Genomic DNA, 115,343 nt, shown 5'->3' on the forward strand with positions numbered 1-115,343 from the left:
GTGTAAAATGGATTACTTCACCACATTTTAAAAGTAGGGAAAAGATTCCGCTAGCGGCAGCGAATTTTATGATTTCGTTAGAATGGTATCCAAGTTGGGAAAAATACTCCATTGTTCTTATTCAATTCTAGAAATAAATGCTTTCCACACCAATGCAGATCCATATGGCCATTGATCTTTCAGAAAGCATATTAATTTTTATTTCTTCACAGTTTTATAATTCATTCAAATATCGTAAATTATTTCAATTATTTCATCAAACAGATTATTAATTTAATTGTTATTTTCATAAATTAATCAAACAATTAACAAAGCTTCTACCAGAAATTATAGCTATCCTCGTTCCATTGAATTCAGATCCAATCAATTTTTCCACAGTGGAGAGGTTTTATTTCGACCGCATCATTCTACATAACATCAGGAGTAAATCTGAAGATGAGCTGGGATCCAATAGATATATGATAGACAGCTTAGAATCAAGCCTATGGTACTTTTTGGGGGGAAAGAAAAATTATAGAGGCACTGTTTTAGGGATTATTAATCTCGGAGGAGAGACAGATACTGGAGCCCGCCAATGGCAGGCTCACAGTTATATATTATTATGATAAAAAATCCATTCCGGAAGCTGGGTTGTCACATCCAACCCACTATGAAGATAGTAATACCTTAACAGAAGCTATATTTGCTATCAAGGATCAATTCGAAAAAGGCTGTCCTTTACCTGTTTCAATATATGCTTCTAAACTTTTCACAAATTGTCGCCATCCATCTGTACAAATATCATAGCATTCGATTTCAGGGGATAAGCCAATATGTTCAAGTTGCAACACAATCCCGTTTTCTTTTTCAGTGATGTCCCAAACGATCGTTGTGCCAATCCACTCTTTTTGATTTTTCAATCCAGGAAGGGCTATCAATGAATCTTCGACATGCCAAACAACTTTTGCATTTTCATGTAAGTCTTCCACTTGCATTACTTTGTAAATAAGATCGCCAAAGCGAATTGTAAATCTATCGTCCTTCTTATTGGAAGAGCCCTCAAACATGGTTGTCCACCAAAATGGTATTTCATCGGTTAGTGCTTTAAAGACCCGATCCTTTGTTACACCCAACTGGATAGTTTGACTATAATTTTCCATTGCCAATTTTTATTTTTTGAATATTAATTACGGCCTCGATTTTCCGTTATTATTAACGAATTTATAGATAGATTTTCCAATCGACCTTAGCATAAGACAAGTTTTTCTTTAGTGTCAGGATAGTACATGACGCTTATATAAATTTTATTGCGGATAATAGCTATATTACTTTTATACTCCAAGCAATACGTTACTAATCAAATATAAAACCATCTATGAAGACTATGCTTCAAAAATTAGGAATATTAGGATTTCTGATCGTACTAAATCTATCCACTTTCGCTCAAAAACTAGAGGTAATTGACCTAAAGGTAGAACATCTGAGCAATCCATTGGCCGTTGAAACCGAGATTCCGAGATTGAGCTGGAAAATAACCTCTACGGAGAAAAACACACAACAAACCGAATATGAAATTCGAGTGGGAACAAACAAAACTTTCTTAACTAAAGATAAAGATCTAGTTTGGAAACATCGTGCTTCTACAGACCAATCTGTGTTAATTGACTACGCGGGATCTCCTCTTCAGTCAAAGAAAAAATATTTTTGGCAAGTCCGGGTAACAGACAATCATGGCAATACATCTGCCTGGTCCACAATTGGATTCTTTCAAATGGGAATCTCCGCCTCAGATTGGTCTGCACAATGGATCACTGTCTCAGGAAAGGACACTTCAGCCCGCAGTCCACTTTTCAGAAAAGAATTCAGCCTGAAAAAAAAGATAAAATCAGCGATGGCCTATATTACGGCAAAAGGCCTATACGAAGCCAAGCTTAATGGCGCTCGTATAAGTGACACATATTTTGCTCCGGGATGGACCAGCTACAAGAACCAGTTGCAATACCAAGTTTACGATGTTACAGCATTGCTTAGGGTCGGTTCGAATGTACTGGGCGCAAGTCTTGGCAATGGCTGGTATAAAGGCCGTATTGGATTTGGAAATCAGCATAATTTCTATGGCGATACACGGGGACTACTTTTACAACTTGAGGTCGAATATACCGACGGCACAAAGGAAACAATAAATACGGATGAGAACTGGAAGTATACTTATGGGCCTATTATGGCGTCGGATATCTATGATGGAGAGATTTACGATGCTAGAATGGAGATTACTGGATGGGATAATATTGATTTTAAAGAAGATAGCAACTGGAAGAATGTAAATATGATGAACAAAGGAACGGAAAAGCTTATCGCGATGAGCGGTCCTCCTGTTAGGAAACATGAACAGTTTAAAGCCCTCAGCATTTTTAAAACCCCAAAAGGGGAAACTGTGGTAGATTTTGGACAAAATTTGGTGGGATGGGTGATGTTGAAGGCACAGGGGCCCGCTGGAACAAAGATTACACTAAGTCATGCTGAAGTACTTACTAAAGAAGGTAATTTTTATACAACAAATCTACGATCTGCCAAGGCTCAGGACAGCTATATTTTAAAAGGCGGGACCGAACAAGTCTTTGAACCACATTTTACTTTTCAGGGCTTTAGGTATGTTAAAGTTGAGGGCTATCCCGGAGAATTAAAATCCGATGATCTAACGGCCGTGGCTCTCTATTCTGATATGGCGACAACGGGTAAATTTACGACTTCCAATCCCCTAATCAACCAATTGCAGCACAATATTCAATGGGGACAAAAAGGCAATTTCGTAGACGTACCTACCGACTGTCCACAACGCGATGAACGCTTAGGTTGGACAGGCGATGCACAAGCTTTCGCGAATACCGCGGCTTACAACATGGATGTAGCAGGATTCTTTACGAAATGGCTAAAGGATGTCAAAGCTGACCAACAACCCAGCGGACTCATTCCTCATGTCGTACCAAATGTACTCGGGATCAATGATGGCGCATCAGCTGGTTGGGCCGATGTAGCTACAATTATTCCTTGGGATATGTACCGCACTTATGGAGATCGCAGAATATTAGAAACACAATACGAAAGTATGCAAAAATGGGTGGGTTATATTACTTCTGTTGCGAAAAATAATCTCTGGAATTCAGGTTTTCATTTTGGGGATTGGCTTTTTTACCGTCCGAATGATGATAATGATGGAAGAGCCGCTGTAACCGATAAATATCTAATCGCACAGACTTTTTATGCTCACTCGACACAACTACTGATTAACGCAGCGGAGGTCTTAGGCAAAAAAGAAGACGTTGCCAAATACACGGCATTACTTTCTAACATCAAAGCAGCCTTTGCAAAGGAGTATATGACTCCAACAGGTCGCTTAGTATCCGGTACACAGACTGCTTATGTACTGGCACTGCAATTTGATATGTTGCCTGAAGGATTACGAGCCGCATGTGCTGATCGCCTTGTCGCCAACATCCGGGATTATGGCAACCACCTCACGACAGGTTTCTTGGGTACCCCTTATATATGCCATGTCTTGACTCGATTTGGACATAATGACGTTGCATACGATCTATTGATGCAAGAGAGTTATCCCTCGTGGCTCTACCCCGTCAAAATGGGCGCTACCACCATCTGGGAAAGATGGGATGGTATTAAACCTGATGGATCTTTTCAAACTCCAGACATGAATTCCTATAACCATTACGCCTATGGCGCTATTGGAGACTGGATGTATCGAACAATAGCTGGAATTAACTTGGCAGCAGATGCTCCGGGTTATAAATCTATCGTTATTGCTCCAAAACCGGGTGGTAAATTAACACATGCATCTGCAGAACTTGAAACGGTGTACGGTACGGTAAAATCGGCCTGGGTGTTAGAGAATAATCTATTGAAACTAGATGTCACCGTCCCGGCAAATACACGGGCAAAAATTGTACTCGTTGATTCCAGCCACGATATAGGCTCGGGTACTTATCATTTTGAAAGTAGTGTCAAATAAGCGTAAAAGCCACGTCTCACGACGTGGCCTTAAACTAAACATATGAAACAATTGTATTTTCTGTATATCGCTGATCATAGCGCAAAATATACTCTTTCGGTGTGCAACCGATAATCTGTTTAAATACGCGGTTAAAATTTGTAATGCTATTGAAGCCACAGCTATAAGCGATAAATGAGATATTTTCCAAATGTAAATGATCTTTTCCCAATTGACTGCAAACCTCATTAATTCGTATCCGGTTTAGATAACCAACTAAGGTGATTCCACAGTGTTTTTTGAAATAACGGCAGAATGCCTGTGGCGACAAGTGTGCACTTTCTGCTACACTTTCTAAAGTAAGCCCATGTTTAAAATGTGTATTGATATAATGACACACCTTTTCAATTCGGTTATTTTTTCCAATCGAACAGACGGCAGCCTCCATAGGTTCAGGACAGAGTGAATCTGTTCTCTTTGAAATTTGAGATAGTGTTCTTAACAAATAAAAGAAATGCATCATTTTATCTATCTTTTCGGATTGTTTTAACAACATAATACGCTTAGATACCACTTCGAAATCCATCTTAGGAATCTTAAACCCCCTGCGATCCTGTTTTAAAAATTGCTCCAATGGTTCAAATTCGCCCAACATAAAGAGCTGTTTTAATCTCCCAGCAGGATCAAAAAATATGGAAATCGAACGTGCCGCATCGCTCGCCTTATCTTCGGAAACAGATTTAAATACATGCGCCTGGTTCGCGCCAATGAAGAAGATATCGTTTTCTTTAAAGCTATGCAAGGTTTCATCCACGAGCAATACACCTCTTCCCTTTGTAATCCACATTAGTTGCGCTTCTTGATGACGATGCAAATGCGGATAGAAAGATTCCGATATATCCTCTTGAACAGTTATACTCTGTCCTTGTATCACAGGAATATTAAACTGTAGTGTTTTCATGGTGCGTCAGTATTTAGGTTACTCAACATTGGTTTACTAAAAAAAAATAACAAACACAACATATTTATTACATGTCAATCTGACATCAAATAAAATATCAAAATTTGCTCATTATTGGATAATTTTTGCACTTTGATCATTTAGATCTATTAAAACCAAGGGGAGCTCCACTTTGCCCCCCCTAATCGTTATTGTGTTATACGCGTTACTGTTGGCAGTTTCACCTGAACCTCATAAGTACCTTCCATCAATAGTTGGAATCCAAATACTGGGTTAACATTGTTAGCACTCAAACCATCTATCTGTGCGTACTTCATTGGGATGCGATAATAATTGAGAAATCCCCAATCTGTTCCATCTTTTCCAATTAATTTAGCCAATGGAAAGGGGGCAACTTCAAAATCACAGATCATTGAATTATCTGTAACCTGTACGGGATTAAACTTCACATGAGATTCAAACATCGGACGATCCCCTCTTTTGATCACTTCTCCATTTTTAGGATTGAATGCATTTCCATTTTTATCGACGATCTTTAGAATAACACGAGCGCCATCGTTTGAAATTTTTGTACAAGTCACCTTTGGAGCCGTGATCCCAGTAAAAACTTCAGCAGCACTTGATCCTGACGCCGCCTGATAAGTTACTTTAAACATATCATCAATCGTGGGCTCTACAATCTCAATGGTTGCCAATTTAGGGAATACCCGTTCCCCTCTTGGATTGGTCATTTTGACATCAAAATTAAAACGCCCTAGAGGTAGGTTGGCAGAAGCTCGATTAAAAACCAGCTGTCCACTGACGGTATTGAATTCCATCGGAGCCTTTTTTACTGTTTCTCTCTTTTTATTGAGAAGCTCGACCGTGGTATCTGTCTCGGCATTGAACACTAAACCAGGCTTAAAGGTTAGAATGTCAAATTCTTTAAAAAAAACATCCGGTGCAGGCTGACCTGTTGCTTCATCGTTTAAGTTTAACAGTTCGAATGTATAGGGCGGAGTGGAGCCATCTGTATTGATACGGTCAGACATCGTAAGCGACATTCCACGTTTACAAAAGATGGTATTGTCTTTATAACGGATACCTTCACTCAAAAAGCCGTTTTCAATTTTTTTGCACCCAGAAGTCAGTGTAAAAACAAACACTAGGCTATATAAAATTTTTAAATTCGTTTTCATATCTGTTTTTAGTCTGCCATTTTTCCGGCGTTAAAAAATAAACGATGCGTGTTTTGCAATACATGCAATACACCTGTCGTCGTAATAATTCCTGAGGTTTGACAATCATAGGATTTATCGAGCTGATCTTTGGGAATCGCATTATAATCTGGTTCTTCAGCATCAAGAGTCCCGATAACCTTTGTAAAATTGAGATAGTCTACATAATCCAAATAATCGCTGTAATCACGTGTTCTGCGCAACTTAATATTGAACCTGACATTTGGGATCGCGCCAAGCTTGCTCACAAAATATTTATTATCCGGGCTGAGATTCTCTCTTGTAATCTTTCCATCGAATATATAAATCATCATCGAATCACGTAGTTCCTTGACTGGGATGTTATTTATCCCGAACTGAATATTTTCGTTTCCTACTTCAATGATCTTTTGTTGTTTTTTGGCGGCTACATAATCCCGTACGCCATAATCAGTCGTTGCAAAGAAAGTGACATCCGAATTGACAATATCTTTAATACCAGCGCGATCTATAATCTTAACCAATGAATCAAAGCTTCCGTGTTGCTTTAAAAAATCATAGGTTGTCTGATTCACGTGGGCATCGCTCTTTCCTCCATCTACTTTGTAATTATCTTTCTTACAAGCAAAAAGAAAGATCAATAACGACGCAAACAATCCTGTTATCTTTTTCATAATTCTTTTAGTTAGTGCTTAAACCTTTCCTCTCCAGTAAGAGGTCTGTGTCAACTTGTTATTATTTTTGAATAGGGCTGGATTAATCGGCCAATAAAATCCTTCTTGACGAAAACGGGATTCTGAAAGCCATGGAATAAAATTGCTGTATTGCCTTGTTCGCAATAGATCATAAAAAATATGCCCTTCGAGATAAAGTTCCTTACCTCTTTCAATAATATATTCGTACATGACATCGTCTTTACTCGATGTATTATCCACGAATGCAGATTCATCGGCGCCATTCCTTTTTCTAAATTCATTGATGATATCTATCGCTTTGGAGACTTGATTTCTATAGAGTGCAATTTCGGCTTTCAACAAGCGCATATCCGCTAACCTAAAGACAATCAAATTATTGCTAACATAAGGATCTTGCTTTTGTGAGGGATTACGGTAGACAACATTTTGATATTTTATGCAAGTAGCTTTATCGCTGTTTAAATCTGTAAAATTACGTCGACAGCGAATATCGCTATCGTCAAAGACCTGTGAAGGCATCGCTTTCCACTCCCACTGCAGCAAACTTGTATTCCAATACCAATCCCAAACTTGGTCTATCTTATAAAAATGATTTGTCAGATAATCTGCATTGACATAACACCTCGAATTTGTTCCAGTAGTTGCCAGCTGCGCAGTTCTCAAAAACATATTGGCAATATGTTGATTGGTTCCTTCACGCGTATTTTCACTCATTGCAATTTCAAAAATACCTTCACTCGAAAGTCCTTCGAAAGTCTTGTAATAATTAGATGTATCGGTCAATGAATACATACCATTATTTAAGATTTCATCGATGGCTTTATCGGCTTTGTCTACCGTTTCGAGATCCGGTTGGCTTGAATTGATATCGCTCATTGTGGCCTTCCAAAGGTAAAAATGAGCTAACAATGCATTTACCGCGCCTTTATTGGCTGTAACTTTCGCATTCCCAACAAGTGAATATTGCCAAGGTAGCAGTTCATGTGCCAACAGTGCGTCCTTCTCAATCTGCGCCATAACCTCTTTTTTGGTACTTCGTGCTAATTCTGGAGCAGAAATAGGATCATCGTATTCTTCAGTTACCAAGGGGACATCTCCCCAAACACGTAGCATCATAAAATAAGTAAACGCCCGTAAAAAATAGGCCTCTCCGAGCATCTCATTTTTGAATTTCGTCGGATTGGTCACATCGGTCAGCAAGTCGTCCGCTACCTTAGGAACTCGATTAATAAGGATATTGCTCATCGTAATCGCTTTATAATACTTGGTCCAGTCTCCGAAGTTTTCTACGTTGTATTGAAATGTGAAATCTCCGTCTTGAATTCCTTCCAGACCATCGCCATTATACTGGATTGTAAAATAATTCTTGGCAATTGCATCGCCATACATAAAGTATCGAGGGCTCGGATTCCAGTTACCTGAATTCATCACATCCCGCACCAAGGCATAGTTACCGGCCATAGCACTTCTCAAATCACCGGAGCTTTTCCAATACGCACCCGCAAAGGTTGAATTGACAGGTTCTTCCACCAAAAACTTTTTACATGACCCCAGCAAGAAAACCAGCATCAGTAGCACAGCTAGTCTATAGTTTAAAAAAAATCTTTTCATCGTCTTAAAAAGTTAGTTCAAATCCTAATGTATATTTTCTTGGAATAGGATAACCTCCACCGTTATACTCTCCATATGGGTTTACTGCCTCGGCATCAGGCAATTTTTTTGATTTTTGCCAACGGGCTACATTGTCAACTATACCAAAGAATCTCACTTTAGAAATACTCCATTTCTTGCTGATGCGTTCAGGGAGGTTGTAAGAAAAAATAAGATTCTTGAAACGCATATAGGAACCATTTTCTAAAAAGAAAGTCTGTGCAGAGGTATAGTAGTAGCGATAGGTACCAATATCATATTTGGCATATTCAGCTTTATCACCTGGCTGCCTCCAAATATTCAGTTTATCTAAATCCCGTATCGAATAGTAAGTGAAATTTGATACCGCATCTCCAGAAGTGGAATTATTAAATTGATCTGATTCAAAAAGATTTAGTACATCTCTTCCAAAACCATAGGTAAAAAATAAAGTAAGCGAAAAGTCTTTATAGTTAAAGACATTATTCCAACCTCCTGTCCATTTAAAATTGGGATCTCCAATAGCCCTTTTATCAGGATTGATACCACTGTTAAACACATCTACAAAATAATCGCCATCAACATCTTCAAAATAAAAATCTCCTGGGTTGAACGTTCCATTGGAATTGCGATAACGCTCACCTGTATAAGGGTTAACAGGAATATCATCCAGGGTAGAAAAAACACCCAAAGTTTTATAGAGATAGAATGCATTGATTGGACTACCTACGGAAAGGATATGTGACTTATCAAATCGATCGCCGTCCATGACCATATCACGGCCACCATTTGGAAGGTTCATAATTCGATTCTTGACATAAGAAATATTTAAATTGGATCGCCAGGTTAATGCGGAGCTACGTGGGAGCACATCAGCTGATAATTGAATATCGACACCTGAATTGCGAATCCCGACAGAATTTGTTTTGGCATAATCATATCCTGAAGTCACCGGGAGCATTACATCAAATAGTCCGTCATAATTTTCCTTATTAAAGACATCGACCATAGCTGTAAATCGCCCTTTATACAATTCCATATCAACGCCTAGATTCCACTGTCTATTACGTTCCCAACTCAGGTTCTTTTGTGCAACACCATTTCTAAAGTTTGGCGTAATAGCCACCTGACCATTGTAGGAAGTTGCTCCTGAATTACCCTGATACCCACCATTATTGACATTATAGAGATTATACTGCAAATAGTTACTTGAAGGGAGCGATCCAGTCAATCCATAACTTCCTCTAATTTTAAGCAAGGTCAATGCAGGGTTATTTTTTAGAAAATCTTCTTCAGTTAAAATCCAGCCAACAGATGCCGATGGAAAATATCCCCATTTGTTGTTCTCTCCAAAGCGGGACGAACCATCAGCACGTACAGCACCTGAAAAAAGGTATTTACTATCAAAATCATAGGAAAAGCGACCGAGATAAGATAGCTGTGACCATTTTTGCAAATCGGAGTTGGCACCAATATTATTTTGCAGAAAACCTGTAACCACTTGGATCTGATCCGATACGCCCTGGCTGCCCCAAGCTGATACATTTTGCATTCTATTCTTTTCAGCTTCCTGGCCCAGTAATACATTGAGCGAGTGTTTTCCAAACTGTTTGACGTAGGTTAAAAAGTTCGATATCCTGACCTGGCTATTCTCATAAGAATAAGCTGACGAATAATTACCCGCCCCACTCATCAAGGCTGATGGTCTGTTATAAGCCCTATTGGCCATATCTTTGATATAGGCAGATTGGGAGGTAAAAGTTAATCCAGGTGCAATATTGAAAATCAGATTTAGATTGGTATTCAGATTAGAAGATTCATTATTGTCAAGACTACTATCATAGGTACCTAGAAGATAAGCTTTTTTAGCATCTGAAAGATTAAAAAGTGACGATGGCATACTACCCGCACTCAATGCTATTGGGCTCACATCACTCCCGCTCCCCCGCGCTCGTTTATTATATGAATAGGCAACAATGGGATTGATCGTTAAACGCTCATTGATAGCCTTACTGGACAAATTGAGTCTTCCTGTATAGCGTTTAAACCCGGTTGCTTTAATGATCCCAGCCTCATCGTAATAATTCCCGCTAAAACGATATGAACTAATTGCCGATCCGCCGCTAACAGAAAGGTCTGCACTCTTTATCTTTCCTTTTTGGTAGAATAAATCCTGCCAATCTGTATTTCCATTGAATGCAGGGTTTAGCGAATCGGTAAGCATAAAAGGTAGATTTCTAAAATCGTTGGAAGAGAGTTGATTTTTTAGTATCTTCATCTTCTGCTCACGCTCGGTTCTTCCGAGTGTTACTTCACGTAGTTCGGGCCGTTGCGTTAGACCTCCATATCCGGTTAGCATAAAACGGGGATCGCCATTACGCCCTTTTTTCGTCGTAATCATAATCACCCCATTTGCTGCTCTAGACCCATAAATTGCAGCAGCAGAAGCATCTCTGAGCACGTCCACAGATTCGATATCATTCGGATTTAGACCTGCAAGGTAGTTGGTTCCTGTTCCTGTATTCGGACCCACAAATTGTTCTGTAGGCTGCGGAACTCCGTCAATAACATAGAGTGGATTACTAATGACATTGTAATAGTCGTCATTGGAGTAATTCAGGCTAACTGCCGATGTACCACGAACAGCCAATGTTGGCGAAGCACCCGGAGCGCCAGAAAAATTCTGAACGTTGACGCCAGCTAATCTTCCCTGAAGCAACATATCAAAACTGGCAGCTGGAAGATTTTCTAGATCCTTACCTGAAATACTTGATATAGCTGCAGTAGCTTTTTTGCGGGAAGTACTTTGATAACCGATTACCACGGCCTCGTCAAGAATACTTAATGTTTCGACCAAGGTAAAGGTCATTTTACCAGTTGCAGGGATGGGCTGACGCGCTCGCTCATATCCGATAAAACTCGTTTCCAAGACATCTCCAGATTTACCTGAAATCTTAAAATTCCCCTGATCATCGGTCTGTGTACTATTGGAAGTACTCGTGTTTCTTAAAGTTACTCCGGCTAATTGCTTACCATTCTTATCACGTACGGTACCCGTGATTTGCTGGCCTAGTGCAATTAGTGAAGTTAGAAACACAGATAAAAATAAAACTATCTTTTTCATTTGTGTTTGATTAGGTGCTCATACTTAGGTTATTCCAAATATAAGTGCCAAACACAGGTCTAATTTTCTTAATTATTACCTGTTTACAGCACTTTTTTAGCAAAAAAACAAAACGGGGTACCATTTAGTCTAGCAAGACTGTTACATTTTGATTGATGGCTTTTTTACACAATTTTATATCTTTAGCTTAAGAAAAAACCGATTTACATCGGTAAATCAATTATAGCCCCAGGTACTACAATGACGAAACTAAAATGCATCATCCTATTGTTGTTCTTCAATTGTTTTATGGCAGTTGGTCAGGATGCGATCAGAATAAATCACTTACCTTTCATTCAAGGATTGACAGAGCAATCTGTTTCCATTATTTGGACGACAGACAAGCCTGCTACTGGCTGGGTTGAGCTAGCCCCAGATGACTCCAGTCACTTTTACTTTAAGGAAAGACAAAAATATTATGCGGCTGCCTATGGCTTCAAAAAGGTAGGCACTTTACATCAAGTTACATTGACCAATTTAAAACCTGGAACACGCTATAGATATCGTGTGTATAGTCAGGAGGTTCTCAAACATGTTGGAGTCAATGTGCAATATGGAAAAGTAGTGGCCACTGATGTCTATCAAAAGGCACCCCTATTTTTTCAAACCTTTGGCATGGCCAAATCTACCCATTTTACGGTAGTTAATGATATTCACGAACGCAATGAGGTTCTCGATAAGCTATTGGATATCGGCAGTCTAAAGACCAGTGACTTTGTGGTATTCAACGGTGATATGGTTAGCAACCTATTAAGCGAAACACAACTATATGAAGGGTTTATGGATACCGCTATTAAAAAGTTCGCCAGCGAAAAACCAATGTTTTATTCAAGAGGCAATCATGAAACACGTGGACCTTTTGCCACTGAATATCCTCAATATTTCCCAACACCAACAGGTAAACTATATTACCAATTTAGGCATGGAAATGCTGGTTTTATCATTTTAGATTGTGGTGAAGATAAACCCGATACCGACATTGAATATAGCGGGATTGTAGATATGGATAACTATAGAAGTGAACAAGCGGCCTGGTTAGCTCAAGCTGTTGAAGACCCGTCATTTAAAGATGCCAAATATAAGATCGTAATCTGTCATATGCCCCCTTTTGGTGGTTGGCATGGGGAACAGGAGATTTTGGAGAAATTTGTTCCTATCCTCAACAAAACAGGAACACAGATCATGCTATCAGGACATTTACATAGACACATAATCAAAAATGCGACAAACACAATACAATTTCCGATCATTGTAAATTCCAACAATAATGTGCTTCGCGTAGATTTAGACGACGAAAAAGGAATCTTCAAAATTCTCGATCAGCAGGGAAAAACGGTGGACCAAGTGATCATTAAGCCGTTAAAATAAAATGGTCAAGAAGATAGCGCAGGAAATTTACCTGCACTTTCATATGCAAATGCTAATAGCAAATCGTACTGCCGTCAATTTCTAACAAAAAAGCTTCGAAAGAGCCAAGAAAAACGACCCCATGTGGATCTATCAGAGGAAAGAACATTAGCTGCAGAGCCTTTGAACCTGAATAAATTTTAAAAATAATGAATGCAATATACCTTAAACCATGGTCAACTTAAAACCACTCTCTGTTGAAGATGTCTCACCATTTTATGAATGGCTCAATGACGATTTATCTATTAAATATTCCCTCTCTCTTTTTCAGTCACTCCAATCAAAGGCTCATATAGACAATTGGTTTTTATCCGTTGTCAACGATTCTAAAAATTTTAATCGTGGAATTTTCCTAAACGATTCGAATAAACTGATTGGGTATGCGGGCATTTGTAATATTTCCAAGCCAAACAGATCCGGAGAGTATTTTATCTTTATAGGGGATCGCCAAGAATGGGGGAAAGGGATAGGCTCCTTAGTTACCAAATTAATCCTAGATATTGGGTTTGGAAATCTAGGGCTCAACAGAATTATGCTTACGGTATCTGAACCGAATTATGCAGCGATAAAAGCATATGAAAACGCAGGATTTCAATTGGAAGGAAGAATGCGTAAAGCCTGTTTTAGGGATAATCAATTTCACGATAAGCTATTGATGTCAATTCTAGAAGATGAATGGCACGATAGAAGAAACCTAGGTATAAAATAAAATTAATCGCTACATACCCTCACACTACTTTGAATAAAATGTTTTTGGATACAACTTCTTAAAAGCGTTGTAGACCGCTTGATGTATTACAGTGGAATGCAATTCATCAGGCATGTAATCAAATACAAAATGAATTTTTTTATTGTTATTAAGTATATCAGATAACGCTATGGCCTCGTCATACATTCTCACATCTTCTTCTTTATTGGGCACACCAAGATAAACTTTTATATCTTTTTTCAAATTACCTTGTAGAAACTTCTCCGCTCTTTTCAATAATGACTCCTCGCCCCACCACAAACTTGGGCTTATAATAATATAGTCATCAAATAGTTCGGGTTGTTTTAATAGTATCTCTACGGAAAGAAGCCCTGCCAGTGATTCTCCTATTAAAGTCTGTTTTCCATTCGATTTATAATTGCCACTTATGTAAGGAATCAATTCATTTTTCATGAAGGTTCTATATTTTTCGGAACCACCATACGAGGGAAAGCTAGCTTTTTGAAAACCTTCCTTTTCTATAAAATCTGTATTTTCAACAGGGAAGGTAAAATCTCTCCTTCGTGTATTTCCACCTATTCCAACAACGATACTTTGAGGGAATCTATTGATCCAGGGTTGTGTACTGAAACGGACAATACCCGCAATATGAAAAAAATCTTCATCAACACCACCATCAAGAACATATACAATTGGATAGCGAACAGAATCATTGGGGTTATAATTGTCGGGAAGATAAATGTTGATCATTCTGTCTTCACCCAAAACTTTCGAATGCAAAATCTCTGACCTCCCCATCAATAAAGGAGTACCATTTTGTGCCAAACAATCTGTATTAAAAATAAAGAGAATTAAAAGAATGAGCATTCTATTACCAATCATATCCGATATATCGCGCTTACCAACACTGTTTTTTTGAATAATCTTATATTGAAATCCTTGACTATTCGACATAATATCCCTAAGACCTGCCAACAGTTTTGTTCAACAAATTACCAGCGCAATTTACAATGAAAATTAATATAATTGTTAGTTTTTTATTTTTTGAGCATAATTAAATGATTCTTTCACAACGATAACCCCACTCAAACATCTTTCTAACAATGCTGTTGGTCTCAATTTCCAATTGTGAAGATTCAATTCTTAGAATACGTTCTTCATCGTCAAGATCGAAGTTAATTTTATAAGCGGAAAACAGGCTGACAAGAGTTGCAACAATTCGCTGTGCATCCTTCATTCGATAAACATTGGTTTTAAATATTTCGACTCGTTTCATTAGATCTGATTAAGTTCAATTCAAGAAATACGGTGTTAATCCTATTCTATTTACTCATTCTAAACTACAATACAGCGCGTACAACAGCTACAAAGTTTAGATAAACACAGTAAAAAACTCGGTAAGTATGGTAAATTAAACGGTAAACACCAGGCTGCTATTTAATAACTGAATTATAACCGTTCATAAATCCCTGAATAAGTTCAGGTAGATTCAATAATAGAAATACGCAAATGACAATAGCAATAATGGCATAAAAAAACCACGACGAACTTTTCTTTTTCATAACAAGCTATTTAAGAATAATCAATTTAAAAATATAGGCTTCACAAAGATGGAAATTGCGCTAGAGCGCTGCAAAACAGAACAGACACCATAACATACCCTCTTGATTTTCAATATAACTCAATATACAAAATTAATCTATATAACAATAAAGTAATTTAAAAATTACATTTTTCAAAAAATAAAAACAGTCACTTCAAATAAGAAAGTCAATGTTACAAAATAGAATCTTTGTAATCCATGTATAGTCCAACCTTATCTTGTCGCATATTGTGTAGGATACTGGGCTTAATAGCGCGATTGATTGAAGATTTATATTCTGCTATAGTGTCCCCAATATTGGCCTGGGAATCTTTGGTTTTCACGCTGGTAGAGATAGTTATCAATCCTACTATAGTTAAAATTACCAATGAATTAAAGAAGTGTATCATAAATAAAGATTGAATAGTTTATCAATCCAATTTCAAAAAATAAACTTAAAAAAACCATAAGTTTTCGGTGAAAGAACAATTTCCATCGGTAAACAACAGACTTTTACCTATAAACCGACCAACTCTTGCTATAAACAATTACACAAGAGAATTAGGAGAAATGCCCCAATTGACAACCATTCGAATCAGCAATGACCATACGGAAGGGATGCGTGCGGGCAAAAAGTCCCCTTATGCACATGTAGCGGACAATGACCTCGCTGTTGGGATGTTTGTCGATCATATCAGCAAGAGTCCAATATGGAAAGAATCTGCGATCTTTATACTGGAAGATGATGCCCAGAATGGTCCTGACCATGTGGATGCACACCGTAGTCCGGCCTATTTGATTAGCCCCTATGTAAAAAGAAGATCTGTAGATCACACCATGTATTCAACCTCAGGGATGATTAGAACAATAGAGCTGATTTTAGGCATGAAACCCATGACGCAATACGACGCCGCTGCAACACCCATGTGGCAATCGTTTAGTACTAGCCCCGACTATACTCCATTTGACCATATCGACGCAAATGTAGATCTCAACGAGCGCAATCCAAGTAAAGGAAAACTAGCTAAATGGAGTGACAAATATGATTGGTCGAAAGAAGACGCTGTACCTGATTTGGTATTCAATGAAATTCTATGGCAGGGACTTAAAGGTGAATCCGCTCCAGCTCCAAAAAGAGCCGCCTTCCTAAAGGTAAGCGAAAAAAAAGAGGATGATGACGATTAATGTATATTTATAAAACCACAATGGTCAGCAATAATATCGGGATTACTGCTGGCCATTGATCAGTATCCTAACTACTCTCCTTTTTGAGAATCCCCCGAGCAACTCCAGCATCGATCAATTTTTCTGCATATTCCCACAATACTGCTGAGCCATTCTTAATGACAGATTTTTTTGCATAAACCTTTTCATAATTTACACCAGGTTCATTCCAGGTTCCACCATTATTGGAACTATTCTGTAAAAGTGGCTCCAATCGATCCATCGCTCGTGCGAACTGTGCTTCCGGCGTTTGACCAGCTTCAAATTCTTCCCAGATCGCAATGAGTTCCTCTGCTTGCTGCCCAGGCAAAATTCCAAAAATCCGCTGAGCAGCCAAACGCTCTTCACCTGTATTGGTATGATTTTTTTCTGTATCATAGATAAAAGTATCACCTGCATCGATTTCGACGATATCATGTATCAATACCATTTTGACTACCTTCAATAAATCCACTGATTGATTTGCATGTTCTAAAAGCACAATAGCCATTAGGGCAAGATGCCAACTGTGTTCAGCGTCATTTTCGGGACGGTCACTATTGAAAAGTTTTGTCCTGCGCTGGATATATTTAATCTTGTCGATCTCCTTAATAAACTCGATCTGTTGTAATAATTTGTCTGAAAGCATCACTCTGAATCACTTATACAATTGAATAATACATAAAATTACTCTTTTTGCGCCACAGCCTACTTGTCATTTGGCAAATTCATTCAAACCATATATTATTGACACCCATCGGACAATCCAAACTACCGATATGATCGCAACATTTATTAAATTTGATTGACATCAAATCCCATTGTGATTTATGAAAAAAATAGGCTTTTTATCTTTTGGCCATTGGTCCAAGCATCCCGCATATAGTACGCAGACCGCAAGCGATACTTTATTGCAATCCATAGATCTAGCAGTAGCTGCCGAAGAAATAGGCATAGATGGTGCATATTTCCGTGTACACCATTTTGCGAATCAGCTAGCATCTCCCTTTCCTTTATTATCGGCCATTGGAGCCAAAACCTCAAAAATTGAGATCGGCACCGGTGTCATCGATATGCGCTATGAAAACCCCCTTTATATGGTGGAAGACGCAGGAGCTGCAGATCTAATCTCTGGGGGCAGATTGCAGCTCGGCATCAGCAGAGGATCGCCTGAACAAGTAATAGATGGTTGGCGTTACTTTGGTTACAATATCAACGAGGGCGAAACAGATGCTGATATGGGAAGGCAAAAAGCATTGGAATTTTTAGAAAAACTTAAAGGAATTGGTTTCGCCGAACCAAATCCCTATCCAATGTTTCCAAACCCGCCCGGTTTGCTGAGGCTCGAACCCCATTCGGAAGGGTTACGTGATCGTATCTGGTGGGGAGCAGCATCGAACGCCACGGCTGTATGGGCTGCTCAAAACAGAATGCACCTGCAAAGTTCCACTTTGAAATATGATGAAAATGGCAAACCTTTTCATATTCAGCAGGCCGAACAAATACGTTTATACAAAGAGGCCTGGAAAGCAGCAGGGCACCCTGGTGAACCCCGCGTTTCAGTCAGTCGATCCATATTCGCTCTGGTCGATGATTTAGATCGTTATTACTTCGGGCAAGAGGCTGACAAAACAGATAAAATTGGGGTAATCGAATCGGACAAGCGGACGATTTTTGGGCGAAGTTATGCCGCAGAACCAGATCAACTCGTGAAAGAATTAGCGAAAGATGAAGCAATACAGGAAGCAGACACGCTATTATTGACCATTCCAAATACGCTAGGGGTCGACTACAATGTCCACATTCTTTCAGCCATTTTGGAACACGTAGCTCCCGAACTTGGTTGGCGTTAACTCCTCTTTCGTATGATAAAGAACATTCGCTACAAAACAAAAATTGCAGTCATTGGTGCGGGTCAGGCTGGACTTTCTGCTGCTTATCATTTGAAGAAGCTCGGACTTAAAATCGGGCCGGATTTTATCATCCTGGACGAAGCCTCTGCACCAGGAGGAGCCTGGCAATTTCGCTGGGACTCCCTTACCTTGAGTACAGTCAATAAAATACACGATTTGCCCGGCATGTCGTTTGAAGAGACTTTGTCAACAAAAGGGGCGGAAGTTCGAGCCAACACCGCTGTTCCACATTATTTTAAACTTTATGAAGAAAAATTTGGACTTCAAGTATATCGACCAGCTAAAGTAGAAAAAGTCTACATGTACCAAGATCGCTTTCATATCGATACGGCAAAAACTCTTTTCTCAGCACTCGGTATTATCAACGCCACTGGAACATGGGAAAACCCCTATATTCCTACCTATTCAGGTGCAGAATTATTTCGGGGCGAGCAACTTCACACAAAAGATTTTAAAACTGCAGAGTATTTTCGTGGCAAACATGTTATTGTTGTTGGAGCCGGTATTTCTGCCATTCAGCTATTGGACCAAATTTCCAAGGTTACAACGACAACCTGGGTAACACGACGACCACCTTTATTCAGAGAGGGGCCATTTGATGACATGGCCGGGCATAATGCGGTTGCTATGGTAGAGGAACGTGTACGATTGGGGCTTTCACCTTTGTCTGTCGTTTCCGTTACGGGCCTCCCCTATTCTACAGAAATCCAGGAGATGGAAAAACGGGGTGTCCTTCAACGTTTTCCAATGTTTCAAGAAATAACCGAAAAGGGGATCAAATGGGCCGATGGAACAGAACAAAAAGCAGATGTTATACTTTGGAATACAGGCTTTAAAAGTTCATTGAGCCATCTAGACGCAGTGCTACCAAAAGAAAAACAAGGTGGCATTCAAATGGCAGGCAGACTAGCGACCATGGTCGCTAAAGAACCAAGAATTCACCTCGTGGGTTATGGCCCATCAGCATCGACAATCGGTGCAAACCGTGCAGGTAGCGCCGCAGCTAGAGAACTTCTAACAACGCTTTCAGCTGCCGACCTGAACACAAATAAATTTAGTGGGAGCCAACTATAATGGTAGTTTCAATTTTGAGTACAATAATAAAAAGTCAATTTATTTTATACGCTATTTAACAACAGTACAAATCTTAAAAATTATAACCACTACTGTCAGAGTTCACCGAAACAAAGGTATACGACAGACGATCAATAATACGCACCAGCACAGCTTAATTGATATGAGACATTTCAAACAGCCATTCCGTACAAAAATAATAAACCAGCGCTGGAAATTGTTGCTGGGACTATTCGCCGTTGCATTCTTTAGTTGTAACTCGCAAAACAAGCATGTGCAATTACCGGATTCTTTTCTAGTCTACCAGGAAATCGATCGCCTAAAAACTTCGAATTACAACCTGATAGAACAAGATTGTTCTTTTATAGCAAATAAGCGTTATAGATTTTCCGTCTTTAAAAACGACTCAACGTGTTTCTTTCAGGTCGAAAAGCTGCAAAATAATCAATGGCACCTCATTATGCGAGATATGGATTATCAGACCAATAATTCAGGATTATCGTTTACCGATCAAAACAAAGACGGTTTTGAAGATATTGTATGGAACAAGAAGTGGCAAGAACATGCCTATTTGTTTAATCCAAAGGTTGAGAACTTTATTGAGATAGGTGAATACCACAACAGCAAACCACTTAAAATCAAAGGGAAAACCGCGTTTTATAAGCATAGTTTTCCCATTCAGTATTTTTGGAACGAAGAGAAATCCAGGAACTCTATTTGCGGAGAAATCATCGAAACACATTCAGAACTCTTTGCGATTGATGAAAATTATCAGAAAATCAGCATTGCAACATTGGATAATTTCGACAGTTATGATTATCCCTCGGTTGACAGTTGCGTGCAGGCTATTAAATGTTATACCCCTCCCTACAGGGGACGTTACAGCAAAATAAGCATTTGGAATGTTGGGACAGCAGTGGATTCGGTCGTTTTAAAAAGTGACCTGAGTCATTACAACCCTTCATTGGATTCAAATTGGATTGCCAATTATTGGCAAAATAATTATGTTAAATTACTGGAACATGCACAATTATTTCAGGTGAGAAGAAAAAATCCCCTTTTTTATTTCAAATAAGTCGGATTTCATGCGTAGACTTTAGATATACCATGATATTACAAATCCGCTAATGAAAATCTTAGGGCAACTCCATCTTATAATAGATTTTTCAGTATATTTAAACGTACAACAGGTCGTAATCAAAAGCCAACAAAGTTAATTGATGAATTCTCAAATTATCAGCCCTGATACATCCATTACATTATTCGTAAAAGCGATCCTGGTATTTGAAAGTCAGAAAAATGATCGCGTAAACTTACCTTTTTATGCTGATGGTTACCCCGGTCTATTGTTTCAACGATGCTATGGTGATTTTACAATCAAGCCTCATGATAAAAAGATGCCGACTATTTTTCTCTATGGTCAGACAATAAAACCGATTTCAATAGATGTAACAGGGCCTTTTCAGATTATCGTTTTTCAATTTTACCCATTTGTATTACGCCGATTTTGGGGTATCTCGCCCGAAAGCATAAACGATGGCTGCTATGATCTAGATACTCCTTCAAATAGAGCCTTCCACCAACTAAGCAGTACATTATCCTCATCTTCAAACGCTGAAAACAGCATCCAACTATTAACACAATCGCTCCTCAGCTTTTTCGATAGCAAGAAATATAACATAGATTTTTCGATTCAGCGAGCAATTCTCGAAATCATCGAAAAAAAGGGCCAAATCATTATTAAGGAAATTGCAAAAAAAGAAGCATTGAACATCCGAACTTTTGAAAGAAGGTTTTTCAAGGAAACTGGGGTGTCCGCTAAACAATTCGCTAAAATGGTACAGTTTCAGGCCGCTTTGAAACAGCTTAATAGCAAAGATTTCCAAAAGCTAACGGAAATTGTTTATGAAAATGGGTTCTCCGACCAATCGCACTTTATTCGTGTCTTTAAGACTTTCACAGGAACAACGCCAACATCATTTAACAAAAAATAGCTTACTGTCGTTTTTATTCTATATTGACTCACTGTTTATCACAACTTTTGTATTGTCTAAGGGCGAGCTCAACGAAAGTGTGTAATTTCTTAAAGCCTCAACTTCTTCGAAAGATTTGCTATAAGAAAACAATGCTTTGATAAATTAGAGCACCTAGAGAATTAGGTTCAGTAAAACATTGTACATCAAAAAAAATATAGACATGAAATCGCAAGACATCATTTTAGCGCTGGCAACAATATTTTCGGCTATCATATCAGGCTTGTTTTTTTCGTATACCTTTTCGGTCAATTTGGGTCTACATAAACTCAACGATAGAGCCTTTTTGATGGCCATGCAAAATATCAATAAAGAAATACTAAACTCAGCTTTTTATTGCTGTTTTCTAGGTGCACCAATTTTGTTATTCATGGCTACTATATTATTTTTTGATCTGTATTCACCAAAATTTTATCTAATCCTAGCAGCATGCCTAAGCTATATTATTGGTGTATTTGTGGTTACAGGCACGCAAAATATCCCCTTAAACAATCAATTAGCCTCGATAGACCTATTGATATCTTCAGAAAAATCGTTAAGACTTGCACGTGACGCCTTTGAAAAACCCTGGGTATTTTGGAACAACATTCGAACTTGCTTTTCTTTACTTACACTCACTTGTTTAGTTATTAACTTGGTCTTTTTTAAATCAAAAAATTGATCATAACATTGGGCTAATTGTATAAGATCAAACCCCTTAAAACCTGTTTACTGACATTTCCGCCGAAATAAAACTCGCGTTTATCATTCACCTATCTCTTATAGACGAAAAAAAGCCCAAGGCATGCGAATTTAAATTCATTCCCCCCGAATTTAAATCAAGTGCTAAAACCTCTTCCTCAATACCTTACTTTTATAAAAATTGATCAACGGATGTTATTGAATGCGAGCTTAAATCATCATGAAGGTATGTATATTGATGATTCAAAGAAATCTTCACGAAACTGCCAAAACATAAATGAGCAGAAGTTGTCTATCAATAAAAAGAGTCTTTACAATTAAAAAAGGAGCATAGCAGTATGAAGTATGTTATGCTCAAAATAATATACAATTAATGAGATTTTTCCCAATGAAAACAAAACACTTACTTTCGACATCATTGTTAGTATCTTCTGCCATAGCGTTGTTCACATCTTGCAATGGCAGTTCTGTTGATACGGTAAAAGCTATCGAATCAAACTATGACAATCAAAACAAAACCATTACGTTAACAGGTGAATTTGATGCACCATCCTTTACATTCTCATCAGGTAAATCAAAAACTATGGCCATGAATTTCGTAGTTAAATCCCATGCATTTAGTTCTGAAAAATTCACTGCATTCAGCGTTATATTACCTGTAGGAATAGAAAAAAACAATGTTTTATTTGAAATTCCCGCAGATCAGAAAAATTATACGCTTAAGAACTTTTATGTATTTGACGATAAGGGAGAAAAAATCAATCTAGATTCCCATACAACGTTCAAGATGAAGGGAACCGTTCACTACAGTGAAATGGAAAAACCTGAAAATGAACGGGAAAAAGATAATTTTTCCTATAAAATAACCGATGTAAGCTTTGTAAAAGACTAAAATTAACAACAATTGATAGCATAAGAAATAAAAAAGCCAGATTTCAAAACCTGGCTTCAAAAATAAACATATGATGATTAGTAAATGGTAAGTCCATAGGTACAACTTAGTAAATAGTTCGATTTATTCAAAAATGCCTCCACCCCGCCCTGACAACCTACGCACATGTACCTATTATTTCAATTGAACGCCACGGACATGCCTGAATAATGAGCAACCAATATTCTCGTCACGTTATCAGCCTTCTTAACGTTAAATATATACTAGGTGCGCCAAGACAGCACGCAACAACATGTCCGAAAACGTTCAATTTATAATCAAATATAGAAATAAAAACTAATATAATTAGTTTTTATTTCTATATTTTTTAGTAAAATCATAAAGAATTGATACGGAGAACTTTCAATTTAATAGCGGGCGATTGGATTAATTTATCGCACCTATAGCCGAAACAAAAAGGTCCACCTATAAACGTTGATATGAAAAGACGAACCATCAAAACGATCATATTCTGAGTTAGGCTGTTCCTAAAGCGAACGGCTAATATCTACAACATTAAAAATTTGGTCAACATCATCTAGACTTACTTCAAAATCCGGGTATCTTGTTTTATCAGTATTTAGCGAACGAAGGGTAAGAATTCCGTTATTGACATCATGATGAGCAATTTCTTTGATAATAACTCCTTCATATTTATGTACAACAACCCAATAACGATATTTGTGGGTATGAAATTTTGATTGCCATAACTCCCTTTTAATCAAACGTCCCGTCACAATATCGCCGTCCAATACACTTGCATCGGTTCCATCGGTCATACTATCACCACTAACTTCAAAAGAACGATAGGCACCTTTATGAAACTCATTGACCGTAATAAAATGTGCCGGTAAATCGTCCATATATTCAGCATCAGAAAAGCCAGACAAATACCCCGCTTTAGCTTTCTCTGTCACAAGTTTTGTCTGCATCAAATATCGTCCTGGGGAAACTTCAAAAAATATATTATTCTTATTTTCGTCAATAAACTTGACGTCCTCCGAAAAATACCCTATTGACTTACCGTTACCAATACTAAGCATTGCTATCGTGTCGGGGTGCATTAAAGGAGTTATCGCTACTCTTTCACCTTTTCCATACAATAACCAGTCATACTGAACCTGAGGAAAAGCCGCTTGAATACGTGTTTTCATCGTAAGTCCAATAGGATACTCTCCTTTTTTAATACGCGAGTACACCTGTTCGCGTACACCCAATAAAGACGCGAATTCACGGTTAGTAACGCGCATCTCCAAGCGTAAAACTTCAAAGTTATTATTTGAATAAGTTTCCATAGTCGATCGGGTATTTAACAAATGTTACACAAATATATAACAATCTGACACTAAGTTACACAACTTATTAAACCTAAACAAACAGACAATCAAAATAAAACAATAAAAACCTAATTACCAACACATTATAGTTAAACAAATAAGTTTGCATTTTCATATAAAAAGTAAAAATAAGCTTCGAACAAACTTGCATGATTAACAAATTTGTTTAACTTTGTTTAACATCAATAGACTATATTAAATTCATAGAATAGACGAACAGGGTAGTAAGTAAATTAGCTATTCACTGGATTTGCAATTAGCGAGACTAAAATCAGTTCATACTTAAAGATAAAAAGAAAATGGAACAGCTCATGACACAACATCCCAGACAGCACATTGTTTACGCAGTAGATTATCATCAACGACAAAAACACAACAGTAATTTAAGAAAAGAAGAAAGCAGTACAATAACCGACAAAAATAGCTCACAAGGTATGAACTCACTATATTATTCATTCATCATGAGTTTCTTGAAAGAAAATCATCCTGAAATACTAAAATCCATCGATAAGATATATGAATCTGACCTTTCCAAAATCAGTCAAGTAATTGACTGCTATTGTAAATTTGTGGGTATACCTTCTCAACAGATTATGGGTGAATATATCAATTATAAGGATATTCAGCATCGTTACAAAGCTATCGCCGTTGTTCTACGTATTTTTCAGCCGGAAAAATTAGATAATCTGAAAACAAAAGTAAAAAGTAGCATATATAAGGAACTTGGCCCTTATTTAAAAATAAATAATGACACATTACAGAAATCTATCATCTGTGCTTGCAATCAATTTGACCTCTATCGTGATTTCAAAAAGGAAATTAAACAGATTGCTAATTATTACCTTATTGACAGGCATTTCGATGGGGTTTAGTATTATTTGTACAATCACACGAACTCTGCTAATTCGGCAATTCTGCCCGGTTCCAAAAATATAGTCCTTGAGTATTTAAAATTCAAGGACTATTTTGTGCTTCTTATCTGAATTGCATTAAAAATAATAGTAACATTTTTTAATCGGAAACTACCAAGACTCAACAAACTTACGTTTCTTTATCCACCAAATAATCAAACCGACCAATACACCGCAACCCATTAAAAAATAAAGAAGGCTTGACACCGCTGGTTTTGAAACCTCTTTTGATTGTGCTTTGCGTAGTTCCATTTTCGTTTCAATTTGCTGACGACTTTTTACCTTCCGAGCTTTCCAATTGGTATCGAACCTACTCTCAAGCTGCAGCTTTTCAGAATAATGTTCCTTTTTCGTATAGACTTTTCCCTTACGTAGCTGAACAGCACCATCCTGCATAATCCGGATCCCTTCACCTTCAATTTGCATCACATATTCACCTGTTTCCAAAGCCTCTTTATCTGATCGAACAATTTGTATATGTTCCGTGTTCTGTGCTATAGTAGCATAATTGGTATTTTTCTCTTTGACACCAAACTCTTGTGATCCCTTGATTTTCTCAACCTTTCTAAACAAACCGCAGCTGCTAACCAGTAGCAGCATTGCGATTATCTGTAGTGTATTCTTCATTTTTAACGCGCTTTAATTCAACCTGTAACCTATTATAAAGTTTCATGAGATCATCATATTTCACTTGCAAATCCGCTAAGGTCTTAGCGCAAGACGTACGTTCGTCATTTGCCAAACGTAACCCTTCATTAAGATCTTCAATGATCGTCCGTAATTGCTCAATATCTTTCTCTAATCTATTGGCATATCCTTCCCATTTTTCAATTACCTTTCCGGCATTCTCAACATTTGTTGCCTCCACTTCAGCTTGCTGCTTGGGCCTTCCAACAAAATACCCCCCTACAGCTGTCACTACAGGGATAATCAATTTCTCCAAAATCTCAAGTAATTCCATTATAACTTCCTTTTGTTAACGGTTTAAATTTTTCCCAGGGAAACTGTATCCCTGGATCCTCCTTTCTTCCAGGCGCAATATCCGAATGTCCCAAAATCTCCCGAATTGAATAAGTACGGACAATTGTTTTACATACAGCTATCGCCACATTGATCTGTTTTTCGGTGTAGCTCTCCGTACCTTTATTTTGCAATTCAATTCCAATGCTACAATTATTCAAATCTCTTTGACCGGCCCAAGTACTAAGGCCCGCATGCCAACATTTAATATTAAAAGGGGCCAATTGCGTTATAACACCATCACGGCTGATATGAAGATGGGCAGAGACCTTGCTCCGGGAATCAGTCATCCAATCAATTGCACTCGTTGCATTGGATGCACCATCGTAGTGCATAATAATATAAACGGGTTTAATAATTCCACCTTTGTTTGGTGTATCTCTATAAGAAACACCGATCAATTTGTTTTCTTTAATTTCCATATCACGAACTTTTTTTATGACTTAACCTTTTTCTACGCTAAAAAAATTGCCATTGTGTATTAAAAAAGGGAAACACACTTTATCAATCGTCATTTAGCTTCTATTTTTATACAAAGTTAAGTGTGATCCTCTGTCGCAGAACGGACTATTAGCTGGATTTAAGCGGTAGGTTACAGATACCGAATATTACACAAAATTTTCTTCGGTGTACGCGTTCACCAAAAGTGAGTTTAACAGGACCAACTCTTCATGGTGCCCTCAAAAGCAGATAATAACACAACAAAATATTACTGAAATTTATGAGGGAACATGGTACCAAGACCGTGATATCATTGTCAAGTCATATCACAACAGACCTCACATCATTGACGAGGCATCAAACATTTCCTGTACTGCTTTGTTATTTGTTTGTTATAGCATAGGATGAGTTATACCGTGAAGGCTAGGAAGTTGGTTCGCCTAGCCTTTTTTGACGAATAAAAACAACATATCTGACTGATCCGCCCATCGCAATGACATAATCATTTTTTACAGAGGTTTCAATTTACACTATATTGCTTCCATGGCCCTGCAGACAATATCATCTACAGTACCATCACAAATCTAGTTGACATAAATCCTACGATTTTTTATTAAATTCGTAGGAGAGAAATCTAAATTCAATAGATTATTTGTTACATCCAAAAATGCGATTGATCGACATCGTCATTTGACTTTACATGCATGAATCTTGATTTGTAATACAATGAACAAGTTTGCTTTATTAGTCGGAAACGACATTAATAATATTTCACCAGGAATAAGCTGGAGTGATTTGCTACACAACATCAAAGAAAAGTATAAAGTCAGCTCATTAGAAAATGGACAAAAACCTTTTCCTATGTTGTATGAGGAAATATTCCTTAACGCAATTCGAGAAAAACATATTAATGAAAGAGAACTTAAAACTTATATATCGGATTGCGTCTCTCAAATCAATCAAAACGAAATACACCAATTAATTCGGGATCTTTCAATCGAAAACATAATCACCACTAACTATGAATTCAGTTTAGAAGGAGAAATCGCCACAGCAAATACCGGCTTAATCCGTGAAACGACCTACAGTGTATTTCGTAAACACCAAATCGGCAACACGAGCTATTGGCATATACACGGTGACTGCCTAAATCCATCTTCCATTAACCTAGGTTATGAACATTACTGTGGCCAATTGCAAAAAATGAGGGACTATGTGGTTAATGGGACAAATTATAATTCGCAAACGGTCTACAAGGCTGCACTAATTAAAAGATTAAGCCGAAAAAAGGATACTAAACTCCAATCCTGGATTGATTTATTTTTCACGCAGGATATCCACATTCTAGGTCTATCGCTTGATTTTGTAGAAATAGACCTTTGGTGGCTGCTAACCTATCGCGCCAGAAATAAGTATTATAGACGAAGCGCCTTTATTGAAAATCAACTCTTTTATTATACAACTAAAAAATGGTATGCACTCTCCAAAGATAAAATGCAATTACTTCAAGCAAACGATGTTGAAATTGTCATTATTGACGAAACCAATAAAACTAAATACTACAAGAAAGTCCTCGCAGGCATAAAAAATAGATATAAGCTACCCAGCAAAACATTAAGTTGAACCATACAGCAATTCATAGATTTTCAGCCTGTTATCATGTCATTAATAGAAAAAGAATTTCGCGCTGCCAAACTAAACAAATTTACATTAAGCATTGAAAACTTTCTGAATAGTCTATTCTTGAGGAAAACAAAGTTTATACTTACCAAACCCTTTTCAGCAATAAAATTAAAAAGTGAAATTAGCCATGTAGTTTATTTAAACTGGATGGTACCTCTCGCCAAAATTCAACAATTCATCCCCCCAGGAATTACCCTCGATCCTGTCGGTGACCATGTTTTATTTTCAGTGCTAACTTACCGCCATGGCCATTTCGGCCCTGCAAAACTATATCATTTAAAATCCTTATATGGGTCACCTCTACAGAGTAATTGGAGACTTTACATCAGTCAAACCCAAGAGCAATTTAAAGCGCCTACAGTCCTATTTCTCGCAAATGTAATGAGTAGCCAGATCTATTGCATCGGTAGCCGTTTATTCAGTAGCATGATGTATACACATCAACCTTTGGCTTTCCAACATGACCATATCGGCGTTCAAACTCACACCAAAATAATCCCCGGGAGAAGCAATGCACCAGACTTGGAGGTTGTTTGCCAACCCTGTGATCACTGGAATATTCCAAGTCAATTTCTCCATCTGTCGAAAGATATCAATCAACTCCTGAATAAAATAATTATTCAGGACCAAGCCTTAACTCCACTGAACAATGGTCTGTTCCAACAGGCTAATATTGCGTTAAAATTCGATCCAAAGGACATAAGACCTTTAAAAATTGAGTTCTTTAGAAGCGAAACATTAGCTGATATTGTTCAGCATGAAAAGTGTTTTGCTTTCGAAATACCGGCGGTTTCATTTTTTATGACTCACGAAAAAACAATAAAATTATGAACTTTATCGATTTTAGTATAGCTGTATTACTCGCAAACGCGATGCCCCATTTTATTTTTGGAATAACAAAAGTTCGCTTCTTAGGGCTTTTTGGTTATACGGCAACAGCAAATATTTGTTATGCACTATGCCAATGTATAGTCGGAATCGGTCTGTTTCATCACAAATACGGGCTAGATAAACTTTTTAGCAATGGTTTTGCACTTGGCAGCACATTAGTTCTGATACTTTATTTTATTTTCGGTAGCTTACTGCTTGTGAAGTTCCAGAAAAAATAAATATTCTTTTTCTGGAAACTCCCTTTGTTGCTCCATACAGCTTTAGGCAATTTAAGGTTGTTAATCCCCCGATGGATGGGTAAAAAATTCCAACATGGCAGATAAAGCAGTAGCCGAATGCATGCGATCACTATTTTCCAATGTATCCTGTGTTGCTTCTGCCCCCCTTCTTATCATATCTTTTTCAAAATAAGATAATGCTTCCAGCAAAGATTCATGTTTCCCATTTGTCAGGCATTCAGCCAACTCGAAGGCATCCTGCATTGCTACATTCGCCCCCTCACCAGCAAATGGTGGCATGCGATGAGCTGCATCTCCGATCATTGTAAGGTTAGTCTGTGTTTCCCAGTGTTGATCAAGAGCAAAATAATATTGGGGACGGGGTATAAACTGTACATTGTCATTCACAAAAAACTCATCCCAAACCGTGGTCCATCCAGGGAAATGATCTTTAAACCATTGCGATACTTGCTTATTGTCTTTAAAATCAATTTTAGCCTTATTATAATCATCTTCTAGAATCTTTGTACTTGCAACAAACATCATTGAACCGTCACCTTTTGTACCATATCCGATAAATTGTTCCGCTCCAAAAGCCATCACTTTACCACCGTTCGCCAATTTAAAAAGATGAGGAGCATTCTTTTCAGCATCATAGATATTTCCTTCAACCAACGTAATTCCCGAATATATAGGCGTTAGATTACTTAAGTAAGGACGTACTCTTGAATTTGCCCCATCTGCTGCGATCACTAGATCGGCATATGCATCCACTGCATGTTTAAAATGCAACAACCAACCTTCACCATATCTTTCCATTGCAATAAATTGACTATCCCAAACAACGGTATGCGGTTCCAACGCATTCAATAAGATATCTCGCAAAGGAGCTCGGTCTATTTCTGGTCTATTTTCGGCGACTGACTGCTCTTCATCATGGTCATCAAATTTTACGATGAGATGCTGATCAACGATACGCAGCTTACTCGCAGTCGGTCGATGATATTTATAGAACTCTTCTATTAATCCTGCGCGTTTCATCGCTTCAAGTCCCGTCCCTTCATGAAGATCCAAAGTAGAGCCCTGTACACGAACTTCAGGATTTAAATCCCGTTCATAAACGGATACATCAGCCCCCTTTAGCTGTAATAATCGAGCTAGCGTAAGGCCTCCAATTCCACCGCCAATTATGGCTATTTTTTTATTTTGTATTAACATCTTATTTGTTTTAAAATTCATAAAACAAAACTATTGAGATGTAAGCGATGATAATAGTATAAATCGGTCGTTTTTATTTTTTAACAGCTCTTTGGGAACTACTCCCGAAAATTTCTTAATCTCTTTAATAAAATGAGTCTGATCGAAAAAATGTTCCTCTGGAAAAAGTTTCCCTTTTGCAATGTGATCCAATGAGGACCTAAAACGTAAAATATTACAGTACGACTTTAAAGAAAGTCCAAATTGCTGATTAAAATAACGATTGATCTGTCTGCTGTTCCAAAAAATCTGTTCGGAGAGTTCGGCAACTGAAATCGCTCCCTTACGCTGATAGATCAGTTCAAATAACTTACGCTTTCGCTCATCAATCATAGAAGGAAGAAGTGACTTAATAATCTGTACAGATTTGACCACAAACAACTCAAAATCAACTAAATCAAACTCACAAAAACCCCAAAAATCAGTCGCAAGAAACTTACCCGTATTGATGATGCCGGCAATACTTTCCTTTAAAAGATACTCCGCCCCAAGCAATTTAAAGCTGATACAAAATAGTTGTCCGTCAATAGGAATAGTCGCTTCTTCATGGGGCATTGTTCCTAGACCAAGTAAAACGATCCTAAAGTTATCTACAGAAGATTTGAAAAGAAACAAATCAACACGTCCATCTGGCAAACCGATAGTTTCCTTTATAACGCCAGATTCATTACGCAAACACCAAAAGCTATCCACAAAACTTGCGATCGCTTCATCAGGTTTAACTATTGTATATTGTAGGCCATCTTCCATCATCAATTGTCCTTATCATTCGTATTTTGAGTATGCTAATTGATATAACAACATAAAATTAACGATTAAATCTTAAGTTTACTTATTGTCTAAAACCTGAACAATAAGGTCTTGACGTCATCACCAACGAACTTATTTCTCCTACTAAGCCACTAGATCATGAAACAATGAATAACTTCGCTACGCAAACGTTCTTTCGTACTGAAAACGATTGGCTGTTAAAGTCAATGAAATTACACGTTCAAATTTTTCCCAATTGATGGATTAAACAAGAGGTACAAGGACGGCTTCCACATCACAAATACAAGTCAAAAAGACACTTATAAATCAGAAAACCAAATATTTACGACATATAAAATATTTTTTAAAATCGATTTTGAGAAATAAAAAAAATAGATCATTTTTGCTATCATTTAGCTAAGATTAACAGGGAAAGTAAGACCGTAAGGTACTATCATTTATTTTTTATTGATTCTATATGTCATTTAAGAGAATTGCCTATTTCTTTTTGGGATTTTTGTTATTTATTGGTTGTAAAAGAGATATTCATCCAGGAATTGTACCACCTGATCCCGAAGTCATTGAAAAAGATAAATTACCCATCCCTACAGGTTTCACAAGTGATCTAGGTTCAATAAAAATTAATACAATTGCCAATGCAAACCAACCCGGCGAAGAACTCCCAGGCTGGATACGCGATATCTCTGGCAATAGCGCGAGTTATTGCCACCCAGATGTTGAATATTTCCCTGCCGGTTTCAAAGGATACAAATATTGGATGGTATTTACGCCATATTTTGGCATAATCGGGTCAGACCGTACCGCCTCTCTCTATGAAAATCCGACTGTGGTAGTTTCTAATGATGGAAAAGAATGGATTACTCCGGCTGGATTAATAAATCCTATTCAACGACGTCCGGCACTAGAAGATTCTTTCATCCAAAAGGACGGCAGCCCTAATCAAGGTTATTGGTCCGATGTAGACTGGAATTTCAACGGTGAGGAATTCGAACTATATTATAGAGGCTGCTTTTTCTCAAGCAAAATTTTAAAAAAATGGGGCGCCAAAAGCGCAAACAACAATAAAAAATTAAATGAAGAAGCTGAACGTGTTATTGTAAGACAAACATCAAAAAATGGGATTGACTGGACACCGCTGGAACTCGTGTATAATAGTAATGAACCTACATCTTTCCAAGATAACCATATCCTTTCACCAACATTTGTGAGAAATTCGAAAAACCTAACGACGAGTTACGAAGTGGATTTCATGCCAAACTACAAAGCACCAATTATGACCAATATCCTATCGCGTATTTCTACAAATGGCTTAGATTTTACCGCTTATCGCGACAGTAAGAAAGTTGAATTTATGAATAAACCTTGGCTAGAATTCAGCAAGGGATATTCGACTTGGCATCTGCAAGGCTCTTATATTGACGGGTATTATTTTCTATGTCTGGCAATTGGAAACGTCGATCGATTTACCTCAGATATGAATTATCTAGCCTATTCAAAGGATGGTCTACACTTTCGCGTCTTCGAAAAACCTTTAGCTGCGGCCAATGTATACCGCTCTTCTGTATTCCCAAAGACCTCTTCCTCAAAAAGCATTGAATTTGGTGCTGTAATTGGTTATAAGTCTGGAGCCTTTGGCTATCGTGAATTCACCATCAACAAACAGGTACTGGAAGACGGTTTAAAATAAAACACCTATATTTAGGTTCAAAATCATTTCGATGGAGTTATTTCCGACAATAGATATTCAAGAATTTAGAAAAGACCAGCTTGCAGGTAATCAAGGATATTTATACTCGGAATTACGTGGTGAACATCATATAGCGCGTCCACATCAACATCACTTTTTTTTATTGGTACTTTTTGACCAGGCAGAAGGTGTCCATACGATTGATTTTAAAGATTATCACATTGATCGTCATCAAATTCATATCCTGTTTCCAAAGCAAGTTCATAGCTGGAAATTAGGGCCCAATACAACTGGTTTCCAATTGATGGTCGATAGAGAATACTTTGAGAAATTTTCGCCCAATTTCCGTTTTTCATTCGCTTACTATCAACGTAATCCTGTTATCTCACTCTCCAACGAAACATTTGCTCTACTTTATTATGAATTTAATGCGATAAGAAAAGAACTTGAGGATCACAATTGCGTTCCTGCTATTATCTATTCTCGCACAGCTGTGATCGCATCGATACTAAGCAAAGAGGTACAAAAGGTAGTCCAAAATGAACAGAATAATGAATCCAATCCACGTCTCTTAAAGTTACAGGAGTTAATTGATATCCATTTTCGGCATGAGAAGTCGGTATCTTTTTATGCGAAAGAACTTAATATATCCACCCCGCACCTTACTAAAATCTGCCGTCAAAAGCTCGAAGTATCTCCAAGCCAGCTCATTCAGCAACGAACTATCTTGGAGGCAAAACGATTGTTAAAAGCAACGGATCTATCTATCAAAGAAATTTCGTTCAAACTTGGTTTCGTCGACTCTCCTTACTTCTCCAATTTTTTCAAACAACATACAGGTCTGAATCCAAAGCAATTTAGAACGGACTGAGGTTCGCCAATGCCTAGCATAAACTAAATTTTGCTCCAATGCTTCTTCGTTAAAAATAAACAGCAAGTCCATTTGCGAAACAAAAACTTGTTATTTTTACATAAAAATACCATTATCAATGATTTCTGAGCTTATTAACCTTGTAATGGACACAACTCTTTTCAGCTTTGGCCAAGGTTCCAGTAACGACCGTCCTGAGAAAGAAAAAATAATTTCAAATTTAGGCCTGTCTTTGACGCTAGTTGCTGCTTTGGTTGTTACGCTACTTCGCCACAGTCGGATTGTACCAATTGATTTCTTTTGGATTATACCTGTTAGTTTATCAATGGGTTTTATCCTACTTTTTATCCCGCTTCGACTACGCTGGGTAGCACCATGGAGAATCGCGACATACATCAAAGCTTCTCTTAGTTTTTCCTGCTTAGTTTGGATTGCAATTCTTATTTTTATCTTTTGACTTTAACGCGCTAAAAATGGCAATAAAAGATATTAAAATTGTAAAAACTGAAATTCTATCAGACAACTGGTACACTTTAAAAAAAGTGACTTATCAATACAGCAAACCCGATGGTACGGTACAGCAACAAAGCCGAGAAGCTTATGATCGTGGCAATGGAGCTGTCATTTTACTCTATAATACCAGTACTCAAACAGTCATATTAACAAGACAATTTCGAATACCCACCTACATCAACGGAAATGAATCAGGCATGCTTATCGAAGCTTGTGCAGGTCTACTTGATCAAGATTCTCCCCACGACTGTATACGAAGGGAAACAGAAGAAGAAACAGGCTATCAGATCAAGGAAGCAAAAAAGATCTTTGAAGCCTATATGTCTCCAGGTTCTGTAACTGAAATTCTACATTTTTTTATAGCAGAATACACCAATAACATGAAAGTTGGCGATGGCGGTGGTTTAGAAGAAGAGGAAGAGCATATTGAAATTCTAGAAATCAATATCGAAGAAGCACTACATATGATTGATACGGGTGAAATCAAAGATGGCAAGACCATTATGCTACTACAATATATTCGATTAAAAGATATACTGTAGACGCCTAATTTAGATGATTGGGGCTAGTGATTAACTTTCTCAAAGATAAACTTTGGGTCTTGGAAATTGATGGTTGAAGGTATATAATGTGGAATTCCCATATACACTTGCTCCGTTCCTGTACCTAAAATATACAGAGACCCTTTTTTTAATAAAACAAAGGGTCTTCTTTTTTTCTGTCCCCAGCCAAATGGTGTATAATAATAGTCCCCAAGCAATGTGTCTTTTTGGATATTGCCGCGAATATCTCCCGAATCAACCTCACCTCCAGGTCTATAAAAGAACAATTTACCATGAAAACGGCTCTCAAAAAGATTAAGATCCAAACGGGCACTATCACGTTCACTATGCGCTATATAACTCAATACTTTAGTATCTTGTCTCCGCTCTTCACAGCTTATTAACAGCAGAGCCGAAAAAATAAAATAAACAGCAATCGAAAATAAACGCATTTTTCTTTTGATCTACGATAATTAACCCTGCCTCAAGATAAACACAAAATTCAACAATTCACAAGGAAATTGACATTGATGCTTTTTCCAAATTCGATTTACTTTGGTTCTCAATATAAGGGAACTTAATGTGACTTACACTTCACCAAATCTCCTATTTTTTCCTTCCATTCAACATAGTTCGCTTTTAAGCAGTGCCCACAAGGACGATATTGATGCTGTAGTGCTTCTTGCTCAGTGGCAAAAAATACTCTGTTCTCCCGCTTCATCCTTTTTCCTGAAATACAGCTAAGCAATCCATAAATTTTTAGCTTTTCATTACCTCCTAAGCGAATTTCTCCTGCTCGAATCTTGGCGTGCAATGAAGCATCTGATATATTTTTATGCCATTCCATTTTGCGGATTTTATTTCTCGGCGTCGTGAAAAATAATACCCAACGCATGGCGTTCACCTGCCGTGACTTCACTCACACCATGCTTCATATTAACCCTAAAATATCCGAGTCGTCCTTTCTCAGGCCTAAAATTCGTCGCAAATAAAACGAGATCACCTTTTTTAGGTTTCAAGACAATTGCCTTTGACTGCGCTCGAGGTATTTGTTGCGTTAGGACAAATTCTCCGCCCAGAAAATCGACTTCTGGTTCATTTAACATCAAAACCACTTGTATCGGAAAGTAAACCGCTCCATACAAGTCTTGATGTAGGGTATTGAAACCTCCTTGACTATATTTCAAAATCAATACTGTTGCCTGTTCCTGTCCTTTCAAGCGGCAATCCGTCAATAGGTCTTCATGCTTCATCGAAAACGACTTATCGACTTTCAGCGCGCGAAACCAAGCATTAGCAATAACGGCCAAATGGGGATAAAGTTGAGATCGAATCGTTTGAATCAACTCAGGTAGTGGGTAGTCAAAATATTTGTACTCTCCTAATCCGAATCTATGCTTCTCCATAACGACAGTTTTGCGGAAGAGCCTCGAATCGTTATACCCGTCTTTTAATAGATCGCATTGTAAATCTGTTAATAGATTTGGAATGACCGCATAACCATGTTTATGCATTTCCTCTGTAATCGCAGACCAATTTAGATTTTCTATGTTGTGAATGACATTTTCCATAGCACGAATCTCCATATTATAGTCCTGCCAAAAAATCCGAAATATGCTAATATGATGTATAATAAAAGGAACGCGAAGATTTATCGCTCAAGACAATCCATATCACAAATAAAAAGGATTAAATACAGGCTGGCGTATTTAATCCTTTTTTGATTTCATATCGTATAAAAACTAACTATTTCCAACATTATTTACGATTTTTTCTGCCAAAGCTTTAAGCTGAAGCATATCAGCATAGTCGAGCTTGAGGGCTTCAAAAATCTGCATGGGAACACAGCTCGCCTTTTCCTTTAATTGCAATCCTTGTGCTGTAAGCTGTATTTTAACCACACGTTCATCTTCTTTGCTTCGTGTTCGTGTAAGCAACGATTTACTCTCCAAACGCTTTAGCAATGGTGTAAGTGTCCCATTGTCGAGGTATAGTTTTCCACCAAGCTGATTTACGGTTTGTCCGTCGTTTTCCCATAGTGCCATCATCGTGATATACTGCGGATAAGTCAAATCAATCTCTTCGAGAATCGCGCGATAGCGCTGCATAATTTCCCTATGCAGCACGTATACGGAAAAGCAGAGTTGTTTGTCTAATTTTAATAAATCATCCATATTGCAAATATATTGAGTTTTCGAGGGATTGAAAAGTTGTTTACGGCTTATTTGAATTCAACAACAAACTCATCCTTAGGAACTCGAACCTTCTTCATTGACGAAATCCAATCTCTCGAAGAGTCCGCCACACCAACATACATTAACGAGACACTTTTTAATCCATGTTTCTCCAATTGCAATACCGTATCCACCACATGATTATCGAAGCCTTCTGCAGGGGTAGAATCGACACGAAGTTCAGCTGCCTGAGCCAAAGCCAAACCTAAAGCTATATAAGTCTGTCTTGCCGTGTGCGCAAAATTTCTTTCCGCAGCTTCATTCAGATAAATTGACTTTAACTTCTCGGTATAGGAACCAAAACGTCCTCGAGGTAGTTCTCGTTCATCTGTTGTAAAATCATAAACTTTATCAATACGTTCTTCCGTATAACGATCCCATGCAGCGAAAACAAGCACATGTGAACATTCGCGCATACAGTCTGGATTTAGTGCTCCCTTTGCCAATTCTTCTTTCAATGCCTGATTTTCAACAATCAATATCTTAAATGGCTGTAAGCCCGAAGAAGTAGGTGCAAAGCGTGCAGCCTCAACGATTTTATCTACATTTTCCTGACTAACTTTTTTTGTAGGATCGTATGCTTTCACAGCATGACGCCATTTTAAATCTTCTAGTAGTGACATATAATTATTTAATTATTTTAAGAAAATCATGGATAATATTGCCAACAGTGCAGGAACTCCTTGTACAAAAAATATCTTTTTGCTCGCTGTGATTCCACCAAAAACCCCAGCCACGAGGACACAGCCTAGAAAAAACAGGCGTACATTTCCACTCCAGACCGGATTATTGATAAAAAAGGACCAAGCTAAACCCGCAACTAAAAAACCATTGTATAAGCCTTGATTTGCGGCAAGCCCTTTAGTGGGTTTGAAAAGATCAGCAGGGAGAGCCTTTCCAAAACTACGTTTTCCTGCAGTTTCCCAGGCAAACATTTCCATCCATACAATGTATACATGTTCTAAAAGTACGAGCGCTGTCAGCACATTAGCCAAGCTATTCATCTATTATTCGTTAGTTGATACCGTCAATTTAACATCTATATTACCCCTTGTTGCATTTGAGTAGGGACAAACTTGATGTGCTTTTTCAATCAATTGCTGGGCGACTTCCAAACTCACTCCCGGAATATTTGCATGTAATTCTGCAGCCAACCCAAAACCGCCATTATCCAATTGTCCAATACTCACATGTGCAGTTACCGAAGTCTCTCCAGTTTTTACTTTTTCTGACCTAATAACCAAATTCAAGGCACTATCAAAACACGCAGCATAACCTGCAGCAAAAAGCATCTCTGGATTGGCATAATCATCATTCGCACCTCCTAGTCCTTTTGGCATACGAACAGCTAAATCCAGTACACCATTTTCACTTTTTACTTGACCATTTCGTCCTCCTTTGGCTGTCGCGCCGATGTTATATAACGTTTTCATATTTCAATTTGTTTTGTTTGTACAAATGTAAGGTAAGAAATTATATTGTGCAAAATATAATATTGCAATTTACATTTAAATGAGAATAGCAAAATCTCAAAAACATGACTGCGAGTATCGAATGTAATTTAAAACCAGTACATTTGATTATTGCAAATCGAGTTTAAATGAAAACAACTTCCATTGAACAGTTTTATCAGGAGATCAATGCGAGCATCCCAAAGGAGATCGCAAGAGAGATTGGTCATTTTAATGTATTCAGCTTTGAGGAACTTGCTGCTAAATTAAAAGATAAACCGGTCATGCCCTACAATAAGCGTACGTACTATAAAATAAGCTTAATCACAGGGAAAAACACGGCTGAATATGCCGACAAAGTGATCGAAATCGATGAATCAGCACTTGTATTTGCCACCCCCAAAGTTCCTTATCACTGGATACCGAAAGATGAGCATCAAAAGGGTTATTTCTGCGTTTTCACCGATGAATTTCTAACCCGAAATAAAAGTGGTGTTAACATAGATGACCTCCCTATCTTTCAACCGGGCGGCCTTCCGATTTTTCAATTATCAGAAGAACAACGTATTGAAATAGAGGAAATCTTCCTAAAAATAAATAAAGAGCTTTCTTCAGAGTACGTCTTTAAATACGATCTGCTGCGAAATTATGTGCTTGAAATCATTCATTATGGGCAAAAGCTGCAACCCAAAAGTATAACAAATCCCACACATAATGCCTCCAATAGAATAACCTCATTATTTATAGAATTGCTAGAAAGACAATTCCCCATTGAATCTCCAATGCAACGTCTACAACTACGGACAGCTAATGATTTTGCAGGACGACTTGCCATACATGTCAATCACCTGAATAAAATTTTAAAGGAAAATACGGGAAAAACAACCAGCCATGTCATTGCAGCCAGAGTCACACAGGAAGCAAAAATTTTACTGCGACAATCCGATTGGAATGTATCTGAGATTGCTTATTCACTTGGTTTTGAGGAAATCGCTCATTTTTCCAATTTTTTCAAGAAGCAAACCGGCTCTGCTCCAAACATTTTTCGTTCTCAACCGTTATAATTTGAATTTCGCAAATATCCATTTGCATTTCGCAAGGAAAAGTTCAACTTTTCGGAGGATCTTTGTACTGTTGGATCTTTAAAACAAATTAAAATGGCTACAAATAAAATAGCATTGGTAACAGGCGGAAGCCGTGGTTTAGGTAGAAACATGGCAATTAATCTCGCGAAAAAAGGAATCGATGTCATCTTAACCTATAACAGTAATCGAGAAGAAGCAGATCATGTGGTTTCACATATACAGTCTTTGGGACAAAAGGCTGCCGCATTCCAATTAGACGCAGGCAATGTGCAGTCTTTTGATCTCTTCATCGAACGAGTTACACAGCATATAAAACAAGAAACAGGACAACCAAACTTCGATTTCCTAATCAATAATGCCGGAACAGCATTATACGCCCCTTTCATGGAAACTACGGAAGAGCAATTCGATACAGCTTATAATATCCATTATAAAGGAGTATTTTTTCTCACGCAGAAAGTTCTTCCCTATTTGAACGATGGTGGACGTATTATCAATATTTCTTCTGGTCTCGCACGTTTTGCATTTCCGGGATCATCTGCCTATGGCTCGATGAAAGGAGCAATCGAGGTATTGACGAGGTATCTTGCCAAAGAACTTGGTCCCCGTGGTATTGCAGCAAACGTGGTCGCTCCCGGTGCAATCGAGACAGACTTTGGCGGCGGACATGTGCGGGATAACAAAGAAACAAATGCGCATATTGCAGCTGTTACAGCTTTAGGACGTGCTGGTGTACCTGACGATATCGGCGGTGTGGTTGCCTTCCTTTGTACCGAAGACGCAAGATGGATCAACGGACAACGTATTGAGGTATCCGGCGGGATGAATCTTTAGTAACCTACCACCTAAATAAGCACATAGCTGAGGCTATTAGCTATGTGCTTATTTTAAAGTATTTCTTCACCAATTTCAACCAATTTCTCCCCTTTTAGCCTAAAAATTATAATGCTATTATCATTTTCTTCCTTACCTCGTAAATTGTACGTTGACTGATTACCCGAATGATTATGTTTGTAGCATAAGAATATGATACAACTTGCCATAATAAGTGACATTCATGCCAATTTAATTGCATTGGATGCGGTATTAACAGATATCAAAAATAGAGGATTAACACAAATCTACTGCTTAGGTGATCTTGTTGATTTCGCTCCCTGGGGGAATGAAGTCATTGACAGAATACAAGAAAAAAACATTCCATGTCTACTAGGAAACCATGACCAGAGAATTGCTTTTGACGAAGCCATTATCCCTTTACCACACCATGATGTAATAGAGACTTCAAATCGGGAAATCGCCATCAACCTAAGTAAAAAAGAGATATCGACCCCTCATAAAAAGTGGTTAGCAACATTACCCTACAACATTGAACTAACCTTCAAGCTTGGGACGAGTCTCAGGAAAATACTTCTTGTCCATGCCAGTCTCCAAAGCAATGACGAATACATCCATGAATCAACTCCAAAGCATGCTCTATCGACCCAATTAAAGCAAAGAGCAATCGATATTCTGGTGATGGGACATACACACCATTCTTATATTCAACAGGATGGAGACGTCTTGTTTATCAATGGTGGTTCAGTCGGGCGTAGTAAAGAAAAAGACAGAAAAGCGACCTACGCAATAATAACCTTATCTGATAAAGAAATTAATGCCGAGATCGTTAAAGTAGATTACCCAATAATAGCTGTCGCAAATGCAATTTACGAGAGTAAAATCCCCGATTTCTACGGAGACTTCTTACTTGCGAATAATACACTTTAATCATTGTCAATTTGCCACAATAGTTAAAAGTATCGTTTCATTTTTAACATAAAAATCCCCGACACATTCTCCGCATTATTTTCAAAGAAAGGATCTCCTAAAAAACAATACGATTGCATCGGGGATTTATGTACAATTGTTATTTCAGAAACAGTTTCCGAATAGCTTTATTACCAACATCCAGAAGATAGATATTACCATCTTTATCTATTACCACATCTTTTATAAGACCAAACCGTGCTGTCGATAAAGTCCCATCCACATATCCATTCGTTCCCTTTATCAAAGTAGTCACTTCTCGTGTCGACATATTGACCTCCCGAATAGCATAATTGTAGTTATCGGCAACAATCAATCTATTATTTAATCCTGCTGTGATACCGCCTATTCCGTTGAAATATGTATTCGTTCCAATCCCATCTTGATAGCCCGCATCCGAACCTCCAACCCAACGTTCGCCACGTGTATCACCCGGTCTTACAATTTCGATCCCGTTATTGCTGCTCGTGTTCTGATCCGAATAATATAAAACTCCTTGACTATCCACAAAGGGCTTAGCCATTACCCAACTAGGTCCGGGTACCTTAGTATAATTTCCAGCCACGTTGACTTTGTTTATACCCTGCGCAAAACCAGCTACTGCGACATATAAATTCCCTGACAGATCCAAACACATTGAACCCGGAGAAAATCCTTTTGCGTATACAGTGCGTTTGCCCGCAGCTGTAATTTTAAAAATCTGATTCGTTCGTTGATCACTGACATAAATATTATTTTGCGGGTCAACAACTATGCCTGTAGGATAATCAAACACAGCATCGGTACCATCTACTTGTAAGATAGATACACTTCCAGTCGGGGATATCTTTTTAACTTGTTTATTTTCTGGATCTGCGACATATAAATTTCCCTGTGCATCTATCGCCATTCCAGCTAGGTTGTTGCCGAATACCGTACTTCCTGGCCCCCCAACGAATGTCATTACACCTGCGCGACGGAACGGCTGCGGTGCTAAAGCATCTTGACTGCCAACGATTACCTTTACCTCGCCTGTTGCAACACCCTGTGGTGCCTCCATAACCAACTTATTCTCACTAGCACTTGTCACAGGGGTCAAAACACCATTAAAATAAACCCTATTTTCGGCAGCATTTGTACTAAATCCGGTTCCCAATAGGGTTACACTTGTTCCCGCCAAACCATTGTCTGGACTTATAGAATGAATACCAAGCGTCTGATCCTTAAACTGTGGTCCTTCCACGGATTGATCGTTGACTACAACCCTTACCTTTCCAGATCCAGTTCCACCAGGAATGATCAACTTCAGCTGATTTTCACTACTTGAAGAAACAGCAACTTGCTTTCCATTTATAAAAACCTGATTTTCGTCAAGTTCTTTACTAAACAATAGCCCACTTATTGTCATTTCAGCCCCTTTTGGGCCACTCAAAGGAGAGACTGCGCCGATTTCAGGCTTGCCTACAACCGTAAATTTCGGACCCGAAATTTTCTGTTCATTGATATTCACAGATAGAAGTCCTGTACTGACGCCAGCTGGAGCCACTACGACAATTTTTTCAGGACTAGATTCCAATACGACCGCGATCTTTCCATTGAAATCAACGATATTCCCCGAACTGGCTTTTTCGAAGCCTTCACCCATTAGGGTAACTTTGGTTCCCGCCCCACCTGTTAATGGTTTAATACTGCGGACGACCTGATAAGTAAAATTCTGTCCTTGCGACTTTTTACCATCCACACGAACTTCTACAGCACCATACCCCGCATCTTCGGGAATTTCTGCAACGATTACTTTATCTGTAACACTTACAACCAAAGCTTTTTTGCCATTAACATAGACTTCTGCAGGTTTATCGGTACTACCAAACCCCTCCCCATCAATCCGTAGCTGGGTGCCTCCTGTACCATTTGTCGGAAAAATTTTTGAGACTGAAAGATCTTGATAGGTATAAGTACCGACATCAAAACTATTACTTCCATACTTCAAGACAATTCCTCCACTTTTGTCACCTTTTGGCACACGTAAAACAACCGATGTTGGAGTAGCGCTAATCACCTCTGCCGAACTCCCTGCAACTGTTGCAGAGAATTCTGTAATTGCCCCGCTGAAGCCCTGTCCTTCAATCGTAACTAGTGTGCCAGCTTTACCAGAATTAGGGTAATAACTATCCACTTTAGCCGGAATTTTATCGACCAATTCTTCCTTTTTACTGCAACTGATCGTCGCAATAGCCATCCATATAGATATGATGACTAGATTAATTGTATTTTTCATTGGAATAAATTCTTATAACTATATATCCGCTATCCTTTTAGGTTTTTCCCAAATGACCAAACTAGAATGTATATCGAACCCCACATTGTATTTGTGCTCTTGAGTTAAAATAATCGATGCTATAAGGTTGCCCAGGATCACTAAAGGTAAATACGGGCCAGCTATCAGCATTTTGCCTCGGCGGAAATAATGATGGGGTAAGGCCCACACTACTCGTCGAATTAAATGTATTGGGTGAAAAATACTGAATACCCCATTTCTTGGAAATTAGATTAGTCAAGTTCATAACATCGACCGAAAATGTTATAAATTGTTTCTTTGACTTCTGAAGAAAGAGATCATGTGCAATTCGAAGATCTGCCTGTACATTCCATGGTGTACGTCCCATATTACGCTCTGTAAAATCACCCCTACGGGAGCTCAGATAATCATTACCATTAATGAACCGATTAAAAGCATCTGCTTGCTGCTGCGCAGAAAGACCATTTGCAAGATCTTTAAAGTAATGAATTGCTTCCGTCGGTCTTGGAATATAAACCAAACTTACTTGCTGTGGCAAGCCTTGTATGCTGTTATTGACGATACCATAGGTAAATGGACTTCCAGATTGTGCACTGATATACAAGGTAAAATTCGTACGTCCTGCATTACGCCAAGTTTGTTCGTAATTTATACTCGAAACGATACGGTGACGGATATCGAAATTGCTGTAAGCTAACTTTGGATTATTAGGGACAAGTGACTGATTCAGTTGCCAGTTACTTTCCATAGAATTACGTACGCCATTACTTAAATCCTTTGATTCTCCATAGGTGTAGCTCAGTGTAGCATTCAATTTTTCTTTGATCGTTTTCCCAATGGTCCCTGTTATACTGTAGCGGTACCCCTGATTGGTATTACTCAGAAGATATACATTTGAGAAACGATTATCCACAGTACCGCTATAAACAGGTTGTTGTTTATTGACGTCATACCCATACCATAATGGGTTATCCTTGTTGTTCAGCTGCTGAAATAGAACATCTTTAATATTCTTTGTATAAATACCTTCAACCGTAAATTTCCAGCTTTCAACCTTGTAATCTATACCCAAGCTGGACCGCAGCACCTGCGGCAGTACAAAATTGTTATCGACCAGATCAACCTGCGTTTTTCCGGTACTTGGATCATTAATGACAGCGCCATTCTGCGCTATAAATTCACCTATTCCATTCGGACTTGGCTTTATAGGGTCAGACCCAGGTGCAAATGGTTTCTGATCTGCTTTTTGATCGAAAGCACCATAACTGTTACCCGTATTATAGTATGCATAAGCCAACCAAGCAAACGGTATACGTCCTGTAAACAAACCAGCGCCACCCCGTACAGTCAGTTGCTTATTGTCCATTGCCTCCCATCGAAAGCCAATTCTCGGAGACAACTGTATTCTATTTAGAAACTCATTTCTTAACCGATTCGGTGGCGTATAGGTGTAGGTTGTACCAAAAGTGGGGTCAGACCACATGTCATTGACTTTATCACTTCGTGTCGGCATTGTCGGCAATGCTGCCAAATCCGCACGGAGTCCAGGTATAATTTGGAAACGATCATTTATACGGATTTCATCCTGAATGTAGAGACTATACATATCAACAGAGAAGTTAGCTGCGGGATGATCCAAAATGTAAGAACGTGAATTATCCTTATAGTTGTAACTTCCTCTTACGCGATACGGAACATTCGCGACGAAATCTGCAATACTATTATAATCAACCCGGCCATTCCAACTGTTAACAAACCCATACCGAATGCGATAAAGCTCATTATGTGTTCCAAATAACAATTTATGCCTACCTTTTGTCCAATTTAGATTGGCCGTAATCTCCCAGGTACCTTGTCGCATGTTAAATATACTAGCTTCACGATCAGTTCCAAGATAAATTGTTGTGCCCGGTGTACGTCCTTGTATCTGTACCTGAGGTAAGGAAGGATCACTTAAAGGATCACGTCGATCATTTACCTGTGTATATCCCAACACAATATTGGAAGAAAGATTATTACTAAATCTACTTTTCAATTCTGCAACGGTACTTGTTTGGTTGTTCTCTTGTTCAAAGGCCATACTACTGAATCGAAAATCCTGTTGATCCCGATCCATATGAGTTGCCTTACTAAAGATTGTATTGTTACGGATTGCCAACTGATGTTTGGCATTTATATTCCAGTCTAAACGATTGAAAAACTTGGTTGACCGGGACCAATTTGTATAATTACCTGCGGTTCCAATATTAAAAATATCACCATAGCGAGAACGAGCGGCTTCGGCTATTGCTTCTACATCGCGCTGCTCCAGAATCTGAGCTGTTTCGATAGTCCCAACACGCAACTGCGTAGGATCTTGGCGCCTGGTAAACTCCTCATTACTGAAAAAGAATAATTTATCTTTTATTAAAGGAAACCCTATTCGGAAACCTGTTTGATAATCATAAAAATCTTTATTCATTTTCCCCAAAGTTCCCACACGGTCCTTACCCGTTAATGCGGCATTCCGTCCATAGGCGTAAACCGAACCTTCGACTTGGTTTGTACCACTTCGAGTGACAGCATTGACCGAGCCGCCTGTAAAATTTCCAATCTTGACATCGTAGGGAGCCAAATATACTTGCATATCCTGAATGGCGTCTATTGATATGGGGTTTGTTCTTGTACTGCTCCCCGCCATTCCTGAGGTCCCCGTTTGTCCGCCAAGAGAGGGGCTAAAACCTATTGCATCATTATTGATGGCACCGTCTATCGTGACATTATTATACCTAAAGTTTGTACCACCAAAACTATTATCGCGACTTCCTTGCGGTGTAAGCCGAGTTACATCGGTAATCGAACGGTTGACTGTAGGCATATTCCTGACTTGCTCGCCACTGAAATGATTTCCGGTCCCTACTGTCCCTGCCCTTGTATCAGCTTTCCGACCAGTCACAACGACCTCACTAAGTGTTTCATTACGCTGTTGCATAATAAAATCCGTCTGCAAGGTTTCTCCCAAACGCACAAATATATTTTCTTTACGTTCTGTTTGTAATCCAATGCTACTTACATCAACTGTATATGGACCTCCAATACGAATATTATTTAAAGTAAAACGTCCATCTTTATCGGTCGATTGCACATAACGGGTCCCCGTCGGTGTGTGTATCACAGTAACGGTCACCTTCTCCACAAGAGTTCCACTGCTACTTTGCACCTTTCCGTTAATTGTACCCGAAGTTTCCTGCGCAAAAGAATTGATCGCTTGCAAAAGAAACAAAAAGAGTAAAATTAGCTTTAGTATTGACATTATAGGATAGAAAGTCATGGTTGATCTTCCTAAGCATATACTGTCATATTGATATCTATTCATTGCTATGTTTCATTAATTCGTTAGATAAATCTTCTTATTACTGTGTTAGCCGGAGCCCCTGATCAACAATATGTAGTACCCCATCTCCGGTAAGGATATCCTGTTTCTGTAATAAGACATCATTTGTATTTCCCAAACCCCGAAGTGTTATACCGCTAAAAGAGCCCGGAGAGCTGGTATTTGGAACCAACTTAATCTCTACACTGTTACCATCTAGCATGGTTTGCTTAGACATATTTGTATTACCCGTACTCAAGATATAATCGTACACAAAACGACGGTCATGGAGAATATGATAGCGGACTAATTTTTTCAGATCGTCTAAATTGGCCAGCTCCACATCCTGCACGGATTGAAATCCCAGCAGAGTCATTGCAGCATTATTTGGTGCAAAAACTGTATAGGCTCCCTGATTTGTTTTTTCGGATAAAATGCCGGTCCTTTTTATAGCACGAGCAAATATGCTGATACTCGCATCTGCGTTGATAGCATCGACAATCTTATCATGTACATAGGGAGTCATAACGCGGTCGAGCACTTGAATCAGTCCATTAGATGCAGGCAAATTTTGTGTCAATATACGCGCTCCATTCAGTGTCAGTACTGTATCAGCTCCTTTTACCCAATGTGTGGCATAAACCTTACCGCGACGTGTTTTCAATTCTTGATTGAACAGAAAAGGAAGCTTATTGAGCTCATATTTTCCATCCAGTATATGATAATTAGCGATATTAGAAACTATCGCTGCGCGTTCAGACAGCATGCTCACGACAGTTGGATACCCCGCCTTTCCAAAGGCATTGTCGGATGGAGCAAGCAAAGTATAGGGACCTTCGCCCTTTTGCAACTCCTTATCCATATTACTGACGCGTAATGCAGCATTAAATACCGATAAATTAAAATTATCAGCAACGACCAAGTTGACCTTATTATTATCAAAATTCGTCGTGTTTTCTTCCTTTTTACAAGCAAATAATAGATTGATCGTCAGCAAAAATAGGCTACACTTGCTATAACTAAAATTATGTCGTCTCATCTTTTATTTAAGTTTAAATCCTTTTGGAAGCAGTAGATTATCAACAACGTGGATCGGTCCATTGACCGTATTGATATCTGTCTCAATAATATTGATCGGTGCTTGCTCGGCTTCTTTGATTTTCATTTGGATCTGGTTTCCATTTTTAGAAAAAGCTAACGGCATTTTATAAGCGTATTGAACCTGACTATTCCCCCCTATATTCACATAGTAATCGTTTAACAAGGCAGGATCCAGATCATTACTATAAAAGACGGTATTATTAGATAGCGCTATGCCATATGCAGGATCCTTAGTTGCAAACACTCTGCCCCAATTGCGATGAAAACTGAATAAAGTATCTGTCGGATATGCTCCACGTGGTTCAAAATACATGTCGTCGTATCTTACATCTCCCCTTTTAGCATTAAAAGCCAAAATATCGGCCACGCTTTTAAACCCTGCTTTTCGAAAGGCATCATCTGTTGGTGCAAAGGTGGCTGTCAGGTTAATATTAGGTATCTCATTGTAAAATGGATCCCTATCTATATCCCAGCCTCGTTGATAGGGAACTCTGGCCTCTGGATAATAGCTCAAAAATTCCTCTTTACTCATACGATATCCCCATAGAGGTTCAATATCATCCAACATTTTTTCATAAAACATTTCCTCGGACAAACGTTGGGATTCCACAAAAAAAGTAAACCTTCCATCGGCTATTAGCGCCTCCAATATGGTCATAGTAGGCTTTTCGATCACTTTTTCCAACATATAGATACCGCCATTTGTCGCGGGTTCATAAGCTAATTTTCCTTTAGACTTACCATTGACTAGCAAATCGCCATCTTTCACAGCGAGATAATGACGATAAGCATAGATGTCGTAACGTCTGCCAACTGGCTCGGTATTATCATAAAAAGGTACGCGGTAATTTTGATTTTTTAACATCGAGCGAACCATGAGACTATATTTACCAAGTTTAATTTGGTTAAGATCTCCTAAAAAACTGTAAAATTGGACGAAATCGGCAGCTTCCTCAGTAGTCATTTTTTGAACAGTCTCTAGTGTTATTCCAACTTGCTTCAACGCATTATCGGCTGGCACCAATACGGTCACTTTTGTATTGACTCCAGCAGCCTTGATCAGTGCTACAATGTTACTTTTCTGCCATGCTGTTAAAAAAACTTTTGCTTCGTTATGCTTTGTCAATAGTTGCGTAACATCCTGTGAAGCTTCGTTTTTATAGGGAACTTCCTCCCCCACAAGCTCCGGCATGAACTCAGTTTTTTGGCAAGATAACAGTACAGACAAAGCAGTAGTACATAACAACAGCATATACCAAACGGCATTTATTGATTTATTTTTCATCTTTTCCTTTTTTTATCGCTTGATCTGGGCTCACCAGCCCTCGATCTAAATCATGTACCAGACCATTACTACACAAATAGTCCATTTTAGCGCCGACATCATAAGTTACATCAGCGAGTATAATCGAATAGAAAGTATCATTGTCCCGGAGTCTCATATTATAACTCAATTTCCAGGTCGGATAGACTTCGTTGGCAAAATATTCCATATAATGTACTTTATCTTTCAAGTGGTATTTGTAATTACCATTCGAATTAATGACAGTAAAAACTTGCGAATCCGATATAAAAAAATGTTTATCGTACATGATGTAGGCACCAAACAATACCTCAGCGACATAATTCTGTGGAACAGCACTATCCAAAAATTCCATCGTAACTCCTCTCTTTTCTAGGGCCTCATTTGTTGGTGCAAATACCGTAAATGGGCCTTTTTCAGCCAGCTGTTCCCACAGACCAAATTTCTTCAGTCCAGCCACAAAAACAGTATAGTCTTTCCTGTCACTGAGCCAATCCTGAATATTTTTCTCAAATTGTGGTTTCATTACCTTATCCAGCACATGCAACACTCCGTTGGATAAAACCACGTCTTTGCGGATCGCTTTCGCTCCGCTAAAAAAAAGCATATTTGTTGGAGTAGTAGCCCCAGGTGAGATAGAACCGATTGAGGCGTACAATTCGGAACCTTCGAGTGTTGCATACCTAAAATCCACCGAGTTGCTCGGAATATCGCTCACATAAAGGCGCCTTGGGAGAATATGATAGGAAATCAGTCTCCGCAAACTATCCTTATTCATTCGATCAAAATCGGTTGGACGAAACACACCGATCTCATTAAAAGCGAGATCGTTTGGTACGAGAACTGTAAATGGACCTTTGCCATTTAGTTCGACATTCAGACCCGTTTTCTCCAGCGCCGCGTCAAAGAGGCGCATTTCATAATTATTATGAATAAAATCGGCCGCCGGTCGTATATTTTCATTAGGTTGGGGCACCGTGAGATTATCATGTTTGCAGCCTTGTAGCAACAAAATAAATAAGCACGTAGAAAACCAGCCCATAGCATGAAGCAATGATACCTTCTGTTCTATTTTGCTATTATATTGAATCATTTCTGCTAATTTTAGTAAATAGGTGGAGCATATTTTCGTTGTATGGTAGTTAGGTAGACGCGACCATTGACAATTTCGATCGTATTGACCGTTGCGAAAGTGCGTGGATTATCCTTTCCCGAATGTACGTTGACCAACAAATTTGGAAGCAGTGTTCCGTTTTCATTACTGGTCAACCCTACTTTTCCGTTCAGGAGACAATTAAGTACAGCCCAGTTGCTACCTGTGTTTGTCTCACTATCATAAAATGGATTCGTGACGGGGTCCATTCCAGGTGTAAAAAAGTCAAATCGTTGCCAAATAGCTGTGCGGATACCGTTGGATTTACTACTCGCCCATAACGGAAAACTTGCATATGCATTCACTTCATTTGAACTTGTATTACGTTTAACGGTTGTCAAAAAACGCCCTTGGTAACCATTTACTTTCGCAGCATAATGGCTGAGCTCTTCCTGACTTTCATAAAGTGACAAAAACACATTCATTTCTTCTTTGACACCATTTTTGAAGCTTTTCAACCTATAATCATCATCTTTTAAGCTTGCATCAGCTTCCCAGAACCCTTTTGCACTCATATTGTAAAAGTTTACATACACCAATGAATCTGATAATGGGAGCTTATAGAAATTTTCATGTCTCAATAAGATTCCATGATCCTTCTTTATAAAATCCCTTTGCAAAAGATGGAGTGTATAAACTTCTTTACTTTGAAGATTGATCACCGTGTCAATCAGAATGTCATTTTTCAAACGATCTTCCAATTCAAAGAAGGGTACCGTATTTTTTGGACGATACGCAAATACGACTCTTACCTCGCCTGAGGGTACCTGAGCCCAGCTACTTAAGTCAAATCCGTTTAAAATAGGACCGACTAGGACATTTTCCTTTCCTGGATATTCGGGATTGCTTGGGTCTGTACTGTTCCCGATGTGAGAAGGATATGGGGGAGCATAAGGATCTCTTTTATCCAAGAAATCACCTACAATTTCCGCTCCTGTAAATTTTCCATCAGATCCTATTTTCGGATTGATAAGCATGCAGAAATAGGGTACTTTATCATCCTTGCTACCCATAGTCTGTACGTAATTGACATTATTAAAAACACGTAGATAAGCCGGCTCGGCAATCTGTGTATATTCAATTTTCGTACAGGAAGCAAGCAATAGTATAAAAATGGCCAATAGCCAAATACGATTTGATATATTTTGCTTTTTCATTATTTATTATGTTTGATAATGATCATTCGCGCTTTTTCCTTATCGGACGATCCCGAACCACTTTTCCCAATCAACGCTACAGTATAAATTCCTGGCTCAAATGCTGGCAGAGGCCTTCCAATGGTTGTATACAGCGATTTATTTGCTATAAACTCGGTCGATTGCAATACGTCAATATCGTCGGCCCAGACACCTGGTATTACGTCTGGTTTAGAACGATAAGCCATTATTGCATAGGGATTCGTCATAATATTTACATTGGTATAAGGCATATTAATTGAAGGGATCCCAGGTTGCAGATTTACATTACCGCTGTTCCCGAAAGGCTGTCCGTTAGGCAGTGTAAAGGTGATATAAGGATTGCTTGCCGATAGATTTAAAAAGCGATTAAAGTTGAAGAATTTAAAAGCTAGCCGGCTGTATGTCCCATCGTCTTCAGCCGGTAAAGGGAGCGTACCACTCAGATCATTGGAAATGAGAAGCAACTGAGCCTTTCCATTTAGATCAGGATAGAGCCATAACGTATAATTTTGATTGCTCCGCAATTCCTGTTTAATCGTCGCAAGTACGTTTCCAGTTGCATCTATAGCCTCTATATCATATTGCTTCTGGGTAAACACACTATAATTACTTCCTTTTCCAAATCCGATACCACTGGCAATAACCTTTCCATCGACCTTAAACCCTATCGATTGATCCTTATATGCATTTACACCTTGTATCCTCAAATAACTTTGATTAACCTGCGCTGCAATGTCTGTGATAATCTGAAACGAATTTTGATAGGCCTCAGCTGTTTCGTTCATCTCATTTGAGAAATAACTAAATCGCTGCGGGGTGACTACGATCGTATAAACACCACCAGGTTGAAAATCCTGAATCGGAGCATAAGCAAAATTAGTAGACTTTGCATAATCTTTTGGAATGGTGGAAGTCGGTAAATCAATAAGCCCATACTCAAACCGCCCTGAGCCCAAAGAAGGGAGGGGTCTGCCATCCGCTAACAATATTTTAAACTGATAGGTCCCATAGGGCAGTTCAATATAGTCTGAATTGCGACGTGCGACAGAAATATCATTCGTTTTTTGATCAACCAAAGTACCATCAGCATAAGCTAACGATATTGCACCAACGAGATTCTCCTGTGCACCACCCATCCCGTTGGAAGGGTTTTTGATCGCTCCAGCTAGGTTAACAATCCGAATCTTAAAATGGTCCGGCTTACTGGGACTAGTCATAGCCCTCGTTAATGCAACAACTTCAGGTTGACCATTCATGATTAAAGAAGGAAGCAAAAAATAATCCTTAGGTTGCTCATAACTATTGTCAACCTTGACTTTAAAATCATGGTTCAAACCAAAACCCTGATAAAAGCGAGCTGCAAACGTAAGGTCTGCCTCTTCTTTCTGATCAAAAAGATCTTGTGGAACTGTCCATGTCTTTGTCAAACGTCCGTCTGTTGGGAAATATGACGTTCCAGGATATTTATGATTCCCCGGATTTAACGGATGCAACACAACAAAACTTGTCAAGCTGTCGCCATTAGCAATAACCTGATTAAAGTCAGATAGATTAACAATTCTAGTATTTGAATTTGGCCGGTTTTCAGTTACAGGACGATTGTCATTAATCACATCCAGTTTTTCCTTTTTACAAGAAACAAAGGATAAAAAACATAAAGCTGTAACACCAAAAAACCGAAGCCCCACACGCTTAAACATACTGATTTTCATTAGATTAAAATAAGTTATAGGTAAAACCGATCATAATTTCTGCTCCGCGCTTATAACTTCTGTTGATATACTCATTTCCATACCACTTTCCTCCGGTTTGCGGATTTGCATAAACAGTTTTAATAGCAGGATTCATTATATTTTTGGCATAGCCTTTAAACAAGATCCGTTTATTGAGCTTTTGAGAAAAAACAAAATCAAGGTAAGGCACGGGCTGTGTATACAGATCCGGTTCCCCTGTCAGATTAATTTGGACTAAGCGTTCCCCAACCATATTAAAGGTCACTGTGAGATCGGTTCCTGATTTGTCGTTATCATAGTTTAACCAAGCATTAATCGAATAAGGAGCCTGTTCAAACAACGGACTATTTTTTGGCGTATATCTATCCAGTGAACGATTTGCTTCATAACGCTCCTCAGATTTTTTAATTTCACTTTGTGCCAATAAAAGATTGGTACCCAAAAACAAGTTTTTTAAAGGATCATATAAGGTTCCCAAATTCTTGACAACTTCAAATTCCAATCCCCATACCTTACCAATATTACCGTCATTCTGAAATTGGATGGTTGGAAATTCCGGATAAGTAGCAGCTAACCCCTGAGTTTTTAGATTAAATACCTTAACCAATTGATTTTCTATACGCTTTCCAAAAGCCGACACGGCAATAACCTCTCCTTTAGCAGGAAACCATTCCCATCGAAAATCCGCATTTTGGGTATATTGATTTTTCAAATTGGGATTACCAACAACTAAGCCCATTTGAAAGGCATCAAATTCAAATACATTGGTAATCTCACGCAATTCAGGTCTCGCTAGAGTCGTGTTGAAGGCCCCACGAAAATTCATATTGTCATTCAACGTATAGGTTGCATTGACAGAATAGAATGGTTTATATTTTGTTTTATAGACAGAATTGGGATTAATCGGATCCAGTGGAATACGTGTACCATCTGGAGATGTTGCGGTCAGTGCAGGGTCTAAAAATACATTCGCAGTATCCACTGCCGAACCAATATTTGTCATCTCAAACCGAACTCCTCCAGCCATGCGGAATCGTTCAGCAATCTTGAGATCCAGCATACCATACAATGCATTGGTTTCAAAATAACCTTTGTAGTTATTTGGCGATTTTTGGCTATTGTATAGAAAACCACCTATTGGCATCATACCTTCACCCTGCCCTGCTTTTGGTAATACAACACCTACAATTTCATTGCTTACCAAACGGTCTAAATTGCCTTGGACGTCATATAAAGGAATGGCCTTATTGCCCGTAAAATTTGAACCTGGCAGAAACAGCTGGTTTTCTGTAAATTTACGATCCCTAAATAAATAATTAAATCCCGTTTTAAACAACTGTTTTTCGCCCAATAGCCTGAAAGGAAAACTCAGATCAGCTTTTGCATTAAAATTATCTTCGTTCAAATTCCGCCATCTCCGTCCATTAGGTTCAGCTTGAATAATACCGTAATTTCCAAATCCGTTTACATAGCCCGATGTAAGTGCATAGAGATGTTCAGAATATACATAGTCATCAAAATGAGCCTGCTCACCTATAATGGGACGTCGATACCATCCCCCACCCCGAGGTTTGTAGTCTACAAGACTTGCAAATCTAAAATCCGGATCATTCTGCGTGGACTTTGACGTTGCAACATTATAACTCAAACGAGGCGAGAGCTCATTTTTCAAAAACTTATGTTCGCCCTGTAGGTTAAAGGTATTCAGATTACGGAAAGTCTGTTTAAGCGAATGAATAGTACTTCTGACTTCGCCAGGCAAGCCCGAATACTCATAGCGTCCATTTAAATTTGTTGCAATAGACTCTCCTCCCCAGCTTCCCAAATATTGCATACTGACCTCATGCTGTGGATTAAAACGGTAGGTGACCCCTACAAGTGTACCATAGTTTAGTGTTTCGGTTCCTGTATTTTCACGATAAGTTTGATACTTCCCCATAAAAAGACTATTCGGTGTAATATAATTAGGGATATTCCTAAAACTAAAAATATCAGGGTTACCAGTCACTACCCCTTGATAGATGCTATACTGGGTCAGTTCGCCCTGATAAATATCAGCGGTTCTTCTATAATAATTTCCTCCGACAACAAGCCCCAGTTTGTGTTTTCCAAAAACATCATAACTATTACCGAATGTTGCCGAGTAAAGTTGATTCATGGGCGCGCGGCGGTATCGAGTCGTCATAACGGGATCAAACCCTTTCATAATCGTATTAACCCGGTTTACCTCCTGGTATCCTGAGGGGCTATAGTTGCTATTGGCGATCATATCCTGGATAGAACTTAATCCATTGGGATATTGCGTTGCAAGATTTAGAAAATCCGAGGAAAGGTCTTTCTTATTGATTCGTGTTCCCAATAATCCCATCTCACTGTTCCAAAAGCTGTTGTAATTTCCCCCCAAACCAATGTTCGAATTGAGCCCCGTTTGAGCGATAAGCTCAAATGTCATTTTCTCAGGCACAGATTTCGTTTTGAGCTCAACGATACCCGAAGCAGCATCGGCAGGTTTATCTGGTGTTACTGTTTTATAAACGGTAATATTATCCAATAAGGAAGCCGGAACGAGATCCAACGGGATGGCACTACGGTCAGGATCAGAAGAAGCCAATCTTACGCCATTCAACTGACCGATCACAGATCGATCACCTAGCCCTCTGACCGCAACATATTTATCATCAGTCACCGTAACACCAGTAACGCGTTGTAATGCCTGTGTAGTCGTGATACTGGCCGTACGCTCAATCAATTCGGCCGAAATAGCATCCTGTACAATAGAAGCGCGTTTACGTTCTTCCAGCACGGCCGTTTCAGTGTTCATTTTACGCCTTGCCTGAACGGTGACCTCTTCCAATGCTGTGGCAAGAGGGCTCAAGCCAATGACAAGGTTTTCCTTCACATCATTAATTTCAATTTCCTTGGTCTGATAGCCCAGATAGGAAAGAACGAGAACAGTAGGAATTTTAGAAATCGATAGCGAAAAGTTTCCATTTGCATCAGAATTCGTTCCTACAGATGTTCCTTTAACACGGATAGAAACACTGGCCAATGTCCTTTTTGTCTGTTGATCAATAACTCTACCAACCAAGCGCTGTTGCAATACATCGGTGGGCTTTTCCAGCGCAGTCCGAAGCGCCGTAACAACAACCAGTTTATTTTTCACAACATAACCGAACGGTTGTCCTGCAAAACATATATTCAATGCTTCTTCAACAGTTGCATTGTTTAGATTGACATTAACGGGTTTTGCTCGGTTAAAGAGCCCATTATCGTAAAAAAAATCATAACCGCTCTGCTGCCTTATTTCTTTTAATATAGCTGGGATATGACTATTTTGTTTGTTAAGTGTGATACGTTGACCGTAAGTAAACGCACTGACTTTCACCAACAAACAAGTTAAAAATACCATGGTGATTTTCATAACACGCATGCATTGATAAAAACTCATATATTTGTTGTTGTTAATATTATTTGATGATCATTGAATCGCAACATGATCGATAAGCTTAACACATTGACCAAAGGTGTTACCAGCACCTTTGGTTATTTTTATCCAGCTTATCGTAAAAATTAGATAGGTCAATCTATCACAATAAGCCTCCTTCCATTTAGCGTTAATTTTACTTTTCCTGTTGTTTGCAACATATCAATAATGGTAGATAGCGGTTGAGAACGCGATACCATACCATCAAATTTCAGCTTTTCAAGTCGTTCAGGACATGCTACATCCACGTTGTACCACCTTGAAACTTTACGCAGCAGACTTACTAACTCCTCTCCTTTAAAAACAAAGTCACCATTTATCCAAGCTACTTCCTGAGAAATATCGACATTTTCTACACGTAGGGCTTCATTTAACAAGGCCCGCTGCCCTGGTTTTAAGAGCACCGATTCATTTCTTTTTTTCGAACTAACGCGTACACTTCCCTCCAATAAAGTTGTTGTTGTATAAGGTTCGTCATCATATGCGTTGACATTGAAATGCGTACCAAGAACTTCTATTTTTTGATTTGTTGTCTCCACGTAAAAAGGAATTCGTTTTCCCATTCCAGTCTCAATTTTTGCAATTTCAAAGTAAACCTCTCCGGTCATATGGACATGCCGTTCGTTTTCACTAAATTTCAAAGGATATGTCAGGGTCGAATTTGCATTGAGAAAAGCTTTCGATCCATCTGGCAATATAATTTGATATTGATTTCCCCTATTCGTCGCAATTTTATTCATTGCTGTACTGGCGATCCGTTCCTTTTCAACAGCCTTATACACCAATTCACCATCGTTGTTCTTTTGTATTTCTACTCCGCCCTGAAGTGCAACAACACTTCCATTCTCTATATCAGCTAAGGAAACAACGGAGCCATCTTTTAGTGTCAATAAGGCATCATCCTTTCCCGGAGCACCGATATGCTGTACGTTTTTTGGCTGTTCTTCAGCAAGCTGTTGTTTAAATAGAAACAGTGAGATAGCGCCAACAACGACTAGGAGCGCCGCAATTTTTAACCAGACAGCCGTACCAATTTCTATGAAGCTGTGCTGGTTAGCGCGCTTTTTTATTTGAGACTGCAAACGCTCATAGTTTGTTTGAACGGATAGTTGGCCCGAATAATGTCCCATTGCCACAATGGTTTCCTGCAACTCCGTTATGGACGCTTTATGTTCAGGATATTTTTGTAACCATTTTTCCCATTTTTCGATATCTTCTTTATTTGTTCCCTTACAATAGTTCACAAAAGATTCGTCCAACAATAACGCTTGCAAATTAAGTTCGTTCATACTACTCTAATCGTAATTTATACAATAGAGTGGGTAGGGTCATTTTTTCACTACTCGTTTTTAAGAAAAAATCAATAAAAATGAAGAAAGTAGCCCTACGGCAACTTTAAGAAAGATTTCTTGTTCACTAGAAAGATTATTTTTTATTTTTTCTAGGGATTTATAAATGGTATTATAGATCGTATGGATCGAAACCTGATTGGCATCAGCGATTTCCTGATAAGAAAGATCCAAAAAAAATCGTTGGTAAATCACCAGTCGTTGTTTTGTCCCTAATTGCTCCATATGCTCTTCAACCAACTGTGTTACGGTATTTGTCGTTACCGCACGGATATGTTGGTCTTCAACAGAGTGATGGATTGACGGATCATGGATCTCTTCTACAAAATCCAAATCTGTCAGCTGCAGTGATTCCTTGCGGAAAAGTTTTTGAAAGAAAACCGTAATAATATAATTATGATGATTACGTATCTGACGATTGCTAGACTTTTTCTCCCATAGATGTAGAAACACATCATTCACGCTATCCTGAACACGCTGTACCGATATTTTCTTTTTTAGCCCCAAATAAGAGAGATAGTGGTAATAATGTTTATATAACGTATAAAATGATTCTTCACACTCCTCTTCCACAAATTGGTCCCAAATATTTCTTAGATCTTTTCCGGTTAGTGCAAACATGATATCTTGGTAACAATGACTTTATACAAAAAAAGAAAAGTCTTATTAACAAGAGATTAACCAAAGATGAAGAATAGGAAAATTGTATGTAAATTGGAATTAGAAAATCAATACCAATTCTTCCTATAGCTGTAATGGGTAAATAATGGCAAAAAGGCAGGAAAAACTAATCATTGGAAAATTTTAACACAAAATGGAAAGACGTATATTTCTTGCAGACAGACTTCGCGAAGTTTTTTTGAATGGACGTTGGATTGCCAACACCAACTATCAGGAACAACTATTGAACACGACCTGGGAACAAGCCATAATCAAAATAAATGATCTGAATTCCATCGCTGCCCTAACCTATCATATCAATTATTATCTCGAGGGATTACTGATGGCATTTAAACACGGAAAATTGGAAATCAGCGATAAGTATAGCTTTGATATCCCGCCTATCCGATCCAAAGCCGATTGGCATGCGCTAGTAGATCGATTCCTAAAAAACGCAGCAACATTTGCCGACGGCATTGCCCAATTTGAAGAAAACCTATTCGATCAGCAATTTATTGATAAAAAGTATGGATCTTACCTCAGAAATATCGAAGGTGTAATCGAACATAGCTATTATCACCTTGGTCAGATTTCACTGATCAAAAAGTTAATTCTTCAATCGGAATAAATTGTTATTTCGCTAGTACAGCGAGTTCCTGTTTCACTTTCTCTCGGTATTCCAAACCCCAACTGACCAACGATTCGGTGACGGGGAACACACTTTTACCATAGGCCGTAATTTTATAAAACACTTTTACGGGGTCTTCACTTGGCTGACGGGCGACTAACAAGTTTAATTCAAGGTCTCGAAGTTCTTTCGTCAACACTTTTGCAGAAATTCCCTGAATCTCCCGTTCCATTTTTTTGAAATGGATTTCCTGCGACTCCCGATTAGCCAAATAACGTAATATCATCAATTTCCATTTTCCGCCCAAAATATCCAGCGCGTCACGCATAGCGCGCAATTCTTCTGTACAACTCGTCTCCCGCATTTGATTTACGTCCAAAACTTGTCCCATATTGATTTCTAACGACTAGTTACCACTTGTTAACTACCAACAAATATATAGCAAACGAAAGGTAGATTTGTCATAACAACGGCGTAAGATGAAAAATTAAAGTATAACGTAGATTATGAAAAACAACCAGACTCAAGGCAATAAATTAATTATACAAAATCAATGAGAACTATACCTAGACGAATCGTGACAGGCATACGTGCCGGCAAATCCTTTATCGAAGCGGATGCATTGGTAGATAATGTATCGGAGCACTATCCCAATCTCGTTATTTCCGATATCTGGCAAACCAGTCAAATGCCGGCCAAGTTTGAGAAAGAGCATCCCATAGAAAACACTGCTATACCCCAAGTCATCAAAAATGGCACGTACTTCCGCTATGTACAGATCCCACCCGATCGGGAACTTGGTATAGAAACAGCGATTGGCACCCCTCATCCCCTCATGCATCAGACAGCAAGTTTAGATTACATCGTTATTCTTGCAGGGGAGATTTACTTGATTACAGACACAGAAGAAACGCTTTTACAGGCCGGCGATATTGTCATCCAGCGTGGCACGAATCATGCATGGAGCAATCGCTCCGATCAAATGTGCCTGCAATTGGCAATTCTAATCGATGCGAATTAGAAATCTACCTATTGTCAATCGGCAAAATAAACATCGCGTCGATTGAATCATATCGAATTTATGTTGCAGAAACACAACAATTTTTCTAAGTTTGGGCTTCATGATAGCAGCATATTTTCGGTCTTTGCGTCTGTTTGAGGAAGAAGAGATCAATCAGATTGTTCAGCTTTTTGAATACAGAAAGCTGAACAAAAATGACTTTTTTGTTCAGGAGAATCAACCTTGTCATGAAGTTGCTTTTATACAATCAGGGATCTTCCGTTCTTATTATAGCAGTGCAAACAAGGAAGATATTACCTATTGCTTCCGCTTTCCCAATACTTGGATAGCGGCCTACTCCTCCTTTATTACAGGCGGGCCGAGTACGGAGACCATGCAGGCCATCACCCCTGCTGAACTATGGACGATCAAAAAAAACACCATTGATACACTCGCTACAAATAGCCTAAAATGGACAAAGTACCTTAAAATGATTGCCGAGGAACAATATCTTGAGCTGGAAAAACGCGTCTTTCAATTGCAAAAAGAAACCGCATCACAACGTTATGCCAATTTACTCAAAGATCATCCTGAGTTTATCCAACAGCTTCCTTTACAATATCTTGCTTCCTATTTAGGCATCACACAACGTCATTTAAGTCGTATTCGCAGCGAAATTTCTTTTTAGACATTTGTCCTATAAAGACGGTGGCTCTATCGGTATTTTTGTAATGTAATACGACATCATGCAGAAAAAAATACTTATTATCAATGGTCACCCGAATCGGGAATCCTTCAATTTTGGCATTGCAAATGCTTATCAAGAAGCTGCGGTAGCGTCCGGAGCTACAGTACGAACAATCCATATTATTGACCTAGACTTCAATCCAAACCTTGAATTTGGTTATCGTAAACGGACAGAACTTGAGCAGGACCTACTTCTTGCCTGGGAAGACATCTTATGGGCCGATCATTTGGTCTGGATACATCCCGTTTGGTGGGGCGGTCTTCCTGCCTTGATGAAGGGCTTTATCGATAGACTATTTCTACCTGGACGGGCCTTTCAATACCGCGAAAATTCTCTTTTTTGGGACAAATTGCTAAAAGGAAAATCTGCCCGAATTATTACAACACTCGATCAACCAAGTTGGTATTATGCATTAGTTTACGGCAGACCAAGTGTTAATCAACTAAAAAGATCCACCCTTCAATTTTGTGGAATATCGCCGGTTAAAGTCACCTATATCGAAATTATCAAAACTTCTGATCCTATTAAACGGAATAAATGGCTACAAAAAGTACAACAGTTGGGACACAAACAAGCTTAAGCGCAATCCAAACGCATTAAGACTGCTGGCCAAATGATAATGAGGAGCACTTTTTGCCAAATGGCAATTGTCCTCCGCTTTGCAAGCCCTAGCTTTGACCATAAATTCAAGACAAAGGCAATATGGACATTCTAATTGGGCTCCAATGGGGAGACGAAGGCAAAGGAAAATTCATTGATCTGATCGGAAGCGACTATGACATTATCGCTCGATTTAATGGCGGCGCGAATGCCGGACATAGCATTTATTATCAAGGTAACAAAGTTACGCTTAAACTACTCCCATCGGGAATTTTTTCGTCACATGTCAAAAACATTATCGGCACCGGTGTGGTGGTTGACCCATTAGCATTTAAAGCAGAAATCGAAGAACTGGCGCACATTATGCCAGATCAAGATCTCGTTGATAGAATTTTGATATCCCAAAAAGCGCATCTCGTTTTACCGACCCATCGTTATTGGGATATCTATATGGAACAGTCCCCATTGTATCGCACAATAGGAACGACCAAAAATGGTATTGCGCCAAGCTATTCCAATAAAATCCTAAGACAGAACCTTCGTGTTGGTGATATTCACTCGGATAGTTTTAATACGGACGTATATCAAATTTTAAATCGTCAATACAATGAACTACAGCTTCTCGGACAAGAAATGCCTGCATTCGAAGAGCTCTACCACGATTTTATTCGAGGATGCACTTCGTTAAAGCAAGTGCCAATTATAGATACTGAAATCTTTCTTAACAAGGCGATCCAAGATGGCAAGAAGGTATTGGCGGAAGGGGCGCAGGCAACCCTACTTGACATCGACCATGGAAGTTATCCTTATGTGACCTCATCAAATACGATTGCCTCCGCAGCCTGTGTAAGCTTGGGTGTGTCGCCTAAACTGGTAGACAAAATTTATGGTGTTACAAAAGCCTATTGCACCCGTGTGGGTAATGGCATTTTCCCAACCGAGATCACAGGACAAGCTGCCAATGATTTACGGGAAAAAGGAGCTGAATTCGGTTCCAATACCAAGCGTCCCCGTCGTGTCGGCTGGCTGGATCTTCCGGCATTAAAATATGCCATCATGTTAAATGGAGTCACTCAGCTTGTTCTTACGAAAGCCGACATCTTGAACGAAATGGCTGCCATCCCCGTCTGTACACATTATGAAATAGATGAACAAAAAATTTCCTTAGCATTTCCTCAATCCGCTGAACAAGAAATTAAACCGATCTGGAAATATTTAAAAGGTTGGAATACCGATTTCTCTAATATCAAGCAGGCAAACTTACTTCCAGAAACCTTGGGTGCATTTATCTCCTTTTTAGAAGAAGAGTTACAAGTTCCCATAACGTATCTTTCAACAGGACCTCAACGTGAAGAATTGATTAACTTAGCTAAGTAATATAAAGGTAACATGGAGCAATTACTGGAATACATCCGAAAATTTGGACAGCTCGATTTGCGAGAAGAGAACTTAATTCGACAGGCATTCGAAAAAAAGCATATTCCAAAGTCAAGCTATTTTGTCGCCTGCGGTAAAGTAAACAATAGCATTGCTTTTGTGGAATCGGGGGTATTCCGTTCGCTCTATTACAATAGTAAAGGCAATGATTTTACACGTTATTTTATTTATGAAGGCCGCTTTATTGGGGATCTTCAGAGCTTCTTAGATCGAACACCCTCCAATGACTACATTGAATCATTGACGGATGCTGAAATCTGGAGCCTTGATTTTGACAATTTTACGCTCCTTGAAAAGGAAATTAAAGTTTGGCCATTGTTAATGGCCAAACTTTATGGTTTTGTGGTGGAAAGTAAGCTAAAAACGGCAAATACCATGATGAATCTCGATGCCAAAGAACGCTACCTCCTGTTCTTAAAGCTTTACCCTGGTTTGGCCAATCGTGTTCCATTAGCCATGTTAGCATCCTATTTAGGGATTACCGCATCATCCCTGAGCCGGATTCGGAAAAATATCTAGTCCCCTCGCAACATCTAAATCAAATCGCGCGCCCCTAATGCATTAGTCATACTAATAAGAATCCTTCCGATCAACTCCGATCATTGCGATAAAATTGTGGCCCTGAGCCAATTTACCAACGATAAAGCAGCCTTGTAGTGAAGACATTATCTTTCAGATCAGCAGAAAAGTTTGGTAAACTTGTGGTCTCGTTTGTTACATGCTCATTATATACGGTCAATTTTATCCTATTGTTAATCTGATATGCAAGACCATAGCCCAACGTACTAAACTTAACATCTCCGTCGGCCGTAAAATTATCGGGCATGCCGATTGTCACGCCACTTGCTTTAGTATTTGGATCATAGACGTCATACGCTAACAGCGCAGTTATACCGGTCTTAGCAATCTCTTGCGTAAACCAAAGATAATATCCGTTAAATTTTCGTTGATAAAGGTCTGTTGTCGGTTGGGTCGTAAAACTTCTGCTTGCGTAAGGCCCTTTGATATCGGCACCACCCGCTACCCCTGGCTGATCACCGGCGACATATTCTGTTTTAAAGCTGGACTTTCCCAAGCTACTGTCAAATTCCAACTGTAAATTGGCGCCATAATAATTCCTACCGATCGCCCTGCCTTCATTCTCGTCGCTGGTATGTGCTGTATAACCATTGCTATTGGGTGTATAATAAGTTTTCGTATCATTACGAACCGAACCTTTATAGAATGAGCCACCAAATCCCAAATGAAGTTTTTTATCCGCTAGACTATCAAATTTAAAAGCAAGATTACCGATGAGATCTTTTTTGGAATCATAATCTTTAGCCGAATGGCCACTGCCATTCACCAAGGCTAAATCTAAGTTTAAGAATTTAACTTTACCGCCAGGATGATAACTTACCATTCCACCAAGATCACGTTCGCGTGGCATCAACGTCTGGAATACACGCGCCCGTTCCGGAAAGTCGCGATAGCCCGATGAATATACAATAGAGTATCCAAAAGGTCTATTGAAAAGACCCGCTGTTAAACTTAGGCCTTTTTGGCTTGGGTGGCGCAATTGAATAAAGGCATCCATCAGTTGTACACCGTCTTGAGTAGCATCCAACTGAAAGACAATACTGGAGTACGTATCCACGCGGTCAATTTTAAGACGTCCCCTGCGGATCATAAACCTGTTATCCGAATTCTTTGAAAAATCCCCACCCGAAAAGGAAGTAATTCCGGGAGATTGCGCTTTCTGAAACTGTGTCTGAAGGTACCCCGTAATCTTGATATCATGTGGATCATAGCTGGAGGGCGCATTATTATTTTGCGCAAGCGCTACGACAGGACCTATCAGGGCTAAGAGTAAAAGTGCTTTTTTCATGAGAATTTTAAATAAATTATCTTTTTCGCTTGTGATGATATGATACGAGCAGAATCATTTTTCCATCTTCTATTCATCATCTTTCAACGGCGTAAAAATAGATTCTCAATATTAAGTTAATATTAATAAATTGTTAGTCTATTAATTTATATACATAAAATTAACGATTTAGTAATATATCTCATAAGGGATAGGCCCAGACAATGCGAACTCTCGCAATCTATAGGTATCCTTAAATAAAAAGGCCGATACAAATTGTACCGGCCTTTTAATCCTATTGATTTATTCTTTGAATTATTCCAAACCCTTATTATAATCGCTTTCGCGAAGAGGGATAGACCAAGTCCACTTATTTTTATCTTGTGGATTAATTGTAACAGCTAAAGATGTAAGGAAATTACCCCCGTTTGCGTTATTTCTTCTCACAATAGCATCTCCCCAACGTTTCATATCGAACCAATCGAATCCTTCGCCCCATAGTTCAACCGCGCGATAAAGTTTAATTTCATTAAGCAGATCTGTCCCTGTTTTTGTACAAACATACTTGACATCTCTTCCTGAAGTTGCGTTTAATGCGTTAAGAACACCTTGAACTTCACTTGCTGCTTTATTTTGGAAAAATTTAGCTTCAGCTTCAATAAGATACATCTCGGAAGCCCTAAAATGATTCAAATTTCCGACACCCGGTAGATCATTCGCTTTGAACTTAAAGTTCATGTAAGCGTAAGGCACTGCATTAGACTGTAAATCTGGAAATGTAGCAAAAGCCCTAGCCTTCATCGTCGCTCCGGCCAATCCTGTAGCTGTTGTGTACGCTTCGCCTTTTGGATCTAAGAAAAGATCTCTTCTAATATCTGTTGAAGGAATTTTATCAAACAATTCTCTACTGATACATTTAGGCGTCGTTCTAACAGCACTTGCCGACGAGTTATAAGCAATATACGATTGAAATGAATAGAAGTATAACGTTTCATCAGACGCACCGTAGCTACTCCAAATCCACTCTCTATTTGGATTTGCAAAGCCACTTTTATACTCTGCATTATTCATCAGTTCATAATTAGCCCGTGCCAAAACAGCATATTTCTCAGCATTGACATAATCCTGTTTATTCAAAGCAGCTCGAGCATAAACCGCATAAGCAACATCTTTGTTTACTTCGTAATTTTTATTTGCATTACGAACTAATTTTGAAGATTCATACAATGAAATAGCATCATTCAAATCCGTATAGATCAAATCATAAGTCTGGCCCAAGGTAGATAAAGGCATGTCTCCTGTTGACACATCTTTTCTTAAAACCAATCCATTTGTCTGTCCATTATTGGAATCACTCCATCTATTGCCATAGATCTGAGCTAGCATCATGTAACTGTAAGCACGGTAAGTCAATGCTTGTGCCTTTATAAATTGTTTGTCGGCTAAGTTTCCATCCGCAGCATCAATATTTTCGACAATTTGATTTGCGTTACCAATGATCTTGTAGTAATAAAACCAAGGATAATACAGGTAAATACTTGTTAAGTTTTGATTATAATTTGCATTAATAATGTCTGCCCAGCCACTTAAGTTGACAAAAAAATTGTTTCCAGGATAGTTCCCATAGTACATTTTGATTGTCCCCTCTCCATTAAAGCCTTGGCTGCCTAAATACTGTTGGGTCATCATTTTTGCCAAACCGTTAACGGCTACTTCAGCATTTTTTGTCGTCTCAAATACTTTAGAAAGCTCAACGGAATCTGTAGGACTTGTATTTAGATAGTCTTTTTTGCAAGAAGAAACAAGAATCATTCCTGCTAACAATACTTTTATATATTTATTATTTTTCATTGTTTGATTTCTTATAATCCAATTTTTACACCAAAAGAAATTGTACGTGGAGTAACCCAAGCATTTGTGCTGGTACCATTCCATTGCTGTTGCGGGTTCATTCCTTTACGTTTTGTCATTGTAGACAAGTTTTCAATTCCAGCAACAACTCTCACGGAAGACAAATCTATTTTACTAATCAATTTTTTTGGCAAACTATAACCTACCGCAATATTCTTGATAACCAAATATGATCCATCAGTTAAGAAACGGTCACTAGTAGCATAATTATTCATACTACTTTGAGAAAAGTTGATAGAAGGAATACCATTTACATCCAACCTATCCGCCGAGGAGGCTGTCATTCCATCTGGAATACCGTTCCACGATTTCATGATATCCGTGTGTAGCGCACTTGGCGTACCGGACATGGCCATTAAACTGGCATAGGAAGAATCGTATACTTTACCACCGATAGCGTAAGTGAATAACGCTGAGAAGCTGAAGTTTTTATACTCAAAGCTAGTATTGAAACTTCCATTCATTTTAGGAATAACCGATCCGGACCAGCCCCTTAGACCATAGCTAGAAGCATTAGTAACGTAGTATTTTCCATTAATTTCAACAAGTTCCGCTGTAGGAATCTCTGCTTTTCCTGGTGCAGAACCATTCACATTAAAACGCTCTGTGTCTGCCAGGTAAAGTGAACGACCAGTCATCTGATCTACACCCGCATACTTAAACAACCAGAAGTCATAACGGCTTCCGCCTTCCACCCATTTGAAATTACCAGTTACAATTCCGTTCGCCCTATTTTCCTCAGGTAGTGATAATATTTTATTCGTCAACCAAGTTGCATTCGCACCAACATTCCATCTCCATCCATCACCCTTTAACACGTCAACATCAAAAGTTAACTCGAAGCCCCTATTTGACATTGAACCAATATTCCTTGTTACTGTTGAAACTGCACTCGAAGATGATGTTGCTCCAGCAGACAATGGAAGATTAAAATCAAAAATCAAGTTTTGAGACTGCTTGTTAAAGTATTCAAAGCTTAAATTTGCTCGTTTAAATAATCGGGCTTCTACTGCCGCAGAGAACGAACTAGAGGTTTCCCAAATTAAGTCAGGTGAAGGGTTTTGGTTTTTAAATACCGCACCTGCATTCGCATTCTGGCTTAACTCATATAAGGATAAATAAGAATACTTACTTGCACTTTCATCATTACCTACTTCACCATAAGATGCTCGAACCTTCAAATCATTAACAGTATTCAGCATATCTTTAAAGAAATCCTCTTTAGATACGCTCCAGCTACCGCCTAATGACCAAAAGTTACCCCAACGATTGTCTGGGCTGAATCGAGACGAACCATCCCTTCTAAAAGATGCTTCAGCAAAATATTTACCCGCGTAATTATAACGAGCGCGAGACAAGAAACTTTCTACACGATAATCTTCCTGATAGTCATACAGCGACGTAATTTTGGTGAAATTTACCATATCAGTTTGGCCTTCAAAAATTTCATCTGTTTTATAGCCATATAGATAACTCCAGTTGTCAGAATAATTCTCATGTCCTGCCAATAAGTCCAGATGGTGTAAGCCAAAATCTTTGTTCCAAGTCAATAATTGTTGAACTGTATAGTTTTTGTAGCGATAAATATTCCTAGCCGCTCTACCCTGACCGGCACCATCACCTATTATTGCGTTATTATACGTACGACGTTCTGAATTGCGAAGATTTAAATCACCGTTTAAAGTCAGTGTAAAATCTTTCAAAAACTTGAATTCAAGAAAGCCTCTACCATTTACTGTATTACGAACTGTTTGGTCTCTGTTTAATTCATTTTCCCAAATGGTATGTCTTCCTACATATTGCAATCTTGTAGATTCACCGTTATCATACTGTATTTTTCCGGCCTCGTCCAATGCATAAGATCCGTCTGCGTTATGCAAATGAATTGGATAGATTGGTGCTATCGATCTTGCATAGTTATACGGATTAACAAATGAACTTGCATCGTCAGTAGAACCGCTAATTTGATTTGAGATCTGATGTGAACCTGCTAAGTTAAAGCCATACTTGAACCAATCTTTAGCTTGAAGTTCGGCATTTAATCGTCCAGTAAATCTTTTTAAACCCGAATTTTTAATGTATCCTTTCTCGTCTAGGTATCCTGTCGAATAAAAAACCTTTGCTTTATCTGTAGCGGTAGTTCCATCAATGTTATAATTTTGACGATGTCCAACGCGATCTACTTCTTTAAACCAGTCCAAATCGTCTGCATATCCACTTTTTATTTGGGCATCAGAGACAAGCTTTCCATTGGAATCAAATAGTTTATCATCAGCTTTATCATAGATGTTTAATTTCAAATAATTGCTCACCAAAGATTTGGTTGCTTCATCATTTGCAGATTGAACTGTTGGATAGGATGCCGAATTGTTAGTTAGTAAACTATTTCTATATCCCTGCCACATGGCTTCCATAAATTGTCTATCATTCACGCGATCGTATTCGGCAATACCTCTCGAGTAGAAACCTTGGTCTGTTGAGATATTAACCTGAGAACGGCCAGCCTTACCCTTCTTGGTGGTAATAATAATTACCCCATTACTAGCCCGACTTCCATAAAGTGCGGATGATGAAGCATCTTTTAAAACTGAAATACTTTCCACATCATTGGGGTTGATATCGGAAATATTACCACCAAAAGGTACACCGTCCACGACATAAAGCGGGTTGTTAGATCCATTCAATGATGAAAATCCACGTATCCGTATACTAGGTTCTGCGCCTGGCATACCAGAAGTATTGTTCAGTTGAATACCGGCAGCAGATCCCTCTAAAGCTGCAAATGCATTGGTAACCGGCCTCTTTTCGATATCTTTAGCAGAGACGGAGGTTACGGATCCAGTCACAGATTCTTTTTTTGCAGTACCATAAGCGACTACGACAACCTCATCTAATGCTGTATTCTGATCCTCTAGTGACACGTTGAATAATGACTGTCCATCTTTAACGATTATAGTCTTATCAGAATGACCGACATACCTGAAAACCATCACTTTACCAACAGGAACTGATAAAGAATATTTTCCATTTGCATCTGTTTGAGTAGCAATGTTTGATCCTTGAACGGCAATTGTAACTCCTACCAACGGTTTCCCATCAGCGCCAGTTACACGACCGCTAATCTTCTTCTCTTGCGCAAAAGCAACAGACGACAGGATCATACTCCCCACGAAAAAACTGAGTAGTTTGTGTTTCATATGTTTATGTTTGTTTAAATAAGTAGTTTATCTAACTAAATACGATAAAAGCACCGAAGAAACTTTTAATATATGTTTTTCAAAAGTGATGAGCCCAACAGGCTAATACAGTTAGTGTACAAAAGCCATCAACGAAATGTTAAGGTTTTGTTAAAAGCAAAGATATAACAAACTTTTAAAGTTGCAACAAGAAGTTAGAAATAGAATTAAAAAACTGGAAAACAAATGGCATAAATCAGAGCGTTTCACACAAAAAACAATACACAAAAACACTAATTACCAAATAATTATGAAAACAATACACCTTAATCTAAAAAAGTAAATGTTTTTTCATAAAGTAACAATAAATACTGCAATATTTTGTATTTTTCATCATAAAACTACCATTAAAATCGAGAACAATAAAAAAAAGCACATAACTACTATCAAAAAGACAAACAATAGTTCAAAACAATTAAAGGCAAATAAAGATGAACTACAAAAGCTTAAATCCAATATTATATACAAAAAACTTAGATCAAACTATTCAGTTCTATACTGAAAAACTCGGATTTACATGTGTTGAAAAAAACAAAGCATTGAACTGGGCTTTACTGCGAAGTGGAACCATTGAAATCATGTTTTCGCATCCTGTTGAAAGCATTGCTTTCGAAACAGCACAATTTACTGGGTCTCTTTACTTCAACATAGATGCGGTTGATAATTTATGGGAAAGTTTGAAAGATAATGTCAAAATATGTTATGAAATAGAAACTTTCGAATGGGAGATGCGTGAGTTTGCTATCTATGATAATAATGGATATGTACTTCAGTATAAAACAAAAAATTGCTTTAGAACATATTGAATTCAATAGTTTATTAAATTCAGTATTAATATTTTAACATATAATCTATATTGGGTTCGAAACCGAGAGTTAAGGAGTAAATCCCAACTATATTAATTCAGCATGTTCATTTATATTATAAATTGCATTTCCTATATTTCAGCATATTGTAGTTTATCCTGTGGCATAATTAACGCGAAAACCTAACAAACTGTCAAAAAAACATAACTTAAAACAAACTTATAAAACAAAAACAGTAGTAACAACATTGCTACTACTGTCTAATTTATTCGCTTTTAACTGCAAAAAAGTATTTATCTACCTGGGTCTAGTTGATGAATTAGTCGTTGTCAACCAAACCAGAGTATCTTACTCCAGAGACTCTATAGTGATCAAACCCATTCGGGCTATCATCGCTAAACTTCACTTCAAATACAATACTATCTGCAACTGATCCATTGGGATATTTTGCTGCACCTTTTAAAACTTTACCATTTGTAATATCAAATGTAATATCATCTCCATCAGCAGATTCGTTTTTGATGGTCTTTCCTGAAAAAGACTTATCTGACAAGTTTAAACCAACTCGACCTTTGAATACCCAAAAATTACCATAATCATCTATCCACATCTTATCTGGAGTATTTTCTACTGTATTATATGTGCCTATTTTAAAATGGCCCAAACCAAAGACATCCTTTTCAACAAGTGAACCATCTGCTTTAACGGCATCAGCAGTAACATACCATTCTCCTGCGGTTTCTCGTGTCGCGGTCCCTTCTACTTCATCCTTCTTGCAAGAAGAAACACTAGCTGTCAATGCAAGAAAAAATATTAAAACTCTATTTGTTAGTTTCATAATATCTCAATTTTATTTTTTTACCCAAATCCTTGAAGTGTTCGGAGGAGTTGATTGACCTAATAATGTAATTTTGAAAGTTAGAATATTACCATTTAAAACGCCAGTACCAACTGCAGGTCCGAACGCGCTTAACGACCATTCTGGTACAACAGCATTGATTCCATCGCTTGACAATACAAAAACTGGAATAGTTGAAGCTCCCCAAACGTTAGAAAACCTATAAAACCCAGCCGCTAATTTAGTCATTGTAGCAGAATAAGCAGCATTCGCCTGGTAAGAATAACTGCCAGACAGATCTCCTTTTGGAGCAGTAGATAAAACCGCTACAAAGCGACTAACGGAACCAGGAAAACCATCTGAATTCACTGCACTATAGACTAATTCATAAATCCCTTCTTTGGATGTGTTAACAGAGCCTGTAACTTTAACTTCAAGTGGCTTATCTCCCTCCTTAGCTGTGACTCCAGCTTCCACATACTTGCCACCAACAACAACAGATTGATAAACATCGCCAGTCATTGTCAGAACAGGATAAGTTGTGATATGGGTCATCCCATCCGTTGTTTCATCCTTTTTGCATGCTTGAAATAAAAACAAGACAAGCATAAAAGGAATAATATTATATATAAATCTTTTCATTATTTTATATTTAAAATTTATCACCCAATTTTATTTCGCCCAAAACACAGGTTCTTTATCTGGTTTAACCGCAGGGGCATTACTATTGGCATTTGTAGAACTTTGCGCATAACGGATTCTTTGCAAAAGCTGATTATTACCCAAAGTGTTAAATACATCTATTGGTGTATACAATGTGCCTGGTACAAGAAGTTCCGGTTTGAAAACATCATTTGCTACATTGTAAATAGCAGTTCCATTGACTGTACCAAATGTCGGATATTTAAGACGTCTCAATTCACACCATGCTTCAAAATTATTCGTTCCCGATAAAGCCACCCATTTTTGAATACCAATTAACTTCTCATAGTTAGCATTATTATAAGCGTAGATTCCAGTAATCACATTTTGTGCATCGGATCCCGATAATCCAGCAGATAAAAAAGATTCTGTAATTCCTTTTTCGTAATGTGTTTTTGCATTCGCGGCAGATCCATTTTTAGCATAATATTCAGCTAAGAAAAATTCCACCTCTGATTTAGTAATCAGATATACTGGGGAATCATATCTCATTGCAGGTCTATTAAAGTTTTCAGCCTTATACAATTTTGAAGTAGAATAATTCGTACCAGAAACACCTCCTAAGAATTTCCCATCTTTATTTTTATCAAAAAAAGCTCCTAATCTTGCATCATTAGATTCTTCCATTACTGCAGACAACGCTAAATTTAAAGTAACATTCTTCTGAGTGGAACCGAAATATGCAGCAAACTCTTCTTGATAATATGGATTTGCTTTACCTGTTTCATCAGCCCAAATTCCGGCCCAAGCAACGTCATCAGTCGGAAAATTATTTTCGGCGATTAAGGTTGCCAATTGACTTTTAACATCTTGAGCCTTACTCATCCGCATTAAAATTTTTAATTTTAATGCATTTGCAAATTTAATCCATTTTGCAGAGTTTGACTTCCCAAATAGGAATGATTCAATTACAGGTGTGTCATCTGAAACTTTCGATAATGCATCATTTAATTCCGCTAGAATACCATTATATACAACATCACCATTATCATATTTGGGAGCTAAAATATCCTTGTTCCATGCCTCTGTGTAAGGTGTTTCTCCATAAGCATCAACCAATGCTTGAAGGGTAAAAGCTCTCAGCGTGGTAGCCGCAAGATTATCTCCCCAACTGCTCGTTGCAACTGATTTTTCTCGGATTGTCTGCAAATTATTTAATACTCGCGTATTTAACTGCGTGTATGTACCGCTTGAACGCGTTTGAGAAGTAACAAATTGAGAGTAATCCACATAGTTACTTGTACCAAACAAATGTGCGTACTGTTCGGAATAGTAACCTCCCAAAATACGGAAAAAATTCCCATAACTTGTTGCTAAGTTCATCTCAACGCCTGGAAGGATCAAATTACTCGTCACGTTCTCTGTAGAAGGCGAATTCGGATCCACGTTAATATCCAAATATTTTTTACAAGATGTAACTCCTATCGCTATTGCCAATAAAGGCAGTATAATTTTTTTCATTTTGCTCAATTTTAAAACTTAAGACTTACATTAAATCCATAAATACGTGTGGCTGGATTAATATACAACTCACCAAATTGTCCATCCAATCCAATACCTCCTGTTGACCCTTCCGGATCAATAAACTTGTTGCTTTTCGGGGTCCATACAAATGGATTATTGACAAATGCAGTAACAGCAATATCACTTAATTTCACGGAGTTTACCCAAGTTTTAGGTAAGTTGTATGTCAAGGATAAATTACGAATCTTTCTAAATGATCGATCCAATAAATAATATTCTCCGCCAATGCCACCACCTTTTTTATCCCAATAATTCTGTAATCCAGAAGTAGACATTTTTACGGGAGTAGTATTTTCCGAAAATGTTCCGTTTCCATTGTCAACCACTGAATTAGGAATAATAAATGGATTACGGTCATTATACATAGTTTCGATACCATTACCTGTAAATTGCATTAGATTTTTAGTGCGCGAGAACATATAACCTCCTTCACGAACATCTAAAGCAGCACTTAAGGTAAAACCGTATGCGCTCAAAGAGGTAGTCGCTCCCCCTACCCACTTCGGCTGAATATTCTTACCTGTACTCTGAACATCAGGTGTCAAAATAGGCAAACCATCTGCGCCAACTATCAACTTGCCATAATTTTCACTATTTTGATCTTGTACATGTTGTGCCAGGTAAGTATAAAATGTACCCAACGGTTTTCCTTCTTCAGCATACATGTATACAGCATCATTTCCAGCAGAGAAACTATTTACCTGAAATTTACCACCTAACTCAGCCGGTAGGGACACCACTTTGTTTTTGTTCAACGTAAAATTTAAATCCAAATCCCATCTGAATTTTTCAGTTTTAACTGGTGTTGTACTTAGCAATAACTCAATACCTCTATTACGAACATTACCAACATTTGTTACAATTGTAGAAAAGCCTGTTGCAGGGTCTATTGATAGAGGGAAAATTTGATTAGTACGAGTTCTATTATAATAAGCTGCGTCCAATCCTATTCGATTGTTAAGAAACTTAAGATTAACCCCAGCCTCGAATTCTTTGTTCATTTCCGGAGTTAAGGTATTACTTCCATTTTGAGTACTTAACAGGAATGAATTTTTATTGTTGAAAGGAAATGCGGCAATACTTCCTGCATAATAACCAGCGGCAGCAGCTTGGATATATTTTGCTGATGTTTGGTAAACACCGGCATCATTACCTGTTTTACCATAAGCTAGACGAGCCTTACCAAATGTTAAAATATTATTCTTAGGTAGATTATTTGTGAATATCCAGCTTAGAGTCGCTCCAGGATAGAAAAAATGATTTTTATCTACAGGCAATGTAGAAGACCAATCGTTACGAGCGGTTAAGTTCAAGAACACAGTTTCATCATATCCCAAGGTCACATCTCCAAAAAGCCCAACTAGCCTGCGTTTTGATTGCGATTCACCTAATGCAGATCTAGTTGCACCATTACTCAACTGCCAGAAACCTTCATACAATGCGAGACTTTCAGTAGTTCCATTCATACTAGTTGCATACCTTTCATTTAAATTCATTCCTAACATACCAGTGAATGAAAGTTTATCGAAGCTTTTATCGTAGGTGGCCAAAAAGTCATGGTTGAGTTCATAATTACGTCCATAAGAAGCTGCAACGGAACCCGACTTATTCATATTTGAGGGCGCATATCCATAATCATTATCGATCAGTTTATCATCAAGATTAATTTCCGGTGTTCCAACTTTACGATCATAATCTATATGGTCAAACCCAAAACGATAAGTTAAATTAATTTCCTTTATTGGCCTAATATCTAATTGTAATTTACCGTTAAACTGTTTGGAATTTAAACGATTGTAATTATTGGCGAGTGCCCAATAGGGATTGGTAATACCGTAAGGAGTGAAATACGCCTCAGGTGTATTAAAAGGATTGGTTAAATCTTTTTTATCAACTATAGAAATATCTCTAGGCAGTTCCAATAAACCATCGATAATAGAAGTTCCTTGATAATTACCAGCTACGTCAGTTTTACTCGTATTAAAATTTAAATTAGAAGAGATTTTCAACCAATCTGTTGCCTGGTAAGAGGTACGGTAAGCAATTGTATTCCTTTTATAAGAGTCTGCGTCTGTCGGCATAATACCGTCATCCTTAACATTCGAATAAGATAAATAATAATTCATCTTTCTGTCCTCAGAGACACCATTAAAAGAGATACTATTATTAAATGACTTTCCGATATCAAAAAAATCTTTTACATTATTCTTCTGTGCCGAGTAGGGATGGAAAAGCTGCTGGTTATTCCAAATTGGGCCAAATACTTGTTGACTTCCGTCCAAATGTGGCCCCCAAGATCCATTTTCAATATATGTCTGTTGCCCATTCCAGCCCTGTCCGAATTCATTTTGCATGATAGGAAACACAGAATTCTGACGCAATTGAATACCGCCGTTATATGCAATAGAAAAATTTCTTCCATTGCCTGCTTTACCAGTTTTGGTTGTTATTACCACAACACCGTTCGCTGCACGGCTACCATATAAAGCGGTGGCTGCGGCCCCTTTCAGAACAGTCATCGACTCAATATCATCAGAAGCAATAGCAGCAATACCGCCACCTTGAATTGTATTTCCTTGTGTATTGAATGTTGTTGACTGTAAAGGAACTCCGTCTACTACATACAACGGTTCATTACTACCAGTCATTGACCCATAACCACGAATTGTAATAGAAGAAGCAGAACCAGGAGCAGGACCAGTAGAATTAACCGTTACACCAGCAACTTTACCTGCCAAAGAACTCAATACATTGGTATTTCTAGCAGCCGCAAGCTGTTCGCCACCAATTTTTGTTGCAGAATAACCTAATGATTTTTCCGAACGAGTAATGCCCATGGCTGTTACAACCACCTCGTCAAGTGCATTGTCAGCGTTATCTAGCGTTACGTTGAAAGCAGATTGCCCCTCTTTAACGATTAACGTTTTATCCGCAAAGCCTACTGAGCGAAATACTATGACTTTACCATTCGGTACAGATAATGAATAATTACCATTTGCGTCTGTTTGGGTGGCAACATTCGACCCTTGAACAACGATAGTTACACCTGCCAATGGCTTACCATCCGCTCCAGTAACATGACCACTGACCTTTCTTTCCTGCGCAAATGCAACAGAAGTCAGAATCATACTACCCACGAATAAACTGAGTAATTTGTGTTTCATATGTTTATGTTTATTAAAATGTTTATTTTTGATAAAATACTTTGGTTAGCAAAATACTTTGCAATAATTTATATATGCGTTATAGTTAGTAACATCTTTTCACTTGGATTGTTTTCACTTGTTAAAAAATGTTAAATACAAAATTATAACTTTTTTTAACTTTTGCAATGCAAGCATAACTTTGTGATAACAATTAATTCACAAATACAAATAAAACACTGATTAACAGCTATTTATTTTTATTTATAATTTATTTTGAAGTAACATTGTTACACTAAAAACGAAAACTATTTACATGAGAACTTAACTATATTCATAAAATAGCAGATTGACTTTCTTATTTCATCGCTGTACGACTATCCCTATTATCTTCAGGGCAAAAACTTATCATCCCTTTTTTCTCATACATCAACACCCCAGCGTCGCGTATTACGGCATAGACCTTTTCCCGATTGGTCCTATAGCAGACAGTCGTACTTATCAACTTGTTCGGTATACATTTCATGTTTTTAACCGTAAATCCATGCCAGCGGCTCATCTGCCAGACAAATTCTGTCAGTGGGACATCTTTGTATTCACGTACGGCATTCGCCCATTGTGAAGCTTGTTCGAAATCCCCATTCGTTAAATAAAATAGACTATCCTGTCGTACTTTTTCACCCTTCGGTAAATAGGACTTTATAACCACAGCTTCATCCAAACATTGAAGCTCTTTACTTTTGTATGATCTACGATCAGAGACAAGCACCTCTCCATGTGATACCGTTGCCCGCGTAAACTGGGCATAAGATGCTAATTCAAATCTTCCGTAATCACTCGAAATTTTTCCATTGCTAGTTTGTATTACCATCACGCTCCCAAACAGTTGGCTAGGTATATCTATAAGCGCCTCGCCCTCGATAAACAGATGTGTACTATCTCCTTGCGTCAACGGATAACGAAGAGTTGATTGGGCATTTAGCCGGACCCGCATACCGTAAGGGAATTCTATAACACATTGCTGACGAGCAGCTGTTCTGATCACGATAGCCGTATCTTTTGTATTTACCTCCCGCCCGCTGGATGATTTATCAAATTCCAATACCCCCTCGGCGGTCTTGGCGAGCGAAATACCGTTTAAATCAAGCAATACTCCGGTTGCATTCGTATCCAATCGAATGATAGATGAATCAGCAAGCATTATTGTACCTGCAGATTCAGACAATGGTAGCTCCACACCAGACGACATACTAGCACATTCCAGACCGATTTCAGCCCTATAATTCCTGTGTTTTAAGATGACAATTACAGCCGGTAGCAAAAGAAATAAAACTGCTGCTGCAGCACATCCCCACCATAATTGCCGTTTCTTTTTCCTAGCTAACCGATCTCCCGCAGCCCGGATCTTTTCAAAATCAGGCCGCCACTCGATGGACAGTTCGTTTGACCGATTAGTAGACATTTCTTCGATCACCTCAGCAATCATTTCATCAAATTCCTCTTCACTAAAAATTTTCTCGGCTGCTTCTAATTGATCGGATTCTCTAAAACTGATACTCGCGTCCATACGCTTCCTAATCAGTTCTTTTACATATGTTCTGTTGTAAATCATTTCACCTTGTTTTAAACAAATAAGCCCATAAGATCTTTCAACTTTTTTCGGATCACCTTCAGTGCCCTAGACAATTTATTTTTCACCGTCTGTTCTGCCATTCCATAGGTCGCCATTAATTCCTTGTTACTCCTACCCTCAAACTTCGATTTAATGACGAGCTCCCGATCCTGGGGAGGTAATTCCTCACAAGCCTCCAAGATCAGCATCTCAAGTTCGTTATAGGCAAATCTATCGTCTGCGCATTGACCACTAGCCATATCCAGACCGTTATCGAGCGAAATCTTATTGTATTTTGCCTCATCTCTAATGTAATAAAGAGCTTTATTTTTCGCTACGCGCTGCATCCAATATACAGGTGCTTCCAGCTTCGCGACCAATTGCCTTTTTTCCCAGATTACGATTAATGTCTCATTTAATACATCCTTGACTAGATCGTCATCATTATAGATAAAACAACGGATATACTTTTCCAGACTCCCGCCATAATGCGCAAAAATCTGCTCAAGCGCTACATTGGGCTGTGAGTCTAATAATTGAAAAAAGTAACGATCGTACGTATTTGTTTCTTTTGCCATTCGTCTATCCTCTCTAACATCATTTCAATGAAATTTATAAACTTAAAAATCAGATACTTATAAAAAATACAGCGTATTAGCAGGTACGAACTAGCCTTTATTGCTAGTAGTATATAGAAGAATTAGAAGATTAGATTTTAAATCAGTAATAAAACAAAGATAATAAAAGCTATATAACAAACCAAGAAAAACAATATACAATATACTGATTTACAAATAGTTGAATTCAAAATTCAACCCAGTACTCTTATGCTTCTTTTATAGATTAGAAAAGACAGTAACAACTAAAAAAATGAACGCAAGAACAGCACATATCGCAATGGAAAGCATCCGAATCGGATTTATGGTCTTTTGGATCTATGTAGCTATAGACAAGCTCATGGAACCCAGTGCATTCCAAGCTGCTCTTCTCCGGCAACCGTTACCAAGCAACTGGGCAAAACCTCTTTCTTTTGCACTTCCTACTTTTGAGTTCACTACCGGAATCCTTTTAGCCGGTCGGTATAAAAAAATAGGATTACTGCTATCTATAGCTTTATTATCTTCTTTCAGTGTCTATATTGCATTGGGACTACTCAATCTATATCCGCAGAAACCGTGTGGCTGCGCATCCGTATTTGAAAGTTTGTCGTGGGAATGGCATTTGGTGGTAAATATGGTCCTTTTTACGTTATCCATATTGGGATGGTACTTGACTGGCCCAACCAGCCCCATGGAAAGGCACGAGAAAAGGAACCTATCAATTGGCTTTACCTTTACACCGCCCATTCATTTAGGTATTGTCATACTTCGTCTTTGTCACACTTCTCAAAAACGCTTTCCGCGAAAATTTGCACTATTCCCGGCTTGGCCGGTATAGAAATAAATTATGACACGTGATGGACAGCCCGTAAAAATCGATCCCGAGGTATAAAACAGACTGAAGCGCCTCGTTAAAGCAAGGTATCAGTCATCAATAAAAAAATTGAGTTTTTTGTGGAGGTAAACTTTTTTTGCTCTTATAAAAAAGGCCTCGGTATGAAAGCAATATTTTTCATCAAAAAGCATGCAACGGTGATGTTAGCCGGAGCTGCAATAATTGGATTCAGTTCTTTTAAAGTAATTAAACTAAATAACGAAAATAAAGATACTGACTTAATATTTACGTACGTTCCGCCAGCTGGTTCCCCAGTTCCCTATTCGGATACAAACGTAAAAAATACTGCAAATTGGCAGAGGAGTTCTACTAGCTGCTCAGATTCAGAAGACCAGGATGTCGCTTGTTCAATTGCCGTACCATCTACCAGCACGATGAATAGTGGAAATAATATCGATCCTTCCAAAGTAACGATCGAGACATTTCAGCACAGCACCAATAACTATGGTGTGTCTCCTTCTTCGGCGTCCACACCGCAGTACAATGATCCATTGAACAAACCTTTGGATCCATAAATCGAAAAGCCCATAGCCCCTAATTTCGGCTATGGGCTTTCAGCACAGTGATAAATTGGATAGATTCAGTTCTTATCTTAGAAAAGCATCTAAGTCTGTAGGAGTATTTAAAATTAGCTTTGATGAATTCGGACTCAGTTCCACCCGCTCTCCTTCTATCATACGAACCATTTTAATGGCTGTTCCTTCGAGGTTCAAGCGTTTAATATCTGATAAACGAATTCCCCTCATCAACAGTTCTTTTCGTCTCTCCAGCAATACAATCCCCAAAGCTTCGTTGTTATCCTGTGCTGCTTTTGGCACAAATACCTTCGTACGATCCCACCGATTTTTTAGCAGGAGATTAACATCTTGCATGCTCGCTTTCAAAGCACCTTTCCGTGCATTGCTTTCCGCGCGTATCAGAAGCATCTCTGCCGTTGTTAACCCCGAGAACATCCACTGTATGGAATGGGAATAAGTTCCTTTAAATTTAAAATACTTGCCCGAAGCACTAAAAAAAGCTATCCGTCTCAGGTCGGCGCTCTCATAACTATTCATTAAATTAGAATCGATTAAAGCGCGCGTTGGGATATAGTTCTGAAACTTTTGACCCATCTCAGAATAAAAGATCGTTTCCTTCGTAAACTTCGAAAAGGGCACCGAAGCGCTAACCTTTATTCCGTCTTCAGGCTGATTATAATCCATTAGCTCATTGAACAGCTTTAACGATTCGTCGGCGGCATTTCCTGCTTGTTCGTAAAGCCCCATGGACAGGTAAGCCCGGGCTAATAGTGCATATGCTCCTGCTTTTGAAGGCCGTGATTTCAGCAATGGGACATCATCTAAATTTTCTGCGGCCGTTTGAGCATCTTTCAATACTTGCTGATAGCATTCACCTACCGTAGAAAATTCACTCTTCACATTGAAGTCAGATTTAAAACGCAAGACAATGCCTCTCTCCTCATTCTTTCCCTCCGGATCAAACACTGGAGCGTAAGTCCATAGTAACTGAAGTAAATAGTAAGCCCTGTAAAAATGGGCCGAGCCATAGACATTTTTCCAGTCACTGCTGTTGACATCGGTCCTTTCAATTTTGTCCAATATTTCCAGGCAAAAGTTGGCATTATATATAGGCAGGTAGGCCGAAGACCAATCATTGGGATATGCATAATCGAAAGCTTCCCATTTATACAGCAACTTCATTTCCGGTAAAAGAGCCTTATAATTGTTGTCCAGCAGAAAATAATCATCAGCTGCCGATTCAGCATATGAAGGTGTTCTTCGCTCATTCATATAGCCAAAATCATCCAGTATCTCCTGCAGGTCCCGTATCGATGCCGGAACCTGATAGGCATTGCTATTCTTTGGATCAAGGTAATGGCTGCAGGAAGTACATGCAACCAGACAGCATAAAATAAAATATATCGTCAATTTCATACAGCAAATGGTTAAAAGCTGGCACGAAGGCCAAGTGAATAATTTTTCTGCAAAGGAATCGCTTCGGGATTATCTGGATCAAGCCCGCGCCGGTTTGCGCGCCAGATAATTCCTAGATTGGCCGCATTTGCAAATAATTGTATATTATTGATTCCACTGCTTATTTTGGGCAAATTATAAGTCAGGTTGATAAACTGGAGTCGGATATGGTCGCCCTTTTCAATAAGGATTTCACTAGCGCCATAAAACGCATCCCGCCCGGGCATAGTCAATGGAAATTCAAAAGATGGCACGTTCGTATGGTCTCCTTTTTGCTGCCAACGATCATAATAATCGGGATGAACCGTTCCATAATTGATAAGAGCACTGGAAGTGAACGAAGATCTCCGAAAGTAATAGCCCATGCGATAACTTAAATTGAAAGACAGACTCAGATTCTTATAGGAAAATTTATTCAACCAGCCACCATAATGAACAGGTATGGCTGAACCAATAAAATAGGCTGAACCACCCTCCCCCGCACTTCCTATTGAACCTTCATTAATTGCAGTATAGTCCGTCGATATTTCCCCATTCCATATTCCCTGCGGATTTCCGTTATCGTCAAGTCCTTTCCAGATAAATGCCGCAAGACCATACAATGGATAGCCAATAACCGGATTGATCTGAGTGCCAGAAGCATTTACCATACGATAGAGCTGACTTTGGTCATTGGGGTAGTAATAAGCGGTTGTCTTGTTATTATTGTAATTATAGATCAATGACGACTGCCATCCCAATACACCTGATTTTAGGTCATAATTTAGCTGTACATCCAATCCCTTTCCTTTCATTGCCGCTACATTCTGGATGATCGTTCCCCTAGCGCCCCAGCTCGTATAATCATAATTGGTCTCGCCATAGAGATCGGATCCATTTTTAATATAGTATTCTATCGAACCGGAAAGCGGGAAATCTTTTAGCGCGAACTCCAGTCCCGTATTCAGTTGCATCACTTCTTCCCAGCGCAAAGAAGGGTTGTTGATTGTTCCGATCCTTCCATAAGGCAACGAACTATTGATGGTTGAATTTGTCGCCGAACCGCTAATCGGTAAGGCCGACCGGCTCAAATCAACATTGCCACTATAACCCAATGTTGCTTTAAACTTTAGATAATTCAAAGGAAGTTTCTCAAAAAACGTTTCTTTAGACAGTACATAGCCCGCGCCTAAAGACCAAAGCGGCTTCCATTTATCGTTCGTCGCTACGCCATAAATATTCGAGCCATCTCTTCTTATATTTCCACTGAGCATATAACGATCTTTCCAGGTATAATGAAAATTTCCGTAAACACTTACAAATCTATTCAGTCTGGTTGGAGACAGATTTGGAGTTCCCATTATTGTACCCGAACTGCCGAAAGGTTTCTTGAGATAACTCGTTGTAAAATCTACTGGAACCATTGATAGTGGATCTTCACGATAACCATAATAGACCATGCTATTGCCCCATGCCTTTGTTTGCCGCATCTCCAGTCCGGCCATCGCAATGAAAGCATGCTGGCCTACCTTTTTATTAAAATCAAATTGACTTCTAAAAGCATAAGATTCTTGGTTATTGCCTGTTTTCCATAAAATATCCCCATAAGGTACGATGTAAGTTACCTTTCCTGTGGTTTCATTGATCTGACTGAACGTATTCACCATATCGCGCACAAAATAACTTTCTTTCATATAATGGTTATCGATCAGTCCGTCTTGACGCTGACGCTGGTAATTGGCTTTAAACATGCCACCGGAAAAAAGCTTGATACTGATACCAATATTTGCGATATATTCCTGGATCGTATTCGTTTCTGTATTGTATTTAAAATCCTCGACGGGATAGTAATTCCAGTCGAATAACCGTCCTTTTCCTACTGTATCCAGCACTGTTTTTCCATAGTTTTCATAAAATGCTGCTGGGCTGTCGTTCTCATCAAACAAAGACAGATAGGGTACCACATACTGGTTGCCCACACTTGCCAGTGTAGCATAAGAAGGAATATTGCTATTCCTATTTTTTTTATTGGAATAAGATGCTGACACATTGACGTTCAACCATTTGTTCAAGGTCATCGTATTGGCAAGCCTAAAGGTTGTACGTGCAGCGGGCCGGCTATAATTATCTTTCTGCCAGTCCTGCCCCAGCGCAAGAGTCCAGCTATTGGATGCGCCCCCTCCTGAGATATTTACACCTAATTGCTGCGTCTGTGCAGGTTTATAAAAATAGTTGCGATACTGCTGCCTCAGATCAGACTTTAGGTAAAACGCTTTATGAGACTGATATACATCATCCGAGATTTCATTTTTACGCCTTTTATCCAACCAATAAACGATAGGCGAAACAGGTGGCCCATCCCAGCTGTTCAGTCGGCTATCAAACTGGCCAGCAGCAAACAACATTTCCTCTAGGTCAATATAATCCTTATTGCCCACTATAGCTAATGGAGAAAGATCAGGCTTTTCCTTAATACTTGTGTTGAAATTTAGATCAAGGCGTGTCTTTCCATCCATTTTTGACCTTTTTGTAGTCAGGACAATCACCCCATTTCCGCCCCGGGCACCATAGATCGACGTCGCCTCGGCATCTTTCAGGACTGTCACGGATTCAATATCGTTCGGATTGATATTATTGATATCCCCTTCATAGACAAATTCATCCAATACGATTAAGGGATCCAGTGGACCGTTTATGGTACCATATCCACGTACGGTGATCCCCAGTTTATTCTGCGGATTGAGATTGGTTTTTCCTTTCTGAAAAACAAGCCCATTTGTTACACCCTCTAAGCGGTCCAGGATATTCATTCCAACCTGCTTTTCCAGCAGATCTTTTTTAAGTACAGTTACAGAGCCATTGATCTGGTTGACCTTCAGTTTCTGATAGCCTGTACTTATCTCAACTTCCGCCAATTGATTTGTTAGCTCTTTTAGCAAAACAACGAGGTTATCATCGTTTCCGCGAGCTATTATAGTTTCCGGCTGGTATCCGATCAGGGAAAAGCGTATCGAATCATTTAGTCCGGCCTTTACAGTAAATTTCCCGGCATTGTCCGAGCGCACAGAGCTACTTTTTGAAACCACATTTACATTTGCGAGCGGTGTGCCACTGGAATTCAGAATCTTACCTTTCCATAATCTTTCGCGAGTCTGGCCTCCGGCAAAATGAAGGAGGATAAGAATATAACAAAAAACTTTTAGCATATATTTCATTTTCCACTCCTTTCTTTTAATGCTTTTTCGCTGTTTTTATAAAAAGAGAGATCCAATATTTCTATCATCGCGTTAAATTCGCGAATAGAACCTAAAGACAAGACCCTGCCCTTTGGAGAAATAAGGACATAATGGGGAATGCTTCGATGTTGAAAATATTGATTTAATATAGTGTCTTGATAAATCTGAGGCATATCCATTGCGTAGGGAAAACGACGATGATAGCGTTCAAAGAAAGCCGCAATACTTTCTTTGGTATCCCTATTGCCTTTTTGATTAACTAGGACAATCGCCACATTGTCTTTCAAAGTTCGATGCAGGCTATCAATTTTTGGGAATCCCTTAACACAGACGGTACACCAGGTCGCCCAAAAATCAAGTAGGACAAATTTCCCTTTTGATTGATGAAAGTTAAATTCAGCAGTATTACCATCTTTAAGTCCGAGATACGAAGTAGACCAAAATTTATCCGGTAACCTATCACCAACCTGGAGCCCTTTTATTTTATCCAGCCCATCAGCCCCGCTGTTCTTGCGGGGCGTCTGAGCTGATAAACTAAACATAGAAACCATAAGAGCTAATACCATAAGAGCTCTGATGCTCTTCAATACCTTAAAAGAAAAATTAGATGATTGAAAAACTATCCTTAAGCATACGCACGACAAAACCATGCGATACGCACGCTTATAATCTGCAACTAATAAAAGGCATTTTAAAGCCCGCTGAACAACTAACCCTATTGAGATAAGCAAAGCCTTCACTTGAAACACAAAAGCCTTACAGACCGACTTAAAACACCTTAAAACAGATCGTTCAGATTCTACTCCATAAGTCAATCTAGCATCTCCCACCTGCTGAAAAGCTTGCTTTTGTTGTGTGGGTCTTGTGCAATCGTTTAGTCGTCCTTGTGTATAACAAGGGCTTAGCAAGGGTGAACCTAGGGTCGCGCTATAGTCAAGCTTGTGTGTTTCTTGTGCCAAGCTATAGTCGACCATCTTTTGAGCAATTCCTGCAGAATTTTTACATTTCATCGGCTTTTCATCGGGTCGGCATCGGGTTTTGATCGGTGCAACCCAATGAGATCCCGATGAAAACTCAAGACAGACTGCATGAAAGGCAGAAGCCTGGGCGAAGTTGGTCAGGCAAAAGTTCGAAGAAGGTGATACCTCTTCCCCTCTTCGGCTGACCTTCGGCTCAGCTTCGAGACTTCTTCGGGACATGGTCGAGACAGGCTTGGCACTTCTTCGGCTCGGCTTCGGCAGTGCTTCGAGTACGCTTCGACTCCTACCCGAAGCGCAGTCGAACAACAGTCGAAGCATTCCCGAAAAAGAGGCGACGTTGGTACGACGCAGTGTCGAAGGATCCTCGAAAAAAAACCGAAGGCTACCCGAAGAATCTGCTTTTTTTAGAAGGTTCTGAGCGCTAATCTTACAGCGCTTTTTTAGCAGGATCGAAGTACCTTTAAAGTACGTTTTTCCTTGTCTAATTTTCTTGCGCAACAGAAGTGTAAATAGTACTATATCTGTGCTTAAGTAGTGCTTGACAGGTACTTGAAAGATATAGGCTATATAAGTCTTTAAAAAAGCTATTAATTTTAGGGTATTCATCATTTTATTGTTAGTGGTTACTTCGATAACCGACCGAAAAACTCAGCGACCTTTCTGCTCAACTCTAGCTCTTTTCCGATGCGCTCTTTTGCTTCTGCAGACAGCTGTACTGTACTCAGGTCTATATGGTGATGATTGGCGATACAATAAGCAATCAATACGCGATACAAGGCAGTTGCAAATTCTTGTATTTCCTCATCTTTCAGAAGCCTATTTTTCTTCACGTCACCATCAACATAAGCAATTAATAGTTCCGAAGTATTAGCAGATACAGTCTCCAGCGCATAGTGATTCCAGAATGTCTCAATCTCCTTTATAGGGTCATAATCGAGGCTATGGACATCATAAATCATACGATCAAAAGCAAATTGTAGCGCTAAAATCCTGTTCATTTTTCAGTAGATAAATCATAACCGAAAGTACATAGCATGCCCCTTCCGATCGAAATCAGCTTTTTATTGGGAGCCTGATGTTACTCAGTTCACATTAGTAATAATTAATTCATTCTGGGAGCCAGAGCGCGTTTGATTGAGGGATCACAAAGGTGTATAATATTGGCGTTACGCGTTCCATGGCGAGAGAAGCCAAATCTTATTTGGCCAAACCAGCCGAGCTACTCGGGGGCAGTGATGATGTTTTTTGATCTTTGTTTTTTGTTCATAACTCGTTTATTGGTAACGAGTCTTGTCGGTAGGTCTCCTAATGATAAATGTGGGGCTACAAACCGTACCTGAAATAAAGTTCTCACGCCTTACACAACACGGATTTACAGTAGCGCCCACATCTATCTTACATGCAAATATAGCATAAAAGTATAGACGTGGGTATTTAAACTACTGCCTTGCGTTGTGGCGTGAGAAATTACAGGCGCAAGACTCTTGATTTAAACACCTAAACTATAGATGACTGATCTAATATCTTTCTAAAACAAAGATAATAAAATAGAATTTAAAAATCAAATTATTTAAGACATAAAGCATAAGAACATCTTATTACTTCCTTTATTTATGGCTACAAATATTTGGTTTTTATTTCCTATAGAGCTTTATTTGATTATACAGGTAAGACGTATAAGATTAGATTTAAATATCGTTGCAGAAGAGCTTTCAAACTTTTTAAAGAAAGGAGAGAAATATATTGGACATATTGAAAGTCGTGCACATAACTCAAAATACAATGATGAGATTTTGAGTGAAATTGCTATATACTTTTCTCAAATTGCAAAAATGAGGCAACAAGAACTTAAGGATTCAGGAGATAGCTCTATCATCAAAACAGATTACAGGATATATGACTTCTATCCCGCAGAAATTTTATCTAATGATAAAGTTCTCAAAGAAGTTCCTCCTATCCCACCTGGTGCGGGTCCAGCGCCTACCCTAAATGCGTTAATGGAAGACCAAACTTTTTTCAGAAAAGCAAAGACCCTAAATGAAATTGTGATTAAAGCCAATGAAGTCCAAAATCAAAATTGGGAAGCAAAAGACTTTACCCGTCCATTAGAACGCGCTGTAAAGGGCAACGGTAAAAGACTCAAAATAGTGCTTAAAGGAGACCTTAATACATACATCCTTGTCAGTAAACACAAAAAGGATTAGTATCTTTGTGGTCAAAGAAATGGCCAATTTTATGCAAGTTGATCTTAGATTTGAAATAACTAACATTACTACAATGCCACGAATAGAGGTCGAAAAAATGCTCAATGTATTTCTTTTGAGGAAGAAAAGAGGTTATAGTCAATTCGAGCTATCTTTTCTCATGGGCCAACGCGACTTTTATGTTCGTGACGCTGAAGATCCCACCCATACTTTAATTTACTCCGTGCCATTTAATAATATATTCCGTGAGATTTTCGATTGTAGCATTGAGCAAATAGTTCCAGATATAACTCAAATAGATTATACAATTCAAATATCTGTAGCAAGGAATGAATCGGCTCCAGTTGTTTATAAAGCTGAAAAATTCTTCAAAGATGGTCGAACAGAACTTTTATGCGACTTATCTGCTGAACGAAAAGATGTATTACTTCAATCCCCAAGTATAATATCGGAACAATCTGTTAAAGATTGGGTATTTCATCAAATTTCCACAGGATACTTTAACGAAAATAAAAATGCGCTACAAATTCTCAAAGACTATGAGAAGGAACTTGGTAGCACAATACGTCCATTGTTTCTTGCGAATGCATTAAAGGCATGCAAAGGTACAAAAGGAACACCTAAACTGACAAGTAAGAAAGATGAGAACGGGCGGTTTGTTTACCAGAAAAGTAGTTAATAAAAATATCTCCTCAAAATATCGAACATCTAAAGTTACCATAGAAAATAAATCTCTAAACCGAAGTTCTTTAGAAAACTAGGGTTTATTAAGATGCATTGCTCTTTATCATTTTCAAATTTAGCATACGAAAGAGATCTGATAGGTTTTAGGGAAAATACAAAAAAAACCTAGAGTCTTAGTCTAGGCTTTTATATTCTAGTTTTTAATAGGTCTTGCTGGTAATATTCTTAATATACGAGATTTTTCCATTACACCACACTCTCCATTCGATCTAATATAGATTTCGACATCGTCTCCTCTTCCTTTGTCCATCAAAGGATAATTTGTCGGAACTGAAATTTTAAAAGTATATTTATCTACCTGGGTGGTAATTAGATGAGGTGAATCTACCGACCAATTTACGTTTGTATAATCCATACCAGGTTCTGGTTTAAAATAGAAGTAATTATCATTCCATCCTTGCTTGATTCCAACTGGCCCATCTATTGTACCTTTCATTTCAGAACTTACTTCAATAGGATAATTGAATACTTTTCCCTCATAAGTTGATCTAAGGATGACCGTTCCTACAGCATTTCCAATCCTAATGACTTTCCACTGATTATTCCCTAATGATGTCAATGTAGCAATACCAGCTGCGTTTTCAAGAGTTACTTTATAAGGATTTGTAATTGTGTAAACACTTTCTCCACATGTGGAATTTGGTCCGCTAAAACTGGAAGCAGGAATTTCATCTGGATTAAGAGCAAAAGGCCTTGTGCTAGCGTAATACCACTCGGTCCATCCATTTGTAGTCTCAGGGTCAGGATAGCCTTCTTTATAATATCTCCACCTAGCTTGCACATCCACAACTGGATTACTAACTGTCACAGTATTTGCTGGAACTGTAAAATCTTTCTGAATCATTTGTGAAAATGTTCCTCCAGACGGCCAATCAGCATTAGTGAAAGGAGCCGTTACCAAAACAACCTCCTGATTATCTTTATAGTAGAATAACTTAGCTTCTCCTTTCACAGGTAAGCCAGACCAAGGGGCAATTGCTGGTTTGGACATCATGAAATAAAATCTCATAGCGGTAGGAGCATTATATTTTAAAAATATGACGTTTCCTTTAAAAGAAACGTTTGTAAGCCCAGCCGATTCTAACCTAATTCGTTGTCCAAATCCTAAATTACATAAGGAAATAAATAAAATTGCAATAAAAAATCTTCTTATTTCCATAATTTGCCAGCTTTAGCGGTTCTTAAATCAGTGGCAAACTTGTCCATATTCATGGAAAAATTGAGATAGTCTATGTTCAAGGTGTGAGTCTTTGAATTGTAGTGAATACTGTCTTTTGGTATATTCAGTATTTTCGAGGTAGTGGTGTAAACAAAGTCTTTTCCGAATTCTTCGCCATCAATTACAATAGTCTCTTCTTTAGGTTTTACGGCTTCTTCTTTCTTACACGCGCTAAAGCCTAGCCCTAGCAGTGCAATAAACATCAAATATCTTTTCATTTTTATATAAGTTTGCAAGCATACTAATTTTAAATACATTTTATATGCCTATTGGTTAATTCTACACAAAAGTGTGTACTGATAAACCGTACCGAATATTTTAATCGGAGCTTTTAGCTATTTAACTAGAATCATAAAAAATAAGAGCTACTTATTTTTTCAACCATTCGGTAGAGATGTTGTAATGTACATTATTTACTTTTTTTGGCCTTCCTAACAACAAAATGATAATTTTCAGAAAACTATCACTTTCGAGATCTATTATTCAAATATTCTCTTGAATAAAACAAACCTAGTCACCTTTATTAAACTAAACATGGATGATTCCAAACAGGATATTATAGAAAGCACAGTAAAATAATTGGGATTTCCTTGTGTTTTTTGATGAGCCAGAAAATATGTCGGGGCTCAACCCCAAATTTTTCCAATAAAATTAAGTATGGATATCCCTGCTATTTATAGCGAAAAAAAGCGGCAATTTCTTTCGAAATTGCCGCTTCCATAAGCAAATAATCTAAGAGACTACTTAACGTCCCACCAAACAGGTGTATAGATTACAACGTTACCTGGATAATTGCTATTTGTGGTTGCTTCACTAAGTGCGTAAGGCATGCGCAAAGGCATTCTGTCTTCACCTAAAGTTGAAGCTGCAGATTTAACAAAGAAGGTTGGATACCCCGTTCTTCTCCATTCAGTCCAAGCTTCGAAGCCTTGGAAACCACACATTGCATAATACTTTTGTGTGATAATAGCTTTTACTTTAGCCTCCACATCGCCAGTGAATTTAGCATCTGGCGCATCAGCAATATATTTGGCAGCATCTGCGGCGTTACCTGTTGCTTTAAAGCTCTCTGTAATACCAGCACTATATAAGCTCTGTGCATCTCCTGTTCCCCAACCTCTTACAACTGCCTCAGCCTGTAAGAACAAACTTTCGCTCGCAGAAAACAGTTTTACTGGTGCAACGGCAGATGTTTGACTCATGGCATTACCTCCAACCATTGGAGAAGGAGTAGATACTAATTTTTTTGAATTACTTGAATACGTCCCTTGAGCAATGTAAGCAATTGTATCCTGTATCTTTGGTTCGTTCGTTTCTGGATCTGTATATTCAACTTTGTCATAGAAAGCGAATCTGCGAGGATCATTATTTTTGACAAATGCTTGCACAACGGTTCCACTCGCTACAACATTTTGAGTTTTTCCTAAACCAACCATTTCATTGTAGAAAGGATTTTCATTACCCCCTGTTGTTGTATAAGTGATTGTCGCATCTTGATTCAAGAAAATAGCATTGCTCGCATAAAGTGCTTTAATACCCGCAGCAGCTTTGGTTGCGTTCACATTAGAAAGGCGTAAATAAGCTCTTAATTTTAAGGTATTAGCAAAAGCCTTCCATTTTTCAAGATCGCCATTGAAAATCATATCCTGACTTGCTACTGGAATAGCTTGTTTCACAGCTAGTAGAGATAGTCCTTTATCAATATAATTGAAAATTGAATCGTATACAACTTCCTGAGCTTCATATTTTGGACTCAAATTTCCATCAGCCTTTGATGCTTCAGAAAGCGGAATATCCCCGAAAGCATCGGTTGCAACCTGATATGCATAAGCTTTCAAAATATGAGCGATACCTTTATAATTTTCGTTATCCGCCACTTTTGAATTGATAATCAATTCAGCGTTGTTTAAAGTTCCCCTGTAGATATTACCCCAAACTCTATCCATAGAAGTATTGGTGATTCTATACTGATCGATAACTCTATATTGAGAAGATGTTGGGTTTTGTGTCCAATACTGTCCCCAAATATTACCAAATACCTGAAAAGAATTTCCAACCACCTGACTGATTGAGGCTTCTACTGTCGGCAATAACAAACTAGGTGTTGCTGACTCCGGGTTATTTGGATTCTCATTGATATCCAAGAATTTATTACATCCAGTCAAGCCCATTGTCGCAACTAAAGCCACAACTAGGAATTTCTTGGTATTATTAAATTTTATAGTTTTCATACTTTATTCGCTTTTAAAATGAAACTTTAACATTAATGCCATAGTTACGCAGTGAAGGTTGTGCGGTAAAATCAAAACCTTGTGCATTACCAGCACCTGATGAATTCACCTCCGGATCAGCATATTTATTTTCGCTTGGCGTCCAGATAAACAGGTTATTTCCGAACAAACCAATAGAAGCAGCTCCAAAAGGCGTGTTTTTCAATTGATTTTTCGTGAATTTATAGCTCAGTGTCAAGTTACGAAGCTTGATGTAAGTTGCGTCCACTACATTCATTCCAGACTCCAGTGAACCATAGTAATTTTGCTTATCGTAGGTTACCGATGTATTTTCAATAGAGTTTCCGTTATCATCCAAGTAGACAGAATTTGGGAAGATCTGCGCAATGCGCTCACCACCGGTTTCAGCAGATGTTCCGACGAAAGCCATGATATCTTTTGTTCTTGAATAGAATACACCGCCTTGTTTTGTATCAAATAAAGCACTCATTGACCAATTTTTGTAGGTCAGGTTAGTTCCCAAGGATGCTTGGAAATCTGGATTATAGGTACCTAAATATTGTGGTTTTTCAGTAGCTAATGGCATACCTGATGCCTGATCTACAATCGTACGACCTTGAGCGTCCGTAGCATTTGTAACTCCATAAAACTCACCATATGGACGACCTACCGCTGCCACGATATTCATTCCTGAGAAACCACCGACAGAAACTTGCTCTACACCCGGCATTAATTCAATAACTTTACTGTTATTTTTTGTGAATGTACCGAACAATTCCCATGTCAAATTCTCTGTTTTCACTGGCGTTCCTCTTAATGTCAATTCAACACCATTATTTTGAACTTTACCAGCATTTACCAGGGCAAATCCATAACCTGTTGAAACTGGAATTGGAATACTTAGGATCTGATTTTTCGAATTATTTTTGTAATAAGTGAAATCTGCGTAAAGACGATTATTTAAGAAACCTAATTCAGCACCTACTTCGAATGATGTTGTGATTTCAGGTTTCAAACCCGCATTTCCGATCGTATTACTTGACATCAACGCGGATACGTTTCCAAATGGAAAAGTTGTTGAACCAAAACCGCCAGCAATCGTACTTCTAGAGAACGTTGTAATCAACTGATATGGATCTGTATCTGAACCAACTTGCGCCCAGTTTGCACGTAATTTGGCATAATTGAACTTGCTCTTCAATTCAGGTTTAAACAATTCAGATAGAACAAATGATCCACTTACGCTTGGGTAAAAGAAAGAATTATTTTGTTTTGGCAAAGTGGATGACCAATCGTTACGTGCTGTAGCTTGCAAGTAGGCGATATTTTTATAGGAAACGTTCAAATCCCCATAAACGCCGACTAAACGACGATTGCTCCAAGTATCTTCGATTAGATCCAATGGACCATTCGAGTTAGCTAAATTATACCAACCTGGTACTACAAGCCCTCCACTTGAATTGGTAGCAGTGCTATTATTCGAAGTTTTGCGTTGACGAATATTATTACCAATCATAAATGAAGCATCCCAGTCCTCATTAAATTTATGAGTAGCGGTTGCCATGAAATCATGTACAATTTCATTTACATTAAATTGATCGATTCTATAACCCCCGGGATCCGTCTGAACGTTTCCTTTTACATAATTACCTGTAGAGTTATCAGCAGGCAGGTAGCTATATTTTGGAGACTGCGCTCTTCTACGATCGGTATAATTGTCTAAACCTACACGTTCTTGGAATGTTAACCATTCGGTCGGCTTATAATTTACATTGAAGTTCCCCATAATACGGTTTACATCATTGTAATTATTATAATTGTCTAATATCCAATATGGATTCATGGTATAAGCACCATAATAGCCGTATACGTCGTCATGTAGCACACCGTTTGCATCCGTATATCCATACGCATTGTACGGATTTGAAAGATCTTTCAATCCTTTAACATCGATATCGCGCGGCGTCTGCAATAGGTTATTATAAACGGAGCCGCCACCTTGACCACCACCGACATTGTTACTGTTAATACGGCTATAATTTACAGAAACACCTGCACTGAATTTATCAGATAATTCAGTTGTTCCATTAAATCTGACACCATATTTATTGTAGTTATCTTTCTTTCCAGGATAAACACCATTTGAATTCAATGCATTCAATCCAAGGTAAAATGTAGACTTTTCTGAGCCGCCTGAAAAACTAAGGTTATTGTCAGAAGCAATTCCAAGATCAAAGAAATCGCGTACATTATCTTTCACTGCAGAATAAGCTTTCTTCTGGCGAATGCCATCTATCGCCTGTCCCCATTCTTGAACATTGCCTGTAAAAGGAGCACCCCACGAACCATTTTCCCTCGGATCATTCACATAATCAATAAAGGCTCCTGTCTTTTCATCAAATGCAGCATAGCCTTGTCCGTATTCATTTTGAAATTCAGGTAACTTCAAAATAGAAGACAATGTATTGGTGGAACTGAAGGTAATTGCACTTTTCGCACCTTTTTTACCACTTTTCGTTGTAATAATCAAAGCACCATTAGAAGCTCTAGAACCGTATAATGCTGCTGCTGCTGGGCCTTTTAATACAGTTACTGACTCGATATCATCTGGATTGATATCGTTACCACGGTTACCAAAATCTACACTCGCAAGATCGCTGGATCCACCAACTTTACTTGTGTTATCAATCGGTGTACCATCAACAACGATCAATGCTTGGTTATTTCCAGCAATAGAAGAACCACCACGCAATACAACACGAGATGAACTACCTGGAGAATTTGAAGTAGAGGTAATATTAACACCCGCTACTTTACCAGCTAAGGAGTTGATCGCACTCGAATTACGGCCTTCTGTCAATTCATCGCTCTTAATTGTCGGAGCAGAATATCCCAAAGAACGTTTCTCACGCTTAATTGCATTTGCTGTAACAACAACCTCTTCCAAAGCATTGTCATGATTTACTAAAGAAACATTGAATACCGTACTATTGTTGTTAACAATAATAGTTTTATCGTCAAAACCAACGGAACGGAATACGACAACCTTACCTGCCGGTACATTCAATGAATAATTACCATCAGTATCAGTCTGTGTAGCTTGATTAGTTCCTTGTACAACTACTGTCACCCCTGGTATTGCTTTACCGTCAGCAGATGTAACACGACCACTAATCTTTTTTTCTTGAGCGAATGCAACCGAAGTCAGAATCATACCGCCAACAAGAAAACTTAGTAATGTTTGTTTCATGTTTTAGTTAGTTAATTTTATTATTTTTTCTAATCCTATATATTGATACAAATTATATCCGTTATCATAACCGTCTAAACATAAATTGCTTAGACAATAAACAGCAAAAAACATAACATGCTATTGCAGTTTATTCAGTAACAGTTGAAAATATTTTTGGAAAAGCGGGCCCCAGGTAGATGCAGGGTCAGTCCTTAGATAAATATCCAGCTGTAAAATTTGCTCTTTTCAGCATTTACAGTAAATAATAGTTAGTGCGATTTTTATTAGCGGTGTCAAATATAGAAAGCCAAAGTTGCTTTTACAAGTTTTTTAACATAATCTCCAAAAAGCAGGAAATACCGCAATAATAAGTTCACAATTTTACAAATTGTTACAAAAGAATCATTTTAGAATAAAAACTCTTCAAACAATTTTCAAACAGAATTTTATACGGAATGAACCATAATTAACAAAACATTAACAATGTTATAAGAAAACGTTAACATGTTATTCTATTATTTTTCTGTATTAAAATCGCATGTAATTTATAATGATTCTAAACATTTTAAAATCGAGTTATAACAAAAAAAGACGCTCTACCTTCTCAGGCTGAGCGTCTTTCATATTGAGATTAAATAAGTCTAAAGACGACTTATTTATTGATATTTAATCGATATACTCAAATTTGGTGTACGGCACCAAAACTGCAGGAATCTTAATTCCTTTTTCTGTTTGATTATTCTCCAATATCGCTGCGACAATACGTGGTAAAGCTAGTGCAGAACCATTTAAGGTATGTGCCAGCTGCATCTTGCCATCAGCATTCTTAAAACGGACCTTCAAACGATTCGCCTGATAAGTTTCAAAATTGGAAACGGAAGATACTTCCAACCAACGTTTCTGAGCAGAACTATACACTTCCATGTCATAAGTCAATGCAGAAGTAAAACTCATATCTCCACCACATAAACGCAATACACGATAAGGCAGCTCTAATTTCTGCAACAGACGCTGTACGTATAAACTCATTTCTTCCAACACTTCATAGGACTTTTCAGGATGTACAATCTGCACCGTCTCCACTTTATCAAATTGGTGCAACCGGTTTAATCCACGTACATGTGCCCCGTATGAACCTGCTTCACGACGGAAACATGGTGTATAAGCACAATGTTTGATCGGAAACTGTCCTTCTTTCACAATCTCGTCTCTATAAATGTTGGTGACCGGAACTTCAGCCGTAGGGATCAAATACAGATTGTCATTACCCACATAGTACATCTGTCCTTCTTTATCCGGTAATTGCCCCGTAGCAAATGCAGAATCTTCATTGACCAAAATAGGCACCTGTACTTCCTCATATCCTTCTTCTGCTGCCTGATCCAAAAAGAAATTGATCAATGCGCGTTGCAATTTAGCGCCTTTACCTTTATAGATAGGAAAACCTGCACCGGCAACTTTTACGCCAAGCTCTAAATCAACAATATCATATTTGTTCAACAATTCCCAATGCGGCAATGCATCCTCCGACAAAGCCGGGATTTCGCCGTGGCTCAAAACAACTTCATTGTCCTCAGCACTTACACCTGCTGGAACGGATTGATGCGGTAAATTAGGCAATTGTACGATCTTCTCATTCAATGCTGCTTCAATTGTACCCAATTGATCCAAAAGTTGCTTCACTTGCTCCTTATATCCCGAGGATTTGGATTTAACGGTTTCAGCTTCTTCTTTTTTACCTTGGCGCATCAGATCTCCAATCTGTTTTGCTGCCGCATTAGCCTCTGCCGAAAGTGCGTCAGATTCCGATTGGATCTTACGACGCTCTTCATCTAAACTGATGATTTCGTCGACCAATCCAATTTCCTTGAAATGCTTGACAGCCAATCTTTCGATTACCGTATCCCTGTTCTCACGGATATAATTTAATTGCAACATAATATAAATGTGTTATTTAAAATAGTGAACAAACTTAGATAAATTTGCCTTTATTTACAAGCAATTTTATTCCTAAACCACCATCCAAAAGGCTTTTTGACTACTTTAAGGCTCTCTATTTTCATTACACCGCACCGGCTAACATCCATCAGCCCATGGGAGACCAATCTCCCATGGAATCGGTATTTACACCCCATAATCCATAGAAAGAGCGTATCCATTAGACGCCTAATCGATACGCTCTATAATTCGATCTACACGCAAAGCCCTGTACTGAGATTCAACTCGATGAACTCATGTGATGCGCATTTGCTAAGCAATGCTTACTTCATCGCATAAATAGACATCCTGAATAGCATGTAATAATGCGACGCCTTCATTCATTGGCTTTTGGAAAGCCTTACGGCCAGATATCAACCCCGTGCCACCTGCACGCTTGTTGATAACCGCAGTTTTTACAGCTTCCTGTATATCATTCTGTCCCGAAGCTCCACCAGAATTGATCAAGCCAGCCCGACCGGCAAAGCAATTAAGCACCTGGTAGCGGCATAAATCAATAGGGTGATCGGAAGAAAGCTGCGTATACATGCGTTCATCCAGCTTTCCATAACTACTTTTACCCATATTCAGTGCTTTAAAGCCACCGTTCAATTCGGGTAGTTTTTGCTTAATAATATCCGCTTTGATCGTTACACCCAAATGATTGGCCTGTCCGGTAAGATCCGCTGCTAAATGATAATCTTTATCACCTACTTTAAACGCCGAGTTGCGCAGATAACACCATAATACCGTCGCCATCCCCAAAGAATGTGCTTCTTCAAATGCTTTTGCCACTTCTATAATCTGACGGTCTGATTCCTCAGATCCAAAATATATGGTCGCCCCTACCGCAACTGCTCCCATATTCCAGGCTTCGCGAATTGTTCCGTACAAGATTTGATCGGCTCGATTGGGATAGGTCAATAGTTCATTATGATTGATTTTAACCAAAAATGGAATCTTGTGTGCATACTTTCGGGCAACTGCTCCTAAAACCCCAAAGGTAGACGCCACGGCATTGCAGTTTCCTTCCAAAGCTAGCTTGACAATATTTTCCGGATCAAAATACTGTGGATTTGGCGCAAAAGAAGCTCCTGCACTGTGTTCGATTCCCTGATCTACAGGCAATATCGAAAGATACCCGGTATTGGCTAACCGTCCCGTTCCAAAAAGTTGCCCCAAACTACGCAAGACTTGCGGACTACGATCACTCGAACTATATACTTGGTCAATAAATGCCGCTTGTGGAAGATGAAGCATTGTTTTGGAAACTGCGGGTTGATCAAATTCTAACAAATAACTCGCTTCTGCACCCAGATGTGCCTGTATTTTTTCGATGTATTGCATAATTTATTTAAAATAAAGTGATGGAGTTTACCATTATCTTTAAAATAAAACTCCAAAAAGCACAGAATGTTTTAGCGCATATTATATAGTAAAAAAAACTTAACTTTGACCATGTTATATTTAGTTCCGACACCTATTGGCAATCTGGAGGACATGACGTTCCGTGCGATCAATGTCCTGAAAGAAGTGGACCTCATCTTAGCAGAGGATACAAGGACCAGCGCTCCGCTTTTGAAGCATTTTGGAATCGACAAAAAAGTATTTGCGCATCATCAGCACAATGAACATAAAGCGGTATCTGAAATCATTAAATTCTTGAAAGAAGGGCAAAACATTGCATTGATTTCAGACGCAGGGACACCGGCGATCTCAGATCCAGGATTTTTGCTGGTACGTGAGGCCATCAAAGAAGGGCTTGAAGTGCAGTGCTTACCAGGCGCAACAGCTTTCGTGCCAGCGCTTGTCAATTCGGGTCTTCCCAACGACCGTTTTTGCTTTGAAGGTTTTCTACCCGTCAAAAAAGGAAGGCAAACGCGCTTAAAAGCTTTGGCAGAGGAAAAAAGAACGATGATCTTCTACGAGTCGCCACATCGTATTCTCAAAACCATCGAAGAATTTATCACCGTTTTTGGCGCAGAAAGACAAGCTTCGATATCACGTGAACTGAGCAAACTCTATGAAGAAAATGTTCGCGGAACATTAACTGATTTAAAATTACACTTTGAAAACAATCCGATTAAAGGAGAATTTGTATTTTGTGTAGCGGGATTGGAATAAATTTTGACAATCTTTAGGTATTAAAAAGTATTTGACATGAACATGGAACAATTTGCACAGGACGGGCAGGACATAAAAATCATTGAAAAATTGGTTACTAAAGTCCAAGATATGCTTACTCCAGGGGAAAAAATAGATTATATTGCAGTTCAAAAGAAACCTGCAGTTACTATTTTACCAGATAGTATCACCATCAGTAACAAACGCATATTTATGTGCGAATTTACTAAACTGGGTCTGGCTACTGATTTTGAAATCTTCGGTTGGCAAGATATCAAGGATATTGCCTTCAAGGAAGAAATATTCGGTTCAAAAGTTACGGTTATACCATTTACTGGCGAAAATTTAAGCATAGACTATATCCCTAAAGTTCAGGCTAGGAAATTGTATCAATATATTAAAGCCGCCCTTGAAAACTATAAAAAAGCCGAATTGGCTGCCGAAAAAGAAAAAATAGTCATTGCTCCAACAGTTGCGAAGGAAGTGATTATCGAACGACCAGAAAATAATACACCGGTTCAGCCAGCAGTTACGGCTCCCGCGGCACCTCAACCTGTTGTATCGGCACCAGTAACTCCGCCAGCGCCAACGGTATCAAACATCCCGCCCGCTCCACCCGTTAAAGAAGAGGAAGATGATGAAATTACCTTAAAGCTCAAAAAATTAAAAACACTCTTCGACAAACAATTGATTACCCAAGAGGAATACGAAAGTAAAAAGAGAGAAGTTTTATCCAGTTTATAATCATAAATGGGAGAAAATATAGCGTGAAAAATAACTATTTACTGGCACTTTTAAGTGCCTTTTTATTGTGGTTGGGCTGGCCTCCAATCCCCTATTCCAGTCCCTTGTTATTTATTGGTTTTGTGCCTTTGCTGATTGCTGTAGAAAACATTATCCGCAGTGAAACACTCCAAAGAAAAGGCCGCAAAGTATTTCTTACAGCGGGACTCACGGCTGTTGTTTGGAACACGGCTTCCATTTACTGGGTTTACAACTCCATTTCGGCCGTTATGCCGCCTTTTGCAGCTGTTGTCATCAGTCTGATACCTTTTTGTCTTGGCGCCGCTTTAATGGCCCTGGCTTTCAGGTTATATGGGCAATTACGAGGCAAAACGAACATCCTGTTATCCCTTTTCGGATTAATGGGATTCTGGATAAGCTATGAATTTCTACACGAATCCTGGGATTTAGCCTTCCCTTGGATGACTTTAGGTAATGGTTTCGCAAGTTTCCACCAATTGATCCAATGGTACGACATCACAGGTGTCTATGGCGGAACAATATGGATCTGGCTGGTCAATATCTTGGTATTTACACTTTACCTCAATGGAAAAGGACTTTATCCGATCAAACGTAAGATTATTCCTCTTGCCTCTTTGGCGACTATATTGTTGGTTCCCTGCGCCTACTCGCTGATACGTTACTTCAACTACGAAGAACATCAGAATCCTGCGCAGATTGTTGTTGTTCAACCGAACATTGACCCTTATATTAAATTCAATTTAAGTCCCGAGGAACAATTAAACACCTTATTCGCCTTATCAAATTCAGTCGCCAAACCCAATACGGAGTTTTTTATCTGGCCAGAAACTGCACTTTCACAGAACGGCGATTTTGACGAGGAAAACTTTAGGGAAACCTATTCTTACCAGCGCATTTTAAAATTTTTAGATCAATATAAAAATGGAAATGTACTTTCAGGTATTGAAAGCTATCAGTTGTACAACTATGCAAAAACACCTACTGCGCGTGAAATAGCTCCTAATGTATACCAGGATAATTTCAATGCTGCGACATTGATCGATTTTTCCTCCAAACTTCAGTTTTACCATAAGTCTAAACTCGTGCCGGGCGTAGAGCAAATGCCTTTTGGCGCAGCGATGAACTTCCTGAAACCTTTATTTAAAGCATTCGGCGGTACGACAGGTGGCTACGGAAAACAGGCTGAACCTTCGGTATTCTATGCCCAAAGCGGTATTGGTGCCGCACCCGTAATCTGTTATGAATCCATTTGGGGCAATTATGTTTCCCAATATGTCAAAAAAGGCGCTCAGTTTATTGCGATCATCACCAACGATGGCTGGTGGGGCAATACTTCGGGCAAAGACCAGCATTTACAGTATGCTAAACTGCGTGCGATTGAAAACAGGCGCTGGGTTGCTCGATCCGCAAATACAGGGATTTCAGGCTTTATCAATCAACGTGGCGATATTGTACAACAGACTAAATGGTGGCAGCCTGCGGCCCTAAATCAGGAAATTAATTTAAATGAAGAAATTACTTTCTACACGCAAGCAGGTGATATTGCTGCCTATTTGGGTTTGGTGCTCGCAATGGGCGGACTTGTGATACTCATCGTGGTCCGACGAAAAAAAGAACTTATCTAAATTGAAAAGTAGCGCCAAACTGAAATAGTAACTTGGCGCTATTTTTTCTATATCAGAATGGGAAAGCACTAATCCTATACCTTCCTCGGCAAAAAGAACCTAATTCTGATGAGCCCCCGGCAAGCCAACACCTATCAGCTATAATTAGGAAAATAAAATGATAAAAATAAGTCATTTAATACCTTTAATTTACTTTGGAGATTTGTAATTTTGCAGCATGCAAGTATATTTTGATAATGCAGCGACTACAGCCTTAGATCCTGAAGTAATAAAAGTAATGGTGGATGTGATGAACAATAACTTTGGAAATCCATCTTCTATCCATAGTCACGGACGACAAGTAAAAACAATTGTAGAAAAAGCACGTAAAACGATAGCCAATCTACTTCATGTATCTCCATCAGAGATATTCTTCACATCGGGTGGAACCGAGGCCGACAATATGGCCATCGTTAGGTCAATCGCCGACTTTGGAATAACCCATGCCATCACCTCGCCGATAGAGCACCATGCTGTATTACATACGTTAGAGGAGCTTGAAAAAGCCGGAAAAGTGCACCTCGACTTATTGGAAGTTGACGAAAAAGGTAATTTAAATCTCAACCAGCTGGAAGAACTTTTAAGTACCAATCCGCGTACGTTTGTTTCCATTATGCATGCCAATAATGAGATCGGAAATCTTAACGATATTCAACGTATCTCCGAGTTATGCCAAAAGTATAATGCGATATTCCATTCGGACACGGTACAGACCATGGGGCATTATCCACATGATCTTGGTAGCCTCAAAATAGATTTTATAACAGGAGCTGCCCATAAATTCCACGGCCCAAAAGGAGTTGGTTTTCTTTACATCAATGCGAATAACAAAATTAAACCCTTAATCTATGGTGGAGCACAAGAGCGCAACATGCGTGGTGGAACAGAAAATGTCTATGGAATAGCGGGTCTTGCCAAAGCTTTAGAACTTGCCTATGAGCATATGGAAGAACACCACGCTTATATTCAAGGACTCAAATCTTATATGATCGACGAGTTGCAAAAAGCAATCCCTGAGATTGATTTTAATGGTGTTATTGAACCTGATAAATCTCTGTATACCGTACTAAATGTTTCTTTCCCATGTAGTGACCTTGCCGACATGCTTTTATTCAACCTGGATATTGCGGGTATATCCTGCTCTGGTGGCAGTGCCTGCAGTTCAGGAACAGATATAGGCTCGCATGTATTGGGCGCAATAAAATCCAGCTCGGAACGACCTTCAGTTCGTTTTTCATTCTGCAAGCATAACACCAAAGAAGAAGTTGACTTCGTCGTAGGAACGTTAAAAGAACTTTGTACTAAAAACAACTAATATTTTATAGTTGACAACAGACAACGAATAAGATCGCTCAATGTAGCGCTAATTAAAAATTCAAGCAAGAATTCTTAATTAGCGCTACATTGAGTTAGATAAGTTTAATCTTGCTCCAGCGTGCTATCACAGCAGCAAGCTGGAGTAAAAGGACCTCCTCATCCAACAGCAAGTTACACGGCATATTTGTATTCGCTAAACCGTTCTGGACACGTACAACCCATTTTCGACAACTACCATAATTACCCGAACTTATACATCATTATACCAACTCATACCTAATAACAATTTTCAATCAGTTTTTAGACAGTGATCAGTCAGTGCTTATTCAGTTCATACTGAGCAAGCACTGAACGAGCACTGAACAATCACTGAACAAGCACTGTTAAAAGAGCCTATTTGATTCTAACTTGATGTGGTTAAAAATTAAAGAGAAGAAGGGAAGAAAACTTTCAGTATAATCCCAACTAAGGATTGCAATATTGGGGAAAGTGAATAATTTCAAAAAATAAAAAAGCCGAAAATAGATTCGGCTTTTTTATTTTTCATACATCTTTTATGCTAGATTCAATTTTTTGTCAAGACATAATATCTGGAAATATCTCCCGTAATGTCATTTCCGGAAAGATCCAACTGACTGAGTATCCGATTTCCTAATTTGAACTTATAGTCAACGCCGTCCAGTGTAATGATATTACCATCCAATTTCCATTTTCCTTCACGCATAAACACATCATCACTTTTATTAAGGTATTTAGATGAATATTGGTAAGTGTTGTCAGCATGCAATGAAATAAGTGTTTCTATACCATCACAATCCGCACAAGGCATTACACCTTTGTATTCACCAATCACTACTTCCGCCTTATCCCTACCTTTTAGGTCCTGTAAATTATCTTTATAGACCGCAACACTTTGTTTGGGATTATCACATCCCACCATTCCAATTGTCAACAACAAACCCACAATCCAAATAAACCTTTTCATCTCATTCCAAATTCAAAAAAATCAGCATCTAACAGTTACACCAATAAATTCATAACAAATTAAATACCAAAAATTTAGAAAAGATTAAAAATCATCTTCATCGTCATCTGTCAAGAATGACAATGCACCTTGTAACTCGCCCAAAGCATGGAAATTACGCGTCTTGCGGGCGATCTCAATTCCGGATCTATAGGCAGCAATCGCGGACTCCTGTTTATTTAATTTTTCGTACAATTTACCCAAATGATAATAAGTTCCAACATAATCTGGATTCGTATGTACTAAATTCTCGAATCTCAACATAGCCTCTTGTTCATCTTCCTGCTTGAGATATTCAGCTGCAATTGCATATTTTAAAAAAGGATCTTCGGGGCTCTCTTTCAAAAATTCATTCAGTTGATCCAATCGTGTCGACATATCTTTTTTATTTCAAACTTAGACAAATTGCATTTTATATGCAATTTAATTGTGTATCCTCCTCAAACAATTCCGCATCTCTCCATATCACACGAAAGCTTTTTATAAACAGGAACCTCGAATGAGCGACTATGCTCTCTGAAATTACTATGCTAGCATATAAAATGACAATTTGCTGACGCAATAAATCTATTGTCAAAAACCGGCTATTTAAAATAAAAAATTACAAAAAGTACAACAAAACACCTTAATATCACATCACATCAAAAAAAATACACGAAAATAACTAGTAAAATTAAAAATTCATCAAAATCACAAGACGACTCTTTAACAGAATTTAAAACGCCTTAGCGCTTTTTAATTGAAAGAAAATATGGTAAGTTTGAGTAAAACCAATCGTATATGAAAATATTAGTTTGTATAAGTAATGTCCCTGACACTACATCCAAAATCACTTTTACAAATGACAACACTGCATTTAATACAGCTGGTGTACAATTCATTATAAACCCTTATGATGAAATTGCTTTATCCAAAGCAGTTGAGTTGGCTGAAGGTGGAAAAGGAACCGTAACTGTCATCAATGTGGGCGATGCATCTACAGATGCAACCATTCGAAAAGCATTGGCAATTGGCGCAGACAATGCTGTACGGATTAACGCCGCTCCACGCGATGCTTGGTTTGTTGCTAATCAGATAGCAAAGTATGCCAAAGACAATGCATTTGACTTAATTTTAACTGGCCGTGAATCCATCGACTATAACGGTGCTCAAGTGGGGGCAATCGTAGGAGAGCTGCTGCATATTCCTTCTGTTTCCATTGCCAAAAAAGTTGATATTGCGGGCGACGCAGTCACAGTTGAGCGCGAGATTGAAGGTGGAAAAGAAGTATTGACAGCAAAGCTGCCAATCGTCATTGGTACAGCAGAAGGTGTTGCCGAGCCAAAAATACCTAATATGCGTGGTATTATGAGTGCGCGGACGAAACCATTAGATGTGCTCGAACCTTCCGCTATAGACGTTCTTGAACACATTGTCAGTTATGAGACACCAGCTCCGCGCGGTACGGTCAAACTTGTTGACGCTGCCGAGGTAGAAAAATTAGTTTCTCTTCTTCACGACGAAGCTAAAGTTATTTAATCTTTAAACGCTAAAACACCATGTCTATACTCGTATATGTAGAAAATACCGATGGAAAATTCAAAAAATCTGCTTTTGAAGTTGTTTCTTATGCAAAATCCATCGCCGATAACATACAGACTGATCTTGTTGCGATTTCAGTTGGAAATGTCGCTGGAGACGAACTTGCTGGCTTGGGCAAGTACGGTGCTTCCAAAGTATTAAATGTCGACAATGAGCGACTCACTTCTTTTGTAAACCAAGCGTATGCAAGCATCATTGCTGAGGCCGTAAAAAGTACTGGTTCAAAAATACTTGTGCTATCCAACTCATTCTCGGGCAAAGGACTCGCTCCACGTATTGCAGCCAAATTAGAGGCTGGTCTGGCCGATGGTGCACTCGAATTACCGAAAATCAATGGCGACAAACTGACTGTCAAAAAAACAGCGTTCTCCAACAAAGCGTTCGCTACGCTCGAACTATCCTCGGATATAAAGGTCATCGCACTAAGCCCGAATGCATATGAAACAAAAGAGACCGGTGGTAACGCAACTGTCGAAACTTTTGCTCCGAATATTGACCAAACAGATTTCACAACGATGGTCAAAGAGATTGTCCGAGCAACAGACAAAGTTTCCTTACCTGAAGCTGAAATCGTCGTCTCCGCAGGCCGTGGTTTAAAAGGACCTGAAAACTGGGGTATGGTGGAAGAACTTGCAGACGTCCTTGGTGCAGCTACAGCATGTTCAAAACCCGTATCTGATGCCGGCTGGCGCCCGCATTCGGAGCACGTAGGCCAGACAGGCATTGTTGTTAGCCCCAATCTCTACATTGCTATCGGTATCTCCGGAGCAATACAGCATTTGGCCGGAGTAAGCTCTTCTAAAACAATCGTTGTCATCAATAAAGATCCAGAAGCGCCCTTTTTCAAAGTGGCCGATTATGGAATTGTAGGCGATGCTTTCGACGTCGTTCCGAAATTAACGCAGGCATTGAAGGCTTACAAAGGTATTTAAAGCTTTCTTCCGATATATTCTCCCCATTTATCCAAAATGAATGGGGAGTTTTTATTTGTTATAATTGCATATAAAAGCAAATTTATCTAAGTTTGTAGACCGCTTTGGAATTAAAATGAAGAAAATCAGATTAGATATCGTTGGTTTATCCTATAGTCAAACGCAATCTGGGGCTTATGCTCTTGTATTGGGAGAAGTGGAGGGCAACAGAAGATTGCCCATCATTATCGGCAGCCACGAGGCTCAAGCTATTGCTATTCGGATAGAGAAAATGATTCCTAGTCGTCCGCTGACACACGACCTATTTCAATCTTTTGCAGATTCTTTTGGTATTAAACTCATTGAAGTACTGATCTATAATTTGATTGAAGGGATATTTTATGCTAAAATTATCTGTTCCGACGGCAACAAGATTGTCGAGATTGATGCCCGCACATCCGATGCCGTTGCACTGGCTGTACGGTTTGAAGCTCCGATCTATGCCTACGAATTTATTATGTCCTCTGCTGGAATTATCATTGAGGGACATGAGTTTGCATTTTTGGAAAACCTAGACAAATCCAATAAAGTTCAGGATCCAAGTGTTGTTGAGGTCGAAGAAAAAACGCCTTCAAAATCCCCACAAAATCCTTTCTCCTCGTTGACAGATGAGCAACTGGAGCAAGCACTTAATCAGGCATTGACCGAAGAAAACTACGAGCAGGCTGCATTGATTAGGGATGAAATTTCCAAAAGAAAATAACTCCTTTCATTAAAGCGAAACAAAAATTTTAAATAACATCGATTTATGTCTATTAAATTAAGATTGACCATTATGAGCTTCTTTCAGTTTTTTGTCTGGGGAGCATGGTTGATTACAATAGCAAACTATTGGTTTGGCACAAAACAATGGGATGGCACACAATTTGGAGCTATTTTTGCAACCATGGGGATCGCTTCTTTATTTATGCCTACCCTGATGGGAATTATCGCCGATCGTTGGATAAATGCCGAAAGACTATATTTTATTCTTCACTTATGTTATGCGGGTGTTTTATTCTATTTACCTCAGGTAAATGATCCAAACACCTTTTTTTATGCGATGCTTGCGGCGATGTGTTTTTATATGCCGACTTTGGCCCTATCCAATTCCATTGCGTACACAGCATTGAATGAAAATAACTACGATTTGGTTAAGGCATTCCCCCCTATCCGGGTTTTCGGAACGATAGGCTTTATCGTTGCCATGTGGATCACCAATTTAACAGGCAACAAGGCTACAGCTTATCAATTTTATATCGCCGGAACCGCAGCTTTGGCTTTAAGTCTCTATGCTTTTACATTACCTAAATGTCCACCGAAGAAGTTACAACAGGAAGATGCTTCCTGGACACAACTATTAGGCTTGGAAGCATTTAAACTTTTTGGAAATTATAAAATGGCTTTGTTCTTTATTTTTTCCATGTTCCTAGGTGCCGCACTCCAATTGACCAATGCCTACGGTGATGTGTTTTTGGATGAATTTAAATTCTACCCTAAATTTGCAGAATCTTTCGTTGTGAAATATTCGACCATCATTATGTCGATTTCACAGATATCCGAAACACTTTTTATTCTTGCTATTCCATTTTTCCTCAAAAGATTCGGTATAAAAAAGGTCATGCTGATTTCGATGTTTGCCTGGGTATTACGTTTTGGATTATTCTCATTTGGTGACCCTGCGGGCGGACTTTGGATGATTGTATTATCCTGTATCGTCTATGGTATGGCATTTGACTTCTTTAATATCTCAGGTTCTTTATTTGTTGAAACCTCAACAACATCAAGCATACGCAGCTCGGCACAAGGCTTATTTATGATGATGACAAATGGTTTCGGTGCCGTTGTAGGCAGTTTTGCATCGGGTTGGATCATTGACCACTACTTTACCAAAAGTTTTCAAAACAGCAAGGATCTCGCACAATATCTGGATACAACAATCGATAATACCCATTTTCTACATTTTCTACAGGAAAAGAGTATTTCCATATTACCTGACGGCATGTTAAGTGGTAATCTCATGCTAAAAGACTGGCATGATATCTGGCTTGCATTTGCCATCTACACCTTGATTATAGCAATCTTCTTTGCTGTATTCTTTAGACATAAACATGAGCGTGAACCGCTAAACTCAAAATAACCGAAAGCCGCTAATTGCGGCTTTTTGTATATTTGTAACATGCAAAGCACAGCAACGGAATTATTCAAAGATTCCCAATCCTACATCTATAACTGGACATTTCAATGGATTAAACAACTTGGTCTTGATAATCAGGGGAGCCACTTTGTGAACTCGATCCTTTTACTCTTACTGGTTATCCTGTTTTTGATCGTCATTGACTATTTCACCAAAAGAACGTTACTCCTGTTAACAATCAAAGCCATCAGGCGAAGTACAAATCGCTTTGATGATCTACTGATCCGCAATAAAACGCTGAAACTTATTGCTCATTTTGTTCCGATATTAGTGGCACAATATATCATGCCCATTATCTTCATGGGTTTTCCAACCTGGAAAGAAAACAGCAATAAAATACTTGACATAGCAACGACCGTCGTCAGTTTACTGATTATCCATTCGCTTCTGAAAAGTTTACGGGACATGCTGCGCATGAAGAAATCTTTTGCCGACAAGCCCCTGGAAAGTTATTTACAGGTGTGCCAGATTATCCTATTATTTATCGGTGGGACGATCTGCTTTTCGATATTGACTGGAAAATCCCCTTGGTCCTTCTTATTATCCCTGGGTGCCGCGTCAGCAATCTTGATGTTGGTATTCAAAGACACTATATTGGGATTTGTTGCCAGTATACAAGTTTCAGCCAATGACTCCATCCGTGTAGGCGATTGGATAGAAATGCCTAAATATGGCGCCGATGGAACTGTCAAAGAGATTAACCTCAATAATGTGAAAGTACAGAACTTTGATAAGACTATTACGACGATACCAACACATACGCTATTGTCGGATTCTTTCAAAAATTACAGGGGTATGCAGCAATCGGGCGGGAGGCGCTTAAAGCGAGCCATAAACATCAAAATTTCCACGATCCGTTTTTTGGAAAATGAAGAAATTGAAAGACTCAAAAATATACAGATTCTGCGGCCTTATATCGAGGAGCGTGCCAAGACAATTGACCAATTCAACACGGAACAGCAGATAGATCAATCAAATCCCATAAACGGCCGCAAAATGACCAATTTAGGGATGTTCAGAGCTTATACACTCACCTATCTACGTCAAAATCCCAATATTCACAAGACCATGCCCTTGATGGTACGTCAGCTTGCTTCAACCGAACACGGTGTTCCGGTCGAACTTTATTTCTTTGTAAATGATATCCGCTGGGAATATTACGAAGGAATTGTTTCAGATGTATTCGACCACTTATTTGCTGCAACAAAATACTTCGACCTGGAGATCTTTGAAAATCCGGCATCAGATGATTTCCGGCAGGTTATCCGACAACAAAACCTTCATGACTTCGCAGACCAACAGCGGTAGAAGCGAACTGAAAGTTCTTTCCGGCCAATAACATCAGTCACTTTCAGAAAAAAAAGCAGCTACAGCACTAACATTCATATATCAGGTTAACAGCTTAACAAAGTTTGTAGCTGCAAACTGGATAAAGTGTAAAAAATGGATCGTAGTAGAAGGACTTAAATTTTGGCGGCATAATTTAAAGTGAAAGGTCTAAAAACAGTGAAAGGTAATCTGGGGAGATTACCTTCACTTTAAAAACAAACTAAATTTTCAGACGTGTTTCACAACAGATCTACACATTAACCCTAACTCTTTATGAATCAAAAATTACTCTACACAAATATAGGATGGTTATGTTAAGTGCATCTTAAGCTATCTTTAAACTTAAAACAACTCTACAACCGGTTATTTATCTCACCTCAATAGTCTTCGTTGCCAGGTGTACTCTATTGAAAAGATCAACAGCCTGAACCTCAATCTGATATTTACCCGCTTTTAATTTGGGCAAATTAGCCGTCCACAGATGACTGGATTTTTCAGGGTTTGAAGGTCTACGCGTATTCTTTAATTCAGTTGCTGTATCGTACTTAGCCAAAGAATTTAGAAACGCTGGATCGTTTTCATTGACAAAATCCATTTCCTTCCATTCGCCCTGATTGATTCTATACGTTACCTTATCACCTTCCTTTCCAATAAAAAAATTAGCGTATATCGGATATCTCTTTGTGTATTTTTCTGGAACGACCGAAGCTCCATATAAATCGATCTGATACGTTGCCGGCTTACCTACAACCTTATAATCAAAACTGTATTGGTTGCCCTCGATTTTTAAAATGGCATACCCTTTTGGTGTACCGTCCCGCATTGTAGAAACAGGAATTCCCTTTTCATTCAACTCGCCCGAATACCAGTCACCAGAGGTTGTACCTACATTATATTCGTGATGTGGCTTTTCTTGTTTCCATCCGTCCTTTTGTCCATAAAAATATTGGCGCTGAAAGTGTGTATGCGCGGACAAAGACAAGGTATGCTTAAATGGAGCCAGAATATCGAACAGACGTTGTCTATCTTCGTTACGAAAGACATCCGAGTTTTGATGATATAAAGGAATATGAAATGCCAATACAATCAATTTATCTTTAGCTACGTTTTTTAAGTCATTCTCCACAAAATCAAGCTGATCTTTACGGAATCCACCTAAATAACCTTTACCTGTCCGCGGATTCGGATAAATGATATTATCAAGAATGATAAAATGCGTGTTTCCATAATTGAACGCAAAGTTGTTGGGGCCAAAAGTCCGCTCGAACGATTCATCGGAGAGGCTATCCTCTTTGGCATCATAGTTCATATCGTGATTTCCCATGACATTGTACCACGGCAATCCCATCGTGGAAATCACCGATTTATACTTTGGCTGTAGTGAAAGATCATCTCCCACTAAGTCGCCTAAGCTTATTCCAAATTTCGCAATTGTCTTATCTGAAATTTCATTGATCACACCGTTTTTGAAATAGGCCAGTTCTTCCTCCGTGTAGGCCTGTGGATCACCAAAAACAAAAGCTGAAAAGTTAGGATCTTCATCTTGTTGGTACAATGCAAAATTTACAGCAGCCGGAATTTTCCCTGTAGCAGCAACAGCAGGATATTTTGAAGCTGGACTACCATTTAACTTATGGATATAATAAAATTTTGGATGGTTATTTTCATCCAAAGGCAAAGTGTAGCCTGTCGGTTTAACCACGAAAATGATGTTGTCATTTCCAACAGGCAACTGATAATTGCCATCTTCATCGGTTGTCGTCACCTCACGCCCGTTACTAACAGCAACGGAAGCAACGCCTCTTTCGTTTTTATCCAATTTTCCGTTTTTGTTTATGTCGAGATAAACTTTTCCTTTCGCAAAATCTTGGGCCTGCACCGCGTTTACGAATGCCCAGGAAATTGCTAATGCCAAAAATGCTTTCATATGAAATTTTGTTTTGGCGCTAAAGTATTCGATTCAGGTTAAACGAGTATAAAGAGAATATAAAGAATTCATCAAAAAACAGAAAGAACGATATAACATCAATGTATTATTTAACCCATATTTAACAGTATAATCACAGGGATTTCATACATCTTTCATGGGGTTTCACCCAAATGAGGTCCCTTCAGGTCCCTATTAGCTACCTATTTCCCCTATCAGTATGTATGTTGTTAGCTGATAAATCGATCTTCTTGCCCTTGCTCCCTGACGAATATTGGGCACAAAAAAAGAGAAACCAATTGCTTGATTTCTCTCTTTACCCTTGGGTTTATTTCTTAACTATCGGGCTTGCGCGGTTGCCAACATACGGTTGACTTCATCGATCATTGATTTAGCTGCGTCATGCATACGCGGGTTGCCTGCAAAATCCGCGTCTAAAGTAATATGCTTGGACTTATCTTTATAGTTGTACTCTAAATAAAAACGTGGAACTTTAGAATGTGTTGAATCCTGCTGCCATTCAGGTCCAGTCATATCGGTATCCAAGTTCCAAAAGCCGAGCTCCATTGCTTTGCGGTGCAGGTACAATAAATCGTCTTTTGTAAATTTTACAGTATCGGTAATTAAAGAATCTTTTTTGTCTAAATACTTATAGATGCGTGTTTTTGAATTGTATTCGTTGACCATGTGGTTCGGCTCGCCGTATTTGAATTCAATGGATTCAAAATCAGCAAAACGAAAAGGGGCATTTTTGAACATATTACTATAGTAATAAACACAATACATCAAAAACGGCACAATAATACATAGGCCCAAAAAAATCTTCTTACTCTTGATTGTCATTTCTATAAAATTTTGACAAAAATAAGGATTTATATAGGGTATAAAAGTTTATATCAAGATATGACATAAAACCTACATGAAATTCACGCATTTAGATATTCGGAGAGCCCGCATCAACAAAGGTCTTAGCATACCAGCTGTCGGAAAGATCAGAGATGATAACGCCTTTTCGTGTCGAAACATGAACAAACTTATTATTATGCAGATATACACCAACATGATCTATCCCATTTCGTCCGAAAGAAAAAAACACCAGATCTCCTTCTTCAAGTTTATCGACCTTTTTTCTTTTTACTATTCCTTCCATATCACGCGAAGTCCGGGGTAAATTCCCTTTGTATACTTCAATATAAAGCAGATTAACAAATCCCGAGCAATCTACCCCCGATTTGGTCTGTCCACCCATACGATGCGGTATGCCCATCCAATCGTCAATAAATGAATAAAGGTGCGGATTTAGTTTTTTTGTACTCACATTGAGTAAGTCTGCATAATTGTCAAGTCGGGATCCAGAAAAGGTTTTTCCGCGCGCTGAGCTCGCATCTGTCAAAACCGCGCCATTGGAAGAATGTGTGTTGGAGCTAAGTACCTTTTTCTTCGTTGAACAACTGCTCAAAAATAGAACTGCACCTAAAAAGAAGATAAAATAAGATCTGACACTCATGCTGTTCGATTTACGTTCTTGCTTAACAAACTTACTTGCCTAACAAACTTAATTAAATTGCTGTTTATATCCAATAAATTTGCCCACTGCTAAAAAACAATTTACTCGTATGACCGCTGTTATAAAGCCGTCCCCCGCAACATATTACGACTAACAGCAATGTTTCCAGTCAATGAATTTCACCTGTTGGATG

101 protein-coding genes (1 of these 101 only partly in view) are annotated in these 115,343 nt (G+C 38.6%); 42 read left to right on the top strand and 59 right to left on the bottom strand.

The genetic code is table 11. The features are described 5' to 3' along the window. A protein-coding gene (locus tag ACHWSC_RS20725) for a hypothetical protein (protein WP_201665811.1) crosses the window boundary here: on the bottom strand, positions 1–112 show its 5' portion. 101 nt of this gene lie to the left of the window's left edge; only the first 112 of its 213 coding nucleotides appear in the window; its start codon is at positions 110–112; its stop codon lies beyond the left edge, outside the window. A 265-nt stretch (positions 113–377) separates the two neighbouring features. Between ACHWSC_RS20725 and ACHWSC_RS20730 the strand changes: the two genes are divergently transcribed. Then, positions 378–605: an ADP-ribosylglycohydrolase family protein gene (locus ACHWSC_RS20730; RefSeq protein ID WP_394678028.1), complete on the top strand. Its 228-nt coding sequence runs from the start codon at positions 378–380 to the stop codon at positions 603–605. A gap of 90 nt (positions 606–695) precedes the next feature. On the opposite strand, the gene ACHWSC_RS20735 is transcribed toward ACHWSC_RS20730, so the two are convergent. Continuing rightward, positions 696–1,139: an SRPBCC domain-containing protein gene (locus tag ACHWSC_RS20735; protein WP_120335446.1), complete on the bottom strand. Its 444-nt coding sequence runs from the start codon at positions 1,137–1,139 to the stop codon at positions 696–698. Between the two features lie 224 nt (positions 1,140–1,363). Here ACHWSC_RS20735 and ACHWSC_RS20740 point away from each other — a divergent pair, with 224 nt between their 5' ends. Beyond that, positions 1,364–4,003, top strand: coding sequence for a family 78 glycoside hydrolase catalytic domain (locus tag ACHWSC_RS20740; protein ID WP_394678029.1), 2,640 nt, complete (start codon positions 1,364–1,366; stop codon positions 4,001–4,003). Positions 4,004–4,037: 34 nt separating this feature from the next. On the opposite strand, the gene ACHWSC_RS20745 is transcribed toward ACHWSC_RS20740, so the two are convergent. The 5 genes from ACHWSC_RS20745 to ACHWSC_RS20765 all read right to left on the bottom strand — a co-directional run bounded on the left by ACHWSC_RS20745 (position 4,038) and on the right by ACHWSC_RS20765 (position 11,587). Further along, a complete protein-coding gene (locus tag ACHWSC_RS20745) occupies positions 4,038–4,943 on the bottom strand; it encodes an AraC family transcriptional regulator (RefSeq protein WP_120335444.1) in 906 nt (301 codons plus the stop codon). A 188-nt stretch (positions 4,944–5,131) separates the two neighbouring features. Further along, entirely contained in the window at positions 5,132–6,121 is a 990-nt protein-coding gene (locus tag ACHWSC_RS20750) for a DUF5007 domain-containing protein (RefSeq protein WP_201665826.1), read from the bottom strand. A gap of 8 nt (positions 6,122–6,129) precedes the next feature. Beyond that, positions 6,130–6,813, bottom strand: a complete 684-nt coding sequence (locus ACHWSC_RS20755; protein WP_394678030.1) for a hypothetical protein — start codon at positions 6,811–6,813, stop codon at positions 6,130–6,132. Between the two features lie 18 nt (positions 6,814–6,831). Beyond that, positions 6,832–8,445 (bottom strand): RagB/SusD family nutrient uptake outer membrane protein, encoded by a 1,614-nt coding sequence (locus tag ACHWSC_RS20760; protein ID WP_394678031.1) that lies wholly within the window; start codon positions 8,443–8,445, stop codon positions 6,832–6,834. A gap of 4 nt (positions 8,446–8,449) precedes the next feature. After that, positions 8,450–11,587 carry a SusC/RagA family TonB-linked outer membrane protein gene (locus tag ACHWSC_RS20765; protein ID WP_394678032.1) on the bottom strand — a complete coding sequence of 1,046 codons (3,138 nt, stop codon included), beginning with the start codon at positions 11,585–11,587 and terminating at the stop codon, positions 8,450–8,452. Positions 11,588–11,827: 240 nt separating this feature from the next. Between ACHWSC_RS20765 and ACHWSC_RS20770 the strand changes: the two genes are divergently transcribed. Then, positions 11,828–12,994, top strand: a complete 1,167-nt coding sequence (locus ACHWSC_RS20770; protein ID WP_394678033.1) for a metallophosphoesterase — start codon at positions 11,828–11,830, stop codon at positions 12,992–12,994. Positions 12,995–13,205: 211 nt separating this feature from the next. Beyond that, positions 13,206–13,742 (top strand): GNAT family N-acetyltransferase, encoded by a 537-nt coding sequence (locus ACHWSC_RS20775; RefSeq protein ID WP_394678034.1) that lies wholly within the window; start codon positions 13,206–13,208, stop codon positions 13,740–13,742. A 24-nt stretch (positions 13,743–13,766) separates the two neighbouring features. Here ACHWSC_RS20775 and ACHWSC_RS20780 read toward each other — a convergent pair whose 3' ends face one another. The 3 genes from ACHWSC_RS20780 to ACHWSC_RS20790 all read right to left on the bottom strand — a co-directional run bounded on the left by ACHWSC_RS20780 (position 13,767) and on the right by ACHWSC_RS20790 (position 15,304). Beyond that, positions 13,767–14,696 carry an alpha/beta hydrolase gene (locus ACHWSC_RS20780; protein WP_394678035.1) on the bottom strand — a complete coding sequence of 310 codons (930 nt, stop codon included), beginning with the start codon at positions 14,694–14,696 and terminating at the stop codon, positions 13,767–13,769. A 100-nt stretch (positions 14,697–14,796) separates the two neighbouring features. After that, on the bottom strand, positions 14,797–15,018 hold the full coding sequence (locus ACHWSC_RS20785; protein WP_120335437.1) for a methyltransferase type 11: 222 nt from the start codon (positions 15,016–15,018) through the stop codon (positions 14,797–14,799). A gap of 157 nt (positions 15,019–15,175) precedes the next feature. After that, positions 15,176–15,304 (bottom strand): hypothetical protein, encoded by a 129-nt coding sequence (locus ACHWSC_RS20790; protein ID WP_256602545.1) that lies wholly within the window; start codon positions 15,302–15,304, stop codon positions 15,176–15,178. A gap of 497 nt (positions 15,305–15,801) precedes the next feature. On the opposite strand from ACHWSC_RS20790, the gene ACHWSC_RS20795 reads away from it, so the two are divergent. After that, entirely contained in the window at positions 15,802–16,509 is a 708-nt protein-coding gene (locus tag ACHWSC_RS20795) for an alkaline phosphatase family protein (RefSeq protein WP_394678036.1), read from the top strand. A 67-nt stretch (positions 16,510–16,576) separates the two neighbouring features. Here ACHWSC_RS20795 and ACHWSC_RS20800 read toward each other — a convergent pair whose 3' ends face one another. Continuing rightward, on the bottom strand, positions 16,577–17,176 hold the full coding sequence (locus ACHWSC_RS20800; protein WP_394678037.1) for an HD family hydrolase: 600 nt from the start codon (positions 17,174–17,176) through the stop codon (positions 16,577–16,579). A 181-nt stretch (positions 17,177–17,357) separates the two neighbouring features. Between ACHWSC_RS20800 and ACHWSC_RS20805 the strand changes: the two genes are divergently transcribed. The 6 genes from ACHWSC_RS20805 (at position 17,358) to ACHWSC_RS20830 (ending at position 23,120) form a co-directional block, all read left to right on the top strand. Next, positions 17,358–18,380 (top strand): LLM class flavin-dependent oxidoreductase, encoded by a 1,023-nt coding sequence (locus ACHWSC_RS20805; RefSeq protein WP_394678038.1) that lies wholly within the window; start codon positions 17,358–17,360, stop codon positions 18,378–18,380. Positions 18,381–18,392: 12 nt separating this feature from the next. After that, entirely contained in the window at positions 18,393–19,514 is a 1,122-nt protein-coding gene (locus tag ACHWSC_RS20810) for an NAD(P)-binding domain-containing protein (RefSeq protein ID WP_394678039.1), read from the top strand. A 163-nt stretch (positions 19,515–19,677) separates the two neighbouring features. Continuing rightward, positions 19,678–20,589, top strand: a complete 912-nt coding sequence (locus ACHWSC_RS20815) for a hypothetical protein (protein ID WP_394678040.1) — start codon at positions 19,678–19,680, stop codon at positions 20,587–20,589. Between the two features lie 145 nt (positions 20,590–20,734). Beyond that, positions 20,735–21,508 (top strand): helix-turn-helix domain-containing protein, encoded by a 774-nt coding sequence (locus ACHWSC_RS20820; RefSeq protein WP_394678041.1) that lies wholly within the window; start codon positions 20,735–20,737, stop codon positions 21,506–21,508. A 409-nt stretch (positions 21,509–21,917) separates the two neighbouring features. Then, entirely contained in the window at positions 21,918–22,208 is a 291-nt protein-coding gene (locus ACHWSC_RS20825; protein WP_394678100.1) for an anthrone oxygenase family protein, read from the top strand. Positions 22,209–22,616: 408 nt separating this feature from the next. Continuing rightward, entirely contained in the window at positions 22,617–23,120 is a 504-nt protein-coding gene (locus ACHWSC_RS20830; protein ID WP_394678042.1) for a hypothetical protein, read from the top strand. Positions 23,121–23,647: 527 nt separating this feature from the next. Here ACHWSC_RS20830 and ACHWSC_RS20835 read toward each other — a convergent pair. Continuing rightward, positions 23,648–24,454, bottom strand: coding sequence for a hypothetical protein (locus tag ACHWSC_RS20835; protein ID WP_394678043.1), 807 nt, complete (start codon positions 24,452–24,454; stop codon positions 23,648–23,650). A 341-nt stretch (positions 24,455–24,795) separates the two neighbouring features. Between ACHWSC_RS20835 and ACHWSC_RS20840 the strand changes: the two genes are divergently transcribed. After that, on the top strand, positions 24,796–25,368 hold the full coding sequence (locus ACHWSC_RS20840) for a hypothetical protein (protein ID WP_394678044.1): 573 nt from the start codon (positions 24,796–24,798) through the stop codon (positions 25,366–25,368). Positions 25,369–25,518: 150 nt separating this feature from the next. On the opposite strand, the gene ACHWSC_RS20845 is transcribed toward ACHWSC_RS20840, so the two are convergent. From ACHWSC_RS20845 to ACHWSC_RS20855, 3 genes are read right to left on the bottom strand one after another with little or no spacing between them, the layout of a single operon-like run. Further along, complete coding sequence (locus ACHWSC_RS20845) at positions 25,519–26,034, bottom strand: hypothetical protein (protein WP_394678045.1); 516 nt, start codon at positions 26,032–26,034, stop codon at positions 25,519–25,521. Further along, positions 25,991–26,368, bottom strand: coding sequence for a hypothetical protein (locus ACHWSC_RS20850; RefSeq protein WP_394678046.1), 378 nt, complete (start codon positions 26,366–26,368; stop codon positions 25,991–25,993). The genes ACHWSC_RS20845 and ACHWSC_RS20850 overlap by 44 nt, the downstream gene beginning before the upstream one ends. Next, positions 26,355–26,849, bottom strand: coding sequence for an N-acetylmuramoyl-L-alanine amidase (locus tag ACHWSC_RS20855; protein ID WP_153848471.1), 495 nt, complete (start codon positions 26,847–26,849; stop codon positions 26,355–26,357). Before ACHWSC_RS20855 ends, ACHWSC_RS20850 begins: the two co-directional genes overlap by 14 nt. 745 nt (positions 26,850–27,594) lie before the next feature. Between ACHWSC_RS20855 and ACHWSC_RS20860 the strand changes: the two genes are divergently transcribed. From ACHWSC_RS20860 to ACHWSC_RS20870, 3 genes are read left to right on the top strand one after another with little or no spacing between them, the layout of a single operon-like run. After that, positions 27,595–28,491 (top strand): SIR2 family protein, encoded by an 897-nt coding sequence (locus tag ACHWSC_RS20860; RefSeq protein WP_120335424.1) that lies wholly within the window; start codon positions 27,595–27,597, stop codon positions 28,489–28,491. A gap of 36 nt (positions 28,492–28,527) precedes the next feature. Next, on the top strand, positions 28,528–29,382 hold the full coding sequence (locus tag ACHWSC_RS20865; RefSeq protein ID WP_120335423.1) for a DUF2071 domain-containing protein: 855 nt from the start codon (positions 28,528–28,530) through the stop codon (positions 29,380–29,382). After that, positions 29,379–29,660, top strand: a complete 282-nt coding sequence (locus tag ACHWSC_RS20870; RefSeq protein ID WP_075991365.1) for a hypothetical protein — start codon at positions 29,379–29,381, stop codon at positions 29,658–29,660. Before ACHWSC_RS20865 ends, ACHWSC_RS20870 begins: the two co-directional genes overlap by 4 nt. A gap of 60 nt (positions 29,661–29,720) precedes the next feature. Here ACHWSC_RS20870 and ACHWSC_RS20875 read toward each other — a convergent pair whose 3' ends face one another. Both ACHWSC_RS20875 and ACHWSC_RS20880 read right to left on the bottom strand, forming a co-directional pair. Beyond that, entirely contained in the window at positions 29,721–30,878 is a 1,158-nt protein-coding gene (locus tag ACHWSC_RS20875; protein WP_120335564.1) for an NAD(P)/FAD-dependent oxidoreductase, read from the bottom strand. A gap of 30 nt (positions 30,879–30,908) precedes the next feature. Then, positions 30,909–31,670 carry an AraC family transcriptional regulator gene (locus ACHWSC_RS20880; RefSeq protein WP_236582644.1) on the bottom strand — a complete coding sequence of 254 codons (762 nt, stop codon included), beginning with the start codon at positions 31,668–31,670 and terminating at the stop codon, positions 30,909–30,911. A gap of 475 nt (positions 31,671–32,145) precedes the next feature. On the opposite strand from ACHWSC_RS20880, the gene ACHWSC_RS20885 reads away from it, so the two are divergent. The 4 genes from ACHWSC_RS20885 to nudK all read left to right on the top strand — a co-directional run bounded on the left by ACHWSC_RS20885 (position 32,146) and on the right by nudK (position 35,301). Next, complete coding sequence (locus tag ACHWSC_RS20885) at positions 32,146–33,375, top strand: hypothetical protein (RefSeq protein WP_394678047.1); 1,230 nt, start codon at positions 32,146–32,148, stop codon at positions 33,373–33,375. Between the two features lie 31 nt (positions 33,376–33,406). Further along, positions 33,407–34,246 carry an AraC family transcriptional regulator gene (locus ACHWSC_RS20890; RefSeq protein WP_120335420.1) on the top strand — a complete coding sequence of 280 codons (840 nt, stop codon included), beginning with the start codon at positions 33,407–33,409 and terminating at the stop codon, positions 34,244–34,246. Between the two features lie 118 nt (positions 34,247–34,364). Beyond that, positions 34,365–34,703 carry a hypothetical protein gene (locus tag ACHWSC_RS20895; RefSeq protein ID WP_394678048.1) on the top strand — a complete coding sequence of 113 codons (339 nt, stop codon included), beginning with the start codon at positions 34,365–34,367 and terminating at the stop codon, positions 34,701–34,703. Between the two features lie 16 nt (positions 34,704–34,719). Beyond that, positions 34,720–35,301: a GDP-mannose pyrophosphatase NudK gene (nudK, locus tag ACHWSC_RS20900; protein WP_088160490.1), complete on the top strand. Its 582-nt coding sequence runs from the start codon at positions 34,720–34,722 to the stop codon at positions 35,299–35,301. 23 nt (positions 35,302–35,324) lie between these two features. On the opposite strand, the gene ACHWSC_RS20905 is transcribed toward nudK, so the two are convergent. The 7 genes from ACHWSC_RS20905 to ACHWSC_RS20935 form a co-directional block, all read right to left on the bottom strand. Next, positions 35,325–35,753: a hypothetical protein gene (locus ACHWSC_RS20905; RefSeq protein WP_394678049.1), complete on the bottom strand. Its 429-nt coding sequence runs from the start codon at positions 35,751–35,753 to the stop codon at positions 35,325–35,327. A gap of 125 nt (positions 35,754–35,878) precedes the next feature. Further along, positions 35,879–36,148, bottom strand: coding sequence for an Ada metal-binding domain-containing protein (locus tag ACHWSC_RS20910; protein ID WP_394678050.1), 270 nt, complete (start codon positions 36,146–36,148; stop codon positions 35,879–35,881). A gap of 10 nt (positions 36,149–36,158) precedes the next feature. Further along, a complete protein-coding gene (locus tag ACHWSC_RS20915; RefSeq protein ID WP_394678051.1) occupies positions 36,159–36,887 on the bottom strand; it encodes a 2OG-Fe(II) oxygenase in 729 nt (242 codons plus the stop codon). 156 nt (positions 36,888–37,043) lie between these two features. Further along, the gene (locus tag ACHWSC_RS20920; RefSeq protein WP_075991359.1) at positions 37,044–37,475 is read right to left on the bottom strand and encodes a MarR family winged helix-turn-helix transcriptional regulator; all 432 of its coding nucleotides are present in this window, start codon (positions 37,473–37,475) and stop codon (positions 37,044–37,046) included. Between the two features lie 47 nt (positions 37,476–37,522). Continuing rightward, entirely contained in the window at positions 37,523–38,158 is a 636-nt protein-coding gene (locus ACHWSC_RS20925; protein ID WP_120335416.1) for a nitroreductase family protein, read from the bottom strand. Between the two features lie 12 nt (positions 38,159–38,170). Then, a complete protein-coding gene (locus tag ACHWSC_RS20930) occupies positions 38,171–38,539 on the bottom strand; it encodes a DUF1304 domain-containing protein (protein ID WP_394678052.1) in 369 nt (122 codons plus the stop codon). Positions 38,540–38,542: 3 nt separating this feature from the next. Further along, positions 38,543–38,968 carry an organic hydroperoxide resistance protein gene (locus tag ACHWSC_RS20935; RefSeq protein ID WP_075991356.1) on the bottom strand — a complete coding sequence of 142 codons (426 nt, stop codon included), beginning with the start codon at positions 38,966–38,968 and terminating at the stop codon, positions 38,543–38,545. Between the two features lie 167 nt (positions 38,969–39,135). On the opposite strand from ACHWSC_RS20935, the gene ACHWSC_RS20940 reads away from it, so the two are divergent. The 3 genes from ACHWSC_RS20940 (at position 39,136) to ACHWSC_RS20950 (ending at position 41,835) form a co-directional block, all read left to right on the top strand. Continuing rightward, positions 39,136–40,050: a helix-turn-helix domain-containing protein gene (locus ACHWSC_RS20940; protein ID WP_394678053.1), complete on the top strand. Its 915-nt coding sequence runs from the start codon at positions 39,136–39,138 to the stop codon at positions 40,048–40,050. 93 nt (positions 40,051–40,143) lie between these two features. Next, on the top strand, positions 40,144–40,905 hold the full coding sequence (locus tag ACHWSC_RS20945) for an SDR family NAD(P)-dependent oxidoreductase (RefSeq protein ID WP_286735859.1): 762 nt from the start codon (positions 40,144–40,146) through the stop codon (positions 40,903–40,905). A gap of 192 nt (positions 40,906–41,097) precedes the next feature. Beyond that, positions 41,098–41,835, top strand: a complete 738-nt coding sequence (locus ACHWSC_RS20950; protein ID WP_088160487.1) for a metallophosphoesterase — start codon at positions 41,098–41,100, stop codon at positions 41,833–41,835. Between the two features lie 139 nt (positions 41,836–41,974). Here the strand turns inward: ACHWSC_RS20950 and ACHWSC_RS20955 are convergent, their stop codons facing one another. The 10 genes from ACHWSC_RS20955 to ACHWSC_RS21000 form a co-directional block, all read right to left on the bottom strand. Further along, positions 41,975–44,131 carry an IPT/TIG domain-containing protein gene (locus tag ACHWSC_RS20955; protein ID WP_394678054.1) on the bottom strand — a complete coding sequence of 719 codons (2,157 nt, stop codon included), beginning with the start codon at positions 44,129–44,131 and terminating at the stop codon, positions 41,975–41,977. A 61-nt stretch (positions 44,132–44,192) separates the two neighbouring features. Further along, a complete protein-coding gene (locus ACHWSC_RS20960) occupies positions 44,193–47,444 on the bottom strand; it encodes a carboxypeptidase regulatory-like domain-containing protein (protein WP_394678055.1) in 3,252 nt (1,083 codons plus the stop codon). A gap of 100 nt (positions 47,445–47,544) precedes the next feature. Continuing rightward, complete coding sequence (locus ACHWSC_RS20965) at positions 47,545–48,543, bottom strand: fasciclin domain-containing protein (RefSeq protein WP_088160484.1); 999 nt, start codon at positions 48,541–48,543, stop codon at positions 47,545–47,547. A gap of 3 nt (positions 48,544–48,546) precedes the next feature. Next, on the bottom strand, positions 48,547–49,890 hold the full coding sequence (locus tag ACHWSC_RS20970; protein WP_286735860.1) for a fasciclin domain-containing protein: 1,344 nt from the start codon (positions 49,888–49,890) through the stop codon (positions 48,547–48,549). Then, a complete protein-coding gene (locus ACHWSC_RS20975) occupies positions 49,880–51,001 on the bottom strand; it encodes a fasciclin domain-containing protein (protein ID WP_286735861.1) in 1,122 nt (373 codons plus the stop codon). Before ACHWSC_RS20975 ends, ACHWSC_RS20970 begins: the two co-directional genes overlap by 11 nt. A gap of 11 nt (positions 51,002–51,012) precedes the next feature. Next, entirely contained in the window at positions 51,013–52,218 is a 1,206-nt protein-coding gene (locus ACHWSC_RS20980; protein ID WP_286735862.1) for a hypothetical protein, read from the bottom strand. Beyond that, the gene (locus tag ACHWSC_RS20985) at positions 52,218–53,951 is read right to left on the bottom strand and encodes a DUF4397 domain-containing protein (RefSeq protein WP_394678056.1); all 1,734 of its coding nucleotides are present in this window, start codon (positions 53,949–53,951) and stop codon (positions 52,218–52,220) included. The genes ACHWSC_RS20980 and ACHWSC_RS20985 overlap by 1 nt, the downstream gene beginning before the upstream one ends. Before the next feature lie 4 nt (positions 53,952–53,955). Continuing rightward, positions 53,956–57,420, bottom strand: a complete 3,465-nt coding sequence (locus ACHWSC_RS20990) for a carboxypeptidase-like regulatory domain-containing protein (protein ID WP_394678057.1) — start codon at positions 57,418–57,420, stop codon at positions 53,956–53,958. A 131-nt stretch (positions 57,421–57,551) separates the two neighbouring features. Continuing rightward, positions 57,552–58,745: a FecR family protein gene (locus tag ACHWSC_RS20995; RefSeq protein ID WP_394678058.1), complete on the bottom strand. Its 1,194-nt coding sequence runs from the start codon at positions 58,743–58,745 to the stop codon at positions 57,552–57,554. 60 nt (positions 58,746–58,805) lie between these two features. Continuing rightward, the gene (locus ACHWSC_RS21000) at positions 58,806–59,426 is read right to left on the bottom strand and encodes an RNA polymerase sigma factor (RefSeq protein WP_394678059.1); all 621 of its coding nucleotides are present in this window, start codon (positions 59,424–59,426) and stop codon (positions 58,806–58,808) included. A 193-nt stretch (positions 59,427–59,619) separates the two neighbouring features. Between ACHWSC_RS21000 and ACHWSC_RS21005 the strand changes: the two genes are divergently transcribed. After that, positions 59,620–60,093: a DUF1572 domain-containing protein gene (locus ACHWSC_RS21005; RefSeq protein ID WP_394678060.1), complete on the top strand. Its 474-nt coding sequence runs from the start codon at positions 59,620–59,622 to the stop codon at positions 60,091–60,093. 4 nt (positions 60,094–60,097) lie between these two features. On the opposite strand, the gene ACHWSC_RS21010 is transcribed toward ACHWSC_RS21005, so the two are convergent. Next, complete coding sequence (locus ACHWSC_RS21010; RefSeq protein ID WP_394678061.1) at positions 60,098–60,484, bottom strand: winged helix-turn-helix transcriptional regulator; 387 nt, start codon at positions 60,482–60,484, stop codon at positions 60,098–60,100. Between the two features lie 162 nt (positions 60,485–60,646). On the opposite strand from ACHWSC_RS21010, the gene ACHWSC_RS21015 reads away from it, so the two are divergent. The 5 genes from ACHWSC_RS21015 (at position 60,647) to ACHWSC_RS21035 (ending at position 64,397) form a co-directional block, all read left to right on the top strand. Next, positions 60,647–61,114: a cupin domain-containing protein gene (locus tag ACHWSC_RS21015; RefSeq protein ID WP_120335398.1), complete on the top strand. Its 468-nt coding sequence runs from the start codon at positions 60,647–60,649 to the stop codon at positions 61,112–61,114. 100 nt (positions 61,115–61,214) lie between these two features. Beyond that, positions 61,215–61,781 carry a Crp/Fnr family transcriptional regulator gene (locus ACHWSC_RS21020; protein ID WP_394678062.1) on the top strand — a complete coding sequence of 189 codons (567 nt, stop codon included), beginning with the start codon at positions 61,215–61,217 and terminating at the stop codon, positions 61,779–61,781. A gap of 58 nt (positions 61,782–61,839) precedes the next feature. Beyond that, positions 61,840–62,421: an NAD(P)H-dependent oxidoreductase gene (locus ACHWSC_RS21025; RefSeq protein ID WP_394678063.1), complete on the top strand. Its 582-nt coding sequence runs from the start codon at positions 61,840–61,842 to the stop codon at positions 62,419–62,421. A 122-nt stretch (positions 62,422–62,543) separates the two neighbouring features. After that, positions 62,544–63,818: an adenylosuccinate synthase gene (locus ACHWSC_RS21030; RefSeq protein WP_394678064.1), complete on the top strand. Its 1,275-nt coding sequence runs from the start codon at positions 62,544–62,546 to the stop codon at positions 63,816–63,818. Positions 63,819–63,830: 12 nt separating this feature from the next. Then, positions 63,831–64,397 (top strand): Crp/Fnr family transcriptional regulator, encoded by a 567-nt coding sequence (locus ACHWSC_RS21035; RefSeq protein WP_394678065.1) that lies wholly within the window; start codon positions 63,831–63,833, stop codon positions 64,395–64,397. Positions 64,398–64,509: 112 nt separating this feature from the next. On the opposite strand, the gene ACHWSC_RS21040 is transcribed toward ACHWSC_RS21035, so the two are convergent. The 3 genes from ACHWSC_RS21040 to ACHWSC_RS21050 form a co-directional block, all read right to left on the bottom strand. Then, positions 64,510–65,745 (bottom strand): porin, encoded by a 1,236-nt coding sequence (locus ACHWSC_RS21040; protein ID WP_394678066.1) that lies wholly within the window; start codon positions 65,743–65,745, stop codon positions 64,510–64,512. Between the two features lie 294 nt (positions 65,746–66,039). Further along, a complete protein-coding gene (locus ACHWSC_RS21045; RefSeq protein WP_313183781.1) occupies positions 66,040–67,575 on the bottom strand; it encodes a RagB/SusD family nutrient uptake outer membrane protein in 1,536 nt (511 codons plus the stop codon). Positions 67,576–67,586: 11 nt separating this feature from the next. Beyond that, positions 67,587–70,832: a SusC/RagA family TonB-linked outer membrane protein gene (locus tag ACHWSC_RS21050; RefSeq protein ID WP_394678067.1), complete on the bottom strand. Its 3,246-nt coding sequence runs from the start codon at positions 70,830–70,832 to the stop codon at positions 67,587–67,589. A 470-nt stretch (positions 70,833–71,302) separates the two neighbouring features. Here ACHWSC_RS21050 and ACHWSC_RS21055 point away from each other — a divergent pair, with 470 nt between their 5' ends. Next, positions 71,303–71,677, top strand: a complete 375-nt coding sequence (locus ACHWSC_RS21055; RefSeq protein WP_394678068.1) for a VOC family protein — start codon at positions 71,303–71,305, stop codon at positions 71,675–71,677. 319 nt (positions 71,678–71,996) lie between these two features. Here ACHWSC_RS21055 and ACHWSC_RS21060 read toward each other — a convergent pair whose 3' ends face one another. The 6 genes from ACHWSC_RS21060 to ACHWSC_RS21085 all read right to left on the bottom strand — a co-directional run bounded on the left by ACHWSC_RS21060 (position 71,997) and on the right by ACHWSC_RS21085 (position 80,074). Further along, positions 71,997–72,515: a lipid-binding protein gene (locus ACHWSC_RS21060; protein WP_394678069.1), complete on the bottom strand. Its 519-nt coding sequence runs from the start codon at positions 72,513–72,515 to the stop codon at positions 71,997–71,999. 12 nt (positions 72,516–72,527) lie between these two features. Then, positions 72,528–73,157 (bottom strand): DUF5011 domain-containing protein, encoded by a 630-nt coding sequence (locus ACHWSC_RS21065; RefSeq protein ID WP_394678070.1) that lies wholly within the window; start codon positions 73,155–73,157, stop codon positions 72,528–72,530. 30 nt (positions 73,158–73,187) lie between these two features. Continuing rightward, a complete protein-coding gene (locus tag ACHWSC_RS21070) occupies positions 73,188–74,678 on the bottom strand; it encodes a SusD/RagB family nutrient-binding outer membrane lipoprotein (protein ID WP_394678071.1) in 1,491 nt (496 codons plus the stop codon). Between the two features lie 11 nt (positions 74,679–74,689). Beyond that, entirely contained in the window at positions 74,690–77,905 is a 3,216-nt protein-coding gene (locus tag ACHWSC_RS21075) for a SusC/RagA family TonB-linked outer membrane protein (protein ID WP_394678072.1), read from the bottom strand. Positions 77,906–78,242: 337 nt separating this feature from the next. Then, positions 78,243–79,496 carry a FecR domain-containing protein gene (locus tag ACHWSC_RS21080; RefSeq protein WP_394678073.1) on the bottom strand — a complete coding sequence of 418 codons (1,254 nt, stop codon included), beginning with the start codon at positions 79,494–79,496 and terminating at the stop codon, positions 78,243–78,245. A gap of 11 nt (positions 79,497–79,507) precedes the next feature. Next, complete coding sequence (locus tag ACHWSC_RS21085; RefSeq protein WP_394678074.1) at positions 79,508–80,074, bottom strand: RNA polymerase sigma factor; 567 nt, start codon at positions 80,072–80,074, stop codon at positions 79,508–79,510. A gap of 292 nt (positions 80,075–80,366) precedes the next feature. Here ACHWSC_RS21085 and ACHWSC_RS21090 point away from each other — a divergent pair, with 292 nt between their 5' ends. Then, positions 80,367–80,933 (top strand): MauE/DoxX family redox-associated membrane protein, encoded by a 567-nt coding sequence (locus ACHWSC_RS21090; protein WP_394678075.1) that lies wholly within the window; start codon positions 80,367–80,369, stop codon positions 80,931–80,933. 158 nt (positions 80,934–81,091) lie between these two features. Beyond that, the gene (locus tag ACHWSC_RS21095) at positions 81,092–81,505 is read left to right on the top strand and encodes a hypothetical protein (protein ID WP_394678076.1); all 414 of its coding nucleotides are present in this window, start codon (positions 81,092–81,094) and stop codon (positions 81,503–81,505) included. A 72-nt stretch (positions 81,506–81,577) separates the two neighbouring features. Here the strand turns inward: ACHWSC_RS21095 and ACHWSC_RS21100 are convergent, their stop codons facing one another. Genes ACHWSC_RS21100 through ACHWSC_RS21115 form a run of 4 tightly spaced genes read right to left on the bottom strand, consistent with a single transcriptional unit; the run spans position 81,578 to position 88,156 of the window. Beyond that, positions 81,578–82,924: a RagB/SusD family nutrient uptake outer membrane protein gene (locus tag ACHWSC_RS21100; protein ID WP_394678077.1), complete on the bottom strand. Its 1,347-nt coding sequence runs from the start codon at positions 82,922–82,924 to the stop codon at positions 81,578–81,580. 11 nt (positions 82,925–82,935) lie between these two features. Beyond that, positions 82,936–86,148, bottom strand: a complete 3,213-nt coding sequence (locus ACHWSC_RS21105) for a SusC/RagA family TonB-linked outer membrane protein (RefSeq protein ID WP_394678078.1) — start codon at positions 86,146–86,148, stop codon at positions 82,936–82,938. 5 nt (positions 86,149–86,153) lie between these two features. Beyond that, a complete protein-coding gene (locus tag ACHWSC_RS21110; RefSeq protein ID WP_394678079.1) occupies positions 86,154–87,767 on the bottom strand; it encodes a TlpA family protein disulfide reductase in 1,614 nt (537 codons plus the stop codon). Between the two features lie 14 nt (positions 87,768–87,781). Next, positions 87,782–88,156 (bottom strand): hypothetical protein, encoded by a 375-nt coding sequence (locus tag ACHWSC_RS21115; protein ID WP_394678080.1) that lies wholly within the window; start codon positions 88,154–88,156, stop codon positions 87,782–87,784. 615 nt (positions 88,157–88,771) lie between these two features. On the opposite strand from ACHWSC_RS21115, the gene ACHWSC_RS21120 reads away from it, so the two are divergent. Continuing rightward, positions 88,772–89,362 (top strand): hypothetical protein, encoded by a 591-nt coding sequence (locus tag ACHWSC_RS21120; RefSeq protein WP_145330273.1) that lies wholly within the window; start codon positions 88,772–88,774, stop codon positions 89,360–89,362. A 19-nt stretch (positions 89,363–89,381) separates the two neighbouring features. Beyond that, positions 89,382–90,041, top strand: a complete 660-nt coding sequence (locus ACHWSC_RS21125) for a hypothetical protein (RefSeq protein WP_394678081.1) — start codon at positions 89,382–89,384, stop codon at positions 90,039–90,041. A 198-nt stretch (positions 90,042–90,239) separates the two neighbouring features. On the opposite strand, the gene ACHWSC_RS21130 is transcribed toward ACHWSC_RS21125, so the two are convergent. The 6 genes from ACHWSC_RS21130 to ACHWSC_RS21155 form a co-directional block, all read right to left on the bottom strand. Beyond that, positions 90,240–91,265: a hypothetical protein gene (locus ACHWSC_RS21130; RefSeq protein ID WP_394678082.1), complete on the bottom strand. Its 1,026-nt coding sequence runs from the start codon at positions 91,263–91,265 to the stop codon at positions 90,240–90,242. Beyond that, entirely contained in the window at positions 91,256–91,543 is a 288-nt protein-coding gene (locus ACHWSC_RS21135) for a hypothetical protein (protein WP_145330279.1), read from the bottom strand. Before ACHWSC_RS21135 ends, ACHWSC_RS21130 begins: the two co-directional genes overlap by 10 nt. A 522-nt stretch (positions 91,544–92,065) precedes the next feature. Beyond that, a complete protein-coding gene (locus ACHWSC_RS21140) occupies positions 92,066–93,556 on the bottom strand; it encodes a SusD/RagB family nutrient-binding outer membrane lipoprotein (RefSeq protein WP_394678083.1) in 1,491 nt (496 codons plus the stop codon). 13 nt (positions 93,557–93,569) lie between these two features. Beyond that, complete coding sequence (locus ACHWSC_RS21145) at positions 93,570–96,806, bottom strand: SusC/RagA family TonB-linked outer membrane protein (RefSeq protein ID WP_394678084.1); 3,237 nt, start codon at positions 96,804–96,806, stop codon at positions 93,570–93,572. 648 nt (positions 96,807–97,454) lie between these two features. After that, complete coding sequence (serS, locus tag ACHWSC_RS21150; protein WP_394678085.1) at positions 97,455–98,726, bottom strand: serine--tRNA ligase; 1,272 nt, start codon at positions 98,724–98,726, stop codon at positions 97,455–97,457. A gap of 312 nt (positions 98,727–99,038) precedes the next feature. Beyond that, positions 99,039–100,112, bottom strand: a complete 1,074-nt coding sequence (locus ACHWSC_RS21155) for a class I fructose-bisphosphate aldolase (protein WP_112373629.1) — start codon at positions 100,110–100,112, stop codon at positions 99,039–99,041. Positions 100,113–100,223: 111 nt separating this feature from the next. Here ACHWSC_RS21155 and rsmI point away from each other — a divergent pair, with 111 nt between their 5' ends. The 4 genes from rsmI (at position 100,224) to ACHWSC_RS21175 (ending at position 104,633) form a co-directional block, all read left to right on the top strand. After that, positions 100,224–100,889 carry a 16S rRNA (cytidine(1402)-2'-O)-methyltransferase gene (gene rsmI / locus ACHWSC_RS21160; protein ID WP_083663502.1) on the top strand — a complete coding sequence of 222 codons (666 nt, stop codon included), beginning with the start codon at positions 100,224–100,226 and terminating at the stop codon, positions 100,887–100,889. 36 nt (positions 100,890–100,925) lie between these two features. After that, positions 100,926–101,633: a PH domain-containing protein gene (locus ACHWSC_RS21165; protein ID WP_201665890.1), complete on the top strand. Its 708-nt coding sequence runs from the start codon at positions 100,926–100,928 to the stop codon at positions 101,631–101,633. A gap of 23 nt (positions 101,634–101,656) precedes the next feature. Continuing rightward, positions 101,657–103,279 carry an apolipoprotein N-acyltransferase gene (gene lnt / locus ACHWSC_RS21170; RefSeq protein WP_394678086.1) on the top strand — a complete coding sequence of 541 codons (1,623 nt, stop codon included), beginning with the start codon at positions 101,657–101,659 and terminating at the stop codon, positions 103,277–103,279. Positions 103,280–103,496: 217 nt separating this feature from the next. Continuing rightward, positions 103,497–104,633, top strand: coding sequence for a cysteine desulfurase family protein (locus ACHWSC_RS21175; RefSeq protein ID WP_394678087.1), 1,137 nt, complete (start codon positions 103,497–103,499; stop codon positions 104,631–104,633). Between the two features lie 567 nt (positions 104,634–105,200). Here ACHWSC_RS21175 and ACHWSC_RS21180 read toward each other — a convergent pair. Together ACHWSC_RS21180 and ACHWSC_RS21185 are read right to left on the bottom strand one after the other, a co-directional pair. Then, entirely contained in the window at positions 105,201–105,620 is a 420-nt protein-coding gene (locus ACHWSC_RS21180; RefSeq protein WP_120335376.1) for a copper resistance protein NlpE, read from the bottom strand. An 84-nt stretch (positions 105,621–105,704) separates the two neighbouring features. Beyond that, complete coding sequence (locus ACHWSC_RS21185; protein WP_394678088.1) at positions 105,705–106,037, bottom strand: tetratricopeptide repeat protein; 333 nt, start codon at positions 106,035–106,037, stop codon at positions 105,705–105,707. 402 nt (positions 106,038–106,439) lie between these two features. Here ACHWSC_RS21185 and ACHWSC_RS21190 point away from each other — a divergent pair, with 402 nt between their 5' ends. The 5 genes from ACHWSC_RS21190 to ACHWSC_RS21210 all read left to right on the top strand — a co-directional run bounded on the left by ACHWSC_RS21190 (position 106,440) and on the right by ACHWSC_RS21210 (position 111,695). Further along, a complete protein-coding gene (locus ACHWSC_RS21190; protein ID WP_153846577.1) occupies positions 106,440–107,177 on the top strand; it encodes an electron transfer flavoprotein subunit beta/FixA family protein in 738 nt (245 codons plus the stop codon). 20 nt (positions 107,178–107,197) lie between these two features. Further along, positions 107,198–108,172: an electron transfer flavoprotein subunit alpha/FixB family protein gene (locus tag ACHWSC_RS21195; protein ID WP_394678089.1), complete on the top strand. Its 975-nt coding sequence runs from the start codon at positions 107,198–107,200 to the stop codon at positions 108,170–108,172. Positions 108,173–108,287: 115 nt separating this feature from the next. Continuing rightward, positions 108,288–108,914 carry a bifunctional nuclease domain-containing protein gene (locus ACHWSC_RS21200; protein WP_046674002.1) on the top strand — a complete coding sequence of 209 codons (627 nt, stop codon included), beginning with the start codon at positions 108,288–108,290 and terminating at the stop codon, positions 108,912–108,914. A gap of 45 nt (positions 108,915–108,959) precedes the next feature. Continuing rightward, positions 108,960–110,330, top strand: a complete 1,371-nt coding sequence (locus ACHWSC_RS21205; protein ID WP_394678090.1) for a nucleoside permease — start codon at positions 108,960–108,962, stop codon at positions 110,328–110,330. Positions 110,331–110,369: 39 nt separating this feature from the next. Beyond that, positions 110,370–111,695, top strand: coding sequence for a mechanosensitive ion channel family protein (locus ACHWSC_RS21210; protein WP_394678091.1), 1,326 nt, complete (start codon positions 110,370–110,372; stop codon positions 111,693–111,695). Between the two features lie 388 nt (positions 111,696–112,083). Here ACHWSC_RS21210 and ACHWSC_RS21215 read toward each other — a convergent pair whose 3' ends face one another. The 3 genes from ACHWSC_RS21215 to ACHWSC_RS21225 form a co-directional block, all read right to left on the bottom strand. After that, positions 112,084–113,643, bottom strand: coding sequence for a calcineurin-like phosphoesterase C-terminal domain-containing protein (locus ACHWSC_RS21215; RefSeq protein ID WP_394678092.1), 1,560 nt, complete (start codon positions 113,641–113,643; stop codon positions 112,084–112,086). 339 nt (positions 113,644–113,982) lie between these two features. Further along, a complete protein-coding gene (locus tag ACHWSC_RS21220; RefSeq protein WP_394678093.1) occupies positions 113,983–114,486 on the bottom strand; it encodes a hypothetical protein in 504 nt (167 codons plus the stop codon). Between the two features lie 91 nt (positions 114,487–114,577). Beyond that, a complete protein-coding gene (locus tag ACHWSC_RS21225) occupies positions 114,578–115,150 on the bottom strand; it encodes a C40 family peptidase (RefSeq protein WP_075991311.1) in 573 nt (190 codons plus the stop codon). Positions 115,151–115,343: the final 193 nt, after the last annotated feature.

Origin of the sequence: uncultured Sphingobacterium sp. (genome assembly GCF_964277905.1) — a bacterium.
Lineage (GTDB): Bacteria > Bacteroidota > Bacteroidia > Sphingobacteriales > Sphingobacteriaceae > Sphingobacterium > Sphingobacterium siyangense.

Bases quoted from the DNA above. Each gene is read 5' to 3' on its own strand.
- ACHWSC_RS20735 (WP_120335446.1), bottom strand. From the start codon at position 1,139: ATGGAAAATTATAGTCAAACTATCCAGTTGGGTGTAACAAAGGATCGG.
- ACHWSC_RS20740 (WP_394678029.1), top strand. From the start codon at position 1,364: ATGCTTCAAAAATTAGGAATATTAGGATTTCTGATCGTACTAAATCTA.
- ACHWSC_RS20745 (WP_120335444.1), bottom strand. From the start codon at position 4,943: ATGAAAACACTACAGTTTAATATTCCTGTGATACAAGGACAGAGTATA.
- ACHWSC_RS20750 (WP_201665826.1), bottom strand. From the start codon at position 6,121: ATGAAAACGAATTTAAAAATTTTATATAGCCTAGTGTTTGTTTTTACA.
- ACHWSC_RS20755 (WP_394678030.1), bottom strand. From the start codon at position 6,813: ATGAAAAAGATAACAGGATTGTTTGCGTCGTTATTGATCTTTCTTTTT.
- ACHWSC_RS20760 (WP_394678031.1), bottom strand. From the start codon at position 8,445: ATGAAAAGATTTTTTTTAAACTATAGACTAGCTGTGCTACTGATGCTG.
- ACHWSC_RS20765 (WP_394678032.1), bottom strand. From the start codon at position 11,587: ATGAAAAAGATAGTTTTATTTTTATCTGTGTTTCTAACTTCACTAATT.
- ACHWSC_RS20770 (WP_394678033.1), top strand. From the start codon at position 11,828: ATGACGAAACTAAAATGCATCATCCTATTGTTGTTCTTCAATTGTTTT.
- ACHWSC_RS20775 (WP_394678034.1), top strand. From the start codon at position 13,206: ATGGTCAACTTAAAACCACTCTCTGTTGAAGATGTCTCACCATTTTAT.
- ACHWSC_RS20780 (WP_394678035.1), bottom strand. From the start codon at position 14,696: ATGTCGAATAGTCAAGGATTTCAATATAAGATTATTCAAAAAAACAGT.
- ACHWSC_RS20785 (WP_120335437.1), bottom strand. From the start codon at position 15,018: ATGAAACGAGTCGAAATATTTAAAACCAATGTTTATCGAATGAAGGAT.
- ACHWSC_RS20790 (WP_256602545.1), bottom strand. From the start codon at position 15,304: ATGAAAAAGAAAAGTTCGTCGTGGTTTTTTTATGCCATTATTGCTATT.
- ACHWSC_RS20800 (WP_394678037.1), bottom strand. From the start codon at position 17,176: ATGCTTTCAGACAAATTATTACAACAGATCGAGTTTATTAAGGAGATC.
- ACHWSC_RS20805 (WP_394678038.1), top strand. From the start codon at position 17,358: ATGAAAAAAATAGGCTTTTTATCTTTTGGCCATTGGTCCAAGCATCCC.
- ACHWSC_RS20810 (WP_394678039.1), top strand. From the start codon at position 18,393: ATGATAAAGAACATTCGCTACAAAACAAAAATTGCAGTCATTGGTGCG.
- ACHWSC_RS20815 (WP_394678040.1), top strand. From the start codon at position 19,678: ATGAGACATTTCAAACAGCCATTCCGTACAAAAATAATAAACCAGCGC.
- ACHWSC_RS20820 (WP_394678041.1), top strand. From the start codon at position 20,735: ATGAATTCTCAAATTATCAGCCCTGATACATCCATTACATTATTCGTA.
- ACHWSC_RS20825 (WP_394678100.1), top strand. From the start codon at position 21,918: ATGGCTACTATATTATTTTTTGATCTGTATTCACCAAAATTTTATCTA.
- ACHWSC_RS20830 (WP_394678042.1), top strand. From the start codon at position 22,617: ATGAAAACAAAACACTTACTTTCGACATCATTGTTAGTATCTTCTGCC.
- ACHWSC_RS20835 (WP_394678043.1), bottom strand. From the start codon at position 24,454: ATGGAAACTTATTCAAATAATAACTTTGAAGTTTTACGCTTGGAGATG.
- ACHWSC_RS20840 (WP_394678044.1), top strand. From the start codon at position 24,796: ATGGAACAGCTCATGACACAACATCCCAGACAGCACATTGTTTACGCA.
- ACHWSC_RS20845 (WP_394678045.1), bottom strand. From the start codon at position 26,034: ATGAAGAATACACTACAGATAATCGCAATGCTGCTACTGGTTAGCAGC.
- ACHWSC_RS20850 (WP_394678046.1), bottom strand. From the start codon at position 26,368: ATGGAATTACTTGAGATTTTGGAGAAATTGATTATCCCTGTAGTGACA.
- ACHWSC_RS20855 (WP_153848471.1), bottom strand. From the start codon at position 26,849: ATGGAAATTAAAGAAAACAAATTGATCGGTGTTTCTTATAGAGATACA.
- ACHWSC_RS20860 (WP_120335424.1), top strand. From the start codon at position 27,595: ATGAACAAGTTTGCTTTATTAGTCGGAAACGACATTAATAATATTTCA.
- ACHWSC_RS20865 (WP_120335423.1), top strand. From the start codon at position 28,528: ATGTCATTAATAGAAAAAGAATTTCGCGCTGCCAAACTAAACAAATTT.
- ACHWSC_RS20870 (WP_075991365.1), top strand. From the start codon at position 29,379: ATGAACTTTATCGATTTTAGTATAGCTGTATTACTCGCAAACGCGATG.
- ACHWSC_RS20875 (WP_120335564.1), bottom strand. From the start codon at position 30,878: ATGTTAATACAAAATAAAAAAATAGCCATAATTGGCGGTGGAATTGGA.
- ACHWSC_RS20880 (WP_236582644.1), bottom strand. From the start codon at position 31,670: ATGATGGAAGATGGCCTACAATATACAATAGTTAAACCTGATGAAGCG.
- ACHWSC_RS20885 (WP_394678047.1), top strand. From the start codon at position 32,146: ATGTCATTTAAGAGAATTGCCTATTTCTTTTTGGGATTTTTGTTATTT.
- ACHWSC_RS20890 (WP_120335420.1), top strand. From the start codon at position 33,407: ATGGAGTTATTTCCGACAATAGATATTCAAGAATTTAGAAAAGACCAG.
- ACHWSC_RS20895 (WP_394678048.1), top strand. From the start codon at position 34,365: ATGATTTCTGAGCTTATTAACCTTGTAATGGACACAACTCTTTTCAGC.
- nudK (WP_088160490.1), top strand. From the start codon at position 34,720: ATGGCAATAAAAGATATTAAAATTGTAAAAACTGAAATTCTATCAGAC.
- ACHWSC_RS20905 (WP_394678049.1), bottom strand. From the start codon at position 35,753: ATGCGTTTATTTTCGATTGCTGTTTATTTTATTTTTTCGGCTCTGCTG.
- ACHWSC_RS20910 (WP_394678050.1), bottom strand. From the start codon at position 36,148: ATGGAATGGCATAAAAATATATCAGATGCTTCATTGCACGCCAAGATT.
- ACHWSC_RS20915 (WP_394678051.1), bottom strand. From the start codon at position 36,887: ATGGAGATTCGTGCTATGGAAAATGTCATTCACAACATAGAAAATCTA.
- ACHWSC_RS20920 (WP_075991359.1), bottom strand. From the start codon at position 37,475: ATGGATGATTTATTAAAATTAGACAAACAACTCTGCTTTTCCGTATAC.
- ACHWSC_RS20925 (WP_120335416.1), bottom strand. From the start codon at position 38,158: ATGTCACTACTAGAAGATTTAAAATGGCGTCATGCTGTGAAAGCATAC.
- ACHWSC_RS20930 (WP_394678052.1), bottom strand. From the start codon at position 38,539: ATGAATAGCTTGGCTAATGTGCTGACAGCGCTCGTACTTTTAGAACAT.
- ACHWSC_RS20935 (WP_075991356.1), bottom strand. From the start codon at position 38,968: ATGAAAACGTTATATAACATCGGCGCGACAGCCAAAGGAGGACGAAAT.
- ACHWSC_RS20940 (WP_394678053.1), top strand. From the start codon at position 39,136: ATGAAAACAACTTCCATTGAACAGTTTTATCAGGAGATCAATGCGAGC.
- ACHWSC_RS20945 (WP_286735859.1), top strand. From the start codon at position 40,144: ATGGCTACAAATAAAATAGCATTGGTAACAGGCGGAAGCCGTGGTTTA.
- ACHWSC_RS20950 (WP_088160487.1), top strand. From the start codon at position 41,098: ATGATACAACTTGCCATAATAAGTGACATTCATGCCAATTTAATTGCA.
- ACHWSC_RS20955 (WP_394678054.1), bottom strand. From the start codon at position 44,131: ATGAAAAATACAATTAATCTAGTCATCATATCTATATGGATGGCTATT.
- ACHWSC_RS20960 (WP_394678055.1), bottom strand. From the start codon at position 47,444: ATGTCAATACTAAAGCTAATTTTACTCTTTTTGTTTCTTTTGCAAGCG.
- ACHWSC_RS20965 (WP_088160484.1), bottom strand. From the start codon at position 48,543: ATGAGACGACATAATTTTAGTTATAGCAAGTGTAGCCTATTTTTGCTG.
- ACHWSC_RS20970 (WP_286735860.1), bottom strand. From the start codon at position 49,890: ATGAAAAATAAATCAATAAATGCCGTTTGGTATATGCTGTTGTTATGT.
- ACHWSC_RS20975 (WP_286735861.1), bottom strand. From the start codon at position 51,001: ATGATTCAATATAATAGCAAAATAGAACAGAAGGTATCATTGCTTCAT.
- ACHWSC_RS20980 (WP_286735862.1), bottom strand. From the start codon at position 52,218: ATGAAAAAGCAAAATATATCAAATCGTATTTGGCTATTGGCCATTTTT.
- ACHWSC_RS20985 (WP_394678056.1), bottom strand. From the start codon at position 53,951: ATGAAAATCAGTATGTTTAAGCGTGTGGGGCTTCGGTTTTTTGGTGTT.
- ACHWSC_RS20990 (WP_394678057.1), bottom strand. From the start codon at position 57,420: ATGAGTTTTTATCAATGCATGCGTGTTATGAAAATCACCATGGTATTT.
- ACHWSC_RS20995 (WP_394678058.1), bottom strand. From the start codon at position 58,745: ATGAACGAACTTAATTTGCAAGCGTTATTGTTGGACGAATCTTTTGTG.
- ACHWSC_RS21000 (WP_394678059.1), bottom strand. From the start codon at position 59,426: ATGTTTGCACTAACCGGAAAAGATCTAAGAAATATTTGGGACCAATTT.
- ACHWSC_RS21005 (WP_394678060.1), top strand. From the start codon at position 59,620: ATGGAAAGACGTATATTTCTTGCAGACAGACTTCGCGAAGTTTTTTTG.
- ACHWSC_RS21010 (WP_394678061.1), bottom strand. From the start codon at position 60,484: ATGGGACAAGTTTTGGACGTAAATCAAATGCGGGAGACGAGTTGTACA.
- ACHWSC_RS21015 (WP_120335398.1), top strand. From the start codon at position 60,647: ATGAGAACTATACCTAGACGAATCGTGACAGGCATACGTGCCGGCAAA.
- ACHWSC_RS21020 (WP_394678062.1), top strand. From the start codon at position 61,215: ATGATAGCAGCATATTTTCGGTCTTTGCGTCTGTTTGAGGAAGAAGAG.
- ACHWSC_RS21025 (WP_394678063.1), top strand. From the start codon at position 61,840: ATGCAGAAAAAAATACTTATTATCAATGGTCACCCGAATCGGGAATCC.
- ACHWSC_RS21030 (WP_394678064.1), top strand. From the start codon at position 62,544: ATGGACATTCTAATTGGGCTCCAATGGGGAGACGAAGGCAAAGGAAAA.
- ACHWSC_RS21035 (WP_394678065.1), top strand. From the start codon at position 63,831: ATGGAGCAATTACTGGAATACATCCGAAAATTTGGACAGCTCGATTTG.
- ACHWSC_RS21040 (WP_394678066.1), bottom strand. From the start codon at position 65,745: ATGAAAAAAGCACTTTTACTCTTAGCCCTGATAGGTCCTGTCGTAGCG.
- ACHWSC_RS21045 (WP_313183781.1), bottom strand. From the start codon at position 67,575: ATGAAAAATAATAAATATATAAAAGTATTGTTAGCAGGAATGATTCTT.
- ACHWSC_RS21050 (WP_394678067.1), bottom strand. From the start codon at position 70,832: ATGAAACACAAACTACTCAGTTTTTTCGTGGGGAGTATGATCCTGTCG.
- ACHWSC_RS21055 (WP_394678068.1), top strand. From the start codon at position 71,303: ATGAACTACAAAAGCTTAAATCCAATATTATATACAAAAAACTTAGAT.
- ACHWSC_RS21060 (WP_394678069.1), bottom strand. From the start codon at position 72,515: ATGAAACTAACAAATAGAGTTTTAATATTTTTTCTTGCATTGACAGCT.
- ACHWSC_RS21065 (WP_394678070.1), bottom strand. From the start codon at position 73,157: ATGAAAAGATTTATATATAATATTATTCCTTTTATGCTTGTCTTGTTT.
- ACHWSC_RS21070 (WP_394678071.1), bottom strand. From the start codon at position 74,678: ATGAAAAAAATTATACTGCCTTTATTGGCAATAGCGATAGGAGTTACA.
- ACHWSC_RS21075 (WP_394678072.1), bottom strand. From the start codon at position 77,905: ATGAAACACAAATTACTCAGTTTATTCGTGGGTAGTATGATTCTGACT.
- ACHWSC_RS21080 (WP_394678073.1), bottom strand. From the start codon at position 79,496: ATGATTTACAACAGAACATATGTAAAAGAACTGATTAGGAAGCGTATG.
- ACHWSC_RS21085 (WP_394678074.1), bottom strand. From the start codon at position 80,074: ATGGCAAAAGAAACAAATACGTACGATCGTTACTTTTTTCAATTATTA.
- ACHWSC_RS21090 (WP_394678075.1), top strand. From the start codon at position 80,367: ATGAACGCAAGAACAGCACATATCGCAATGGAAAGCATCCGAATCGGA.
- ACHWSC_RS21095 (WP_394678076.1), top strand. From the start codon at position 81,092: ATGAAAGCAATATTTTTCATCAAAAAGCATGCAACGGTGATGTTAGCC.
- ACHWSC_RS21100 (WP_394678077.1), bottom strand. From the start codon at position 82,924: ATGAAATTGACGATATATTTTATTTTATGCTGTCTGGTTGCATGTACT.
- ACHWSC_RS21105 (WP_394678078.1), bottom strand. From the start codon at position 86,148: ATGCTAAAAGTTTTTTGTTATATTCTTATCCTCCTTCATTTTGCCGGA.
- ACHWSC_RS21110 (WP_394678079.1), bottom strand. From the start codon at position 87,767: ATGATGAATACCCTAAAATTAATAGCTTTTTTAAAGACTTATATAGCC.
- ACHWSC_RS21115 (WP_394678080.1), bottom strand. From the start codon at position 88,156: ATGAACAGGATTTTAGCGCTACAATTTGCTTTTGATCGTATGATTTAT.
- ACHWSC_RS21120 (WP_145330273.1), top strand. From the start codon at position 88,772: ATGGCTACAAATATTTGGTTTTTATTTCCTATAGAGCTTTATTTGATT.
- ACHWSC_RS21125 (WP_394678081.1), top strand. From the start codon at position 89,382: ATGGCCAATTTTATGCAAGTTGATCTTAGATTTGAAATAACTAACATT.
- ACHWSC_RS21130 (WP_394678082.1), bottom strand. From the start codon at position 91,265: ATGGAAATAAGAAGATTTTTTATTGCAATTTTATTTATTTCCTTATGT.
- ACHWSC_RS21135 (WP_145330279.1), bottom strand. From the start codon at position 91,543: ATGAAAAGATATTTGATGTTTATTGCACTGCTAGGGCTAGGCTTTAGC.
- ACHWSC_RS21140 (WP_394678083.1), bottom strand. From the start codon at position 93,556: ATGAAAACTATAAAATTTAATAATACCAAGAAATTCCTAGTTGTGGCT.
- ACHWSC_RS21145 (WP_394678084.1), bottom strand. From the start codon at position 96,806: ATGAAACAAACATTACTAAGTTTTCTTGTTGGCGGTATGATTCTGACT.
- serS (WP_394678085.1), bottom strand. From the start codon at position 98,726: ATGTTGCAATTAAATTATATCCGTGAGAACAGGGATACGGTAATCGAA.
- ACHWSC_RS21155 (WP_112373629.1), bottom strand. From the start codon at position 100,112: ATGCAATACATCGAAAAAATACAGGCACATCTGGGTGCAGAAGCGAGT.
- rsmI (WP_083663502.1), top strand. From the start codon at position 100,224: ATGTTATATTTAGTTCCGACACCTATTGGCAATCTGGAGGACATGACG.
- ACHWSC_RS21165 (WP_201665890.1), top strand. From the start codon at position 100,926: ATGAACATGGAACAATTTGCACAGGACGGGCAGGACATAAAAATCATT.
- ACHWSC_RS21175 (WP_394678087.1), top strand. From the start codon at position 103,497: ATGCAAGTATATTTTGATAATGCAGCGACTACAGCCTTAGATCCTGAA.
- ACHWSC_RS21180 (WP_120335376.1), bottom strand. From the start codon at position 105,620: ATGAAAAGGTTTATTTGGATTGTGGGTTTGTTGTTGACAATTGGAATG.
- ACHWSC_RS21185 (WP_394678088.1), bottom strand. From the start codon at position 106,037: ATGTCGACACGATTGGATCAACTGAATGAATTTTTGAAAGAGAGCCCC.
- ACHWSC_RS21190 (WP_153846577.1), top strand. From the start codon at position 106,440: ATGAAAATATTAGTTTGTATAAGTAATGTCCCTGACACTACATCCAAA.
- ACHWSC_RS21195 (WP_394678089.1), top strand. From the start codon at position 107,198: ATGTCTATACTCGTATATGTAGAAAATACCGATGGAAAATTCAAAAAA.
- ACHWSC_RS21200 (WP_046674002.1), top strand. From the start codon at position 108,288: ATGAAGAAAATCAGATTAGATATCGTTGGTTTATCCTATAGTCAAACG.
- ACHWSC_RS21205 (WP_394678090.1), top strand. From the start codon at position 108,960: ATGTCTATTAAATTAAGATTGACCATTATGAGCTTCTTTCAGTTTTTT.
- ACHWSC_RS21210 (WP_394678091.1), top strand. From the start codon at position 110,370: ATGCAAAGCACAGCAACGGAATTATTCAAAGATTCCCAATCCTACATC.
- ACHWSC_RS21215 (WP_394678092.1), bottom strand. From the start codon at position 113,643: ATGAAAGCATTTTTGGCATTAGCAATTTCCTGGGCATTCGTAAACGCG.
- ACHWSC_RS21220 (WP_394678093.1), bottom strand. From the start codon at position 114,486: ATGACAATCAAGAGTAAGAAGATTTTTTTGGGCCTATGTATTATTGTG.
- ACHWSC_RS21225 (WP_075991311.1), bottom strand. From the start codon at position 115,150: ATGAGTGTCAGATCTTATTTTATCTTCTTTTTAGGTGCAGTTCTATTT.